The sequence below is a fragment of the Streptomyces sp. NPDC017225 genome, from assembly GCF_044331465.1.
Classification (GTDB): Bacteria; Actinomycetota; Actinomycetes; order Streptomycetales; family Streptomycetaceae; genus Streptomyces.
On record NZ_JBIRNE010000001.1, the window covers coordinates 735,182 to 820,854 of the forward strand.

Annotated in this window: 72 protein-coding genes and 10 pseudogenes (1 of these 82 cut by a window edge); 48 read left to right on the forward strand and 34 right to left on the reverse strand. The window is 70.3% G+C overall.

Annotation, left to right across the window (positions count from 1 at the left end; translation table 11 throughout):
- Positions 1-19: the 3' end of an RES family NAD+ phosphorylase gene (locus ACH4NX_RS03210; RefSeq protein ID WP_351394084.1), read on the forward strand. 656 nt of this gene lie to the left of the window's left edge; only the last 19 of its 675 coding nucleotides appear in the window; its start codon lies off the left edge, out of view; its stop codon occupies positions 17-19.
- 1 nt (position 20) lies between these two features.
- Positions 21-2,894, forward strand: a complete 2,874-nt coding sequence (locus ACH4NX_RS03215; protein ID WP_398127453.1) for a CHAT domain-containing protein — start codon at positions 21-23, stop codon at positions 2,892-2,894.
- A gap of 19 nt (positions 2,895-2,913) precedes the next feature.
- On the opposite strand, the gene ACH4NX_RS03220 is transcribed toward ACH4NX_RS03215, so the two are convergent.
- On the reverse strand, positions 2,914-4,776 hold the full coding sequence (locus ACH4NX_RS03220; protein WP_398127454.1) for a caspase family protein: 1,863 nt from the start codon (positions 4,774-4,776) through the stop codon (positions 2,914-2,916).
- Positions 4,777-4,922: 146 nt separating this feature from the next.
- Between ACH4NX_RS03220 and ACH4NX_RS03225 the strand changes: the two genes are divergently transcribed.
- Entirely contained in the window at positions 4,923-6,026 is a 1,104-nt protein-coding gene (locus ACH4NX_RS03225) for a hypothetical protein (RefSeq protein ID WP_398127455.1), read from the forward strand.
- Positions 6,027-6,216: 190 nt separating this feature from the next.
- A pseudogene (locus tag ACH4NX_RS03230) lies at positions 6,217-6,402 on the forward strand (hypothetical protein); the annotation flags it as partial.
- A 338-nt stretch (positions 6,403-6,740) separates the two neighbouring features.
- Here ACH4NX_RS03230 and ACH4NX_RS03235 read toward each other — a convergent pair.
- Positions 6,741-6,923, reverse strand: coding sequence for a hypothetical protein (locus tag ACH4NX_RS03235; RefSeq protein WP_398127456.1), 183 nt, complete (start codon positions 6,921-6,923; stop codon positions 6,741-6,743).
- 104 nt (positions 6,924-7,027) lie between these two features.
- Between ACH4NX_RS03235 and ACH4NX_RS03240 the strand changes: the two genes are divergently transcribed.
- The 9 genes and pseudogenes from ACH4NX_RS03240 to ACH4NX_RS03280 all read left to right on the forward strand — a co-directional run.
- Positions 7,028-7,939, forward strand: coding sequence for an SDR family NAD(P)-dependent oxidoreductase (locus tag ACH4NX_RS03240; RefSeq protein ID WP_398127457.1), 912 nt, complete (start codon positions 7,028-7,030; stop codon positions 7,937-7,939).
- An 85-nt stretch (positions 7,940-8,024) separates the two neighbouring features.
- Positions 8,025-8,315 carry a hypothetical protein gene (locus ACH4NX_RS03245; protein WP_351400668.1) on the forward strand — a complete coding sequence of 97 codons (291 nt, stop codon included), beginning with the start codon at positions 8,025-8,027 and terminating at the stop codon, positions 8,313-8,315.
- Between the two features lie 162 nt (positions 8,316-8,477).
- On the forward strand, positions 8,478-8,831 hold the full coding sequence (locus tag ACH4NX_RS03250; protein WP_398127458.1) for an alpha/beta fold hydrolase: 354 nt from the start codon (positions 8,478-8,480) through the stop codon (positions 8,829-8,831).
- Positions 8,832-8,952: 121 nt separating this feature from the next.
- Positions 8,953-9,534, forward strand: a complete 582-nt coding sequence (locus ACH4NX_RS03255; RefSeq protein WP_351400670.1) for a TetR/AcrR family transcriptional regulator — start codon at positions 8,953-8,955, stop codon at positions 9,532-9,534.
- Between the two features lie 403 nt (positions 9,535-9,937).
- Positions 9,938-10,291 (forward strand): DUF6232 family protein, encoded by a 354-nt coding sequence (locus ACH4NX_RS03260; RefSeq protein WP_398127459.1) that lies wholly within the window; start codon positions 9,938-9,940, stop codon positions 10,289-10,291.
- Between the two features lie 25 nt (positions 10,292-10,316).
- Positions 10,317-10,442, forward strand: a complete 126-nt coding sequence (locus ACH4NX_RS03265; RefSeq protein WP_398127460.1) for a hypothetical protein — start codon at positions 10,317-10,319, stop codon at positions 10,440-10,442.
- Positions 10,439-10,789, forward strand: a complete 351-nt coding sequence (locus tag ACH4NX_RS03270) for a hypothetical protein (RefSeq protein ID WP_398127461.1) — start codon at positions 10,439-10,441, stop codon at positions 10,787-10,789. The genes ACH4NX_RS03265 and ACH4NX_RS03270 overlap by 4 nt, the downstream gene beginning before the upstream one ends.
- Before the next feature lie 102 nt (positions 10,790-10,891).
- Positions 10,892-11,050 (forward strand): annotated as a pseudogene (locus ACH4NX_RS03275) (IS5/IS1182 family transposase); the annotation flags it as partial.
- Positions 11,051-11,158: 108 nt separating this feature from the next.
- Positions 11,159-11,266: pseudogene (locus tag ACH4NX_RS03280) on the forward strand (IS5/IS1182 family transposase); the annotation flags it as partial.
- Between the two features lie 85 nt (positions 11,267-11,351).
- Here the strand turns inward: ACH4NX_RS03280 and ACH4NX_RS03285 are convergent.
- Together ACH4NX_RS03285 and ACH4NX_RS03290 are read right to left on the reverse strand one after the other, a co-directional pair.
- Positions 11,352-12,194 (reverse strand): NAD(P)H-binding protein, encoded by an 843-nt coding sequence (locus tag ACH4NX_RS03285; RefSeq protein ID WP_351400673.1) that lies wholly within the window; start codon positions 12,192-12,194, stop codon positions 11,352-11,354.
- Positions 12,194-12,601 carry a nuclear transport factor 2 family protein gene (locus tag ACH4NX_RS03290; protein ID WP_351400674.1) on the reverse strand — a complete coding sequence of 136 codons (408 nt, stop codon included), beginning with the start codon at positions 12,599-12,601 and terminating at the stop codon, positions 12,194-12,196. The genes ACH4NX_RS03285 and ACH4NX_RS03290 overlap by 1 nt, the downstream gene beginning before the upstream one ends.
- Positions 12,602-12,763: 162 nt before the next feature.
- Here ACH4NX_RS03290 and ACH4NX_RS03295 point away from each other — a divergent pair, with 162 nt between their 5' ends.
- The 3 genes from ACH4NX_RS03295 to ACH4NX_RS03305 all read left to right on the forward strand — a co-directional run bounded on the left by ACH4NX_RS03295 (position 12,764) and on the right by ACH4NX_RS03305 (position 15,852).
- Entirely contained in the window at positions 12,764-13,591 is an 828-nt protein-coding gene (locus ACH4NX_RS03295) for a helix-turn-helix transcriptional regulator (protein ID WP_351400675.1), read from the forward strand.
- Positions 13,592-14,021: 430 nt separating this feature from the next.
- Positions 14,022-14,801, forward strand: a complete 780-nt coding sequence (locus tag ACH4NX_RS03300) for a S8/S53 family peptidase (RefSeq protein WP_351400676.1) — start codon at positions 14,022-14,024, stop codon at positions 14,799-14,801.
- A 301-nt stretch (positions 14,802-15,102) separates the two neighbouring features.
- Positions 15,103-15,852 carry a hypothetical protein gene (locus ACH4NX_RS03305; RefSeq protein ID WP_351400677.1) on the forward strand — a complete coding sequence of 250 codons (750 nt, stop codon included), beginning with the start codon at positions 15,103-15,105 and terminating at the stop codon, positions 15,850-15,852.
- A 1,077-nt stretch (positions 15,853-16,929) separates the two neighbouring features.
- Here ACH4NX_RS03305 and ACH4NX_RS03310 read toward each other — a convergent pair.
- A complete protein-coding gene (locus ACH4NX_RS03310) occupies positions 16,930-17,268 on the reverse strand; it encodes a hypothetical protein (protein ID WP_351400678.1) in 339 nt (112 codons plus the stop codon).
- A gap of 137 nt (positions 17,269-17,405) precedes the next feature.
- On the opposite strand from ACH4NX_RS03310, the gene ACH4NX_RS03315 reads away from it, so the two are divergent.
- On the forward strand, positions 17,406-17,654 hold the full coding sequence (locus ACH4NX_RS03315) for a hypothetical protein (RefSeq protein ID WP_398127462.1): 249 nt from the start codon (positions 17,406-17,408) through the stop codon (positions 17,652-17,654).
- Positions 17,655-17,702: 48 nt separating this feature from the next.
- On the opposite strand, the gene ACH4NX_RS03320 is transcribed toward ACH4NX_RS03315, so the two are convergent.
- Positions 17,703-18,671, reverse strand: a complete 969-nt coding sequence (locus tag ACH4NX_RS03320; RefSeq protein WP_398127463.1) for a helix-turn-helix domain-containing protein — start codon at positions 18,669-18,671, stop codon at positions 17,703-17,705.
- A gap of 380 nt (positions 18,672-19,051) precedes the next feature.
- On the opposite strand from ACH4NX_RS03320, the gene ACH4NX_RS03325 reads away from it, so the two are divergent.
- Entirely contained in the window at positions 19,052-19,525 is a 474-nt protein-coding gene (locus tag ACH4NX_RS03325; RefSeq protein WP_351400681.1) for a peptidoglycan-binding domain-containing protein, read from the forward strand.
- A gap of 168 nt (positions 19,526-19,693) precedes the next feature.
- Here ACH4NX_RS03325 and ACH4NX_RS03330 read toward each other — a convergent pair whose 3' ends face one another.
- Both ACH4NX_RS03330 and ACH4NX_RS03335 read right to left on the reverse strand, forming a co-directional pair.
- Complete coding sequence (locus ACH4NX_RS03330) at positions 19,694-20,068, reverse strand: MmcQ/YjbR family DNA-binding protein (protein ID WP_351400682.1); 375 nt, start codon at positions 20,066-20,068, stop codon at positions 19,694-19,696.
- Positions 20,065-20,463 (reverse strand): MmcQ/YjbR family DNA-binding protein, encoded by a 399-nt coding sequence (locus ACH4NX_RS03335; RefSeq protein ID WP_398127464.1) that lies wholly within the window; start codon positions 20,461-20,463, stop codon positions 20,065-20,067. The genes ACH4NX_RS03330 and ACH4NX_RS03335 overlap by 4 nt, the downstream gene beginning before the upstream one ends.
- 261 nt (positions 20,464-20,724) lie before the next feature.
- On the opposite strand from ACH4NX_RS03335, the gene ACH4NX_RS03340 reads away from it, so the two are divergent.
- Positions 20,725-21,555 (forward strand): helix-turn-helix domain-containing protein, encoded by an 831-nt coding sequence (locus tag ACH4NX_RS03340; RefSeq protein ID WP_398127465.1) that lies wholly within the window; start codon positions 20,725-20,727, stop codon positions 21,553-21,555.
- A gap of 68 nt (positions 21,556-21,623) precedes the next feature.
- Here ACH4NX_RS03340 and ACH4NX_RS03345 read toward each other — a convergent pair whose 3' ends face one another.
- On the reverse strand, positions 21,624-22,184 hold the full coding sequence (locus ACH4NX_RS03345) for a DUF6328 family protein (protein WP_398127466.1): 561 nt from the start codon (positions 22,182-22,184) through the stop codon (positions 21,624-21,626).
- 192 nt (positions 22,185-22,376) lie between these two features.
- Between ACH4NX_RS03345 and ACH4NX_RS03350 the strand changes: the two genes are divergently transcribed.
- A complete protein-coding gene (locus ACH4NX_RS03350) occupies positions 22,377-22,838 on the forward strand; it encodes an SRPBCC family protein (RefSeq protein WP_351400686.1) in 462 nt (153 codons plus the stop codon).
- A gap of 92 nt (positions 22,839-22,930) precedes the next feature.
- On the opposite strand, the gene ACH4NX_RS03355 is transcribed toward ACH4NX_RS03350, so the two are convergent.
- The 3 genes from ACH4NX_RS03355 to ACH4NX_RS03365 form a co-directional block, all read right to left on the reverse strand.
- Positions 22,931-23,845, reverse strand: coding sequence for a YceI family protein (locus ACH4NX_RS03355; protein ID WP_351400687.1), 915 nt, complete (start codon positions 23,843-23,845; stop codon positions 22,931-22,933).
- A gap of 640 nt (positions 23,846-24,485) precedes the next feature.
- Entirely contained in the window at positions 24,486-25,055 is a 570-nt protein-coding gene (locus ACH4NX_RS03360; RefSeq protein ID WP_398127467.1) for a DM13 domain-containing protein, read from the reverse strand.
- Between the two features lie 222 nt (positions 25,056-25,277).
- Positions 25,278-26,612, reverse strand: coding sequence for a hypothetical protein (locus ACH4NX_RS03365; RefSeq protein ID WP_398127468.1), 1,335 nt, complete (start codon positions 26,610-26,612; stop codon positions 25,278-25,280).
- 113 nt (positions 26,613-26,725) lie between these two features.
- Here ACH4NX_RS03365 and ACH4NX_RS03370 point away from each other — a divergent pair, with 113 nt between their 5' ends.
- Together ACH4NX_RS03370 and ACH4NX_RS03375 are read left to right on the forward strand one after the other, a co-directional pair.
- Complete coding sequence (locus ACH4NX_RS03370; RefSeq protein WP_398127469.1) at positions 26,726-27,976, forward strand: molybdopterin-dependent oxidoreductase; 1,251 nt, start codon at positions 26,726-26,728, stop codon at positions 27,974-27,976.
- Positions 27,973-28,446 (forward strand): hypothetical protein, encoded by a 474-nt coding sequence (locus ACH4NX_RS03375; RefSeq protein WP_398127470.1) that lies wholly within the window; start codon positions 27,973-27,975, stop codon positions 28,444-28,446. The genes ACH4NX_RS03370 and ACH4NX_RS03375 overlap by 4 nt, the downstream gene beginning before the upstream one ends.
- A 134-nt stretch (positions 28,447-28,580) precedes the next feature.
- On the opposite strand, the pseudogene ACH4NX_RS03380 reads toward ACH4NX_RS03375, so the two are convergent.
- From ACH4NX_RS03380 to ACH4NX_RS03390, 3 genes and pseudogenes are all read right to left on the reverse strand, one after another.
- Positions 28,581-29,126 (reverse strand): annotated as a pseudogene (locus tag ACH4NX_RS03380) (class I SAM-dependent methyltransferase); the annotation flags it as partial.
- Entirely contained in the window at positions 29,090-29,728 is a 639-nt protein-coding gene (locus ACH4NX_RS03385; RefSeq protein ID WP_351400691.1) for a TIGR04282 family arsenosugar biosynthesis glycosyltransferase, read from the reverse strand. The pseudogene ACH4NX_RS03380 and the gene ACH4NX_RS03385, both read right to left, overlap by 37 nt.
- Positions 29,725-30,432: a glycosyltransferase family 2 protein gene (locus ACH4NX_RS03390; RefSeq protein WP_398127471.1), complete on the reverse strand. Its 708-nt coding sequence runs from the start codon at positions 30,430-30,432 to the stop codon at positions 29,725-29,727. The genes ACH4NX_RS03385 and ACH4NX_RS03390 overlap by 4 nt, the downstream gene beginning before the upstream one ends.
- A gap of 114 nt (positions 30,433-30,546) precedes the next feature.
- On the opposite strand from ACH4NX_RS03390, the gene ACH4NX_RS03395 reads away from it, so the two are divergent.
- Positions 30,547-31,311, forward strand: a complete 765-nt coding sequence (locus ACH4NX_RS03395) for a response regulator transcription factor (RefSeq protein ID WP_351400693.1) — start codon at positions 30,547-30,549, stop codon at positions 31,309-31,311.
- A 1-nt stretch (position 31,312) separates the two neighbouring features.
- The gene (locus ACH4NX_RS03400; RefSeq protein WP_351400694.1) at positions 31,313-32,425 is read left to right on the forward strand and encodes a HAMP domain-containing sensor histidine kinase; all 1,113 of its coding nucleotides are present in this window, start codon (positions 31,313-31,315) and stop codon (positions 32,423-32,425) included.
- A 17-nt stretch (positions 32,426-32,442) separates the two neighbouring features.
- Here the strand turns inward: ACH4NX_RS03400 and ACH4NX_RS03405 are convergent, their stop codons facing one another.
- Together ACH4NX_RS03405 and ACH4NX_RS03410 are read right to left on the reverse strand one after the other, a co-directional pair.
- Positions 32,443-33,444, reverse strand: a complete 1,002-nt coding sequence (locus tag ACH4NX_RS03405; protein ID WP_351400695.1) for an NAD-dependent epimerase/dehydratase family protein — start codon at positions 33,442-33,444, stop codon at positions 32,443-32,445.
- A gap of 235 nt (positions 33,445-33,679) precedes the next feature.
- Positions 33,680-34,639, reverse strand: a pseudogene (locus ACH4NX_RS03410) (helix-turn-helix domain-containing protein); the annotation flags it as partial.
- A gap of 362 nt (positions 34,640-35,001) precedes the next feature.
- Here ACH4NX_RS03410 and ACH4NX_RS03415 point away from each other — a divergent pair.
- Both ACH4NX_RS03415 and ACH4NX_RS03420 read left to right on the forward strand, forming a co-directional pair.
- On the forward strand, positions 35,002-35,901 hold the full coding sequence (locus tag ACH4NX_RS03415; protein WP_398127472.1) for a hypothetical protein: 900 nt from the start codon (positions 35,002-35,004) through the stop codon (positions 35,899-35,901).
- Between the two features lie 95 nt (positions 35,902-35,996).
- Positions 35,997-36,467 (forward strand): hypothetical protein, encoded by a 471-nt coding sequence (locus ACH4NX_RS03420; protein ID WP_351400698.1) that lies wholly within the window; start codon positions 35,997-35,999, stop codon positions 36,465-36,467.
- Positions 36,468-36,560: 93 nt separating this feature from the next.
- Here ACH4NX_RS03420 and ACH4NX_RS03425 read toward each other — a convergent pair whose 3' ends face one another.
- Entirely contained in the window at positions 36,561-37,952 is a 1,392-nt protein-coding gene (locus tag ACH4NX_RS03425; protein WP_351400699.1) for an amidase, read from the reverse strand.
- Positions 37,939-38,148 (reverse strand): hypothetical protein, encoded by a 210-nt coding sequence (locus ACH4NX_RS03430; RefSeq protein WP_351400700.1) that lies wholly within the window; start codon positions 38,146-38,148, stop codon positions 37,939-37,941. Before ACH4NX_RS03430 ends, ACH4NX_RS03425 begins: the two co-directional genes overlap by 14 nt.
- 257 nt (positions 38,149-38,405) lie before the next feature.
- On the opposite strand from ACH4NX_RS03430, the gene ACH4NX_RS03435 reads away from it, so the two are divergent.
- Both ACH4NX_RS03435 and ACH4NX_RS03440 read left to right on the forward strand, forming a co-directional pair.
- Positions 38,406-39,575, forward strand: a complete 1,170-nt coding sequence (locus ACH4NX_RS03435) for an MFS transporter (RefSeq protein WP_351400701.1) — start codon at positions 38,406-38,408, stop codon at positions 39,573-39,575.
- Positions 39,576-39,626: 51 nt separating this feature from the next.
- A complete protein-coding gene (locus tag ACH4NX_RS03440) occupies positions 39,627-40,529 on the forward strand; it encodes an MBL fold metallo-hydrolase (RefSeq protein ID WP_351400702.1) in 903 nt (300 codons plus the stop codon).
- Positions 40,530-40,677: 148 nt separating this feature from the next.
- Here the strand turns inward: ACH4NX_RS03440 and ACH4NX_RS03445 are convergent, their stop codons facing one another.
- From ACH4NX_RS03445 to ACH4NX_RS03455, 3 genes are all read right to left on the reverse strand, one after another.
- Positions 40,678-41,970 carry an MFS transporter gene (locus ACH4NX_RS03445; protein ID WP_351400703.1) on the reverse strand — a complete coding sequence of 431 codons (1,293 nt, stop codon included), beginning with the start codon at positions 41,968-41,970 and terminating at the stop codon, positions 40,678-40,680.
- Positions 41,967-42,455 carry a MarR family winged helix-turn-helix transcriptional regulator gene (locus ACH4NX_RS03450; RefSeq protein ID WP_398127473.1) on the reverse strand — a complete coding sequence of 163 codons (489 nt, stop codon included), beginning with the start codon at positions 42,453-42,455 and terminating at the stop codon, positions 41,967-41,969. Before ACH4NX_RS03450 ends, ACH4NX_RS03445 begins: the two co-directional genes overlap by 4 nt.
- Before the next feature lie 214 nt (positions 42,456-42,669).
- A complete protein-coding gene (locus ACH4NX_RS03455) occupies positions 42,670-44,352 on the reverse strand; it encodes a carboxylesterase/lipase family protein (RefSeq protein ID WP_398127474.1) in 1,683 nt (560 codons plus the stop codon).
- 178 nt (positions 44,353-44,530) lie between these two features.
- Here ACH4NX_RS03455 and ACH4NX_RS03460 point away from each other — a divergent pair.
- Positions 44,531-45,289, forward strand: a pseudogene (locus ACH4NX_RS03460) (alpha-hydroxy-acid oxidizing protein).
- Between the two features lie 68 nt (positions 45,290-45,357).
- Here ACH4NX_RS03460 and ACH4NX_RS03465 read toward each other — a convergent pair.
- Together ACH4NX_RS03465 and ACH4NX_RS03470 are read right to left on the reverse strand one after the other, a co-directional pair.
- Complete coding sequence (locus tag ACH4NX_RS03465; RefSeq protein WP_351400706.1) at positions 45,358-46,362, reverse strand: alpha/beta hydrolase-fold protein; 1,005 nt, start codon at positions 46,360-46,362, stop codon at positions 45,358-45,360.
- A 315-nt stretch (positions 46,363-46,677) separates the two neighbouring features.
- The gene (locus ACH4NX_RS03470) at positions 46,678-47,895 is read right to left on the reverse strand and encodes an MFS transporter (protein WP_398127475.1); all 1,218 of its coding nucleotides are present in this window, start codon (positions 47,893-47,895) and stop codon (positions 46,678-46,680) included.
- Positions 47,896-48,015: 120 nt separating this feature from the next.
- Here ACH4NX_RS03470 and ACH4NX_RS03475 point away from each other — a divergent pair, with 120 nt between their 5' ends.
- Positions 48,016-48,573 carry a TetR family transcriptional regulator gene (locus tag ACH4NX_RS03475; protein WP_351400708.1) on the forward strand — a complete coding sequence of 186 codons (558 nt, stop codon included), beginning with the start codon at positions 48,016-48,018 and terminating at the stop codon, positions 48,571-48,573.
- A gap of 49 nt (positions 48,574-48,622) precedes the next feature.
- Here ACH4NX_RS03475 and ACH4NX_RS03480 read toward each other — a convergent pair whose 3' ends face one another.
- Together ACH4NX_RS03480 and ACH4NX_RS03485 are read right to left on the reverse strand one after the other, a co-directional pair.
- Positions 48,623-50,104, reverse strand: a complete 1,482-nt coding sequence (locus ACH4NX_RS03480; RefSeq protein WP_398127476.1) for an NUDIX domain-containing protein — start codon at positions 50,102-50,104, stop codon at positions 48,623-48,625.
- Positions 50,105-50,753: 649 nt separating this feature from the next.
- Positions 50,754-52,547: an AMP-binding protein gene (locus tag ACH4NX_RS03485; RefSeq protein ID WP_398127477.1), complete on the reverse strand. Its 1,794-nt coding sequence runs from the start codon at positions 52,545-52,547 to the stop codon at positions 50,754-50,756.
- A gap of 255 nt (positions 52,548-52,802) precedes the next feature.
- Between ACH4NX_RS03485 and ACH4NX_RS03490 the strand changes: the two genes are divergently transcribed.
- The 3 genes from ACH4NX_RS03490 (at position 52,803) to ACH4NX_RS03500 (ending at position 56,952) form a co-directional block, all read left to right on the forward strand.
- On the forward strand, positions 52,803-53,711 hold the full coding sequence (locus tag ACH4NX_RS03490; RefSeq protein ID WP_398127478.1) for an alpha/beta fold hydrolase: 909 nt from the start codon (positions 52,803-52,805) through the stop codon (positions 53,709-53,711).
- A 1-nt stretch (position 53,712) separates the two neighbouring features.
- Positions 53,713-54,972 carry a hypothetical protein gene (locus tag ACH4NX_RS03495; protein ID WP_351401164.1) on the forward strand — a complete coding sequence of 420 codons (1,260 nt, stop codon included), beginning with the start codon at positions 53,713-53,715 and terminating at the stop codon, positions 54,970-54,972.
- Between the two features lie 672 nt (positions 54,973-55,644).
- On the forward strand, positions 55,645-56,952 hold the full coding sequence (locus ACH4NX_RS03500; RefSeq protein ID WP_398127479.1) for a phytase: 1,308 nt from the start codon (positions 55,645-55,647) through the stop codon (positions 56,950-56,952).
- A 184-nt stretch (positions 56,953-57,136) separates the two neighbouring features.
- Here ACH4NX_RS03500 and ACH4NX_RS03505 read toward each other — a convergent pair whose 3' ends face one another.
- The 3 genes from ACH4NX_RS03505 to ACH4NX_RS03515 form a co-directional block, all read right to left on the reverse strand.
- Positions 57,137-57,994: a MerR family transcriptional regulator gene (locus ACH4NX_RS03505; protein ID WP_398127480.1), complete on the reverse strand. Its 858-nt coding sequence runs from the start codon at positions 57,992-57,994 to the stop codon at positions 57,137-57,139.
- Positions 57,995-58,218: 224 nt separating this feature from the next.
- Positions 58,219-58,365 (reverse strand): hypothetical protein, encoded by a 147-nt coding sequence (locus ACH4NX_RS03510; RefSeq protein ID WP_351401158.1) that lies wholly within the window; start codon positions 58,363-58,365, stop codon positions 58,219-58,221.
- 486 nt (positions 58,366-58,851) lie between these two features.
- Positions 58,852-60,876 (reverse strand): ABC transporter ATP-binding protein, encoded by a 2,025-nt coding sequence (locus ACH4NX_RS03515; RefSeq protein WP_398127481.1) that lies wholly within the window; start codon positions 60,874-60,876, stop codon positions 58,852-58,854.
- Between the two features lie 155 nt (positions 60,877-61,031).
- Here ACH4NX_RS03515 and ACH4NX_RS03520 point away from each other — a divergent pair, with 155 nt between their 5' ends.
- From ACH4NX_RS03520 to ACH4NX_RS03540, 5 genes are all read left to right on the forward strand, one after another.
- Entirely contained in the window at positions 61,032-61,580 is a 549-nt protein-coding gene (locus tag ACH4NX_RS03520) for an aldo/keto reductase (protein WP_398127482.1), read from the forward strand.
- 283 nt (positions 61,581-61,863) lie between these two features.
- Positions 61,864-62,862, forward strand: a complete 999-nt coding sequence (locus ACH4NX_RS03525) for an aldo/keto reductase family protein (protein WP_398127483.1) — start codon at positions 61,864-61,866, stop codon at positions 62,860-62,862.
- Positions 62,863-63,561: 699 nt separating this feature from the next.
- Positions 63,562-66,285 carry a hypothetical protein gene (locus tag ACH4NX_RS03530; protein ID WP_398127484.1) on the forward strand — a complete coding sequence of 908 codons (2,724 nt, stop codon included), beginning with the start codon at positions 63,562-63,564 and terminating at the stop codon, positions 66,283-66,285.
- A gap of 384 nt (positions 66,286-66,669) precedes the next feature.
- On the forward strand, positions 66,670-66,909 hold the full coding sequence (locus ACH4NX_RS03535) for a DUF6411 family protein (protein WP_351401147.1): 240 nt from the start codon (positions 66,670-66,672) through the stop codon (positions 66,907-66,909).
- 919 nt (positions 66,910-67,828) lie between these two features.
- Entirely contained in the window at positions 67,829-68,317 is a 489-nt protein-coding gene (locus ACH4NX_RS03540; protein WP_351401145.1) for a GNAT family N-acetyltransferase, read from the forward strand.
- A gap of 409 nt (positions 68,318-68,726) precedes the next feature.
- Here the strand turns inward: ACH4NX_RS03540 and ACH4NX_RS03545 are convergent, their stop codons facing one another.
- Positions 68,727-69,263, reverse strand: coding sequence for a hypothetical protein (locus tag ACH4NX_RS03545; protein WP_351401143.1), 537 nt, complete (start codon positions 69,261-69,263; stop codon positions 68,727-68,729).
- A gap of 433 nt (positions 69,264-69,696) precedes the next feature.
- On the opposite strand from ACH4NX_RS03545, the gene ACH4NX_RS03550 reads away from it, so the two are divergent.
- Both ACH4NX_RS03550 and ACH4NX_RS03555 read left to right on the forward strand, forming a co-directional pair.
- Positions 69,697-70,575, forward strand: a complete 879-nt coding sequence (locus ACH4NX_RS03550; protein ID WP_398127485.1) for an alpha/beta fold hydrolase — start codon at positions 69,697-69,699, stop codon at positions 70,573-70,575.
- Between the two features lie 111 nt (positions 70,576-70,686).
- A pseudogene (locus ACH4NX_RS03555) lies at positions 70,687-71,152 on the forward strand (nuclear transport factor 2 family protein).
- A gap of 192 nt (positions 71,153-71,344) precedes the next feature.
- On the opposite strand, the gene ACH4NX_RS03560 reads toward ACH4NX_RS03555, so the two are convergent.
- Positions 71,345-72,172 (reverse strand): enoyl-CoA hydratase/isomerase family protein, encoded by an 828-nt coding sequence (locus tag ACH4NX_RS03560; RefSeq protein WP_398127486.1) that lies wholly within the window; start codon positions 72,170-72,172, stop codon positions 71,345-71,347.
- A 120-nt stretch (positions 72,173-72,292) separates the two neighbouring features.
- Here ACH4NX_RS03560 and ACH4NX_RS03565 point away from each other — a divergent pair, with 120 nt between their 5' ends.
- From ACH4NX_RS03565 to ACH4NX_RS03585, 5 genes and pseudogenes are all read left to right on the forward strand, one after another.
- Complete coding sequence (locus tag ACH4NX_RS03565) at positions 72,293-72,688, forward strand: helix-turn-helix domain-containing protein (protein WP_351401166.1); 396 nt, start codon at positions 72,293-72,295, stop codon at positions 72,686-72,688.
- Between the two features lie 536 nt (positions 72,689-73,224).
- Positions 73,225-74,151, forward strand: coding sequence for an ion transporter (locus tag ACH4NX_RS03570; protein WP_351401137.1), 927 nt, complete (start codon positions 73,225-73,227; stop codon positions 74,149-74,151).
- Between the two features lie 141 nt (positions 74,152-74,292).
- A pseudogene (locus tag ACH4NX_RS03575) lies at positions 74,293-75,334 on the forward strand (sodium:calcium antiporter).
- Positions 75,335-75,420: 86 nt separating this feature from the next.
- A pseudogene (locus ACH4NX_RS03580) lies at positions 75,421-75,636 on the forward strand (hypothetical protein); the annotation flags it as partial.
- Between the two features lie 76 nt (positions 75,637-75,712).
- Complete coding sequence (locus ACH4NX_RS03585) at positions 75,713-76,036, forward strand: hypothetical protein (RefSeq protein WP_351401132.1); 324 nt, start codon at positions 75,713-75,715, stop codon at positions 76,034-76,036.
- A gap of 572 nt (positions 76,037-76,608) precedes the next feature.
- On the opposite strand, the pseudogene ACH4NX_RS03590 reads toward ACH4NX_RS03585, so the two are convergent.
- A pseudogene (locus tag ACH4NX_RS03590) lies at positions 76,609-76,704 on the reverse strand (IS5/IS1182 family transposase); the annotation flags it as partial.
- A 468-nt stretch (positions 76,705-77,172) separates the two neighbouring features.
- Between ACH4NX_RS03590 and ACH4NX_RS03595 the strand changes: the two are divergent.
- Positions 77,173-80,034 carry a PQQ-dependent sugar dehydrogenase gene (locus ACH4NX_RS03595; RefSeq protein WP_398127487.1) on the forward strand — a complete coding sequence of 954 codons (2,862 nt, stop codon included), beginning with the start codon at positions 77,173-77,175 and terminating at the stop codon, positions 80,032-80,034.
- Positions 80,035-80,051: 17 nt separating this feature from the next.
- A complete protein-coding gene (locus ACH4NX_RS03600) occupies positions 80,052-81,809 on the forward strand; it encodes a lectin (protein WP_398127488.1) in 1,758 nt (585 codons plus the stop codon).
- A 376-nt stretch (positions 81,810-82,185) separates the two neighbouring features.
- On the opposite strand, the gene ACH4NX_RS03605 is transcribed toward ACH4NX_RS03600, so the two are convergent.
- On the reverse strand, positions 82,186-82,341 hold the full coding sequence (locus ACH4NX_RS03605) for a hypothetical protein (protein WP_351401126.1): 156 nt from the start codon (positions 82,339-82,341) through the stop codon (positions 82,186-82,188).
- 360 nt (positions 82,342-82,701) lie between these two features.
- On the opposite strand from ACH4NX_RS03605, the gene ACH4NX_RS03610 reads away from it, so the two are divergent.
- Entirely contained in the window at positions 82,702-83,010 is a 309-nt protein-coding gene (locus tag ACH4NX_RS03610) for a hypothetical protein (protein WP_398127489.1), read from the forward strand.
- Positions 83,011-83,458: 448 nt separating this feature from the next.
- Here ACH4NX_RS03610 and ACH4NX_RS03615 read toward each other — a convergent pair whose 3' ends face one another.
- Complete coding sequence (locus ACH4NX_RS03615) at positions 83,459-84,283, reverse strand: MBL fold metallo-hydrolase (RefSeq protein ID WP_398127490.1); 825 nt, start codon at positions 84,281-84,283, stop codon at positions 83,459-83,461.
- Positions 84,284-85,673: the final 1,390 nt, after the last annotated feature.

An 85,673-nucleotide genomic window follows, 5' to 3' on the forward strand; every position in this document is an offset into this window, starting at 1 on the left:
GCCCGGAAGGGAGTTCTGACGTGGCGTACCCGCCCTACGACCTTCATGCGCTGATGTACGAGCTGAAGGAGGCGGCCGGCGGGGGCACGGTCGACTCCCGGGACCTGAGCCGGCTGACCGCGCTCGTTCTCGACCGCCTGGGCTGTGCGACGGGCCGTGAGGCCTTCGGCCGCCTGTACGCGGACTGGCGGGAGCTGCCGAGGGGCACCGTGATGTCGGGGCTGCGGGCGGGCCACATCCTCGCCATGCTGCCGATGCTGCGGTTCGACCAGACCATCTCCGACCCGCGGAGGGAGGAGGAACTGCGACGCGAAGCAGCGGAGTTCGGGCCTGCCGAGGACAACTGGCAGGGCATGATCGCCACCATGGGCGCCTCGTCCGGGCTGCAGCACATGGACGACCCGGCCCAGATGGAGGACGAGATCGCCCGGCTGGAGAAGGCGCGTGTCCTGCTCCCTCCCGGCAGCACGCAGCGCGCGGCCCTCGAGTACCACCACGCCGGGCTGCGTGTCCATCTCGCCCAGCTCACCGGAGGGGAGGACGACTTCGACTCGGCCGTCGAGGACCTGGCCCGGTTGTCCGACTCGCCCCTCTTCAGCGACGAGCAGCGCGTGGCCGCGGCGGGCCAGCTCGCCATGTTCCGTATCCACCAGGCCGCGCGCCGCGAGGACGAGGACGCGCTGACCGAGCAGATCCGCGTGCTGGAGTCGGTACTGGACCGGTTCCCGCCCGGCCACATGGACGCCCTGAGCCTCCAGGCCCATCTCGCCAACGCCAGAACAGGGCTGGAGCTTATCCGCGCCCGCCGCACGGGACGCATGCCGAGCGCGGACACGCACCCCGCGCCCGCCTCGCCGGAGGAGGTGCGGCGGCAGATCGCGGCCCTGCCTCGCGACGCCCGGATCGAGCGGCTCAGCGCTCTGGGCAACACCCGCGCCGGCCAGGCCATGATGGCCAGGGACTACCAGGGCGCCCTGGACGCCCAGCGCATGCTGGAGGACGCCCTCGACCTGCTCGACGACCCTGACGACATGCGCTGGACCCGCTCCGCCTTCACCCTCGGCACGAGCCACTGCAGCCTCGGCGTGATGTCCGTCGCCCCACACCCGCACCGGTTCCACCACCTGGACCAGGGCATCTCCTGGCTCCGGCACACCTGGCGGCTGGCCGCCGGACCGGAGAACCCGAGCTGGGGATGGACCGGGTCGATCCTCGCCGACGCCCACCGGTTCCGCGGCGACGCCGCGCACCTGTACGACCCGTCGGCGAAGCGGCCCCACCACGACGAGGCCCGGCGCATCGGCCTGGAGTCTCTCAAGGCGATGGCCTGGACGGTCCTGCTGCAGTCCGGTACGGTGCACGCCGCCGAGACCGCCCGGCGCGCCGGTCAGGAGGCCGTCTCCGTGGCCCGCTGGTGCCTGGCCGACGGAGCCCACACGGACGCCGTCCGCGCCCTGGACGCCGGACGCGGACTCACCCTGCACGCGGCGACCGTGGCCGCCACCGTGCCCGACATGCTGGCCGCGCTCGGGCAGGACGACCTCGCCCACGAGTGGCGCCGGGCGGGCGACGTGGCAGCCCCTGGGCCGGAGGACGCCCCGGTGGCCGCCGCCCTGCCACCGCCCGGCGGACCCAACAGCCGGCTGCGCCGCCGGGTACTGCGTGCGCTGGCCGCCTCCCCGCTGCGCCGGCGGCTGCTGGACGCCCCGTCGGCCGAGGAGATCGCCGGCGCTCTTCGCGCCCTGGGGGCCACGGCACTGGTCTACCTGGTGCCCGCCGCCGAGGAGCAGCCCGGCCTGAAGGACCAGGTCTTCTTCGGACGGCGGCCCGAACCCGGCAGAGCCCTCGTGATCGCATCCGACGGCGGCACACGAGTCGTCGACCTGCCACGGCTCTCCGTGTCCGCGGGCCCGTTGGCCGCCTACCGGGCCGCGGGCACCCCCGGCCGCGACGCCGGCGGACCGCCCCTGCCGGACACCCCCTCAGGCTCCGCGGCTCACCCGGACGACAGCCGCGCCGCGCTGGAGCGCCTGTGCGAGTGGGCGGGCGAGGCGGTGATGGAGAAGCTGCTCGGTGAGCTTCCCCGCGGGTACGGCCGCGCCCCGTCCGTCATCCTGGTCCCCATGGCCGAACTGGGGGCCGTGCCGTGGCACGCGGCACGCCTGCCCGGAGGACGCCGTGCCTGCCAACTCGCCGACATCTCCTATCTGCCGTCCGCCCGGCTGCTGTGCGAGGTGGCCGCACGGCCCGCCGCCGCGACCCGGCAGGTGCTCGTCATCGGCAACCCCACCCGCGACCTCCACCACGCGGGCGAGGAGGCCGAGGCGATTCACCGCGCCTTCCACCCCGACGGCGAACTGCTCGGCCCCGGTACCGCCACCCCTGCCGCCGTCACCGACTGGCTGGGCCGGCAGCGCGGCGGCCTGCTGCACCTCGCCTGCCACGGCGTGGTGCGCCAGGGCGAGCGGCACAGCGCCGGTCTCGTCCTGTCCGGCGGCAACCTGGCCGCCGAAGTGCTCACCGAGGGGGTGGCCCGCTACCGCCACCTGGACCTGGTCGTCCTCGCCGCCTGCCGGACCAATGTGTCCGGACACGGCTACGACGAGGCGTACAGCCTGGCCACGGCGTTCCTCGTCGCCGGAGCACGCTCGGTGATCGGGTCGTTGTGGCCGGTGCCCGACGAGGCGACATCGCTGCTGATGTACATGACCCACCACTTCATGCACCGTGACGGGCTGCCGCCCGGGCAGGCGCTGCGCAGTGCCCAGCTGTGGATGCTCGACGACCTGCGCACGCCCCCGCCCGACATGCCGGCCCAACTCTGGGCACGCGTCGGGCGGATCCACGGCGACGACCTGACTGCCTGGGCAGGGTTCACCCACCTGGGCTGGTGAGCCGGCCCGGTGGGCCGGCTCAGGGCACCTCGGTCCGTACGCGTACCTGGGCCGTGCCCCAGCGGCCCGGGCCCTGCGGGGGTCCGCCCGCGTTCCGGCCGCCCGGCGGCGCGGTCAGCCGCAGCAGCGTGTCCGCGGTGGCCCCCGGGGCGCCGCCGGTCCGTGCGGCCGAGGGCGCGCCGGGGGACCACGGATCCAGGACGAACGGCGCGGTGTTGAGCTCGGTCTCCGCCACGATCACCTTCAGCCAGTCCCGGGTGAACGCCCCCGGCACCACCGCGCGCCCCGGCGGCAGGTACAGCCACACAGGCCGGCCGCGCCGGGCCCGGCCGGTACGCCCCGCGCCGACGAAGTCGCCGTCGTACAGGCTCGAGGAGGAGGCGTGGCTGTCGGTCAGGTCGAGCAGGACACACCACAGGGGACGGTCGGAGTCGTTGTGGATGCCCACCATCACCTGCGGCGGCCGGTGATCGGCGGTGTAGGAGCAGACGATCTCCCCATCGGCGGAGTGCCGCACGGTTCCCACCCCCGTGGGCTCCACCGTGATCCGAACGAGTGACGACAGCCAGGGATCCGGATTGACCAGGTCGCGCAGATGCTGCCAGCGCGCGAGGTGCGTCAGGCAGTCGGCGACGCGGTCCGCGTCGGCGGGCGACCGCACCGGCAGTGGCGGCAGGTCCCGGCCGGCCCCACCCGACACCCACGCGCGGTCCGGGCCCGCGTCCACCCGCAGTGGCGCGCTGCCCGCGCCGGCCGACGGCACGGCCGTGCCGGCCGCGGCCGGCGACAGCATGGGCGCGCCGGTGACGGCCGCCTCGATCAGGCGTACGACGTCGGGGTCGCCCGCGAGCGTCACGGCCGCCGGGGGGAAGGCCAGCGCCGACGGCGTCACCCCGAACACCGCGTCCCGGTCAGCGGGCCCCGCACCCCAGCCCACCGGGTCCACCAGCGCCGACTCCGCCCGGACCTCACGGACGACGACCGCCCTCGGTGTGCCGCCGCCGTCGAGCAGCGTGAACTCCGCTCCTGCCGCGCGCAGCCCGTGTGCCTGGCCGCAGTTGACCTCCCAGCCCGCCGCCGTGTGCCGCAGCAGGAAGGGGGAGCCCGGCACCGGGTCGTCGGACAGGAAACGCCGGTCCTCGCCGCCGCGCAGTTCGGGGTGCTGCACCGAGCTGAGCCGGCGCACGCGTTCCTCGACGAGCGCGTGCAGGCCGCCGTACGTGGCCGAGGGTCCCAGCTTGCCGAGCGCCTCCAGCAGGGCATGACTGAAGTAGCCGCGCACCTGCCCGTCGAGGACCTGCTCGTGGGCGCGCTCCTGCGGCCGGCAGGCGGCGAGCAGGGTGTGCCGGCGCGGCAGCGGCCCCTGGCCCCCGCCGTCCCGTGCCCCGACCGTCGCCCGTGAGGACCACCAGGGACGCCAGGGCACGGCACGCACAGCGGCACCGTCCCGGGTGGCGCCGCCCGAATGGCAGCAGTCGAGCACGGCCACCACATGCGCCCCGCGCGCGGCGATACCGTCCAGCAGCACACCGAGTTCGGTGTCCCACAGTGGTGGGCGACCGTCGTCGAGACTGTCGTGGCACACCAGGGCCTGCGACAGGCCGGTGCCCTCCCACGGCGCGTCGGTGGGCTCCTCGCTGCCGTGGCCGCTGAACCACAGCAGTGCGGTGTCACCCGGCCCGCTGCGGCCGAGATGCCGCTCGATCCCGGTTCTCACGGCGGCCAGGGTGGCGTCGCCGTCGTGCAACCGTCGGATGTCGGACGCGACATGGTCCTGCCGCCGGAGCCATGCCTCCGCCTCCCGTACGTCGTTCACGCAGCCCCGCAGTGGTCTCCCGGGATAGTCGTCGATGCCCACGAACAGGGCGTACAAGGTCCGCATGCGGAGATCCTGCCAGGGGCCGCCGGGCACGCCCGGGGCGGATCCAGGGCGGATGCCGGGCTTCTTGACGCCTCCCCATGTCCCATCGGTCGCGGAGCAGTTGACTTTTCCGGAACATCACCAACAGCTCGGGAAAGGACAGCAGCGTGAGTTTCGGGGGACACAACCCGCACCAGCCGCCGGGAGCACCGCACGGCAACCCCTACCAGCCGCCGCCGGTACCGGGCGGCAACCCGTACCAGACGCCGCCGGCGGCGCCGGGCGGCAACCCGTACGCGACACCGCCGGGGACTCCTCCGCAGGTTCCGTACCTCCCGCCGCAGCCCGGCCCGTACCCATATGGCCCGCGTCCGCCGCACACCTCTCTGTGGCGGCGGCTGCGCGAGGACGAGTGGCCGCCCCTCGGTGAGGTGCTGCGGGGCGGGCGACAGCGCGTCCACGGCTGTGTGTGGGCACTGCTGCTGACGCCGTGCCTGTGGGGAATGACCCTGCCCCTGCTGGTGTGCTACCCGCTGGCCCGCTCGGCCCGCAGCCGGGCGCGGCGGCTCTTCCCCGCGCGCGGTCACCGCCGTCTCGAGGACCCGGAGGTGGCGCGGGTGCAGAAGGCGCGCGCCTGGACCGCCGCCGTCATGTCCTTGCTCATCCTGATCGCCTACGGCAAGCCGGAGGACATGGCCCAGGCCCAGTCGCAGTACTGGATGCGGCTGGTGATCACGCCGTGGCTGCTGCTGCTCAGCGCGCCGGTGGTGGTGGCGGTGCTGCTGCGGTGGGCCCCGCCGGACGCGCGGGGGGTCATGCGGCAGCGACTGCGCGCCGCCGGTCGGTCGGCGTTGTGGTATTTCAGCGCGTTCGGCCTGGTACCGGTGCTCGGCCTGGCGGGCGGCTGGACGAGCACTCGGCTCGCGGAGGGGGCGTCCGTCGGCGCGGCGAAGGTCTTCCTGGCGCCCCTGCTCCTCTTCGGCGCGTTCGTCCCGATGCTCTGGGCACTGCTGTTCGTGGTGTTCGCCTCCGGGCCCGCCGTCCGCAGCGCCTTCAACTCCGCAGAGGTGCACGCGGCCCTGCCCGCCCTGCTCACCGGCGTGCTCGTCTGGGAGTTCGCGGCCATCGGCCTGGTCGCGGGCGGGCCTCCGCCCGGGCCGCCGGCGATCCAGCTGTGTGCCCTGCTGGGCGGCCCTGCCTCGGTGACGGCGGTGGCCTGGTGGGAGATCCACCGGCTGCGCATCCGGTACGGCGTGGTCCTGCGCGGTTGACCGCCTCGGCGGCCCGTCCCGCCTGCGGACGGCGGCCGTGGTTCCGTAGGGTCCATGACCGCTATCAGCGTGCTCCTCGTCGACGACGATCCGCCGGCGGGGCGGAGCTCCCGCCGATGACGGACGCCGCCGAGGACATCCGGATCGTCGGGGAGGCCGGCGAACGGTCACCAGGTGGAGACTTCGTCGGGCCCAGGGCATCGCTCGCCACGCACGCGTCGTGCCGGCGTCCGAAGCCAGCGGGCCGGAAATCGACGGGGGCGTGGTCGTGAAGTCGGAGGAAGTCATCACGGCCCGCCCTGGTGGCGAGGAACTTGTACGTAGCCCGACCCGGGCCACCAAGCGCCTCTGCACCGTCACCGTCCAACCCGCCTGACGACTCGGCGCCCGCGTCGCCGCCGCGGGCGCACCCGGCGCGGTACGGACACCGGCCCGCGCGCACTGGCGGCTCGCCGCCTCACCGCTCGTGGCCGCACCAGGGCCGACGCGGGCTGGCGCACGCTCTGGCGTGGATCTCCCGAGCGTCCAGAAGTACTCTCCGCGGCGCGGATGCACGTCGACTCCGATGCCGGGCGCCCACGGTTTGCCGTTGTCACCGGCGCTGATGTCCCAGCCGGCCACTTCGTCCGGGCACGTGGTGCCGCGGGCCTGAAGATCGGTGACGACCACTCGCGCGAGTGCGGCGGCTGCCGTCGGGTCCGTCGTCTCGGGCAGTCAGGTGCGCCACCACCGGTGCTCGTCCACGTCCTGCCATCCCCTCGCGCGCATCTCCGCCGCGCGCCCGGGCGTTTGCTCGCGGCCCCGGTCCTGCGCAGCGACGTGGAACCAGCGGTCCGTCGTCGACGGATCGAAGGCCACGAAGGGCTCCCCCGACATGTCCAAGCGGAAGCGCTTCACGGACGACACTCAGGCCGGCCAATCCGCAAGCGGATAGGTAATCCGTTTATGTTACCGTCCACTCAATCGGATGACCTATCCGATTATTTTGGATGGAGGAGCTCATGACGAAGACAGCCGTGGTCACAGCCGGCACAGGCGGCATCGGCCTGGAGACGGCACTGGGGCTGGCCGCCGCGGGATTCGCCGTCACCGTGATCGGTCGCGACGCCGACCGGGGCGCCAGGGCGGTCGAGCGGATCAACGCGGAGCAACCCGCGCACCCCGGCCGGTTCCTTTCTGCCGACCTGGCTTCGCTCGACCAGGTCCGCGCGCTGGCCGACACGCTCGCCGCCGAGCACGCGGCGTCGGGGGAACCGCTGACGGTGCTGGTCAACAACGTGGGGGCGATGTTCGCCCGGCGGCAGCACATCGACGGCGTCGAAGCGTCGTTCGTGGTCAATCACCTGTCGCCGTACCTGCTGACCGAGCTGCTGCTGCCCACGCTCACGGCCGGGGCACCCAGCCGGGTCGTGAACGTGACCTCGGCCGCGGTCGGCGCGGCCAGGCGGGTGTTCGACGACATCGAGCCGCCCGGCGGCTACTACGGCTTCCACTGGTACGGGCGCGCCAAGCTGGCCAACCTCGCCTACACGCTCGACCTGGCGAAGCGGCTGCGGGGAACGGGCGTGTCGATCTTCGCCGCCGATCCCGGTGGCGCCGCGACCGACATGACCGACGGCACCCTGACCGACCCGAAGATCGTCTCCCCGCCGTTGCGGCTGTTGTGGCCGCTGGTGCGCCGCCTGTTCGAACGCTCCACCTCCGGCTCCGCAGCCGTGGCCGCCCGGCCCTCGATCACCGCCGCCACCGACCCCGCGCTGACCGGCCGGACCGGCCTCGTCATCGGCCCCTCGGCCGAACCCGTCGCGCCGTTCCGCGCCGCGACCGGCCCCCGCATCGCCGACGCCGTGCGTCGGCTCAGCCAGGCCCACGCACCTGTGGCCACCCCAGCGGACACAGAGCACCTCGGATGAGCGCGGGGCCCGACGCCGGCCGCACGACCAGCGCCTCCCCACCGCCACAGCCGCCCATTCACTCCTTCCGAACGAGGACACCCTCATGACCACCGCAGACCCGGACCCCTACGCCCGCACGGTGCACGGATCCCGCACCGTGTACGGCTCCGGCCCCGGCCTGTTCCTCGCCCACGGCTCCGGCGGCGGCTTCGCGGCCAGCCTCGGGCCGATCGTGTACGGTCTCGCCGCGCGGCTCACCGTCGTCGGCGTCGGCTACCCCGGCTCGGGCACCACTCCGACCCCTGCCGCGCCCCCGGAGCTCGACGACCTGGCGGACCCGCTCGTCGCCGCGGCGGACGCGGAAGGACTCGACACCGCCGCAGTCTGCGGGTGACCGCTGGGCGGCGCGGTCGTCCTGCGGGTCGCCGAGCGCCACCCGCAGTGGTCACCGCGCTCGTACGGAGCGCGGCCTTCGCCCGCATGGACACCCGCACCGGGCCGGCCGCCGCGATCCGGCGGCAGCTCTACGACGCCGGGCGCACCTCGTACTCGCCCAGTGCCCGACCAAGCTGACCGTCAGCGCCCGGCACCGAACTCCCTCACGCCCGCCCAGGTGCGCGCGGCCGCCGAGCAGAGCGCCCTCGCGCTTTCGACGGCGCCTCCGCCCGGATCGCTCCTGGTCCGCCGAACCGAGGGCCGCGACGATCCCGCGGCCGTCACCGCGCCGACCCTCGTCGTGACCACCGCCGGCTGCCTGACACCGGCGGCCCTCCAGGACGAACTGGCCTCCGCCGTCCCCGACGCGCGGACCGCCGAGCCGGCCACCGGGCACCTGCCGTTCCTGGAGCAGCCGAACCAGTGGCTGGAGACCATCACCGGCCGTCTCGCCGAGCGGAACGACGCTCGCTGACCCGGGTGGTGGGCGGGTCAGCCAGGCGGACCGGCACCCGAAGACACCGCCCGCCCGGAAGGGCCCGCATATGATCACCTGACCGGCCCGCGAACCAAGACGAGCAACCTGGACACTTCCCATGACGGCCACACCGCTGCGCAAGGACGCCGCCCGCAACTGGGAACGGATCGTCGCGATCGCCCGTGCCCTGGTCGACCAGGGCACCCCCCTGCAGCTCAACGATGTCGCACACCGGGCCGGCCTCGGGGTCGCCACCGTCTACCGGCACTTCCCCACCCCCGAGGCACTGCTGGAGACCGTCGCAGCCCCTTGCCTCGAAGACCTCGTCGGCCATGGCAAGCAGGCCCTGGCCGACGCCGACCCCTGGCGGGCGCTGGAGGGCTTCCTGTCCCGTGTCCTCGAAGCCCAGCTCACCGATGCAGCCCTGCCCCCGGTCGCCTCCGCCGCCGTGGACGCCCTGCCGCGGACCACGGAGCTCAAGGAGTCACTCGCGTCGGCCGGCACCGCGCTCCTCGACCGGGCCCGCGACGCCGGAGCCGTCCGACCAGACCTCGCCGCCCGCGACCTGGTCCCGCTCATGTGCGGCATCGCCCATGCCGTGAACGTCCACGGCGGCACACCCGCCGACAAGACCGAAACCGCCCACCGCTACCTTGACACCCTGCTCGAAGGCATGCGCCCCGCGCCGCCGAACGCCTGACGTCCGAAACCAAGCCTCCTCGAGAACGACGGCGGCTCAAGCGGTGAGTGCAGGCACCGCTGTCCAGGGGGTCGGCATAGATCTCGGCCGGGGTGCGGTGGCCGTGGATCCTGCGGGGCCGGGTGTTCGGTGGAGCTTCGGGAGGGACAGGGCCGTGACGACGAACTTCCAGCTCACCCGTGCAGGAGCGAGGCAGATTGGCCGTATCTCGTCTGCCGTCCCACGACCCCGCACAGGCTTAATAATGCTCCCGCGCCACGCACTGCGCGGGTGGTTGTGACGACAGCACGGGGGGACCATGAATCACACAGGCGGCGTCGGCGTACCGCCTCCCGGGCCTCCGCCACAGCTTCCGCCCCGGCCCCCGTCTCAGCCTCCGCAGCCGCCTCCTGAGATACCGCCGATGCCGCTGCCTTCCCGCAGGGGAAAGCCGCTGGAACTCCGGGTCCAGCGGCAGATCCTGTGGGTGGGGTCGGCGGCGGTTCCGTTGCGCAATGTCAGCTGGGTCGAAGTGTTCAGGCTGAAGCCCGCCTGGGGCAAGGCCGGCGTCTACTCCCTGCTGTTGGTGATCGTCGCCCTCCTGGTCTCCGCCCGGCTCGACTCCACGGGCGGGGGCGGCGGCCCTACCCCGAGCGTCCTGACCCTGTTCGCCCTGGTCGTTGTCTGCGCCGTCCTGTTCTGGTCGAGAAAGCCGGTGCTGGTCGTCGAGCTGAACAGCGGTTCCACGATCGTCCTGACCCGGCCCGGCCATCGATGAACTGCGGGCGATAGCCGGGCGGATCGTGTACGCGATCGACCACCCGGAATACGAGTTCTCCACCGTCCTCGAGCAGTACAACACCACGAACAACTTCGGTTCCGTCGTCAACATGAACGGCGGCAGGGGAAACACGGGGTTCAAACTATGAGCGACACATCGAACTACTACGGACACGTCGTCAACGTGAACGGCGGCGAAAGGGTCATCGGCATCAACCAGGGAACCGTCGTCCACAACGACGGCATCGCTCAGGACACCGAGCTCCGAGCCGCCCTGACGGACCTCACCCGCCTCCTCGACGACCTGCGCCCGGAGCTCACCCCGGACCAGGTCCGGACCGTGGAGGAAGCGCTGCCCGCGCTCACCCCCGATCGGGCCGCCCTGCGTGGGCGCGGCATGATCCTGGCGTCCGTCTCGCAGATCGCGGCGACCGTGGGCGAGGTGGGCAGGCCCGTCATGGAGGCGGTGGGGCGGCTGCTCGCGCTGCTCGGCTGACGAGGCTGCCCTGAGCAATACGGCCATGGCGATCACGCCGGCCGTCGCCGCTGACGTCGCCGTCTGCGATCACGTACGGTCCTCAGCAGGTCGGATTCGGGCGAGGCTCTCGGTCGGTCCCGAGGCGGCCCGACCACCAGAATGCACATTGCCGCGGAGGGACACTGCCGCCCGCTGTCTCTACTGATCACGCCGGGACAACGGGTGGACCGCGCACAGTTCGAGCCGGTCCTGGACAAGATCCGTGTCCCACGCGCGGCAAACTCAAGCAACTCAGAACCGTGGCCACCCGCTATGACAAGCGCGGATACGGCTACCTCGGCACCGTCACCGCTGAGGCCCTGGTTGGACTGGGAACGGGCGGTGATCGACTCCTCGCTCGTGCGGGCCGGGCCGACGGGGCCTGAGAGCGGGCCGTGCCCGGTCGACCGGGCACGGCCGGGCAGCAGGCACCACCTCATCGTCGACGGCCGGGGCAACCTTTGGCGCGTCAGGTCATGTGACGCCGCACCGCGCTCTCTGCGTGGTTCCTACTCGACCGCACGTCGCTGCTGTTCAGACACTACTGAGTCCACTCGTGAGCGTGATCAGAGACGAATTCGGCGAAGGTGCGCGGCGGACGGCCGGTCAGTTCGAGCACCGCAGTGCTGACCTGGTCTTCGCGTCCCTCCTTGATTCCGCGCTCGACGGCGGCAAGGGCGGCAGCGAACTCGGCCGGCATTCCGGAAGTGCGGTAGGCGGCAGCCTGTTCCTCCTCCGTAATCGGCTCCACCCGAACCTGTCGGCCGGTCTGCGCGGTGATGATGTGCGCGGCCTGTGGATAGCTCATCCCGTGCGGCCCGGTGATCAGGTAGTCGCTTCGAGCGTCCACCCCCAGGTCAGCCAACAGCGCGGCAGCGCTGGCCGCGATGTCCCGCACATCGACCCACCCCAACTCGCCGTCACCGGCTGAGGTGCGGATCTCACCGAGTCGGTGGATGTGCTCGGCCAGTGGGTGCGGGCGCAGGAAGTTCTGCATGAAGCCAGACGCGCGGAGTACGACACCTCCGGGCTGAGCCTGAACCTGAGCGGCCATCTCCGCAGCACTGGGCGCGTTCGGCAGCACAATGGCGGAGCCGAGCATCACGAGGCGCTGGATTCCGGCCCGCCGCGCTTGGCGCAGGAACGGCTCGACCAGCGGCAGCGGGTCCACACTCTCCACCGGCGGAAGCAGGAAGATCCGGTCCATCCCGTCGATCGCAGGTCCATATGTGGTGGGGTCGTTCCAGTCGAAGCGGATTGCATCGGGATCGGCTGCGACCGGGTTCCGGCCGGCGACCCGAGCCCGCACACCAGCGCTGCGGAGCACGTGCGCCAGCGTCTTGCCGGTCTTGCCGGTCCCTCCGGTCACGAGCACCCCGGACATCAGGCGTCCTCCCTTTCAAGAGAGTCGATCAGCCCGGTGAGACGGCCGGCAGCGGCGGCCGCCGACAGCGGGCTCCAGTAATCCCGGAACAGGGCGATCAGCCCGTCGCGGACCGTGAGGACCACGATGTAGTCCAGGCGGTAGGGCTGGGAGGTGGCCAGGGTGCGGCCGGTGGCCGTCCACTCGACCACGACGGTGTCCGTTCGGTCTGTGGGCCGCACGGTAAGAGCGGCCACCTCCTTCATGTCCATCAGATCCGGATAGTTGGTGAGGTAGGCACGTACCTCCTCAGGTCCGCGGAGAACACGAGGGGAGTTCCCGGCCGCAAAAGGGAATTCCGCGATTCCGTCGGGCGCCCACAGATCTGCCACGGCATTCATGTCTTTGGCCAGCATCAGATCGATCATGCGGCGAAAAGTCCCCTCAGGGGTCCTGGACATCGTTTCTCCTCGTAGTCAACGAACCGACCAGGCCACCATGCACAGCGGATGGGTGGGCACGGAACGGACAGCTGAGCCCCGGACCAGCAGTGCGAGGCTCAGCTGTCCCTCCTGTGACAGCATGGAAGGGTGAGCAGCCAGGAACTCGCAGACTTTCTCCGCCGCCGCCGCGAGGACCTGCGACCAGAAGATGTGCAGGCCGAAGCGACACTTCCACCAGGCCGGCGCGCCCGTCGCACACCCGGACTACGCCGCGAAGAGGTAGCCGCCCTGGCGCAGGTGTCGGTGAGCTACTACGAACGACTGGAACAGGCTCGGGCACCGCGGCCCTCCCCGCAGGTGCTGTCGGCGCTGGCGACGGCTCTCCAGCTCACTGAAGCAGAGCGTGACCATCTGGCCCGCCTGGCCGGACAAGTGCTGCCGGCAGAGAACGACGGCGTGCCGGAGCACGTACCCGAGGACGCCCGACAGCTACTCGGCAGACTCGACGGCATCCCTGCCTACATCGTCAACGACCGGCAGGACATCGTCGCCTGGAACGCAGCAGCCGCAGCTCTCATTACAGACTTCTCTCGTCTCACACCCGACGAGCGCAACCTCACGCGCATCTCAACGAGATTCCGTGACACCCTCTGCACGGGCGCCCCCGGTTCGGAATCCGGTTTCTCTCAGCAGGTAGCCGCTCAATTGCGCGCAGCCAGCGTTCAGTACCCCACAGACAACGTGCTCGCAGAGCTGATCAACGAGTTCGCGACTCACGATCCAGATTTTGCGAGCAGCTGGCGCAATCACGCTGTGCGCCCCATACCCAGCGTGCGAAAAGGCCTACGTCACCCCACACTGGGCGAGCTGGAAATCGACCGGCACACCCTCGGCCTGCCCGGCTCAGGTTTCTCCTTGGTGATGTACACGGCAGAGGCCGACAGCCTCAGCGCCGCTGCGCTGAAGAGCCTTTGACCGTTCCCACCACGGAAGCCACCGCGTCCGCCGGTCATCTGGACCCGGCCGACCTCCAGCATCGCCGCGTAGGTGGCGTACTCGATCATCCGGGACGTACTGCTGGGTGACGAGTTCCCAGCGGATCGGGCGGGTCAGCGCCGGGGTCAACCGCGGGCAGGCGTCCGGCTCGCCGGCCACCGGGTTGGTACGGCTGCGCAGCCGTCGAACAGGCCACCCCGACTTTCGCCGCAGCTTCGGGAGGACAGGGCCTTCCGGGCGCGCGGCCGCAGGCATCGGCGGCTATTCTGGAATTACCGCAGGGGGCATTCTGGTTGGTGGTGGCGCTGTGATTCCGGACGCCCATACCTCCGAGGTTTCCCTTTCGCTGGATTCTGTCGCTCCCCTCATGGCCCGAAGCGCAGGCGCGGCGGATCTACGGGTAGGACTCGTGGACGGGCCGGTGATGGTCGGCCATCCGGGGCTTTCCAGGGCACAGATCGAATGGGCCTGTCCAAAAGACGTGGCAGAACGGGACGCGGACGACGCTGCCGCTCTGCACGCTACTTCCGCCGCAGGTGTCCTGGTGGCTGAGCGCGGCTCGGGCGCCTTGGGTATGTGTCCGGCAACCACACTTGTCACCCGTTCCGTCTTCCGCTCTGCGGCAGCGCGTTCCGCCGGTGCCGCCACATGGACAGAACTGGCTGACGCGCTCGTGGAACTCGCGGACGCCGGTGCACGCATCATCAACATGAGTCTGTCTCTGACCACGAGGATGCCCAGGGAACACCGCGTCGTGCAGGACGCGCTCGACCATGTGACCGCTCGTGGTGCGATCGTGGTGGCCGCTGCCGGCAACGAGGGGGCGATCGACAGCACGGTCGTCACCCGTCACCGGTCGGTTCTCCCGGTCGTGGCATACGACCTTCAGGGACGGCCCGGGCGGCTGTCCAACATCGGGCGGTCGATCGGGCAACGGGGCGTCGGCGTGATGGCGGACGGATTGATGAGCCTGGGCGCGCACGGAAGGCTCCGGCCGTTCGGCGGGACCAGCGCGGCGGCTGCCGTCGTCACGGGTTCCGCGGCTCTCATCCTGTCCGAGCTTCCGAAGGCCACACCTGAGGAACTGATCTCCGCGATGAAAGGAGCGCCGTCGCACCGCACATCGGTCGTGCCTCCCCTGATGAACGCGTGGCGGGCATTCGAGTCCCTGCTCGCGACACGAGGCTGACAGCCTTGGGCACCGCATTGATCCAGGAAGAAGGCGAGAGCTCATGGACGAGCCCACGGAACGCCCTGCCGAGTCATTCCCCGTTGCGCCCGATCCATCGGTTGAGCGTACGACGAGCAGTGGGACGGTTCCCCCTGCTGAGGTGTCCGCCCCGGGCGTGAGCCTTGCGTCATCGGCCCCCGCCGAGTCCTCGCACCCACACGAGAAGTCACCGTGCGGATGCGGTGGCCGCGGTCGGGCCGGCCCTCCGGCTGACGGCCCGCACCAGACTGCCGAGGCGTATCCGCCGTTCGTATACGCGGTGGGCCGGCTCGAGGCTCGTATTCCCAGCCTCGGGATAGAGAAGGAGTTCGCCCAGGCGACCGGCCGCGCCGAGACAGCCAACCTGACGGACAGGCAGGCTCTGCACACCGTTCTGTCGGATCCCCAGAGCCGCTATCTCACCAAGCACTTGTGCTATGTACTGGCGATCCAGGGGATTGACACCTACATCCTGCGTCCACGTGATCCCGCGGACTACGGCCTGCTCGTGGACGCGATCGGTCCGTCACCGCAGGCAAGCGACCTCCAGGCGGTCGTCGGCCTGCGGGGCCCCATCGCACCGCCCGACTTCTGCAACGGTCTCATGCTCCCCGTTGTGGCGTTCGATCAGATCTACGCCTTCGACACGGACTCTCTCGTCGAGGGCCTGCCCAAACCGGACGGCCTCGACGAGGAGTCGTTCCGGTCGGCCTCCCGGGAGCTGTTCGACCGGGTGATGCAGATGGCCGACAACGCGGGATCATCGAACGAGCATCGTGCCCTCAACTATTGCGCGGTGCGATACGCGCAGATGTACGCGCGAACCGCTCGTGCCTTTGCATTGGGGCATTCCCTTACAGCCATTGAGACGCGGACGTCGCGGCTCAGCGGCAGCAGGAACATTCAGGACGTGGTGTTCTCTTACACCGACCGGGCAACCGACGTGACGGAGAAGTTCTTCGTCCGGGTCGATGTGACGGAAGAATTCCCCTTCCTCGTCACCAAGCTGTCTCCGTACTACGACCGGTGACGGAGGAGGGGGTAACGGAAGGAGGAGGTCGGTTGACATGCCAGCCCCAACGGCTACGGCGGAGGCTTCTCTGTATCGCACAAGCGGCGCGTATCGGTCAGTCCCTCGGGTGGGGTCCGGTTCCGATGTCGCTCTGGCCGACAGTTGCATGGACGACTGCATGTGGGAGTGCAGGCTGGAAGGCTGGGAGAGCTACGAATGCAAGCACATGTGCAGGCAGAAGTGCACCGGACCACCCCCTTGTTTCGGAGAACTCTGCCTCTTCGGCCCGCAGCGCCGCTGCTGCCCCTACGGAACCACCTGCTGCTATGGCTACCAGTATCCAACCGCGCGTCAGATCATCGGATGCTGTTCGCCTGGGTGGGAATGTTGTGGGGAAGGCAAGTGCTGTGAGCCCGGGCACACATGCTGTGCTCCGCGCGGGTTCGGCCCGAGCAAGTGCTGCCCACCTGGCCAGACATGCTGCGACGGCGTGTGCTATACGCCGGGTCAAGGGATCGTGTGCACAGAGGACGGGGCTTGCCCTCGCGGTCACGTCTGTGGCGAACGTTGCTGTTTCCAGGGGGAGAAATGCATAGGCGGCAAGTGCTGCAAGCCGGGGCCGCTGTGTGGAGGCGGGCAGTGCTGTGAGGGAGAGCAGTGCACGCCCACGGGTTGCTGCCCGCAGGAGCGGTATACGGCAACGAAGGGTTGCTGCCCACCGAGGCAGGTCGCGTGTCGAGTGAAGGTGTGGCCTCCGGCGGGACCCGACTTCGATCCCGAACCGTACATCGATGAGCAATGCTGCCCGCCCGGCTACTCCTGCTCCGACGAGGCGTGCTGCCCGCCTGGTGAGTGCTGTGAGCGGAACGCGGACTGTCCCCAGGGAAAGCACTGCGACAAGGGCAAGTGCTGCTCACAGGGACAGGAGACGAAGTTCGACCCCGTCACGGCAAAACTGACCTGCGCATGAGGCTCGATGGCGGTCCGACGTGTGGCTCTGAAGCACGTGGCTCTCACGTGACTCCGAAGAACGTCGATCGGCTCCGGAGCAATGTCCGGAGCCGATCGGGTCGATCAGGTGCATCTGCCGCAACACTAGTTCGTGACGTCGTAGTAGATGTCGTAATTCGAGCCGTCGCCGTTCATGGCCTGCGCGTGCTCTCCCGTACCTGCCAGGCTGTCGTGGACCCAGAAGGAGCCAATCGAGTCGTCGGGGGAGACATCGTCGTAATCCCTGACAGTGACCTTCGCCTTGTTCGTGAAGGAGATCGTCTCGTTGATCTCCTCAGAATCGTCGTTGCCCATCTCTTGATAAGACGGGTACGTCGTCGATGGCCAAACCATTTTCCCGTCCACCCTGATGTAGACGTCGTCGTCACCGGGGCCACTGGTCGTCGAGTGGCATTGGATCGTAGCGAGATTCAGTTTCGCCATGTCAGCACCTTTCCTTCATAGGTTGCTGAGCGTCCCCTTCAATAATCCCGCGGGAGTGTACCGGAGGCAACTCGTCATTTCCGGTTGGGCGGATTCTCTGGTGGCGACGGTGACTTCACGCAGTAATGTAGAAATAAGTGGCAGAAACAACAACCACGCAGGCGGAGGTGGGCGATGTGGTTGATGGCAGAAATGGCCAACGTGGAGAGTCGCACAGGCCCGTGCGGGTTCGGCTGCCCGCCTTCATCGACGACGAGATCGGTTTGGGTGAGGTAGTCAGGAAGGTCACCTACGGCGCGGGGCTGCGACCCTGCAGCGGCTGTGAACAGCGTGCTGCCACACTGAACCGCTGGGTCGTCTTCACCGGCCGGGCGAAGCCACGCTGAGGCCCACGTCCCGGGTCGGTCACGCGAAACGTGGCCGTGCGGGAACCATCACGCGGAGGGGCGGGCGTGGTCCTGGTCGCGCCAGGCCCGAGGTGAGATTCCGTATGCCTGTTTGAACATCTTGCTGAAGTGGGTGGCGTCCACGAAACCCCACCTCCGACCTGTCGCTGCGATGGTCCGCCGTCGGCCGTTCGGGCCGGCCAGCTCTCGCCTGCATTCGGCCAGGCGATGTGTACGGATCCAGTCGCCGAGGCTGATGCCCGAGCGGTTCAGCACCGCGTAGAGATGCCGTACGGAGATGTCGTGTGCGGCGGCGATCCGCGCCGCCGACAGACCGGGATCAGCCAGGTGTGCGCGGATGTATTGAGTGATCCGCAGGCTGAGTGTCGCCCGCGACGGTGCCCTGGCCAGGCTGGAGTCGCCGTGCTGGGACGTCAGGACCGCACGGAGGAGTTCGACGCTGGGTTCCACCACGGCGTCGGCGAGCACTCCCTGGTGCAGTTCGTCGCTGACGGCCAGTTGGGAGAAGTAGGTGAAGGCCAGACGTGCGACGAGGTTGTCGGATCCCAGCGGGACCGCGGTGATGTCGCGCAGCAACCGGTCGGGGAGCGCGAGTGCCGCGCGGGGGAAGCGGATGAAACGGTAGTCGACCGCCTCGTCGAAGAGATGTGTGTAGGGAGCGATCGATTCGTAGACGGCGAACTCCCCAGGCCTCAACAGGCACTCGCGACCGTTCTGTACCACCAGGCTGCTGCCCGTCATCTGAACACCGAGAGTGACGGCCGGCTCCTCGTCCTTCCGGGCCAGACGCTCCGTGCGACGGAGGGTGACCGCGGTCGCCCGTGCCGAACAGATCCTGATGGGCCCCGCGGCGCCGATCCCGATGCGAACGGAGATGTCCTCCGCCGCAGGACGGTGGTCGATATCGACCGCCACCATGGACTTCCACACCGCGTCGCGGACCACTTCCTCCCGGTCGCGCGGCGGTATGAACGCGGTGTCCAGGACCGGGCTCATGAGGCAGACCCACGTCTGCGTCGGCCGCAGAGCCGACCTGGCAGTACCTCGGCCCGTTTCCCCACAACTCCCCCTCGACACGGACGGTTCCCGGCATCAGTTTGGCCGGATTCGATCTCGTTGCGCAACAGCTTCGGCAGACACACACAGGACCCTCGCCCGATGCGGCGTCACCTTGGGGCAGTGCACTACTGACAAGGTCCCCTGCACGGATGACAAAGTCCGACGCCCCCTACGCCCCTAAGGTGCAGGAGCGAGGCCCGTCACGGCGCCGTTTCCGGGTCGGCTGTGGCCGGACATCGCGCCGGATCCGCAGTCTCGTCGCGGAGCCGACTTGTGCGGTCGGCTCCGTTCACCGCACGTCAACGGAGGGGAACAGCATGCGAGCTCCCACGAAGGCACTCGTCGGTGTCTTCGCCGCGGTCGGGATCGCCGCCGGTGGCCTGGCCACCGCGGGCACGGCCACGGCGGCTCCCACCGCCGCACAGCAGCAGGCGACGAGCGCCGAGGTCGCGCCGCTCGCGGTGGTGAACCTGGGGCTGAACACCACCCGGGCCAAGCACTGGCAGTGCTACCTGCGCAACGTGGACGCCAAGTACAGCCCCGGCACGATCGACGGACACCTGGGCCAGAGCAGCTGGAAGGCGGCGCAGAGACTGTTCAGGGACCTCGGCTACTACCACGATTCGATCGACGGAATCGTCGGACCCGACACGATCGCGGGACTGCAGCGTTTCCTGAACCACATCGGCGACTACACCGGCGGCGACTACAACCTTGCCGTCGACGGGGTGGCCGGACCGGCGACCAAGAGCGCGTTCCGGGACTTCAGCGGCCGGGACTTCTGCTTCTGAGCGAACGCCCCGGCCCGTCGCCTCCCCAGGGACGGGCCGGGGCGGGACGATGCCGTCCGCGACGAACTCACCCGCTGCGCCGCGCCGAGTACGGACGTGAGCCGTGCTCTGACTACCCGGCGACAGCGAAGCCGGGCACCCGGTGCGATCGTCGTCCGGCTGCGCCGGCTACTGACCCGCTTCCCCGGGACGCCGCTTGCGCGGCACGGTGTCCAGGACGAGGTCGTAGGAACAGCCGACGAGGTCCTTCACCGTCCCGGGGGTGATGTCCTGTCCCGCGCTCACGGAGATCCAGTGCCGTTTGTCGAGGTACCGCCCGGGAGCGACGCAATCGTGCTCCTGTCGCAGGGACCGCGCGCGGTCCGGCTCGGCCTTGACGGTGATGATCTGCTCGTCGGGGTCGTCCGTGACGATCAGGAAGACCTTCCCAGCCACCTTGTAGACGTCCAGCTTCTCGGTGAACGGGCGGCCGTTGCTGACGCCGGGCAGTGCGTTCGCGGTACTGCGCGCGACGTCCTGGAGCCGCTTCCCGGTGATGGTCATCCTCGCCCGGCCCGGGCGTGGGTGCCGTACGTCTCCGGATCGACCGGCCGGTTCGACCGGGGAAGGTTGCCGACCACGAGCCGGTAGGACTCGGTGACGAGCTCCTCGACCAGCTTCTTGTCGATCGAGGCACCGGACTTCAGAGTGATCCAGTGCTTCTTGTTCATGTGGTAGCCGCGGGTGACGTCCGCATGCGTCTCGCGCAGGGCCTCAGCCTCGTCCGGCTCCGACTTCAGGATCACCACCGGCTTGCCGGGCACGCTCGTCATCAGCATGAACACTTTGCCGCGTACCTTGAAAACCTCCCAGTCCGGGCCGAAGGGATGCTCCAGATGGGCTCCGGGAAGTTCCTCCGCGCGCTCGGCGGCGAACCTGTGCAGGGCCGATCCGTTCATGAGATTCTTCCTTCCTTCCGGGGGTGGCAGCGGGCAGGGACGCCGGCTGAGGACAGCGGACGGCGCGCCACCTGATCGCGGCGGCACGCTCCCATCCTCTCCCCGATGCGGGCAAAACGGGCTGTAGGCTGCGGACACGTGATGGTCGACAAGCGACACTCCAGGCGTTCTCCGGGAGCCGGACGAGGCCGGCGGGCCGTGCGGGCCGCCCTCCCGCTGTACGGTTTCCAGCCCCCGGTCGGTACTCCGTACGGTCTCGAGGTGAGCACCGTCGAGGACTTCTTCGCCGAGCACGACGACTGGCCGTGGAATCCGCCCCGCCCGGGCCGCGCCACCTTCCACTACCTGATCCTGGTCACCGAGGGTGAGCTGCTCCATGATGTCGACCACGTCACGCGAACCGTCGCCTGCGACCAGTGGCTGTGGGTGCGTCCCGGGCACACGCAGTGCTGGCATCCGCCGGGCGCCGCCCGCGGCCCGTTCATCCTGTTCGAGCCGGACGTGCTGAGGTCCGACACCGCCCGCCTGCTGGCCACGCTCACCGCGCACGAGGCCCCCGCCGTGCTCAGTCCGCACCCCGATGACGCTGCCTGGTTGCGGCAGACGACGCTCCAGCTCCTGGACGAGCACCGTGCACTGGGGCGCCGCCGACTCGATGTCCACCATGCCCTGCGGCGCAGCCTGCTCGAATCACTGCTGCTGCGCCTCGCCAACTCCCCGGACCTCACCCTCCCCGGCGCGGCGGCGGCCGATACGAGCCGCGCGGACACGTACGCACGGTTCGTGGACGCCCTGGAGTTGCACTTCCGGGAACTGCACCGGGCCGTGGACTATGCCGGGCTGCTCGGCTGTTCGGTTCGCACCCTGAGCCGCGCGTCCCGGGAGGCCGCCGGCAAGGGAGTGCGCGAGGTCATCGACGAGCGCCGGTCGCTCGAAGCCCGGCGCCTGCTGGGAGGTGCCGGTTGGGACGCCCGGGCCGTGGCCGTCCATCTCGGCTTCACCGATCCCGCGAACTTCGGCCGCTTCTTCCGTAACCACACCGGTCTCACCCCGGCCGCCTTCGCGGCCCGCGAAGCAGAGGCCGGCACCTGAGGAGGGCGACGCACGTTCTTCCTCGTCCGTTCGCCGACATGACCGAGGTCGCGGCATGCGCCGTCAGGTCAGTCCTCCCGGGCCGCGCCGCGGGCGGACCGGCGGCGGAGCCACAGCGGGAGGGCGTACCACGACAGGGCGAACCAGACCATCACGCCGCCGACGAGCAGCTTCGCCATGAAACCCGGCACAACGACGTGAAGGATCAGCAGGAGAGTGCAGCCGATGGTCACGGCCATCAGGAGCATGCCGCACATCATCAGACGGTGCGCCACCTCCACCATCTCGTCCTTCATCCGCTGCCCCGACAGGAAGCGGTGGATGGAGACCGGGGCGATCAGACAGGCGGTGGCCGTGGCACCCGAGACCACGGTGGTGACGTACACGGCGTGCTCGAACGTGCCCAGATCGTGGAAGAGAGGAGTGAAGGCGACACTGAGCAGGAAGCCGAAGAGGATCTGCACACCCGTCTGAGCGACGCGCGTCTCCTGCATGACCTCGTTCCAGCGGCGGTTGACACGCGCGCGTGGTGTTTCCGGCGTCTCGTCCGGGGACCCGGGGCCGTGCCCTCCGCACGCGCCACAGCCGCCGGGTTTCGCCTCCGACCACGTGATCGGCTCCGTCGTCATGTTCGTCTTTCCCCTCCCGTCGCGGAACGTTCATGTGCCCGTTGAAGTCGTTCACATGCCGAAGGCACCTGCGGCGTTGCCGACCGGTCGTCAGCCGAGTGATCTCGGGTACTCGCTCAGTGCGCCGGTGCCGGGCGCTGCTCGGTCCCGGCCGCGACGACCTCAGAAGAACCGACAGAGAGAGGTGTACGGATGAGCACGGTCAAGGAAGCGGTGGAAGTCGAGGTTCCTGTGCACACCGCCTACAACCAGTGGACCCAGTTCGAGGAGTTCCCGCAGTTCATGGAAGGGGTCGAGGAAGTCAGGCAGCTCGACGAGCGCCGCAATCACTGGACCACCAAGGTCAGTGGCGTGAAGCGCGAATTCGACACCGAGATCGTCGACCAGCTCCCCGACGAGCGCATCACGTGGCGTACGACCACGGGTGACAGCAAGCAGAAGGGCACGGTGCGCTTCCAGCGCCTGGATGACACGCACACCCGGGTCGAGCTCGTCATGGAGGTCGATCCCACCGGCGCCGCGGAGAAGGCCGGGGACATGCTGGGAGTGATCGACCGGCGGGTGAAGGGCGACATGCGGCGCTTCAAGGAGTACATCGAGGGCCGCGGCGGCGAGTCCGGAGCCTGGCGCGGGCGCATCAGGCCGGGGGAGTGACCCTCCTCCCGTTCCCGAAGAGGGCGCCGGCACCACCATGTGGTCACCGGCGCCGACAGCCCCTCGCCCCTGAAGTGGTCGCCCGTAAGCGTCTACTCCGGGGGCGTGGGCGTGTCGTGGGTGCGGTACATGGCCTGTACGTCCATCTCCAGTTGGATGGTCGGACCGACGACCGCGATACCGCGGGCCAGCATGGAACGCCAGTTGAGGGTGTAGTCCTCCCGGTGGAGTTCCGCCTTGGCGAGAGCCGCGCAGCGCAGCTCCTGGTCGTAGCCTCCGTTGACCATGCCGAGGTAGGTCGTGTCGAGGCCGACGGAGCGGCTGGTGCCGTGCATGGTGAGCGTGCCGTGCAGGGTCCACTTCGACCCGCCGCGGTAGGCGAACCGGGTACTGGTGAAGTCGATGTAGGGGTAGCGTTCGACGTCCAGGAAGTCGGCGGAACGCAGGTGGTTGTCGCGGGTGTTGTTGCCCGTAGTGATGCTGGCGGCGTCAATGCGCACCGAGACCTGTGAGTCGGTCATGTCCGGTGCGACGCGGATGCCGCCCTGGAAACGGGTGAACCGGCCGTGGACATGGGCCATGCCGACGTGTTTGGCGATGAACCGAATCGCGGTGTGCGGAGGGTCGAACAGCCAGGTTCCGGCGGTCGGAAGCTCCAGCCGGCGCGCGGGCGCAAGGCCGACGCGCGTCGGCGGCAGAGCGACCCCGGCCGTGATGTCGACGGTCTCGCGGGCGGGCGACAGGCCCTCGGCAACGGTCATGACGCTGTAGGAGCCCGGTGGCAGCGTCGCTATGAAGTAGCCGTTGGGGTCCGTGGTTCCACGTGTCACCACCCGGTGGCTCTCCACCGCGGTCACGGTGACCTCGGCTCCGCCCATGGGGTGCCCCATGGGGTCGACGATCTCGAAGCCGAAGGCCCCGGCGTCGGGCGGCAGGGGGACCGAGATGCTCGCTCCGGCACCGGAGGTGCCGGGCGAACGCCGACGTCGAAGCAGCCTGAGGGCCATGGAGTTCACCTTTCTTCGCAGGGGCACCGCGACGCGGCCCACTCGGTCGGCGATGTTCGCGGTCGCCAAGGGGCGGCGACAGGAGGGCGTATGCGGAGGCGGCGGTTCGCTGATGATCATAAAGCCGCCCGGTTCGGCCACCTCGCTCCTGTATGCGAGCTGTCCCATGGCTTGGACCGTGTATGACGGGTCGTAAATCAGTACATAGGCGGCCCATATCACCGCACCTCGGCTTGGCTGCTTTGCAGCAATGCTGTGGCGAAGGGCACGGAAGAGGGGCGCGATTTTCACCGGCAGACCAGGGTTCCATCACGGAGCCGACACAAGCGAGGGGTGCCATCTCACCACCAGGTGGTCGCAGGCCTGCCTCCGTGCGGGAAGGGCACCGCCCTCATCACCCTCAACGCGGAACTGCGCGCCTTCTGCCGGGCCCGTCGGCAGCAGATCCCCGCCGAGATCCGGGAGATCACGCAGGGTGCCGGCGCCGAACGGCCGCAGCCGGGCCCGAGCCCGGCTCGCGGGGTTGTTCGCCCCCCCCCGTCGCCCGACCGAACGTCGGCCCGCCACGTGTGCCTGTGGCGACGAGGGAGACAGAAGGGGCAGCAGGCCGTACGAGCCGCCCGCGACGGCCGGCCCGCCCTCAGGCGCGGGCGAGTTCAGCGGCGCCGAAGGAGACGTCGAAGCGGTCGCACCAGATGCTCACACTGCTGTAGCGGGTCGGGTCGACGTCGGCCGGTACCGTGTAGTTCTGGCTGCCCTTGTTTCCCTTGAGCCCCCCGAGACTGACGTAGTCCCCGTCGTCGAACACGTGCCAGCCGGCCGTCCCCCGCTTCACCGGCGCGTCGGTCAACCACACCCGCAGGTCCGGGCCGTTGCTCGTGTCGAGGTTCTCGACACGCACGATGTGGGAGCCGTCGGTGAGTCGCACCAGTTTCACCGTTCCCGAGGTCGCGTGCTCATGGCTGATCAGCCCGCCACTCGCCAGGGTCACCGGTCCGGCGAAGGCCGACGTGGAAGGGGCGCCGCCGGCCGGCTCCCCGGCGGACGGCCGCGATGGGGACACGGCCACGGGCAGTGCCTCGTTGACGGTCTCCTCCTGCCACAGCTTCCATGGCTGAAACCAGTAGGCGCCGAAACCGCCCACGGCGACAGCCACGGTCAGCGCACCGATCGCCCACGGTCTGACCAGCACACTTCGAATACGTCCCATTGCGCCCCTCCCGACAGTCGTCGAACGAGAACCATTCAATGCGAGAACCGGCCGACACGGGCCACCCGCCAGATGACGAAACTCTTACGCTCCGGTCCGGCCTGCCCCGGCCGTCCGAGAGCCGCCGTGCGGGCGACTGCGACGAGGTCGGTCCCGCAACCGTGCACGGTGATCCGAGCGGGCGCCGACCCGGCACGCGAGTTCGGCCCGCCGTGTCCGCGCTCACCAGCCGGTGGCCAGCAGGTGGTTGAGGAGGAGGGCCAGGGCCGCCTGCGCTGCCAGCCAGGCGCGTGGGTGTGTGAGGAACGCACAGGCCGGCAGGAGCCACAGGGCGAAGGGAAGCCAGATGCGTTCCGTCTCCGCCTTGCTCATGCCGGACAGGTCGGCGACGAGCACGGCGAGCAGCCCGGCGGCGAGGAGGAACGCGAGACGGATGTCCTCGGTGCGCCCCTCCTGGTCGTGCCGCCGGACCAACGAGGCCCGGCGCAGGCCCGCCGCCGTCGCCAAGCCCGTGATGAGCACCGCGCAGGCGAGATTGGCCCACACCCAGTAGCCGTAGGGGCGGACCCCGCCCGCCCCCTCGTAGTAGCGGGTCACCAACAGGTGGTACGCCTCCCACCAGTCGAAACCGGCCGTGCCGAACGCCACCGGCGCCACCGCCGCCCCCGCCAGCAGCGGCACGAACAGCAGCGGCCGCGCCCGCACGTCGCGTCTGCCCAGCAGCAGTACCGCCGCCCCGAGCACCGCGAAGAGCGTGAGCCCGTACGAGAGGTAGCAGGTCAGGCCGAACAGCAGCCCCGAGCCCGCCGCCCACCACAGCGAGCGCCGTGTGACGGCGAGGGCCAGCAGGGCCACGGCCCACGCGGCGACCGCCGCGAAGTAGCCGTCGGCGGACGTGCCCATCCACACCGCGGCCGGTGCCAGCACCAGGAAGGGCGCCGCCCGCCGGGCGAGCCGTTCGCCGGCGAGGGCGCGTACCGTCACCAGCGCCGCCACGCACGCCGTCGCGCCGATGGTGATGCACCAGGCCCCGGCCCAGCCCCCGCCGCCCAGCCCGAGCCGGTCGAGCAGGACGAAGGTGAGCGTGGCCGCCGGGGGGTGCCCGGCGACGTGGGCGGGCCAGTTGTCGGGGGAGTGGAGCAGGATGTGCTGGGTGAAGTCGCGCAGCGTCGCCGGGATGTCGTTCCAGCGGCCGATGACCGACAGATACTCCTGATGGGTGGTGAGCCGGCCCGCGATGCCCCGGTGCCAGCCGTCGATCAGGGCCAGTGACCAGGTCCAGGCCATCGCCGCGCACCAGGCCGCGGGGAGCAGGACGCGCCACGACAGGCGGGCGGTGACGGCCGGGCCGTACGCCACGGTCGCCACCGCGACCAGAACGGCCGCCGGTGTGCCGGGGCCCACATGCGGGTCCCAGCGGCCCAGCAGGGGTGGCCAGCCGACGACCAGCTCGTCGTAGGTGAACGCGTACCGGCCGACGAGGACGGCTGCCACCACGAGCAGCGCGGCGGCCGCGGCGGCGCACAGGTCGCGGGGAACGGAGCGGAGGCGGGTCACACCGGCACCGTAGGCCGGGAGATCGCGCACCGGTCGGCGCGCACGGCGGACGTCAGCGTTTCGTCATGGGTCGTGGGCCGTCCCGGATGCCGGTCGCGGCCTACCGTCGGACCATGCGCGACCTCGCCACACGGCTTCCGTCCTCGCCGCGCTTCTGGCGCAGCCCCCTGCGCGGCCCCTGGTTCACCTCGGTACTCGGCCTCGTCCTGCTCGCCGGCATCGGTGTGCTGTTCGTGACCGGCCTGCTCTCGTACGCCGCCTACAACCCGGACCTGTCCCCGGTCAACGACAAGACCCCGGGCAAGGGGCTTCTCGGCTTCTATCTCTTCGCCTGGCCGACCGAACCCTCCTGGCTGTACCGCCTCACCCAGGGCGTCCACGTCACCCTCGGACTGACCTTGATCCCTGTTCTGCTGGCCAAGCTGTGGTCGGTGGTGCCGAGGCTGTTCGCGCTGCCGCCGGTCCGTTCGCCCGCCCACGCGCTGGAGCGGGCCTCACTGCTGCTCCTGGTGGGAGGCGCGCTGTTCGAGTTCGTGACCGGGGTCCTCAACGTCCAGTTGGAGTACGTCTTCCCCGGCTCCTTCTATCCGCTGCACTTCTACGGCGCCTGGGTCTTCTTCGCCGCGTTCCTCGCGCACGTCGGGCTGAAGGCGCCGACCGCGGTGCGCAACGTACGGCGTATGCGTGCCGGGGGAGGGGAGGAGCGGGACAGCCTGGTGGCGCCGCGGCCCGACGCGCCGACCGTGTCGCGGCGTGGGGCCCTGTGGACGGTCGGCGGGGGATCGCTGCTGCTGTTCGCCACCAGCGCCGGCCGCAGTTTCGACGGGGCGGTGCGGGCGACGGCCGTGCTCGCGCCGCACGGCGGGGCCGAACCGGGCCGCGGCCCGAACGGCTTCCAGATCAACAAGACCGCCGCGTACGCGGGCATCGACGCGGCCGAGACACGCGAGGACGCGTGGCGGCTCGTCGTCGTCGGCCCCACCGGAACGGTCCGCCTCGGCCGCGCCGGCCTGCTGCGACTGCCGCTGCACAGCGCCGCGTTGCCCATCGCCTGTGTCGAAGGCTGGTCCACCTCGGACCAGTGGTGGCGCGGGGTGCGGCTGCGCGATCTCGCCGCCCTGGTGGGCTTCGACGGCGACGCGCCGGACGTGCTCGTCGAGTCCCTTCAGCGGCGGGGCGCCTTCCGCAGCGGGGCCCTGCGCGGCAACCAGGTGGCCGACCCGCGCTCCCTGCTCGCGCTGTACGTCAACGGAGAGACGCTGAGCCCGGACCACGGCTACCCGGCGCGGATCATCGTGCCCGCCGCGCCCGGCGTGCTGAACACGAAGTGGGTGGCGCGCATGACGTTCGGAGACCTGGGATGAATCCCGTACGCGGGGTGCGGCTGCCGCGGCCCGTGATCGGCGGCCCCTTCCAGACCCTGATGCTCGCCACCTCGTTCGCGCTCGCGGGCTACGCGGGGGTGCGGCTGCTCGCCGGTGACTGGCTCGGCGTGGCGCTGTGGTTCGTGGGGGCGGCGCTCTTGCACGACCTGGTGTTGCTGCCGCTGTACGCGGTGGCCGACCGGGCCGTGGTGCGCGCACTGGGGAGGGCGGGCCGTCGTGAGTGGGCGCTGTACGTGCGGGTCCCGGCCGCCTTGTCGGCGCTGCTTCTGCTGGTGTGGTTTCCGCTGATCAGCGGCCGGGTTGACGCGCGCTACCGGTCGGTCTCCGCGTTGTCGGCGGACGGCTTCTTCACCCGCTGGCTGCTGATCACGGCGGTGCTGTTCGGCGGCTCCGCACTGCTGTCGCTGCTGCGCAGGGCGACGAAGCGGCGTTCCCCCGACGTCCACTGAGCGGACGTCACCCAGCCGCCGACGGCCGCACGGCGGAGCAGGGCATGGGCGCCGATCCGCGCCCACGGAAAGGGGCTGCCGGGCGTGGGGCCGTCCGTGTCGTCGACGACCTGCACGTGAGCGCGCTCGTCGACGTCCGCCCGGGCCGTCTCCGCTATCAGCAGGCCGCCGGGTGCGAGCAGGGCGGCGACGCGGGCGAGCAGGGCGCCGGGGTCGCCGCCGATGCCGATGTTGCCGTCCATGAGGAGGACGGTGCCCCAGCGTCCCTCGCCGGGCAGCGGCTCGAACACGGAGCGCCGCAGCGACTGGCCGCCGGTGCGTAGGGTGCGGGCCACGGCTGCCTCGCTGACGTCGATACCGAGGACGGTACGGCCCCGGGCGGCGAGTTCCGCGACCAGCCGGCCCGGGCCGCAGCCCACATCCAGCACGGCGCCCTCGCACTGGTCCAGCGCCTCCAGGTCGACCGCGTCGGCCCGCGCGCACCACCGCTCCACGTCCAGCGGCAGCAGCCGGCCGTCGGCGCGCCGCAGGAACAGCGGCCCGCGACCGGCCCGCAGTGCGGCCGTATAGGGGTCGCAGGCCTCCCAGGCCCGGGCGGCGGGCGGCGCGGACAGCCGTTCGGGGCCCACGCGCGGGGCCGCCGTCACCGGCTCGCCCGCCGGTCCGCGTCCGGCGTGCACGCCGCCAGCCGGGCGGCGAAGCGTCCGTGCGGAGCCAGTGCGGCCACGGCCCGCGCGTCGTCGGCGGTGTCGACGTCCCGGAGCGGAGGCAGGTCGCGTACCCGCAGCCCGGCCGCGAGGAGCCGCCCACGCTGCACGGCGCCCGTCACCGGCGTCGACATGGGCACGCCCCGCGGCAGGGCGGGGTCGGGGCGGGACAGGCCCAAGGCCCAGAAGCCGCCGTCCTCGGCCGGTCCGAAGCAGGCGTCGCAGTCGGTGAAGTCCACGTCGAGCAGTTCCGGCGTCACCTGCGGGGTGTCCATCCCGATCAGCAGGGCGGGCCCCGCGCACCCGGCGAACGCGACGGCGAGCCGTTCGTCGAGGTCGCCCGCGCACTGCGGTACGACGTCGAAGCCGGGCGGCAGCCACGGGCCCGGTTCCCCGTCGAGCACCAGGACCCGACGGAGCGCGGGGGCCGCGGCCACGGCGTGCAGGGTGTCGGCGAGCGCGGCCTCGGCCAGCGCGGCCGCCTCGGCGGGGGTGAAGGGCGGGGTGAGACGGGTCTTGACCCGGCCGGGGCGCGGCTCCTTGGCGATGACGAGGAGGGTGGTCGCGGCGCTCACTCGGAGGTCTCCTCTCGGACATCCGGTGCCTCGGCCAGGACACGGCGCATGTCCCGTACCGCGTGCCAGGTGCCGCGCCAGGTGCCCGTCACCTTCGAGGCGCCGGTGCGCGGCAGGTACGGAACGTCGTGTTCGGTGATCCGCCAGCCGGCGTCGGCGGCGCGGACCACCATCTGGAGCGGGTAGCCGCTGCGCCGGTCGGCGAGGTCGAGGGCGAGCAGTGCCTCGCGGCGGGCGGCGCGCAGCGGTCCCAGGTCGTGCAGGCGCAGACCGGTGCGGCGGCGCAGCATGCGGGCGAGGGCGAGGTTCCCGGCGCGGGCGTGCGCGGGCCACGCACCCCGCCCCCGCGGGCGTCTGCGGCCGAGGACGAGGTCGGTGCCACCGGCGAGGACCTCGTCCACGAAGGGGACCAGCAGGGCGGGGTCCAGGGAGGCGTCGCAGTCGCAGAAGCAGACGACGCCGGCGGTGGCGGCGGTCAGCCCGGCGTGGCAGGCGGCGCCGAAGCCGCGGCGCGGCTCGGTCACGACCGTGGCGCCGTGCGCGCGGGCGATGTCCGCCGAGCCGTCGGTGGAGCCGTTGTCGACGACGAGCGCGCGCCAGCCGGCCGGGACACGGGCCAGGACCCAGGGCAGGGCCCGGGCCTCGTCCAGGCACGGGAGCACGACGTCGACGTCCGGAGGGGGCGAGGTGGTCACGGCTTTCACCCTACGAGCGCAAATCGCGCGAATCGGACCTCCGTTCCTTACGAAACGCGGACGTCACGGTCGCGGCAGCCGTCGGCGGCGCCGTCCGCGAGGACGTGGTGCGAGGCTGGGCGCATGCAGCAGCCGCACGAGTCCGCCTCCACCGACGTGTCCCCCGGCCGGCCTCCGGACGTCCCACCCCTGGCCGGTCCCGCCCGGATCCTGGTCGTCGACGACGATCCCACGGTCGCGGAGGTCGTCGCCGGATACCTGGAACGCGCGGGTCACCTCGTCGACCGGGCCGACGACGGTCCGGCCGCGCTCGACCGAGCCGCCGCGCACTGGCCGGACCTGGTCGTGCTGGACCTGATGCTGCCCGGCATGGACGGCCTGGAGGTGTGCCGGCGGATACGCGGCACCGGCCCCGTGCCGGTCATCATGCTGACCGCCCGCGGTGACGAGGACGACCGGATCCTGGGCCTGGAGGTCGGCGCCGACGACTACGTGACCAAACCGTTCAGCCCGCGGGAGCTGGTGCTGAGGGTGCAGTCGGTACTGCGCCGCACCCGGCCCGCCGCCGCGCCTCGCCCGCCCTCCGCGGCCGGCCTGACCGTCGACCCCACCGCGCGCAGGGCCACCAAGGACGGCGTCGAACTGGCCCTGACCCTGCGCGAGTTCGACCTCCTCGCCTTCTTCCTCCGGCATCCGGGGCAGGCCTTCGCCCGGGAGGCGCTGATGCGCGAGGTCTGGGGCTGGGACTTCGGCGACCTGTCCACCGTGACCGTCCATGTACGGAGGCTGCGCGGAAAGGTCGAGGCGGATCCGGCCCGGCCCCGGCTGGTCCAGACGGTGTGGGGCGTGGGCTACCGCTTCGACCCCGCCGGGCGGGAGGCGGACTGACGTGCCCGACATCCTCCTCATCGCCGTCTACGCCTTCGCCGGCGCCGCCACCACCGGCCTGGCCGGCGCGGGCGTGCTGCGACTGATCCGGCGGCGCTCGCTGACCGTGTCGCTCGCCGTCGTGGCGGCCGTCGCCGTCCTCGCGATGCTCGCCGGGACCCTGGCGGTCGCCTGGGCGATGTTCCTGTCCCCGCACGACCTGTCCGTCGTCACGACCGTCGTGGCGATGGCCGCCGTCGTCTCCCTGGCCACCGCGCTGCTGCTCGGCCGCTGGGTGGTCGCCCGGAGCCGTGAACTGGCGGCGGCGGCCCGCTCGTTCGGTGACGACGGCGACTACGCCGCTCCCACCACACCGGCCACCGCCGAACTCGACGCGCTCAGCCGGGAACTGGCGGCCACCAGCGCCCGGCTCGCCGAGTCCCGTGAACGGGAACGCGCTCTGGAGACCTCCCGGCGCGAACTGGTCGCCTGGATCTCGCACGACCTGCGCACCCCACTCGCCGGCCTGCGCGCCATGTCCGAGGCCCTGGAGGACGGCGTCGCCGCGGACCCCGACCGCTACCTCCGCCAGATCCGCACCGAGGTGGAACGCCTCAACGACATGGTCGGCGACCTCTTCGAACTCTCCCGCATCCAGGCAGGCGCCCTCCCCCTCGCCCCGGCCCGGATCTCCCTCTACGACCTGGTCGGCGACGCCCTCGCGGGTGCGGACCCGCTCGCCCGCGAGCACGGCGTGCGGCTGGTCGGCGACGCCGTGGCCGCCGTACCGGTCGAGGTGGACGGCAAGGAGATGAGCCGGGTTCTCGGAAACCTCCTCGTCAACGCGATCCGCCGCACACCCGCCGACGGCACGGTCGCGGTCGCCGCCGAGCGTTCGTCCGAGGGTGTGGTGGTCTCGGTGACCGACGGGTGCGGCGGCATCCCCGAGGAGGACCTGCCGCGCGTCTTCGACACCGGCTGGCGCGGCACCCACGCCCGTACGCCCCCGGCCGGCGCGGGTCTCGGCCTGGCCATCGTGCGCGGCATCGTCGAGGCCCACCGGGGCCGTGCCACCGTCCGCAACATACCGGGCGGCTGCCGCTTCGAGGTGCTCCTGCCCCCGGCGGACACCTGAGCCCTCCGGGCTCGGGGTCACTGTCGGCCCGACTCCGCCCGTGCGAACTCCCGCATACCCTCGGCGAAGCCGACCCGCGGCCGCCACCCCGTCTCGTTCCGCAGCCGCGCGGAGTCCGCGGTGATGTGGCGTACGTCGCCCAGGCGGTACTCGCCGGTGACGACGGGCTCCGGCCCGCCGTACGCCGCTGCCAGGGCGGAGGCCATCTCCCCGACCGTGTGCGGCTCACCGCTGCCGGTGTTGAAGGCGACGAGGCCACCACCCGGCCTCTGGACCGTCAGTGCGGCGACGTTCGCCGCGGCCACGTCCCGTACGTGCACGAAGTCCCGGCGCTGACGCCCGTCCTCGAAGACCCGAGGGGCCTCGCCGCGCGCGAGGGCCGAGCGGAAGAAGGAGGCGACACCGGCATACGGGGTGTCGCGGGGCATCCGGGGCCCGTACACGTTGTGGTAGCGCAGTGACACCGCCGTCGCGCCGGTCGTCCGGGCCCAGGCGGCGGCCAGGTGCTCCTGGGCCAGTTTGGTGGTCGCGTACACGTTGCGCGGATCGGCCGGGGCCTCCTCGCCGACCAGCCCCGGCACCAGGTCCACGCCGCACACCGGGCACGGGGGTTCGAATCGGCCCGCCTCCAGATCGTCCACGGCGCGCGGCCCCGGCCGCACCTCCGCGTGACGCGGGCACGCGTAGCGTCCTTCCCCGTACACGACCATCGACCCGGCGAGCACGAGCCGTCGGACGCCCGCCTCGGCCATCGCGGCGAGCAGGACGGCGGTGCCGAGGGCGTTGCGTGAGACGTACTCCGCGGCGTCGGCGAAACCGTTGCCGAGCCCGACCATCGCCGCTTGGTGGCACACGGCGTCCACCTCCGGCAGGGCCCGCGACACGGCCGCAGGGCAGCGCACGTCGTCGCCGGGGTCCTCGCGGACGTCGAAGCAGACGGCCTCGTGCCCGTGCTCCCGCAGGGCCTCGGCAACGTGGGACCCGATGAACCCGGCACCGCCGGTGACCAGTACGCGCATACGCCTACGCTAGGGCCACCGAAGTCCCGGGCCGGGCGCCGTGAGCGGCACGTCAGGAGTCCGTAAGAAACGGGCGACGCCTTCCCTGGCGAAGCATCGCTCCGGCCGTTCTGCCCGCTTCCCGGACGTGTAGGTCCAGACCGTCCACAGAAGGCGCCGACAGTGTGGCCGTGGCCGAGGGACTCCCCGGCTGAACCGGGCATCCTGCTGCGGAGACCGTCGCGCGGGGGAGCGGGGGGTGGTTCTGGTCGCGCCAGGCCCGGGGTGAGATGTCGTACGCCTGTTTGAACACCTTGCTGAAGTGGGTCGCGTTCACGAAGCCCCAGCTCCGTCCTACCGCTTCGACGGTCCGCGGTCGCCCGGTCGGACCGGCCGGCTCTCGCCTGCATTCGGTCAGGGGGCGTGTACGGATCCGGTCTCCAAGGCTGATGCCCGACCGGGACAGCACCGCGTGGAGGTGACGTACGGAGATGCTGTGGGCGGCGGCGATCCGTGCCGCCGACAGGTCCGGGTCCGCCTGATGGGTCCGGATGTACTGAGTGATCCGCAGACCGAGTGTCGCCTCCATCGGCCCCTTGGCCAGGCCGGAGTCGCCGTGCTGGGTGGTCAGGAGGGCGCGGAGCAGTTCGACGCCGGGCCGCACGGCGGCGTCGGCGTGTGAGCCCTGGAGCGGTTCGTCGGCGGCGGCCAGTTGGGAGAAGCAGCCGAAGGCGAGCCGTGCCATGGGGTCGTCGGATCCCGGAGCGTCCGTGCTGGTGTCCCGTAGCAACCGGTCGGGGAGCGCGAGCGCCGCGCGCGGGAAGCGCAGGAAGTGGTGGTCGACTCCCTCGTCGAAGAGCAGTGTGTAGGGAGAAGTCGATGCGTAGACGGCCAGTTCTCCCGGCTTGAGCACGCACTCGCGGCCGTTCTGCGCCACCAGGCTGGTGCCCGTCATCTGGAGACCGAGGGAGACGGCCGGCTCCTCGTCCGCCCGGGCCAGCCGCTCGGTGCGACGGACGGTGACCGCGGACGCCCGCGCCGTACGGAGCGTGAGCGGGCCGACGTCGCCGAGCCCCATGCGGACGGAGGTGTCCTCGGCCGGAGGGCGAGGGTCGATGTCGACCGCCACCAGAGATTCCCACACCGCGTGCCGGACCAGCTCCTCCCGGTCCCGCGGCGGAACGAACGCGGTGTCCAGACCGGGCTCATGAGACACACCGCCGTCCGTGCCGGTCACGGAGCAGGCCTGGCGACTCCTCAGCCCGTTCCCGCACGGCTCACCCTTCGACACGGACGTATCCCGACCTCATTCTGGTGGGAACCCCCGCCGCGGTACAACGAGCTGAAGGGCACACGGGGGCCCGGGCCGACGCGCCGAGACCCGCACACCGCGCACGTTCGACAAAGCCTTCTGCACGGCTGACAAAGTTCCGTCCCCGCGCCCGGCCTATGGTCTGGAGGCGATCTCGGAATCCGGCCCCGGCGGACGGCTGCGGGCCGGTGCCGGCGTCGCGCGGGGCGGGCACGGGGGAACGCCGGACATACGTGCCCGTCGGCACCTCGGCCGGGAAAGGTGACATGTTCGTGAAGGAGAAGATCCTCGTCGTCGCTGCCGTGACCGCGGTGGTGTGCTGCGTGGCCGGCTGCGGCGCCCGGGCGGAGCAGCACACCGTCTCGGACGCCGAGGTGCGGGACCTCACGGTCCGGGAGGAGATCGAGATCGAGCGCGCCGAGGAGCGGCTCGTGAAGGAGTGCATGGAGAGAAAGGGCCACCCCTACTGGGAGTTGCCCATTCCCGGCGTGGACGAGCGCAAGGCCGGCCGTTATGTCACCGACGACGTGGGGTGGGCGCGGAAGTACGGCTACGGCCGTGGCTTCGAAGAGCGTGGCGAGAAGATCCGTAGGACCGACCCGACCACCGTCTACCAGAACAAGCTCCGTCCGAAGGACCGGGCTGCCTTCAACAGGGCGCTGGACGGCGACTACCGGGACCGGATGAGTGTCGAACTGCCGGGTGGGACGGGCACGGTGAACGCTCCCCGCGGCGGGTGTGCCAACGAGGCACGTTCGAAGCTCTACGGAGACTCCGAGACGTGGTTCACCATCCGCAAAACCATCGAGGGCATCCTGCCGCTGTACGGCCGGGACCTCATGGAGGACGCTCGTTTCACGCAGCCCCTCGCGAAGTGGGCCCGGTGCATGAAGGAAGCCGGCCGCCCCTTCGACGACCCCGAGCAGCTCCGCCAGAACCGCGTGAGGGTCACGGAGGGAATGCCTTCCGCCGAGGCCCACGAGTTCGACAGGACACTGGCGGTCCTCGACGCGACCTGTGCCAGGAAGACCTCCCTGGCCGAGATCATGCGCGCCCTCGAGACCTCGTACCGGGAGAAGGTGCTGAAGCGGTACGAGAAGGAGAGGGACGACTACCGCGGGATGCGTCTGCGCGCCCTGCGCCAGGCCGAGGACGTCCTCTCCTGACACTTGACCGAGCCTGCCCGTATTCGGCTCGCGGCGGACCCGGCCGATGCCGTGCCCGCCGATCACCACAGTCACACCGACCCAAGGAGTTCACCATGCGCAAACTGTCTGCCGCGGCTGTCGGAGCCGTGCTCGTCGGCATCAGCCTGGTCGGCCCGGTGCCCAGCGCCTCCGCCGCCGCGGCGGCCACGTGCGCGGACAACTACGACAACGCTCTCGCCGGCTACATGTACGCCTACAACGGCGCCTACTGTGAGGGACAACTCGGCCGCGCCCTCGGCAACGACCAGAACTGGGGCGACTCCGCGAGCAGCTTCCAGGGGTCCGACAACAACAGGGCCTCCTCCGTGCTGAACATGGGAAGGTACTCAGAGGTCAAGTTCTTCGCGAACCCGAACACCAGCTCCAACTTCAACCCCCACATCTGCCTGACCCGCACCGAGGGCTACGCCTCGAACCTGAGTGACGACTACTTCATGAACGAGCGGGAGTGGGGCAGCGCCAACAACAACATCAGCGCCCACATCTGGGTCGACCGGACCGCGTGCACCGCCCTCGCGACGTGAGCGTTCTCTGACCGGCCGCTCCACCCGGTGGCACCTCGGCCAGGCGCAACGGGCTTCGGGCCGGGGCGGAACCGTCCGGCCCGCACGTCGCTCTCAGGGGGTCGGCGCGAGCGACCGGGCGGGCTGCGTCCGCTCGTAGGCGTGGCCCACCCGCAGCAGCCGCCGCTCGCCGAAGGGCCGTCCGAGCAGCTGCATGCCGATCGGCATGCCCGCCGTGTCGTGGCCCACCGGGACGGACAGGGCGGGCACTCCGGTGATGTTGGCCGGGGAGGACAGCCGCACGTAGGCGTCGGAGACGGCCTCGGTCGAGCCGTCGGACCAGGTGACGCTCTCCTGACCGGCCTTCACCGCGGTCATCGGGACCGCCGGGGCGGCGATCACGTCGACCTTCTCCAGAACGCGGGCCCACTCCTCCTGCATGAGCGTCCGGGAGCGCTGGGCACGCAGATAGTCGCCCGCGCCCATCAGCTCACCGGCCTCCAGGAGGATGCGGACGTCCGCCTGGTACAGCTCGGGGACCGTACGCAGCGTGCCCTCGTGGTAGGCGGTGGCCTCCGGCACCATCAGCCCCCACTGGGTGGCCTGGATGTACCGGGTCATCGGGATGTCGACCTCGACGAGATGGGCGCCGAGCGTCTCCAGCCGCGCGATGCCCCGGCGGACGGCAATCTCCACCTCCGCGTCGACATGGTCGAAGTAGTAGTTGCGCGGCACCCCGACGCGCACGCCCGTCAGGTCCGGCTCCCGTTCCGGCCGGTGGTCGACGGCGGGGGTGTCCAGCGAGGCGGGGTCACGCGGATCGTGCCCGGCGAGGACGGCCAGGACCAGGGCCGCGTCCTCGACGGTGCGGGTGACCGGGCCGACGTGGTCCAGCGACCAGGACAGCGACGTGACGCCGTGGCGCGGCACCAGCCCGTAGGTCGGCTTGAAGCCGACGACTCCGTTCAGCGCGGCGGGAACCCGGATCGACCCGCCGGTGTCGGTGCCGAGGGCGAAGGTCGCCGCCCCGGCCGCCACCGCGACGGCGGACCCGCCGCTGGAGCCTCCCGCGACCCGGCCGCGGTCCCAGGCGTTGCCGGTCTGCGGGGTGGTCAGGCCGTAGGCGAACTCGTGGGTGTGGGTCTTGCCGACCAGGACGGAGCCTGCGGCCCGCAGCCGGGCGGCGACCGTGCTGTCGGCGGCGGCGCGGTGGCCGGCCCGGACCCGGGAACTGGCGCTGGTGGGCGAACCGGCGACGTCGATCAGGTCCTTGAGCCCGGCCGGGACGCCGTGCAGCGGCCCCCGGAACGCGCCGCGGGCCGCTTCCCGCTCGGCCTCCCGCGCCGCGCCGCGGGCCTGCTCGGCGGTGACCGCCACGTACGCCTCGACGTGCGGGTCCACCTGGTCGATGCGGTCGAGGACCGAGTCCACCAGCTCGACGGGGGACAGCCGACGGGACCTGATCTGCTGCGCGGCGTCGGCGAGGGTCAGCTCATACGGCTGCATCGTGCTTCTCCTTCCCGGCGCGGTAGGCGCCGGCGGGCGGGGTGTCGCCGAAGTCCAGCTCACGCAGGACCGCGACGACGGAGTGGATGTGCTGAGCGGTGGCGGCGACCGCGGCGTGGCGGTCATCGGGCAGTGGAAGTCCGGCACGGGCGGCCCAGCGGGCGGCCTCGGGCGGCGTGAGTTCGGCGGAGGGCACAGGTTTCTCCTGATCAGGGGGCGTGGCAACGAAGCACTCCACGCCAAACGCAAACGGTTTGCTTTAAACCGACCGTAGGCCCTACGGTCGGTCTAAAGCAAATGTGTTGCGTTTATGGAAGGAGTTACATGCCCGGCGTCATCTCCGACGTACCAGCGGTGGCCGACGCACCAGCGGTCTCTGCCGCGCCCGCGCACGTCGCTCACCAGGCCACCCGCACCCGTACGAGGAGGCGGACGGCCTCTTTCGCTCTCGACGTGTCGATACTCGCGGCCCTCCTGGCCGCGTCCAGCGCTCCGACCCCGCTCTACCCTCTCTACCAGGACCAGTGGGGCCTCTCCGCGCTCGCCGTCACCGTGGTCTTCAGCGCGTACGCCCTGGCCCTGTTGCTGGCCCTGCTCACCACCGGAGCGCTCTCCGACCACCTGGGGCGACGCCCCGTCCTGGCAGGCGCCCTGCTCATGGCGGCCGTCTCCATGGTCCTTCTGGCCTCAGCGGACGGCGCGGGCTCCCTGACCATCGCCCGGGTCCTGCAAGGAGCGGCCACCGGCGCGGCCACCAGTGCCGCGGGCGCGGCGCTCCTCGACCTGGGAAACCCCCGGCGCCCGGGCCGGTCCGCCCTGGCCAACAGCGTCACCCCGGTCGCGGGCATGGCCGCCGGCGTGCTCGTCTCCACCCTGCTCGTCCGTTTCGCCCCCGCCCCCACCGTCACCGTCTACGTACTGCTGGCGGCGTTGTTCCTCGCCCAGGCGATCGCGGCCACCTTCACCACGGAGACGGCCCACCGCCACGGGGGAGCGCTGCGGTCGCTGCGCCCGCGGGTCAGCGTCCCGCCCCCGGCCCGCCGCACCCTGCTGGCCGCGGGTGCCGCCGTCACCACCGTCTGGGCGCTGGGCGGCTTCTACTCCTCCCTCGGCCCGGCCCTCGTACGCCTGGTGGCCCCCGACGCCCCGCAAGCAGCCCGCGGCATGGTCTTCTTCACCCTCAGCGCCACCGCCGCGCTCACCGTATGGGCGCTGCGGCGCAGGCCGCCCCGCGCCACGGTGATCGGCGGCTGCCTGTCCGTCCTGCCCGCCGCGGCCCTGACCCTGATCGGTCCGCACGGCGCCGGGCTGCCCGCCGTCCACGGTGGCGCGGTGCTGGCCGGCGTCGCCTTCGGCGCCGTTTCCCAGGGGGCGCTGCGTATGCTCCTCGCCTCGCTCGACGAGCAGGACCGCGCCGCGACACTGGCCGCCTACTACCTCCTCAGCTACCTCTCCATGAGCCTGCCCGCCGTCGCCGCCGGCGCGGCCACCCAGCACTACGGGCTGGGTACCACCTCACACGCCTACGCCATCACCGCCGCTCTCCTCGCCCTGGCGGCCCTGGCCGCACTCACCGCGTCACGACGCGGCGCGGTCCGTCCCCAAGCCGACCGCTCCCGCTGAAGAGAACAACCGACCACTGCCGCTGAAGAGAACAAAGGGAAACGACACACAATGCACACCTCCCCCGGCGCCACCCCCATCCCCTCCTGGACCGTGGGCGGCGTCACCGTCCACCGCATCGACGAAGTCGCCCTGCCGCCCGCGACCGGACCCTGGCTGCTGCCCGACGCCACCCCTGAGGTGGTGACCGCCCAGGACTGGCTGCGCCCTCACTTCGCCGGCCAGGACGGAATTCTGCACATCGACAGTCACAGCTTCGCGTTCGTCGTGAACGGGCTCCGCGTCCTCGTGGACACCGGCATCGGCAACGGCAAGGAGCGGGCCAACCCTGCCTGGCACGACCTGCGGACCGACTTCCTGGAGCGCCTCACCACCGCCGGTTTCCCCCCGGACTCCGTCGACCTGGTGATTCTCACTCACCTGCACGCCGATCACGTCGGCTGGAACACGCGGCAGGTGAACGGCGAATGGGTCCCCACCTTCCCCAACGCCCGCTACCTCGCATCCCGTGCCGAGCGGGAGTTCTGGGCCACGTACGACATGGAGGAGGCACGCGAACAGATGTTCCGCGACTCCGTGATCCCGGTCGAGCGGGCGGGTCTGCTGAGCACGGTCGACGTCCCGGACAAGGGTGCCGAGATCGCCCCCGGCCTGCGGTTGATCCCGACACCCGGCCACACACCCGGCCACGTCGCCGTGGAACTGACCAGCCAGGGTGAGACGGCGCTGATCTCCGGCGACTGCGTCCACCACCCCGTCCAGCTCGCCCACCCCGTCATCGGCGCCTGCGTCGACATCGACCCGCGGCAGTCCGAGGCCACCCGGCGCGAGCTGCTCGGCTCCCTCGCGGGCACGGACACCCTCCTCCTCGGCACCCACTTCGCACCGCCCACCGCCGGCCGCGTGGTCGCCCACGGGGACGCCTACCGGCTGGAGTCCGTCCCTGCCACCTGATGCCGTCGCCCGGTCACCGCGGGGGCGGCCCAGCCCCTCGGACGTCCCCGAGCCGCCCGGGGCCTGCTTCCGCTGCGCGATCCCGACGCCGTCGACGAGGAATGACGACCCCTCGCCGGGTGCCGGGGCCGGAGGCGAACCAGCGCATTCAACCAGCGGCCGCCGCCGTGTCGGCGACTGCGGAGACGGCCGGTTTCGCGGCGGCGGGCGGCGTGCGGTAGGCGCGAAGGGGGGCGTTGGTCGCGGCCACGGCGGCCACCGCCAGCGTGGCGGTCAGTCCGCCGAAGACCAGGGAGAAGGGGGCGGAGGTGACCGACGCCAGCAGGCCACCACGGAAGTTGCCGAGTTCGGGGCCGGCGACACCGATGACGTGTTCCACCGAGGAGACCCGCCCCCGGTACGCGTCCGGGGTCTCCAACTGGACCAGGGTGCTGCGGGTGACGACGGACACGGTGTCGGCAGCGCCCGCCACGGCCAGGCAGCAGAGCGCCAGCCACAGCGGCCCCGCCAGACCGAAACAGGCCAGCGCCATGCCCCAGACCCCGGCGGCGGACAGCTGTACCAGGCCGCCGCGGCGCCAGCGCGTCACTGTGCCGGAGAGCAGACCGGCCGTGATCCCCCCGACCGCGACGGCCGAGAGGAACAGGCCGAGGGTCTGCGGGTTTCCCCCGAAGCGGATCTCGTTGACCAGCGGGAAGAGCGCGATGGGCATGGCGAGCAAAGTTGCGGACAGGTCGGTGGCCATCGAGCCCCACAGCGTCGGGCGGCGCAGGATGATCCGCCAACCGCCACGCTCCGGCCGGCGCCTGCCGCCTGCCGCGCCGGCGCCTTCCGGCCGTATGGCAGGCAGGCGTGTCACCGCCAGCATCGAGACTGCCATGGCCACGGCCTGGGCGGCGTATGCGGCGGGGAAGTCCCAGCGGGCGATGATCAGCCCGGCCATCGCGGGTCCGGCCATCATCGATGCCTGGAAGGAGACGTTGGTCAGCGCGAGCCCGGCCGCGACCTGGTCGCCCGGCAACAGCCGGACCGGGAAGGTGCGCCGGGAAGGTGCGCCGAGAGCGCCGCAGCTCGTCCCCACGGCGACCAGGGCGAGCAGCAGCAACACGTTTCGGTTGTCCGCCAGGGCCTGGGCGCACAGCCCCGCGGCGGCCAGCAGTTGGCCCGCGGTGGTGGCGCGCACCACCGCACGGCGGTCGACGGTATCGGCCAACGTGCCGCCGAGCAGCCCGAACAGCACCATCGGCAGGCCGGTGGCGAGCCCGATGGCGCCGGTGCCGACTGGGCTGCCGGTCAGGTCCCAGACCTGGGCCAGCACCGCCACGTTGGCTATCTGTCCGCCGAGTTGAGAGACCGAGGTGCCGAGCCACAGGTCGCGAAACGACCGACTGCCACGCAGCGGGCGGGTGTCGAGGAACCGGACACGGACCCGCCCCCTCATCGCGGTGGCTCGACAAGGTGCTGGAGGATCCGCTGCCGCATCGACCGGCGTTCCAGTGCCCGCCGCACCTCCTCGACGACGGTGGTCATCGCGTACGGGACCTCGCTGTCCAGCTCGGCGACCGTCTCATGGGTAGCGCGCCACTCCGCCTCCAGGAACGGCACCAGTGACCGGCCGCGCGCGGTCAGGTCGATCCGCCGGGTGCGGGCGTCGGGCCCCGGCTCGGAGGTGACCAGATCCTCCTTGCGCATGGCGGCGATGGTCTGGCTGATCGCGGAGTGCGAGCGGTCCAGGGACTCGGCGAGCTCACGGATGGTCAGTGGTCCGGAGTGGGCGAGCCGGATCAGCGGATAGGCGAACCGAGGCCGCACCCCCTCGATGCCACGCTCGACGTAGACCTGCTCGATCTCGGCGTCCATGGCCGCCAGAAGCTCGTGCAAGGAGTGCCAGGGGTCGGGCAGCGCTGTGGGATCTGAAGATGTCACAGCGCTAATATAACAGCGCTGCTATAAGAGTGCTGCGATAAACCGGGGCTCATGGCCGAACACTCAGCGACACCGGCTGACGTGCTGGTGCCGCATTCCGGCGATGAGCCCCGACCGGGGTCGGCGTTGGCGTCTGCCCGGCTCGAGCACGTGGGTCAGACGCCCTCGAACGTCGCACAGCAGCCGATCCGTTGCCACGGGGCCGGGGCGGCGGTCAGGAACTCGGCTCCTTGCCCTCGCCGGCCTCTGACTGCGGGAAGGCGGTGTCCTGTTCCGCGAGTCGGCGCCAGAAGTCGAGCCGGTGCTCCATGGCGTAGTCGACCGGCCCGACACCGTCCGGCGCCAGGAACTGCGTGTGAGGTACGGCTCGGGCGGGATCGAACCGGGGCCACCGCGGCAACCCCGGCCGGTTCGGTGTGCCGGTGCGGGCGAAGCGTGCCCAGTGCTCTGTCATGGTGTCGGCCAGACGGATCTGGGCCGGGGTGAAGTGCTTCTGGGAGCCGGCGTCCTCGAAAACGTACGGGGTGTCGCCCGCGTGATAGGCGCCGAAGTCGAAATCACCGGGGAAGGGGAGGTACATGGGGGCGTCCCGGTCGGCGAACTCATAGGCGTACGTGGGCGTGTGGCGCCCGAATGCGACGGCCTGGGCGTAGGTGCCCCGGGCCCACACCCGGTCGGTCACCACGGTGGCCCAGGCCAGGGCGGGCGAGGGAAAGTCCCCGACCCGGTACTGTGCGCTCACCGTGTCCGCCCGGCGGCCGAAAGCCGTGGTGAGCGCCCGCTCGTACTGGTCGGCCGTGAAGGGGGAACCGACCGCGTCGTGGGCCATCCCGACGAACAGCCGGTGTTCGTCCTTGGTGGCCCCCGACATCAACGGGATGCGCGGGAAGCGGCCTTCGTCCAGCGCCTTCTCCGGCAGCTCCGGAAGCACCTCGGTGCCGTAGGCGAACGTCTGGAAGGCGTTCATGATGTGCGGGACTGCCAGCAGTGTCTTCACCGGCAGTGCGCGCAGGCACCGCAGCGCGTGCTCGGGGCCGCGCCCGGCGCAGCCCAGGGAGGAGGTCATCTCGATGCCGGCGTCGCGTACTTCCCGCTCCGTGCGCCAGGTGTAGTACGGATAGGCCGGTACCCCCTCGCCCATCGCACCGGCGGGCATGTCCATCATGCCCTCGCCGCTGGCCAGAATGGCTCGGTGGAACAGCCCGCGGGCCCCCGGTGAGGTGAGGTGTCCGCTGATGGCGGCCGCGCCGAAAGAGGATCCGGCCACGGTGACGTTGCCGGGGTCGCCACCGAACGCGCCGGCGTTGCGCCGGACCCAGTCCAGTGCTGCCTGCTGGTCCTGGAGGGCGAACGTCCCCGAACCGTCGAGCCCTGGATACCCGAAGCCACCGAACACACCGAGGCGGTAGTTGACCGTGACAACGACCAGACCGCGTTCGGCCAGGCGACGCGCGTCGAAAAGGCTTCCCCCACCCACACTGCCGTCACCGTGGATCCACACCAGGACGGGGGCGGGCCCTCCCGCGGCAGCCGGGGCCCGCACGGTGACGTCGAGGACCAGACAGTCCTCCTCCAGGCTCGCGGCGTCCGCGTAGGGCGAGGCGACCTGGGCGCAGAGCGGACCGGGCTTCGTGCCGTCCCGTACGCCCTTCCAGGGCTGTACGGGACGTGGTGCGGCCCAGCGGTACGCGCCCTCGGCCGGTCCCGCGTAGGGGATGCCCCGGAAAAGCGTGTGGGAGGCCGTCCGCAGGCCCCGCACGAGGCCGGCGTCGGTGCGCACCGTGGCGGCGGCGCTCGCGGACATCGGCGCCCGCAGGGGGTCCGGGGCACTGGTGCCCACCATCAGGAAGGCCGCGCTCGCGAGGACCGCGATCACCACCGTGCGCTTCACTGCCATGGCCGCCTGCCGTGTGTCGAGTCGCCGAGAACCCGGAGGGAATACGAGACATGTCTACAACGAAGCCACGGGGAGTGCGCACGCACGACCAACGGATAAGAGCGGATGCGGCGGCGCAACAAGGTGAAATCCGGTACGGCCCCGACACTCGGGTCAGGGGGCGCGGAAGGCGTTCCGTATGAGCGGTGGAGCGGGTCGCGGAACGGACTGGACGGCGTACCAGCACGAGATCTTCCGGGACGGCCTGAGCGGGGCACTCCCACGGCTGCCCACGGATCTGAACCGTCTGGAGGCGATGACCGAGGGACGGCTCGGTTCTGGACCGGTGGGGACGGTGGTGGGGGCCGCGGGCGACGGGTCCACGGCGCGCGCCAACCGTGAGGCGTTCGACCAGTGGCGCATCGTGCCCAGAATGCTGCGTGACGTACGTGCACGGGACCTGTCGGTCCGACGTGCTCGGGCGTCGGCTGCCCGTTCCGGTGGCTCTGGCGCCCGTCGGCGCTCTCGCGGTGGTGCACCCCGAGGCGGAGAAGGCCGCCGCCCGCGCGGCGGGCCGTGGACACCGGCATGGACGGTGTCGTGGTGTCCAACCACGGAGGACGTCAGGTCAACGGCGCCGTCGGCTCCCTCGACGTACGGCCGGCGGTTGTGGAGGCCGTCGGGGGAACAGCTCGAAGTGCTGTTCGACAGCGGTGTGCGGACAGGGGGCGACGTCTTCAAGGCCATGGCGCTCGGCGCCCGCGCGGTGCTCCTCGGCCGGCCGTACGTGTACGGGCTGGCCCTGGACGGTCAGTCCGGTGTGGAGCATGTCGTCCGTACACTCCTCGCGGAGTTCGAACTGACCCTGGCGCTGTCCGGCTTCACCACCGCCGAGGAACTCGGTCCCCAGTGCCTCGTACGTGCGCCGGGCGCCGGGCCGGCACCGTGGACGCGGTGAGGGCCCGGCGTCGGCAACGGATGGGCGGGCTGTGCTGAGCCGGTACACGGCATTCGGCCAAGCGGGCGTCACCGGCGGAGCGCCGCCGTCAGCATCGGCAGGGCGTGGCGCAGTTCCCTGTGGCCGTAAGTGCCGCTGTGCCCACCTGGATAGATGTGGGTGGTCACGGGTGCGCCCAGAGACGTGAGACGGTCGCTGAGCATCCGTGTCTCCTCACCGCACACGGCCTCGGTGACGGACACGACTCCGTCGTCGGCGAGCGCGACCCACTTCTCGGTGCCGGGGATGTGGGGATCGGGCTCGTCGCCATCGAGCGGACCGGGCTTTCCGTCACCGGAGGCGAGGTAGACGGGTGTGTGCCGTAGTCCCCGGGCGTGATGGTACGGATCCCAGTCGAGCCAGGTCTTCCACTGCTTCCACGGGTCGCCGAAGATCGCGTACCCGTCCACGCCGACGAACTTCGCACCGGAGAGCCACATCTCCGGGTGGCGGACCGGGTGCACGGGTGCCCCGAAGGCGGCGACGGCACCGAACAGCCCCGTGACACGGGAGGCGAGTCCCAGAGCGCCGAATCCGCCCTGGGACTCGCCTGCCGCCGCCCTGTCGGGCCCGGCGCCGTAGCTCTGTTCCATCAGGGGCACGACTTCACGGAGGAAGTACGTACGCACCTGGGGGGAGCCTCCTTCGCCGTGGTTCCACCAGTCGGTCCAGAAGCCGAAGAGCGGCATGCCCGGCATCACCACCAGGACGTCACGCAGCTCGGTCAAGTCCTGCACTCCGAAGAGGCTTGTCCAGGTGGTGTGGTCGCCGTCTCCGCCCGCGAACAGATAGAGAGTGGGCCAGCGATCACCGGGGCGGCGCCGGTCCCAGCCGCGGGGTGTCAGCAGAGCCACCGTGCTCCGGCCGCCGAGAGCGGGGGAGTCCACGGTCAGTTCGACCAGCCGGTCGCTCAGGCGGTGTTCGGTAAGGACTCCGCTGGTGGCGCCGGCCGGGGCGGCGGCGCCAAGGAGAGCTCCGACTCCCAGCAGGGCCCCGGTCGTGAGAGCGGTACGGCGTGTGCGTGCGTGCGACATGTACCGGTTATCGGCCCACGGCGCCGCCACCTTGACTCTCCCTTGTGGGCGGCCGCCCGCGACGCAGGGGGAGCAGCCACGCCGGGGCGGCCGAGCGGCGGAGGACCGAGTGGGAGGCCCGCCACCCCGTGTGCGCCGGCCGCAGTGCCCGGTTCACCGACGCACGGTGGCGCGCCATCGAGCCCACCGGGTGGGACGCCCCACGCGAGACCGCGGGTCCGCACCCGCGCGACGACTGCCGGCAGCGCGCCGCCAGCGCCGAACGCCGGGCAAGATCCTTCCTCGGTGCCGCGACCCTGCGATCGCACGACGGGTTCAGGTGGCGGTGCCGGCACTGCTCCTTTGGAGATCGTCCGGGACGCGAGCGCGGGGACCGGCGGCCGGGGCCAGGAAGACGGCCGTGGCGACGAACGCCAGCACCACCACCATGGCCGGACGCAGGCCGTAGTGGTCACCCAGGAAGCCGAGAGCGGGCGGCCCCACCAGGAAGGCGACGTAGCCGATCGTTGCCACGAGACTGACACGGGCGGTCTGGTCGGGCCCCGAGTCGCCCGCGGCGGACAGGGCCACCGGGAAGCCCAGGGACGCGCCCAGGCCCCAGAACAGGACGGCGGCCGCCGCCACGGCGGCGTTGTCGGAGAAGATGACCAGGGCCAGGCCGACGGCGCCGGAGATCGCGCTGGCCCGCACGACGGTCGCACGGCCGTAACGGTCCAGGAAGAACGTGCCGCTGAAGCGCCCCAGGGTCATCGCCGCGGCGAACCCCACGTAGACGAGCGAGCCGGCCGCGGCGTTCAGTCCGTGGCCGTCGACCATGAGCAGCGGCAGCCAGTCGTTGGCGGCCCCCTCGGCGAGAGCCATGGCAAGGACGATGGCCCCGATCAGCAGGAGCCGACGGTCCCTCCACACCTGCGGCCTCTGGAGTCGCGCCTGCTCGGAGGCGGGTGGTGCGGCGCGGATTCCGGTCCGGGCGGGGACGGCACCGATGGCGTACGTGAAGAGCGCGGTCGCCACCACGGCGACTGCCGCCAGGTGCCAGTGGGCGGGGAAGGACGCGGCGGTGGCCGCCATCCCGGCCAGGCCTCCGATGACGGTTCCCAGGCTGAAGCATCCGTGCAGCGTGGGCAGAACCGGCGTGCCGGTGATCCGTTCCACGTCGGCGCCGTCGACGTTGATCGCCACCTCGCCCGATCCGATCCCCGCGCCGAACACACACAGTCCCGCGGTGACCAGCGGCGCGGAGGTGAGGGCGCTGCCCACGGCGACGACGACCACGCTGGCGATGACCAGCAGGGTCGCGAGTGCCGTGACGGGCCTGGTGCCGTACCTCGACACGAAGCGGCCGGAACACAGGATGCCGGCCATGGAGCCGACCGACAGCCCGAAGAGCACCAGTCCCATCTGGCCGGTGGAGACTCCCAGGTGATCACGGATGTCCGGCGTGCGCGTGACCCAGGAGGACATCGCGATGCCGTTGAGGAAGAAGAACAGGAACAGCGCACGACGGCGTCGGCGCACGGCGCGGTCTATCAAGAAGGGGCTCCGCTTGCATTCGACAGAATGGACAGGCAGGCAACGAGTCCGCGCATCCACCGGGAATGTACAAATGTACACACTGGGTGGGTGTCCGAGAAGACAAGGCAGACAACGGCGATGACAGGCAGCACCCGCGGCCCCAACGACCCCCGACGCCGCGAACGCATCCTCGACGCCGCGCTCGACGTCATCGCCGAGCACGGCGCCATCAAAGTGACCTTCCGTAAGATCGCGGACGCGGCCGGGGTACCGCTCGGCTCGCTCACCTACTACTTCGACGACATGCAGCACCTGCTCACCGACGCCTTCACCCGGCACGCCGAGTCCGTCTCCACGCGCTACGGGGCCCTCCTGGAGGCGGCCCGGTCACCGCGGGAAGCACAGGAGGCGGTCGTCGAGATCATCTGCGGCAAAGTCTGGGGAACCGACCACAACCTCCTGCTCAGCTACGAGCTCTACGCCTTCGCCACCCGCCACCCCGAGGTGCGTACCGTCATGCGGTCCTGGATGCAGGCCAGCCGGGACTCGCTGGCCAGACACTTCGACCCGCTCACCGCACGGGCCCTCGACGCACTGATCGAAGGACTCTCCATCCACAACTCCGTCGACCTCCGGCCCACCGACCGGCAGGAGGTGGCCGCCGTCGTCGACGCCGTCGTCGACCGGCACCGCTGAACGTGGCCGGAGTGGACGGTGTACGCGGCGCCCACGATGGCGAAGCCGGTCAGCGATCCCACCCCAGTTCGGTGTGGTTCCGTCCCGCCTGGATGCCTTCGATCGCGGTGCGGGTGTAGGGGACGATCGGCTCAGGCAGGTCCGTGGCGCTCCACCACTGCCAGGCCACGCACTTGTCCGGCTCCCGCAGTTCGGGCGTGCCCTCCCAGCGGCGGGCCCGGAAGAAGAGCTGTACTCGCGGCCGCCCGGGACGGTCCACCATGTGCACGGTGTGGAGGAGCTCGAGGTCGGCCGGGTCGATCACCAGCCCGGCCTCCTCGTACGCCTCCCTCACCAGACACGCGGTCGCGGCCTCCGCCTCGCAGTGGCCCGCCAGCACGTGCCAGGAGCCGCCCGCGTACGCCGAGTCCGGGTGCCGCAGACCCAGCAGAACCCGTCCGTCTCGCTCCAGGAAGAGGTGGACGCCGACCACGTGCAGAACCGTCCCGGACGGCACCTTCGCCGACACGCTCCCGGCGGCCCCCGCGGTGGTCGCCGAGGTCGCGTCGGCGGACGCGGGATGCTCGGCGGCGTGCCGCTCCAGCAAGGTCCTGGTGGAGGGCAGCATCGTCATGTACGGGAACTTCTCGGGCCGCACCCAGGCGAGCATCACGCCTTCAGTGAGCGGCAGTCGGTGCGGGTCGCCGCGCCAGCGGCCGGTGAACACCTGGATCGGTACGCGGGTTCCGTCGGTGCCGGTGGCGTACTCGACCGCGTACGGCTCCAGGCCTGCGACGGTCAGACCGGCCTCCTCCCGCAGCTCCCGACGGACCGTGTCGAGCAGGGTGGGGTCCCGAGGCTCCCGGCCGCCGCCGAGGAGCGACCAGCACCCGGGCTCCCAGATCCACGGCTTGTTGGCGTCCCGCAGGTGCAACAAGTAGCGGCCCTGGCCGTCGTGGAGCAGCGCGGACGCGTTCACCGGTTCCGCCAGTCCGTCCAGCCGCGCGTGGCGGACTTTCGCGCGCAGGGCCGGCGACGTGACCTCCGACAGGGAGATCCACCGCGCGCCGGACACCTCCTCGTCCTGCGAGATGGTCGCCGGTGGCTCGACGTCGGCGAGGTAGAACACGTAGCGGAAGTCGTGGTGGTGGGCCGGTTCGCCTCCGGCCGGGTCGGCGGCGATGGCGTGGACGTCGATGTGGATGGGAGAATCGAGCATCTGCCGGGTCAGGCACAGGGCCCCCGGCGGAATTCCGGTCTCCTCCGAGATCTGGCGCAGCGCCGCGGCGAGCGGCGTGCGGTCACCGGGCTCGATGTGGCCGCCGGAGGTGAGCACGAGGCCGGTGGCCCGGTGCCGGATGTGCAGGACCCGGCGCCGGCGGTCGATGACGACGGCGCTGCAGGTGACGTGACCAGGCAGCGCTGTCCGGGCGGTCACGTCGGCGGGCCGGTCCAGCGCGGCGAGCAGCTCGGCAAGGGCGTCGCGCTCGTCAGGATGGCGGCCGAGGTACGCCTGGACGGTTCTCCGGATCGAGGAGGAGCTGGGAGGCATGCGTCGTCTCGCCTTCGCCGTAGGGGTGGTGCGGTGGGCCGGCTTGCGGGGGCGCTGGTGGTCCAGCGCGTTGCCTCGTGGTCGGACGGCTCGGTGCCGTGGGGGCCGGGACGCAGGCCGACCGCTGGTGCGAGCCCCCACTGGGCTGCCTGGGTGGCCTGGGTGGCCTGGGCGGTGATCACGCCCTGGCACAGGCCGCCCGCGTGGGCCATGAGTTCGTCATGGGCGCCGTCCTCGACGACGCGGCCTTGGGCCGAGGACGTGGAGGTGGTCGGCGTGCGTTGCTCCTCTGCTCGACGGGTGAATGCCGGTGGTGGCGCCGCCGTTGCCGAAGCCCATGCACGTCGAGAAGCCGTCGGACGCCTCGACGGCATCCGGGACCGTGCAGCCGCCCGCGCCCGCGCCCGCGCCCGCGCCCGCGCCCGCGCCCCGACCACAGCCCACTGCGCCGGCCGCCCCGCCGGCGCGCACCCAGTAGCCGTGCGCTCAGCCCCCGCCGGGCCGGACCAGGGGACCAGACGCGTGAGCACACCGGAACAACTCGGTGACGAAGTCGTGGGTTGCCCGGTCCCGCAGGACGAGAGAGATCCACGGCCGGCCCCGGTCGGCCGCCCGCCGTCCTCGGCAACGGCACCCGGACCCGGCCACGTCAGCCTTCGGTCTCCAGGCGGGTCGCGATGTCGCGGCGCAGCCGTACCTTGTCCGTCTTGCCCACGGCGGTCAAGGGGAGTGCCGGCACCTCGACGAGCCGTTCGGGCAGCTTGAACCGGGCCAGTCCGCCGTCCTCCAGATACCCGCGGAGCTCTGGCAGGGACGGTGCTCCCTCGTCACCGCCCACGACGTACAGGCAGACGACCTCACCCAGTACACGGTGGGGCATCGCGACGGCCGCGGCGGCCCGCACACCGGGGTGCGCCAGTACCAACGCCTCCAGTTCGTCCGCCGGGACCTTCTCTCCCCCGCGGTTGATCACGTCTTTGACACGTCCGGTGACCACGAGATTGCCCGACTCGTGGCGACGGACGAGGTCGCCGGTGCGGTAGAAACCGTCGGGTGTGAACGAGGCCGCCGCCGCACCACCGTGGTACTCCGTGATGATGCCCGGCCCCCTGACCAGGAGTTCGCCCATCTCACCGTCGGCGACGGGCCGGCCCTCGCCGTCGACGACGAGGGTCTCGTCACCGGGCGAGGAGGGGCGTCCCTGCGTGGCGAACGCCACCGCGGGCGGTTCGTCGAGCCGGGTGAAGTTCAGCAGTCCCTCGCTCATGCCGTACACCTGCTGGATTCGGCAGTCGAAAACACGGCTCAGTTGGGCCGCCGTGGACTCGTCCAGGCGGGCCCCGCCGACCTGCAGGACTTGCAGGCTCGACAGGTCAGGACCGCTGGAAGCGGCGCGTGCGAGGAGCCACTGCCGGGCGAGCGCCGGGGTGAGTGCGCAGTGTGTGACGCGTTCTCGTTCGATCAGCGACATGGCGGCGGCCGTATCGTTCGGGTCGGACAGTACGACCTTTCCGCCGCGGGCGAGCGTGCCGAGCACCCCTGGAGAGGAGAAGGCGAAACCGTGGGTCACCGGCAGGACGGCGAGGTACACGGATTCGGGTGTCAGTCCCGAGACCGCTGCCGCACAACGGACCACGTGACCCATCGCCTCATGGGTTCGGGCGATGGCTTTGGGGGCACCCGTGGTGCCGCTCGACAGCAGGAAGAGCGCGGTGTCCGACGGGCGCCGGTCCGAGTGGGCGGGAGCCGGGTCACCGGCCTCGATGAGACGGTCGATGTCCACATGGCCGACGGTCCGGTCGCCGGCACCCGAGACGAGCAAGGTGCGCACCGACGGGTGCCGGTCACGGAGCTTCTCGGCGAGCCGCAGGTGGTCGAAGCGCTGATGGCGGGCAGGCACCGCCAGCGCGGTGGGAGTCAACGCCGTGATCACGGTCTCTAGTTCGTGCGCGCGCAGGGCGGGAAGGGTGAGAACCGGGCGCGCACCGAGCCTGATCAGCGCGAGTGTGAGGATCACGAGTCGGGCCTGGTTGGGCAGTTGTACGAGTACGGTGTCGCCGGGGCGGATGCCCGTGCGCGCCAGCCGGGCGGCGCAGCCGGACACCGCCGCGTCGAGCTCTGCCCTGGTGAAGGTGTGCTCGGCGTCGACCACTGCCACCCGATGCCCCACGTGCACGCGGGTGCTCAGCACGATGTCGTCCAGGAAGTCCGGACGCCACCAGCCACGGTCCCGGTAATCCCCGCAGGCACTCGCACCAGGCCGGCGGTCGCCGACGGCGTCTGCGAGCTGCCGCACGGTGAGATCGTGCTCTGCCCAGAGGTCGACGCGGGTGTCGAAGCGCTCGGCCAGTTCCACCTGGATTTGCGTGAGGTCGACGGAATCGAGCCCGAGGTCCGCACGCAACCGCGCGTCCTGGCGCAGCGGCTTTTCCTCGATTCCCAAGTCACGGAGAATTCTTCGCACTTCTTCGATGCCCGTCAAACCGGGCCTCCTTGCCTGAGGACACATGGCGGGAACGGGCCAATGCGACCGGTATGCCCAGTCCGTCTCGCCGCAAGACCGGCGCATGGCAGCAGTGGGAAGCGCATGCGGCCATGGGGCGCCCGTGAAGTCGGCAACCCACTCCCGCACGCCCTGCACTGGCCGAATTCTCCGTGCGACGCTGTGACATCACACCGGCCGAGCCCCTGGAGTGTGATGAATCCGTTGGACAGCGGGACGCTCGCGGTACCGGGCGCGGAGATCTATTTCGAGGTACGAGGCGGTGAAGGCCCGCTCCTGTTGCTCATCGGGGGAGGGAACTCCGATGCGGCGGTGTTCAAACGCCTGGCCGCCGTCCTGGCGGGGAGCCACCGCGTCGTCACTTATGACCCGCGCGGGAACTCACGGAGCGTGCTCGACGGCCCCCCGGTGGACCAGAGGGTCGAGGAGCACGCCGACGACGCGTACCGCCTGATCGAGCACCTCGCCTGCCCGGACGAGTCCGTGTACGTCTTCGGGAGCTGCTCGGGCGGGCTCATCGCGCTGGAACTCACCGTCCGCCATCCGAACAGAGTCCAGGTGGTCGTCGCCCACGAGCCGCCTGCTCTGAGCATCCTTCCGGACGCCGAACGGCACTTGGCACTTCTCGACGACGTCTGCGAGACGTACCTCCGTGAAGGAATGGCGCCGGCCCTCACCAAGCTGCAGGCTCTCCACGGCGGCCGACCCGCGCCGGCCCTTCCCGAAGTGCACAACAACACCGACTTCTTCCTCACCCACTTCGTCCGGCCGTTCACCCGCTTCGTACCCGACGTCGCCGCGCTGGAGGAAGTGGCGGACAAAGTGGTGTGGGCCGGTGGCATCGCCTCCCGAGGGGACCTTGTGCACCGCCCGACGCTCGTTCTCGCCGGCCGGCTCGGCCGCGACGTGGAACTCTTCCCCGGCGGGCACGTCGGCTACGCGAGGTATCCCGCGGACTTCGCCGAACGGCTCACCGAGGTGATCACCCCCACGACCCCCACGACCCCCACGACCCCCACGACCCCCACGACCCCCGCGACTTCCGCGACCGGAGCGACCGACGCGGCGGGCGCTCGGCGCGGGACCACCGGCGGAGGGCAGTGACGTGCGGATCGTGATGGGGGCGCAGAACTGCGGCTTCGGCCCGGTCTCCGAACTCGTCGCGGTCTCCCGGCCACTCCATGAGCACGAACGGGTGTTCGTCGGGGACGGTGTCGCCGCACTCTTCGCCCGGCGCAACCCCGATGCCTTCGACGCCCTGTATGACACGGGCGGGCTGTCGGAGAACGCCAGGTCCGCGTTGCTCGACGACCTGCTGCGGGGCAGTGATCACGTCGTCTCGGTCATGGACGCCGAGTTGGTGCTCCGGACCGTCGTGGCGCGGCGGCCCGTGACCATGGTGGACAGCCTGTTCAGTTTCTGGCAGCTCACGCGACCGCTGAGCGAGATCCACGACTTGTGCACGGCCCTACCACGTTCCCGCTTCGCGGCCGCCGACCAGCACCTGTCAAACCTGTCACCGCACGAGCGAGTCGTCGCGGCTCACCTGCTCGCCACACACAGTGTCGTTCAGAACTTCCCCGGCGTCACCGAGCGCGCGTCCGAGGTCGCCGCCCTGGGCGAGGGGCCCCACATGCACGTGACCGGCTCGATCGTCGACGTCGAAGGCCTGCGAGACGTCGTGCGCGCCGCCGAACCGGAACACGACCTGTTGATCAACATCGGTGGGTTCAAGAACTTTCTTCTGGACTTCGACGTCAACGACGACTACGTACGCCTGCTCCACCAGTGGATCCCGGACCTGCTGCGTGACTGGCCCCGGTTCCGCCACGTACTCCTGTGCGGCGGGCCGTTCGGCGAGGGCCGGGAACAGACCATCCGGGCCGCGGGCGGCCGGGCCGACTGCCGTCTGCTGAGCCAGCGTGAACTGCTCCAGGCGGCGGCGACCACTGCGGACTACCTGTTGGCTCCCGGGCTCACGGCACTCCACGAATCGATCAGCCTGGGGAGGCTTCCCCTGGCGATCCACGAACAGCACTACGCCCATGTCTTCACCATGCGCGCACTGGAAGGCACGGTGTTCGGACGCTCCGGAGGCCGGTTCACGGATGTGGTTCCGTGTCATCCGCTGCCGGAGGACGACTTCGACGGGACCGCCGCCCTGGTCGAGCTGGCCGGCCGTATCCGGGAGGACCGGGAGCTCTACGCGAAGTACCGGAAGACATTCAACGAACGCATCGAGCAGTACCTCACGCTCACTCCACCGCAACGACAACACGGCGTCGAGGAACTCGGCAAGCTGCTGAACGGCTCCCCGATCCACTCGGTGATGACCGGGATCCTGGGCACGCCGCACCCCGTGTGATGCGGAGAAGATCCAGCGCCGGGGCCGCCCGGCGCCTTCAATCGGCTCCCGCCTGTACCGATCCGGGGGGCTTCGCCGACCACTGACCCCGGCCTACGCGGCGGCCCCGTGCCCGGTCTCCCTCGGATCCCCCATAGGCTGCGTCAGCCCCTCATCCGGCGCCGTACGCCGGCCTGGCTCCATGGCGTCCAGTTCCCAGTGGTGCCGGCACTCCTCGCACCGGACCTCGCCCGGCCCCGGCCCGGCCGGCACTACCTCGCCTTTCGGGCAGTCGCTCCCGTCCCCGCGCCCCGCACACGCCTGCTCCGCCGTGTCCACCATGCTTTCGACCGTGCGCCGGTCCGGGGGCGTGCGGGGAGAGGGCTTACGGGGGCGCACAGACGCTCACCCCCGGCATCCCGCCCCAGGCAGCGCCAACCACCCCACGAGCGCTCCCAGCCGACCGCCCCAGGGCCGCGCCAGTCGGAAGGGTCTTCATGCACTCGGCAGACCGCAGGCACCCACCTCAGTGAGCTGCGTCTCACGGTGCCGACGCACTCGTGCGGCCCGGCGTGAACGGCGTGTGCTGTTCATCTTCAGGACAGCCTTTCGTCCTGCTACTCCTCGGCAACCCTTCACGGGACGACTTCAGGGTGAGCTCACCCTGTTCGCGGCATGAAGGGACCACAGTTCATGGCTCAGTCCGTCCGAGACCGTACCGCCGTCGGCCGCTTCGCACTGCTCGCGGCCCTCGCCGCGCTCGCCATGGTGGCACCTCACGTGGCCGTGGCGACCGGCGACCTGCCCGGTGTGAAGCCGATCGCGGAGACCCCTCCCGAGTACGACGACGAGACCGGCGGCAACGCGGACGCCGACGACCCGGCGATCTGGCGCAACCCGGCGGACCCGGACCGCAGCCTGGTGGTCGCCACTGCCAAGGAGGGCGGTCTGCGCGTCTACGACCTGGACGCCCGCGAAGTGCAATCAGTGGCCGCGCCCGAAGCACCGGGACCGGGCGATGCCCCCGGCCGGTTCAACAACGTCGACCTCGTGCACGGCATGAGGCTCGGCTCGGTCAAGGCCGACCTTGCCGTCACCAGCGACCGTGGCAGTGACCGGTTGCGGATCTACCGCATCGACGGTGGCGACGCCGCCACTCCGCTCACCGACGTCACCTCCCCCTCGGCGCCGACGATCCACTCGTCCTCGCAGGAGGAGACCAACGAACAGCGGACCGCCTACGGACTCGCCACGTGGACCGAGCCGTCCAGCGGCCGCTCGTACGCGGTGGTCAGCCAGCGGGAGCGCACCGCGCTCAGCCTGCTCGAATTGACGGGGGCCGCCGACGGCACGGTCTCCTACCGCAAGGTTCGCACCCTCCAACTGCCCTCCACGTTCAAGCTGCCGAACGGCAGGACCTGGACGCCGTGCGGTGAGCCGGGCGAGATGCCCCAGGTCGAAGGCATGGTCGTCGACCCCCGGAACGGCACGCTGTACGCGGGCCAGGAGGACGTCGGCATCTGGCGCGTGGACGCCGACCTTCGCGGCACTCCTGAACTGATCGACAAGGTCCGTGAGTTCGGAGTGCCCGGCACCTACGACGAGGAGACCGAGGAGTGTGTCCCGGGCGAGGATCCGGGCTACGGCGGCAGGCGCCTGTCGGCCGATGTCGAGGGCCTCACCCTGCTCAACCAGGAAGACGGTGACGGCTACCTGCTCGCCTCCAGCCAGGGCGACGACACCTTCGCGGCATACGATCGCGAACTGGACGACGACAACGAGTACGAAGGTGGCTTCCGGGTGGTCGCCGCCTCCGAGAGCCTCGACGGCACTGAGGAGAGTGACGGCGCCGCCGTCCTCAACGAGCCACTCGGGAGGAAGTACCCGCACGGTCTGCTCGTTGTCCAGGACGGCGACGACAAGCCGGGCGAGACGGACCGGGAGGCCACGAACTTCAAGTTCGTCGACTTGAAGCCGGTGCTCGACGCCCTCGACGACTGACACGGTCTCCCCGTGTGCCGCTGGGCGGCGGTCGGCACGCCGCCCAGTCAGGCACCCGGGCTCTGTTCCCCGAACAGCGGCCCGTCGCCGTCAAGACGCGATCCAGGCGCGGCGCCTGGGCGACGGACGGTGGACTCGGACACGGGGCTGCTCTTGTCGGGCTCGCCCCGAGCGCCGACGCCAGTCAGCAGGTCCGTGGGGTGTCGCCGTCCTGATCGGCCGAGTGAAACAGTTCGAGAACACGTTCCTCGTACCGGACGCGGGCCGGGGAGAAGTCGTACGGCATCTTGCCGATGGCCTCCATCACGCTCATCCTCGCCCCGTCTTCTTCCTCGCCGGCGTGCTCGTTCTCCTGGTCCAGGAGGACGTCGAGGGCCTCGTTCAGGCCGGATCCTTCGATGGCGGCTGCCAGGGCGGTCTCGTGATCGCATCGCTGGGCGGCCAGGTCTTCGATGCGGGGGTCGTCGGGGGACATGGTGTCGTCCAGGGCCGCCTCGGCCTCGGCCAGGCGGTCTTCCTCGGCCCGCAGCTCGGGGTGGGTGGCCAGGACGATGAACCGGTCGGCCTGGACAGCGGCGCCCAGAGGGCCGCAGGCGCACTCAGTGACCAGGAGGGTATCGAGGTCGGCGGAGCGCAGGGCTCCGGGCGGTAGATCGCGCAGGCGGCCGGTGACCAGCGGGGAGAGCAGGCCCAGAGGGCTGCCCACCTCGCGGAGGCGGTGTACGGCGGACCGCTGGGCTTCGACGGCGGCCGCCTTGGAAGCGAGGGACTCCTCCAGGCGGGCCATGGACTGCTCGATGCCGGTGGTGTCCTTGAAGGCGGCCCGGATGTCGTCCAGGGAGATACCCGCATCGGCCATCTTGCGGATCCACAGCAGGCGGATCATGTCGTCGTATCCGTAACGGCGGCGGTCGTCGCTGCCGCGTTCCGGTTCGGCGAGGAGCCCGATGGCGTGGTAGTGGCGGATGGCGCGGGGCGTGGTCCCGGCGAACGCGGCGGCATCGCCGATCTTGACCCGGCGGGGAATCGCAGGAAGGGGCATGCGAGGGAACCTCTCAATGTCGTGCTTGCCGCCTACTGGACCACATGCCGCTACGGCACATGCAAACCCCTCTGCCGTGGAGGCGCGCGCCTGTACTCCCGCACCGTCGGAGTCGTACGGACCGCCGCACGGGTAGAGCGGACCTACCAGATGAGCAGACCTGGGGAACAGCTTGTGGGTGGGGAATTCAGTCAACGAGCGCCATCAGGGCGGAGCGTCCCTGGTCACAGGCGAGCGGCGAACCGGCCGTCGGGCCGTTTCCGAAGCCGGCCGCGGTCGACCGGCCTGACGACCAGCTTCCCGCGCAGCGGCTCCAGTCCGGCCCGCACGCTGATGTCCACCCCCAGCATCTCGCCGACCTGCCGGGCCACGGCCGGTCCGGCGCCCTGCCGTACGGCGGCGAGAACGCGCCGGTAGTCCGACGGCAGGGCCCCCTCTCCACCCGGACGTGCGGTGCGGGATCAGCGTCACCGTCCGGCCGCCCACCTGCCCGGGCGTCGGCGCGGCCGAAGCACGCCCCCCCGACGAGCTGCTCACTCACCCGCTCGAGAACCCGTTCAACGACCGCGAGTTCGTCGCGCTCGGCTCGTACCTGCCTCCGCCAACTGCTCGGCCAGATGCTTTTCGCTTTCCTCCAGCTCCGCTGCGACGAACGGGCGCGGCTTCGAGTCGGAGTGGGTGGGCCAGGTGGAGTGTGCGGGCGGTCGGGATGCCGGTGAGGCCTGCGGGGGTGTCATGGGTGACGGTGACGTGCTGGGCCGGGCGGCCGACTGTTGAGAGCGATTCCGCATCGTGGTGGGCGAAGACCGCGAGGACACTCGGGGGAGAGGTTGCCCTGTCAGGCGTAGCCATGGTCATCAATGGGCTCTCCTGTCCGTGACATCAAAGCTCCGACGGGGCCGCGGCAAGTCACCGCCCGGAGGCGTGGTGAGCCCGTACTGGGCGGCCTGGGCCTGGAACATGGCCTGATAGAGGCCGCCCGGACGGGACATCAGGTACTCGTGGCTGCCGTGCTCGGCGACACGTCCGTGATCGAGGACGTAGATGTGATCGGCGGTGGCGGTCGCGGCGAGCCGGTGGGTGATGAGGACCACCGCGGTGCCGCTGTCGGCGAGGGTGCGCAGGCGCTCGAAGGCCTCGATCTCCGCATGGGGATCGAGGGCGGAGGTGGGTTCGTCCACGAGAAGAACGGGGGCGTCGCGGTAACGGCTTCGGGCGTTGGCCAGCTTCTGCCACTGGCCGCCGGAGAGTTGGACGCCACGGTCGTAGCCCTTGAAGACGATCGAATCCCAGCCATGAGGAAGGTCCTCGATCAGTTTTCGGATGTCGGCGGCCTGGGCGGCCTCCTCGATGCGGGTCATGTCGCGTGGGCGGTCGCCGGCACCGATGGCGATGTTGGTGGCGGCGGTCATCTGCCACTGCGGGTAGTCCTGGGCGAGGAGTCCGACGGAGCGGAAGATGCCCGCCCGGTCGGCCGCGCGTGCCTCGACACGTTCACTGCCGGGGCCCTCCCACCACACGGTGCCGTCGGTGGGCAGGAGGAGGCCGGCGAGGATCTTGGCGAGGGTGGTCTTGCCGGAGCCGTTCGCGCCGACGAGCGCGGTCACATGGCCACGTTGGACCCGCAGGCTCACGTCATGCAGGGAGGGGGAGCCGGCGCCGGGGTAGGTGAAGGAGACCTTGTCGACGGCGACCGCTCGAACGGGCTCGGGCACAGGCACGCCGGTGGCGGGGATGGCGTGTCGGGCGGCGAGTCGGGTGGCTTCCTCGGTGTCGCCCAGGTGGAGCATCTCCTCGTACATGCGGTTGACCTGCTGGACGAGGGAGCGCAGACGGGCGGTCGAGGTCTGGATGGCGACCACGGCGGTGCCACCCACCGCAAGCGGCAGGCCGCCGCCGGTGAGCAGCCACCACAGCACTCCGTAACAGCCCAGCGAGGCCAGGCCGGAGAAGGCTCCGGCGACGAGGTCGGTGTGAGCCTGGGCGCGGGCCAGACGCCGCTGTTCGGTCTCCATCAAGGAAGACATCTCCGCGTAACCACGCAGCAGAAGCGAGCCGGCCGAGTGCGCGCGGATCTCGCCGGCCGCATGGGGGAGTGTCAGGTACTGCAGGAGCGTGGCGACCGCTCGCCGATGGTCGACCCAGTGGCGGCGCGAGACGTACTCGCGCCGGGCGGAGCGCACCGCGCCCCATCCCTTGGGCAACGCGATAGCCAGCAGCATCGGCAGCAACGCCCAGTGCAGTGAGGCCAGTACGACGGCCGAGGCCACCATGCTGATCAGCACGCCCGCCACGCTCACCGACAACCCCAGCATGCGCCGCGCCGAGTCCGTACCGAACTTGCCCGCCTCCAGGATCCGCTGGACCTCCGGCTGCTCGGTGGCCGCCACCTCCACACCGGTGACGGCCCGGTAGTAGTCCGTGGCGACGGCGCGCTCGACCTGCGGCTCCAACCGCCCGGACATCGCCGTCGTCCACGCGGCCAGCACCGCCGTCCCCACCGACACCAACGCCAGCACGACCAGGGCGGGAAGCGACTGGCGCAGCTTGTCCGCGGTCGGGCCCTCCGCGAACAGCTCGGTGAGCACCCGGTTGACCGCCACCAACCCCCACGCCGCCGTCACACCCTGCCCGACCTGCGAGACCACCAGCCCCGACAGGGCACGGCGGTCCACACCCCACCCGGCCCGCAGCACCACCGCGACCATACGAGGCAACGCCGAGGCCATCTGCCCGAACGTCATGCGCGTCAGCGCGCCCTCGTGGTGGACGAAGGCCTGGTTGTAGCGCAGGCGCCCGCCGAACAGTTCCTGCTCGGCCGCCGACACGCCACCGGCGTGGGGCGGCGGCTTGCCGGGAGTGCCGTCGTGCGGTGGGGACATCGTGCTCCTCCGGTCGAAGTGGGCCAACTGCCGCACAGCAGCCTCGCGGCAGAGCGGCAGAGTGGGGAGGGGGAAGAAGGGGGCGCGCGGACGCGAGCACCGAGGGCAGCCGTGCCGCGCGGTGCGCCGGGAGCTCATGCTGGGGACAGCACACCGTGTCGCTGACGCGGGCCGGTCCGAGGAAGGCGTCGGCCGGGCGATCAAGCACGCCGGGACCACGTGGTGCCGGCCACCGAGTTCCACAACCCGATGGACGCGACCCCGATCAGCGGGGCGACTCGCGGCGCTGGGCCCCCCGGGCCGCCGAGGACTCGCTGCGCCGACCGGGCACCGATCGCATCGACCTGGTACAGGTCGATCGGCCCTCGCCCGACACGGACATCGAGGAGCCTCCGGGCGCACTGACGGGCCCGGTCCGACAGGACAGAGTCCGGTACCTCGGCTCCTCCCCTTTCCCCGGCGGCCAGATCGCCGAGGCCCGGTGCGCCCCGGCCGGCGCCTGGAGCGATTCGAGTGCGAGCAGACGCCGTACTCCACGCTGGTGCGCCGTATCGAGGCCGACGTCCTGCCACCGCGGCCCGATACGGCTGGACGTGATCACCTACGGCCCGCCCGGCGACGGCCGGCTCTCCGGCCCCCGGCACCAGGACGCCGGCCTGCCCACGCCGGCCTGCCCACCCCTTCCCCGGTCCGACAGCGACTGACCGACCGGGTCCACATGTCCCCGCGGGTCAACCAGCGCAAGCGTCAGGTGTCCGAGGCCTCGCCCCTCTGGCTGAGGACACGACAACGGGGACGACGTCGATCGACACGGTGATCGCCTTCGTCGCCAACCGTTCCGCGGTCACCTCGGCGCTCATCGGCCCGCGCACGCGGGAGCACCTCCGGTCGCAGTCGTCCGCCGACGACGTGATCCTGACTGCGCAGCCCTCCGCCACTGACCCGCTGCTCATCCCCACAGAAAAGCAACCGACGCAAGGAGCGACCATGCGCTACCGCACACTCGGCAACTCGGACCTGCGGGTCTCGGAGATCTCCCTGGGCTCCTGGCTCACCTACTCCGGCGGCGTCGAGGCCGACAGGACCCGGACCTGCACCGAGGCGGCGTTCGACGCGGGCATCAACTTCTTCGACACCGCCAACGTCTACGGACAAGGCGCCGCGGAGACCGCCTGGGGCGAGATCCTCTCCACCCACCCCCGTGACTCCTACGTCCTGGCCACCAAGGTGTGGGGGCCGATGTCGGACGACCCGGCCGACCGGGGCCTGTCCCCGGAGCAGATCGCCAAGCAGATCGACGCCTCCCTCACCCGTCTCAGGACGGACCACGTCGACCTGTACCAGGCGCACCGCTTCGACCCCGCCGTACCGATCGAGGACACCATCGAGGCGTTCCAGAAGGTTGTCGAACAGGGCAAGGCCCGCTACCTCGGCTTCAGCGAATGGACCCCCGAACAGATCCAGGCCGGCATCGACATCGCCGGACCCGACCTGTTCGTCTCCTCCCAGCCGCAGTACTCCATGCTGTGGCAGGCTCCCGAGGCCGAGGTCTTCGGCCTTTGCGCCGCCAACGGCATCTCCCAGATCGTCTGGTCCCCGCTCGCCCAGGGCGTCCTCACCGGCAAGTACAAGCCCGGGCAGCCCGTTCCCGAGGACAGCCGCTTCGCCTCCGCCGACATGGCGGTCTCCCAGGACCTCGTCTACAGCGACGCCACCCTCGAAGCGGTCCAGCGTCTCGCCCCGATCGCCGAACAGGCCGCGCTGAGCATGCCCGTCCTGGCCCTCGCCTGGGTCCTGCGCCGCAGCGAAGTCGCCTCCGCCATCACCGGCGCCTCCCGACCCGAACAGGTGCACAGCAACGCCGCCGCCTCCGGTGTGGAACTGCCCGACGACCTGCTGAGTGCCGTCGACCGGGCGCTCGGCGACGCTCCCGTCACCGAACCGACCCTCGCCCCCGCCGCCCAGGCCGGTGTCAAGCATCGCTGACCACCACCACTCCAGCCACCCATCCACCCGACCAGCATCAAACGGCACCGTCCATGAGTGCGCGGGCCCCATGGGTCATCCCCCCTCCCCGGCCCGGCCCGGCCGACAAAGTGGCTGACCATGAATGTCGCCGTCCTCCACGGCTGACGGGTACGGCGTGGGAGCGGCCGTCCGGTGGGCCGTGCGCGTGCTCACAGGCCCGTACGGATCCACGTGGTCTGTTGTCGGCATCGGCGGTCTCATCAGCCCTCTGCTGGGTCACCCTGGCCGACTCCGCCTCCCTGCGGACAGCTCTCACCGGTGAGGCCGAGGGCGACGCTCCCTGTACGCCCGGCAGCGCATGCAGGGCGGCACCACCGCGGGAACCGAGTGGCGTGGTGGCGGCCGAGCCATCCACCCTGGCCGCCACCACCCGGCAGCGGATGGACGCCTCCGGTGGTGAAGGCCCTTCGCGGAGGCCCGGAACGAGGCGCTTGAGCAAGGGGCCCGTTGCGGCTTCGGAAGCTTCGACCGCCTCTGTGACGACGCAGCCGGAGCCGGCCGTCGCCACACGTGCCCCTTGCACTTTCTGCTGAAAATCGCGTATCGGGTGTGAAGGACGCGGGTAGCCTGCCAGGCATGCCAGAAGCGGGGTCGTCTTTCGCCGGTGTGGCCGAACTGTTGTGCATGATCAAGGAATTGACTCATCGACGTCGGTTCTTGGCCAAGACATCGGACGACGAGGTCCGGGGCGAACGCCCACTGCCGTTGGTCTGTCTCGTCCGGGACCGAGGCCCGAACGATTTCCTCGCCACGCTCCACGAACGGCTGGAGGCATCCGACCACCAGGCTTCCGTACCCCACGCCTATATCGACACCCAGTCGGTGAACGAGACGGTGACGGACCGCTGGGAGGACGTCCAGGACCGTTCGCTCCCACTGATCCCGCTCCTGGACGAGCTGAGAACGAAGCTCGCCGGCGATCGCTTCGGCCCCGGGCGTCCCTTCCGCTTCGACTACTACCGGCTGACCGACTGGCTGACGGGCCAGCGTCTGTCACCGGCACCGGAACGTCGCGAACGGCAACTGGCCGATCTGTTGCGCCGGTGGAGTGGCCGGGAGCACCGGTCGGACCCCGCTGCTCTCACTACAGCCACTGCCGCCACCCCCTCCCCTCTCAGTCTCATCGGATCCACGCTCTACGTGCTCGTGGAGGCCGGCCGTCGTCTGGGTCTGCGCTGGCTGGGGCGGCGCAATCCCGGCCTGGGCAGGGAGGCACGCTGGTTCATGCGCCGGCAGCCCTTCATGGTGCCCCGTCACTCCACCAGCTTCCGCGGATTCGCGGAGAGGCTCACGGAACGCGGCCGTGAATCGGAGAACCCGGAGCAGATCAAGAAGTTGCTGGTGCACGCGTTCCTCGAAGACCTGCGCCGGACGTACCGCCGTCGGCGCTGGACCGTCCTTCCCAAACGCTCCGGGTGGCGCCGTACGGCGTACACGATCGTTCTTCTCGACAACGTCAGCGAGAGCAACGGTGGTTGGCAGCTGCTCCGGCTCATCAGCGAGGTCCGCAACGAGACCGGAGAACTCGATCCCCTCCTCGTCGTCGCCGCGACCGACGAACGCCCGGAGGCGCTGGAGGCAGGGCACGCCGGCACGCTCCGTGACCCCCAGGATGCCCCGGAGGCGCTGAGGACGTGGCTGGACGACCTGCCCAGGCAACGACAGCGACTGGCGGAGAACGCCCGCTACCTGTGGATCGCCCTGCCGCCTGCGCGCGACGACCGGACCGGCCGTCACGAGGCCTGGGAGAGAGCAGGCGACCTCCGCCCTCCCTCGCCTCCCTTACTGTCCCGCCGAGGTGTCGGCGAGACCCTGCTGGTGTTCGTGATGGTCCTGGTACTGCTCCCCGTGACCCGCAACGTGATCGACTCGTGGGGCGCCGACTGTGTCTACTTCCGCGACGGCTTCCACGCCGGTGTCTCGGTCAGGACCGTGGAGCTCGGTCCGCATGACCGCCAGTGCGTCGGTTACAGCGACGACGCCGTACAGGTCTTCGGCACCAACGCACGACTGCGCAGGGCGCAGCAGGCGATCTACGCGCAGAACGAGACGGCGAAGAAGCTGCACGGCGGGCAGCCCGGACGCCCCTACCTCAGCGTCGTGCACTTCGTGGGCCTGACCCACCGCGAGGCCGCCCCCGACACCGATCACGCCGCCGCCGAGGAACTCGAAGGGCTCCTCCTGCGCCAGCGGTCACAGAACGTGAAATCGAAGACCCTGCCGTTGCTGCGCGTCATCGTGGCGAACGGAGGAGACGGAATGCGCAGGGCACCCGAGGTGGTGCGCGACATGCTCCGGCCCTTGTTCGACAAGGACCCCTCGGTGGTGGCCGTGGTCGGTTTGGACCGCACGGTCAAGGAGACCGAGCAGGCGATCAAGGAGATCGGCCTGGCCGGTGTTCCGACCGTCGGCACCACTCTGACCGGTTCGGGGCTGGGGGAGCGGTCGCCCCTGTACTTCCAGATGGTTCCGGACAACACCCAGCAGGCTCAGCTGGTCGCCGAATACGCGGAGTATCTCGACGCTCGGCAGGTGACCCTGTACCACCCCGGCGCCATGGACAGTTACCTCGCGACTCTGGTCGATGCGGCCGACACCGAACTGGAGAAGGTGGCAGTTCCCGTGGCGGAGACGACTTGGCAGGAGTCAGCCGGTGAAGTGGCCTCCCTGTGCACGGACGGCGTCGACCGAAGCGATGAGATCGTCTACTACATAGGGCGGGAGGACGACTTCGGAGACTTCCTCCGATCCGCGACCAGCGGTTGCACCAGTCAGCGAAAGCTTCCCCTCATCGTGGCCGCCGACGCGGTCTCCCGGTTCGTCGCACAGACAGAGAACCGGCAGCACAGCTCGCTGGCGAACCGCTCCATGTCGTACGTCGGCATGGGCAGCCTCGTCACCCTGGCAGGGGCGTCCTGCGCCAAGGACGGGCGCCCCGCGGCTCTGCTGGGAGCGGGAACGCCCTTGGACGAGTTCTGCTCAGGCTACGAGAAGCTGCGAACGGAACTCGCGAAGACGCTCCCCGACGAGGAGTCACCGCAGACGCCGTGGCCTGCGGAGCGCACCGGCACGGCGTATGACGTGGCGGGGCTGCTCGTCAGCGTCACTTCCACACTGCACCAGCAACTGGGCACCCCGTTGGCCAAGGGAGTGGCGCCCCACCGGGCGGCGATCGCGCAAAAGCTCAGGGAGACCACCTTCCAGGGCGCGACCGGAGAGATCGATTTCCGAGCCTCCCGCATCGGCAACGAGCGCAACCTCGCGATCCTGCGGCTCGCCGACATCCACGACATGAACGCGGCACCGACCTGCTCGTACATGAAGGGCGACTTGTTCGACGCCCAGCAACGGCGCGATCCGGAGACCGGTTGCCCCGGGTAGGCGCGCCCCGGCCCACGTGACGCGTGCGCCCTGTCCTGTGCGAAGGCTGCCGGACCAGGGCCTTCGGCGACCTGGACAAGGCCGGGGCCGGTACGGAACCGGCCGTGCGGAGGGTGGGGGAGCCGGCCAATTCACCCGCGAGGGTCTCGCGCCGCCCGCGGACAGCGCGCGAGGCGTCAGTGCGCGTGGGCGATCGTGCTCGTCGCGTCGCGGCGCGTGAAGGGCTGCGGGCGTTCGACATGTGACGTCCCGACCATGTGCTCGGGCATCGAGGCACGTCGAGTATGGCGGGAAGAGTCCTGCCCACGCGCACATGAGGTGCTGGGTGCCGGGCATACGGCAGGCCAGGCAGAGCGACGGGACGAGGAGAAGGAGGTTCGCACCATGATGGTGGTCGGGACAGTGGCCGTGTGCGTCGCCCTGGCGGTACTGGCTTTCCTGGTGCCGCGTCTGCGAGGCCCCGAGCGCGGAACACAGCGATCGTTGGGCGTCGGTTCGAGGACGGCGGGCAAGGCACCAGGGCCGGTGGGGCGCCTGTTGAGCAAGCCCTTCCGCAGCAGCTCGCGCGCGGTGAGCAAGAGCGGCTCGGCGGGTCGCAGGTCCCGAGCCCGGATGCCTTTCTGACTCGCGTCGTCCCGGACCCGCGAGGTTGCCCGAGGCCGGTCGCGGATCCTCATGGATCGCGGCGTGATCTGCTGGAGCGCTTCCCCGGATACAGCCGTCGGCACACGGTCGGCGGCTTCCTCACGGACATCGACACGCCTTCGCCCGCCCCGGCTGAAACACCGTGCGTCCTGCGTTCCGGCATTCCACAGACCGCACCAGCCCGCCGGTCGCCGAGAGCGAGCCGAGCTGGTCACCGCGGTCCGACCCGACCGCGAACGGGCCGACTGGGCCAGGACCACGGCGTGACCACCAAGTCGACCGGCGGCGCGAACCTCCGCTCGCGCTACCTCGTCGTCTGCGACGACAGCCGCAGCAGGGGACGTCAGCTCCTCGGCGTGCCCACCCGGGCGAAGAAGCCGCCGGGCGGGGAAGGCGAGCCGTGCCGCCGCAGACGCCGGCTACTGCGGTGGCTGAAGCCTCACCAACCAGAAGCCGACGCGGCCGGCCGGACTCCGATCCGGAGCCTGGGCTCGGTAGCCGTCCTTCGCCAGACTTCGATGCGCGTCTCGCCGTCGAAGCGCAGGGAAACCACGAAAAGGGTCCGCGCACTGTGTACAGGGTTGGGTGTCTCGACCGCGGCCGTCGTACTGACCGGCGCCGGAATCGGTCCGCCACCGCGACGCAGGCTGCCGCCTGTGCGGGCCACCGCAACGAGCAGGTGGACGACGAGATCTCCGACTCGGACTTCCACGCGAAGATCCCGCCCACAAGGGCAATGTCGACTGCTGCATGAACCAGGGCGCCCAGAGCAAGGCCGTCCCGGTGCTTCGGACCACGCTGAACGTGTGCCACGGCCACATTCACCCGGCTGCGCCTCGATCCCCCGAGCAGCCGACCCGCCGCACGACGGCACGCCCCTGTGCGAAATACTCATCCGATGGGTTCACGCACCTCCCCGGTCAGCCGGCCGGTCACGATACGGAGGGCCGTCGCGCGGGATGCCAAACGGCTCACGCGTCTCGTGCGTGGCTCGGGCGCCTACGCGGGTAAGTACGCAGCCGCAGTCGCGGGCTACCGGGTCGGGCCCGATTACATCGAGGCCCACCGCGTCTTTGTGGCCGTCGGCGCCGACGAGCATGGAGGCCGGGTCCTCGGGTTCTACTCGCTCGTCCTCGCTCCACCGGAGCTCGACCTGCTGTTCGTCGCCGACGAAGAGCAGGGACGGGGTATTGGACGGCTGCTGGTCGCGCACATGCAGTCCGAGGCCCGTGCCGCCGGGCTCGACCGTGTCAGGGTCGTGTCGCATCTTCCCGCCGAGGACTTCTACCACCGCGTAGGTGCAGTGCGGATCGGGACCGTGCTCGCGAACCCGCCCGCCGTACCGTGGGACCGTCCCGAATTCGAGTTCCGCGTTGCTTCGGAATGACACGGTGTGGTCGACATACAGAACCGTGGACGCGCGCGTTCCGTTTCGCCGTGGCCTCTGCCCTGAGGCGGGGAACGCCTGCGCCAGCGGTTGGGGGAGGCGGGGTGTGGCCTGTCCGGGGGACGAGCGAAGCGGCAAGCCCGGGGACGCTGTCAGTGTCTTGCGCGCTCCTGTCAGGCCGACGACGGGACTTCTCGGACAAATCGCCGCCGTCGACCTGGAGGGCTCGTGAACCGAGCGGCCAGTAACGCGTCATCCACATTCGGCGCCAGAGCCACGCTGCGTCCACCGGCGCAAGCACTGGCGCGGCCTCGCCATGCGAACGGACAAGCTCGCCACCGACCGCCAGGTCGCACTCCACCTCGCAGCCTTCCTCATCCGGGCCTGCAGGTGACCCACGTGAGACGCTCTAGGGCTGATCGTCGATGCCGAGGGCGCGTTCTTTGAGGAATGCGCCCGCGTGGGCCGCTGCTTCCTCCGCGGTCGCGTACGGCGCCCCGTCGGCCGTGCCGGATGCTCCATCAGCGCCTCGTCCAGTCCAGCCCCAACCACCGGAAGGCGACCGCACCAGCTCAGCGGTCCCTCCGAACAGCGCCAGCGTGCTCTTGCCCGCTGTCGTGGGTGCGGGGCGGCTGACGGCATCGGGCCACTTCTTACGGGCGCCCTGCCGGGTGATGCCCCAGACGGCTCCCAACTGCTCATAGCTCGCGCCGTAGGAGCCGGCGGTCACCGCCGCCCGTTCCGTGAGCCGCTTGACCTCGCCGTCCATCACCTTCCACGCGGCCAGGACGGACAGCGCCACTTCGACCGGACTCGCGTCCCACATACGGTCGGCGGACAGCCCGGTCTCCCGGGAGCGGATGGCCGAGGCCAGGGGGTTCAAGGTGTCGTACAGGGCCTTGTCGAGCTCTGCCTGCTCTTCTGGGGTGATCTCAGAGACCGTCATGCGGTAACTGTAGTTCACGAGAATGCCTACGTAAACCAAAGTTTCCGGACGGCGTCGGTCGACGCCGCATCAAAGGGCAGGCCGTAGGCCGTGTCTGACAAATGATCTCTGCGATGCTTCGGCGACAGCTCACCTTCGGCATCAGGTTCGGTGACGTCCACCGTCCCCGCGGCCACCGCGCGCGGTCACGCGGACACCTGGCGGGCCTCATCGGTGAGCAGACGCGGGTCGGCGAAGGACCAGGGGGGTGGCCCCACCACGCTTGCTGGCATCAACAGCACCACCAACAGACGTGCCAGCCGGATCCTGTGGGCAGCCAGGTTCCCGAATGATCGGACAGGTACCGCAGCGCCCTCAAGCCGTCGAAGGATCACTCGTGTCCCGTGCCCCTCGTACGAGCCGTTCCACGTCTCGTGTTCTGTCCTCCCTCGCCTTGCTGGCTTTGGGTGCTGGTGGCATCACTGCCTGCAGCGACAACGATTCCGCCTCCAGCCCCGCCGCCTCGTCGTCCGCCGCCTCGTCCGCCTTCCCGGGATCCGCCGAGGCGGCCGAAGCGAAGCTGCACATGGTCGACAACGGGGGTCACCGTGTGGCCTTCTATGCGACGCAGGGCAACGGCTCCACCATCGTCCTGGACTCGGGCGGCGGCGAGGACTCCTCGCAGTGGAAGGACATCGTCCCCAAACTTCACGCGGCCACCGGTGCCACCGTCATCACATATGACCGGGCCGGTCTCGGCAAGAGCGACATGGTGCCTGGCGCGTGGAAGGTTGAGAGCGCTGTCAGCGACCTCAAGGCGGGACTCAAGCAACTGGGCATCGCCAACGACGTGACCTTGGTATCTCACTCCCAGGCCGGGGAGATCGCGAACTATCTCGCCAAGGACAACCCGGAGATGCTCTCCGGCGCGGTCCTGGTCGACGCCAATCTCCCGCGGTTTTTCACGGACGAGGAGATTTCCCGTCTCGTCGCCGGGACACAGCCGGAGGTCGATGCGGCGAAGAAGGACCCCGAGAAGCCGGAGAACCGCCAGTTGATCTCCACCGCAGAGGGCTTCGCCGCAGCGCACAAGGCATTCCACAAGGTGACGTGGCCGGCTTCGGTGCCGGTAACGGTCATGGTTTCGGAGAAGACTCCGTTCGCCGGGTCTCCTGAAGACGCCCAGCGCTGGCGTGACGCCGCCGCATCGTTTGCCCGGGAGGCGTCGAACCGGACTCTCGTCACTGCCAAGGGCACTTCCCACGAGGTGCCGACGGACCGTCCTGACCTCGTGCTCAAGGAGATCGAAGCCATGTTCGCCGCACAACACTGACCTCCGGGACGCGATGTCCCCACAGGTCCGCAGTGGTCTCCTCTGCGAGCAGGAGCAGGACTGTCACACCAGCCCTTTGACCGGCGGCTTGAAGTCGCCCGAAGCTCGGTCATGTCCATAGCCACATCCACGAACACGCTTTTCGCGGGTGAGGAGTTGCTATGCGGGATTGGCGAGGGCAACCCCGAGCACATCGCCGAGCTGTATGCCGAGCATGGTGACTGGAGGCTCGACTGGCCGGAGGCCGAGCACGGCCGTACTGCCACACCGTGGATTTCCGTCACCGGTCCACCCGGGCTGACGCGGCCGCCCACTACCGCGAGCATACCGAGCACCACGTGCCGGAGCATGTGGCGACTGAGGTCGAGCGCGTCCTTGTCGCCGGAAGCGACGCGGTCGTCCTGGGCGGGATTCGTCAGACAGCCCGGCCCACCGGACGTGCCTGCAGGCGCGGTTCGCCCTGCATCTCACCGTCGCAGATGGTCTTGTCACCCGGCACCATGTCTACGAGGACAGCCTGGCCGTCGCCCAGGCATTCGAGACGAAGGAACAGGGACAGCCCACGGGCCATCCATGAAGACGCCGCTCACAGCCACTCGTTGATGGTCGCGACGAGGACGGTCACCTCGTGGCGGACCGCCGGCTTGTCGAAGCGCGTGGCGACAGCGCGGTGCTTTTTGAGGCGGTTGATCCCGCACTCGACCGCGTGGCGCTTGCGGTAGTCGGCCGGGTCGGAATATGGCGGCCGGTCGCCACGGGAGCCGATCCTCTACCCGGCGAGATCGCGGAACAGGCCCTCGAGGTCCTGTTCGCCGTCCCGGGTCTGGGCGCCGTTGGCCAGCCCGGCGTCCATGAGCTGTGCTGTGGCGGGGCGGAACACGAGGCCGGCCCAGGCGTCGTTCTCCCGCGCCAGCCCATCAGAATGATCGCGGAGGACGATGGCGCGCTTGGCCGCCGCGACGACGTCGCCGGGCAACGCGGCGATATTACCGGCGAGGCGGTCGACGAACTCGTCGAGCAGGTCGGCGGGGACGGCTCGATTGACCCAGCCGTACCGTTCGGCAGTCTCGGCGTCCATCAGGTCGGCGCCGAGCACGATCTCCAAAGCACGGTTACGGCCGACGCGCTCGGCGAGGTACTGCGTGGCGCCGCCGCCGGGGACGATGCCCATGAGGGCTTCGATCTGGCCGAGCGCGGCCTCGCCGATCGCCGCGAACGCCATGTCCGCGGCCACGACGAACTCGGCTCCGCCGCCGCGCGCCTTGCCTGCGAGCTTGACGATGGTCACCTGAGGCTGGCGGCGTAGCTGCTCCCCGACTGCCTGAAAGACGTTGACGCCGTCCGGCAGGTCGGCCATGAGTCCGGCGAGGGCGTCCGGGGTGACGGTCATGTCGACGTGGGCGAGGAAGAAATCGGGGTCCGCGCTGTCGAACACGATCACGCGTACGGTGTCGTCGCCGGCCAGCGTGGTGAGCAGGCGCCGCACCTCGGTCATGACCGAGACGCTGAGGACGTTGACCGGTGGGTTGTCGATCGTGACCTGCGCGACTCCGTCCTTCTGGCTGACCCGCAAGGTGTGGTAGGCGTCGTGGCCCATAACTTTTCTCCTGGGTATCCGACAGGACTCTGGTTCCTGTTGTATACCTAGCGTGAAACCGTCTTTGACCTGCGTCAATAACGCACTTCAGGCATCCTAGGGATCGTGGAGGATACCGCCATGGCCACTTCTGAGGCCGTCTACCGGGCCATCGCCGAGCACGACGTGGCGTTTCGGTCCGACTGTCCGAGCCGGCCGATCCTCGATCAGATCGCCGACAAGTGGTCGATGATGGTGATGGCGGTCCTGGACGAACCACGCCGGTTCAACGAGATCAAGCGGCGCCTCGAGGGCGTTACGCAACGCGTCCTCACGCAGACCTTGCGCCGGCTCGAACGCAACGGGATGGTCGAGCGCCGCGTGCTGCCGACCTCGCCGGTCGGCGTCGAATACTCGCTGACCTCCCTCGGCGAATCCCTGCGCGAGCCGTTCGCTCACCTCTACGACTGGACCGTCGCGAACGCCTCCGAGATCCAAGCACGCCAGCGCGACTACGACCAGCGAGCCCCGCGCTGATGCCCCGATCATGAAACCGAGGCGAAGCGAGCGGCATCTGCCCGGCACGGTGACCTGTACCGTCCGCCGACCACGACCGGCGACTCAAGTTCATGCGGAGAGCCGTGACGGTCGCGGCGCCGGGGCGCGGCACTGCTTGTGGCTGGGTCCTGTCGCGCAGGGGTTGCAGCGGGAGCGGGCGGGTTCGACGCAGATGGTGACCGAGCCGGCTCGGGTTGCTTTGGCTCGCAGGGCGGTGATGGCGCCGGCGGCGAGGCCGCCGACGTTCCGGTGGCCGGTGGCCGGTGGCCGGGTCGTGGTCGCCGGTCGTGGCGTCGGCGGACCGGAAGGTTCAGGCCACCGTCGGCCGCCCGCCGATTCGCGCTCGCGCATGTCTGTCCGGACACCGTTGCCACGCCATACCCCCTCCCGCTCGCACGTCGGAAACTACAGTCCTGTAGAAAATGCCTTCTAGAGCATGAACGCCGGCGTTCGGGCCGCTCAACCCGTTCCGGCCGGGCCGAGTGTCGCGCACGCGAGGGAGACAAGGCAGCAGGATGCCGCAGCACCAAGTCCATGCGTTCCGCAGGGCCCTGGCCCGACGATGCAGCGCCGTCATCGAGGCCCGCTGGTTCGCCGTCACCGTCTTCGCCCTGATTCTCGCCAACGCCGCACTGCTGGGCGTGGAGACCTATTCGGGACTGGTCGCCGACTGGCATCACTGGTTACGCCTGGCCGAGCACGCCTGCCTGGCCGCGTTCACCGTCGAGATCGTGCTGCGTCTGGCCGCGCACGCCGACCGGCCGCAGGGCTTCTTCAAGGACCCGTGGAACCTGTTCGACCTGGCCGTGGTCCTGTGCGCGTTCCTGCCCGTCATACGCGAGAACACCACCGTCCTCCGCCTCCTGCGCCTGGCCCGCGTGCTGCGAACCGCCCGCTTCCTCCCGCAGCTGCGCATCGTGCTCGTCGCGGTGGCGCGCAGCCTGCCGGGTACCCTCAGCTTCCTGCTCGTCGGGGCGCTGCTGCTGTACATGTACGCCATGGTGGGCTGGGTCTTCTTCGGCCACCACGACCCTGAGCACTACGGATCCCTCGGCCGTGCCGTGCTCACCCTGTTCCTTCTGATGACCCTGGACGGCATCGGCGATGCTGTCCACGCCGGCCTGGACATCTCCCGCTGGAGCCTCCTCTACTACGCCTCCTATGTGCTCCTCGCCTCCTTCGTCCTGGTCAACGTCCTCATCGGTGTCGTCATCACCTCCCTCGACGAGGCCCGAGAAATGGACCAAGAGGAGCCACGGGCAGATACACAGCGGCCAGAACGGAATCCGGCGGAGCCCGTTCAGCCCGTTCAGCTGCTCCGGCGTATCGAGACGGCCCGGCGAGCTCTGGACGAACTCGAACACGACCTCGCCCGAACCGCACCGGACCGGGCCGAGCCAACCGATCCGACGACGGTCTTGACCCCGCAGCGGCGTTCCTAGGACGCGGGAGCGGTCCGGGAATCGCGTGACCACGTTGGCCGACACAGCATGCCGTTGAGTGCGCGTCGTGTGGAGCGAGTACTCGGTGGTACGAGACAGTCGGTTACTCCCCGCTGCCATTCGCGCCGACGAAAGGCATCCATGCTCACATCGCTGACCGACGTATGGCCCCTGAGCTGGAGCGCTGGAGTCTTCCTCCTCGCCACGGCCGTCACCGTGGTGTGCAGTGTCCGGCTCGCGGGGGGTGGGCGACACCCTCGCCGACCGCACCGGCTGGGGAGAAGCCCTGTTCGGCGCGGTGCTGTTCGGCCTTGTGACGTCTCTCTCGGGCATCGTGATGACCGCGGTCAGTGCCGCCGCGGACCAGCCTGATCTTGCGTACAGCAACGCTGTGGGCGGTATCGCGGCGCAGACCCTCGCACTCGTCGTCGCCGACGCCTTCCTACGGAGAGTCAACCTGGAACACGCCGCCGCGTCCCTGCCCAACATGCTGTTCGGCTGCCTGCTGATCGGCTTGTTGGGTATCGCTCTGATGGCGTCGTTCAGCCCATCCGTCACGTTTCTGGGATTTCATCCGGCGTCCGTGGTGATGGCGGCCTTCTACATCGGTGGTCTACGGCTCATCCGCTCCCATGGCGAACCCATGTGGCGCGCCGTGCCTACCAGGGACACGCTTCCCGATGTCGCGAGCGAAGACACCGAGGGACTCGCCGGCCACAGGACATCACGGCTGTGGACCGAGTTCGCGGCCGTGGCGGGCCTCGTCATGATCGGGGGCTGGGCGGTGGCCCGCGCCGCGGAAGGCATCGTGGAGCATACGGGCCTGAACGCCGGTCTCGTGGGGGCCGTGTTCATGGGTGGTGTCAATGCCCTCCCTGAGACGGTCACGTCCATTGCGGCCGTCCGGCGCGGAGCCGTGACGCTGGCCATCGCCGCCATCGTCGGCGGGAACTGTCTGGACGCGCTCAACCTCGTCGTCGGCGACATCGCCTATCAGGGAGGCTCCCTGTTCCACGCTGCGAACCCGGATGAGCTGTTCCTCACGAGCGGTGCGCTGGTCATGACGGCAGTTCTGCTCGGTGGCCTCCTCATCCGCCAGAAGCGCGGCTGGCTCGGGATCGGCTTCGACGGCATCCTGCTCATCACCATCTACGCCAGCACCATCGTCGTGCTCGCCTTCTGAAAGCCCGACCTCCATGAGTGCGACACGTCCCCCCGCGAAGCCACCGGCCAGGCGCTCTCCTGCCGACGCGCGACTGAACCGGTCAGCGGATGACCCAGGTACCGGCTGTCCTCCCACTCGTCGGGAAACACGCCTGGTGGCTGCCCCGTTGGCTCGACCGGCTCCTGTCCGATCTCGACATCGAGGGCACCCGGCTCAGCCCCTGGAACGACGAGTGGACCGAGAGTGGAACGCTGACGGCGCGCGCCCCTCCTGCTGCGGCCCGAGCGGTACAGCGATTCCCATTATTATTCACTACTTAGAGTGAAGGGTTCTATGCTTTCTGTGACTTCGTTCGTACGATGGAGTGGCCATCACAACCACCCAAAAGGGGGAAACATGGCTACTCTGCGTGTCGGATCCGGCAAAACCACTCCCGGTGAGGGCTGGCAGGCCTACGGGCAGGAGGGGGTGTACATCGATGTGGACACCTCCGCCGCCCACTTCGCCGGCAACCCCGTCTACCACGCCTCGATCTACTCCACCGGCGGCAGCCAGCTCTGGACCCACGGCGCTCACGGCATCTACGACGTGACCGCCACCGGATTCCGTCTCTACCTGCGCTGGGTCGACGACGCCAAGCGCGACGGCAACCAGCTCACCCCCGAGACCTGCCGCCGATTCGGCTTCCATGTCGCCTGGAGCGGCATCGACGAGCCGTAAACAGCCCGGCAGCACGGGCACGGCAGCGCCGAGCCATCACGCGGCCCGGTCCCGCCCGGGGACCGGGCTTGCTCCATGCCCGGACCGCGCGGAGTCCTCCCCGCACAGCGCACACGGGAACGGCACCTTCCCGGTGAGCCGGGCGGGACGCCCTCCCGATGCGACGGCGAGGCCGGCATCGTGGCAAGAGCTTGCGGCGATCCACCTCGTCCGGACGGCCACCGGCTGCACCGCCGCTCCACCGCCCGCTACCTCACCAACCCCTGGGCTCGCTGCACTCGTCCACCTTTACCCTCCGCGCCCGGCGCTCTTTCGAGATCAACCGCAACGACTGCGGCTGACCCCCGCGCCAGACCACGGGCCCCTTGCGGATCTCTAACCGAGCCGGGCGTGTCGGCAGGTTCCCGTGAATACGCGGTCGAGCGATCAGGATTGCGCAATCAGTGGCCACGAACGTCCACACGCGCGCGGTGAAGAGTGAACCGCTCTGCGCGATGAATCCAGTCTGGATCTGCTCACCGGGCTCCAGGTGCGGTGCGGCCCGCGTAGCGATCAGTTCGAGAGCCGCCGCGCTGCCCGGCCGTGATCACGAACCACATGGGCCTCTGGCACTGCTCGACGGCCAGGTGCAGCTTGGTGGTGAACCCGCCGCGTGAACGTCCGAGCCCGTGACCTCCGGGCTCGGTGAGACACGCCGCCCGGCGGCTCGCCGGAACGCCCCGTCGATCCCGAGTCGACGGAACTCGTCAACGGAGGTGACGGCGAGGACGAGGGCACGGGACGCCTTGAGGACGAGGCCGATGGCGGTGGGACCCCTCGTGGACGAGACCAACGACGCGGTCGGTCTCGTGGCTGCTGCCCTGAACAGGGAACTCTCCGTCGGGCAAGGACTGGTGGGCCCGACACCCGCCGGGCCGTCGTGGCGGGCTGTGGCCACTTTGTCCAGCGCGCGGAAGAAGTCTCAAGATCTTGTGCGAAATGGGTTCCCGGGGTCGATAAAGCCAGCTAACTTCCCTGCCATGCACCGGTCATAGACCTTCAGGCTGGTATCGACGGCGCGACGGCGCGCGCCCGTGAAGCCCTCACGGCAGTCCGGCCAGGCCTGCCGTCACCCCCCATTCTCTCGGGAGAGCTCTGTGCGCACGAGACCGTTCCACCACAGACGTGTCCGTCTCTTACTGACCGCCGCGGCATGCGCCGTCGGCTGCCTGCTTCCGGTGTCCCCGGCAACAGCCGCGCCCGAGGAACCGGAAAGAGAGACCAACGCGGCCGCCGCGCCGGAGTTCCAGCAGGTCACGCTCGCCAAGGGTGTGGCCGAGACGGGCGAGCCCATGACGCTGGCGGTGCTGCCGGACCGCTCGGTCCTGCACACCTCACGCGACGGCACCGTCCGTCTGACGGATGCCGCGGGGGCCACCACCGTCGCGGGCGAGCTGAACGTCTACAGCCATGACGAGGAGGGCCTGCAGGGCGTCGCCGTGGACCCGGGATTCTCGTCCAACCGGCACGTCTACCTGTATTACGCCCCCCAGCTCGACACCCCGGGATCGGACGCGCCGGCGGAGGGGTCGGCGGCGGACTTCGCACCGTTCGACGGGGTCAACCGGCTGTCCCGTTTCGTCCTGAAGACGGACGGCACCCTGGACCTCGCCAGCGAGAAGAGGATTCTCGACGTCCCCGCCTCCCGCGGTATCTGCTGTCACACCGGCGGCGACATCGACTTCGACGCGGCGGGCAACCTGTACCTGTCCACCGGCGACGACACCAACCCCTTCGCCTCCGACAACTTCACCCCGATCGACGAGCGCGCGTCCCGCAATCCGGCCTACGACGCCCAGCGTTCGTCCGGCAACACCAACGACCTGCGCGGCAAGGTTCTGCGTATCAAGGTGAACGCCGACGGCTCCTACGCGATCCCGGGGGGCAATCTCTTCGCGCCCGGCACCGCGAAGACCCGCCCCGAGATCTACGCGATGGGATTCCGCAACCCGTTCCGGATGAGCGTGGACAAGGCGACCGGCATCGTCTACCTCGGTGACTACGGCCCCGACTCGAACGTCGCGCAGCCGGACCGAGGACCTGAAGGACAGGTGGAATTCAACCGCATCACCAAGGCAGGCAATTTCGGCTGGCCGTACTGCACCGGCAAGAACGACGCCTACGTCGACTTCGACTTCGCCACCGGCACGTCGGGCGCTCCCTTCGACTGCTCGGCGCCCAGGAACACCTCACCGCGCAACACGGGGCTGACCGACCTGCCGCCCGCGCAGCCGGCCTGGATCCCGTACAACGGCGACAGCGTCCCCGAGTTCGGAGGCGGTTCCGAGTCTCCCATGGGCGGCCCGGTCTACCGCTACGACGCCGACTCCAGCTCCGACGTGAAGTTCCCCGAGGAATACGACGGTGACTACTTCGCCGGGGAACTCGGCCGCCGCTGGATCAAGCGCATCGAGGCCGGCGGCGACGGCGCCGTGCAGTCCATCAACGCGTTCCCCTGGAGCGGCACCCAGGTGATGGACATGACCTTCGGACCGGACGGCGCGCTGTACGTCCTGGACTACGGCACCGGCTACTTCAGCGGCGACGAGAACTCGGCGCTGTACCGCATCGAGCACATCACGGACGGGCACGCGCCCGTGGCCCAGGCCAAAGCGAACGTCACCTCCGGCAAGGCACCGCTGGAGGTGTCCTTCTCCTCCGCCGGCAGCGCCGACGCCGACGGCGACGCCCTCGCCTACGCCTGGGACTTCGGCGACGGCGCCACCTCCACGGCGGTCGGCCCCTCCCACACGTACACCGCCAACGGCCAGTACACGGCCACGCTGAAGGTGACGGACGCGACCGGGAAGTCGGCGACGGCCTCGGTGCAGATCACTGTCGGGAACACCGCTCCGACGGTGAAGCTCGACACGCCCCTCGACGGGGGCATCCACGACTTCGGTGACGAGATCCCGTTCAGGGTGACGGTGACCGACCCGGAGGACGGCGCGATCGACTGCTCCAAGGTGAAGGTCAACTTCATCATCGGGCACGACAGCCACGGCCACCCGCAGACCTCGGCCACCGGTTGCACCGGCACCCTGAAGACCCTCGCGGACGGCGAGCACGACCCCAACGCCAACATCTTCGGCGTCGTCGACGCCGAGTACACGGACAACGGCGCGAACGGCCAGCCCGCGCTGACCACACACGATCAGCACATCACGCAGCCCAGCCACCGGCAGGCCGAGCACCACGGCGACTCCTCCGGCGTGCAGGTCGTCAGCCACGGCCCCGCGCACGGCGGCAAGACGGTCGGCCACATCGACAACGGCGACTGGATCTCGTTCACGCCGTACGCCTTGGGCAACGCCACCGAGTTCACCGCGCGGGTCTCCTCCGCGGGCGCGGGTGGCACCATCGAGGTACGCGCCGGCTCCGCGACCGGCACACTCCTCGGTACGGCGACCGTTCCGGTGACCGGCGGCTGGGAGACCTTCCAGAACGTCACCACCACGCTGAGCAACCAGCCGTCCGGCTCCACCACGCTGTACCTCGTCCTCAAGGGCGGCAGCGGATCCCTGTTCGACGTGGACGACTATTCCTTCACCACGTCCGGCGGCCAGCAGCCGGGGCCCCGCTCGGGTGAGGTGAGGGGGGTCGACGGCAAGTGCCTGGACGTCGACGACTCCCAGACCGCCGACGGTACCAAGATCCAGATCTGGACGTGCAACGGGACCGGTGCTCAGAGGTGGGCGGTCCAGGGCGATGGTTCGCTGCGGTCCTTGGGCAAGTGTCTGGACGTCTCCGGTGGTGGCAGTGCGGACGGTACGAAGGTCCAGTTGTGGACGTGCAACGGCTCGGGTGCGCAGAAGTGGGTGCCTCAGGCCGACGGCACGGTGCGCAATCCGCAGTCGGGCAAGTGTCTGGACGCGTCGGGCGGCACCTGGAACGACGGCACCGCCGTTCACCTGTGGACCTGCCATGCCGAAGCCAACCAGCAGTGGATTCTGCCCTAGCGAGGAGGCGACACAAGATGTGCAAGTCCTTGAAAGCGGCACTCGGCCTGTTCGTCGGTGCCACGCTGTGCGTGGCTCCGCAGGCCACGGCCCTGCCCGAAGCGGCCGGCCAAGCCCTCACCGTGGACGCCGGAACGCGTGCGGCGGCCGACCCGGCCTACCAGGTTCTCGTGTTCTCCAAGACGGCGGGCTTCCGCCACTCCTCGATCGACGACGGCATCGCGGCACTGCGGGACCTCGGCACGGCGAACAGCTTCACCGTGGACGCCACCGAGGACGCCCAGGCCTTCACCAGCGGCAACCTTGCCCAGTACGAGGCGGTCGTCTTCCTGTCGACGACCGGTGACGTCCTGGGTGACGCCCAGCAGACGGCGTTCGAGCAGTACGTCAAGGACGGCGGCGGATACGTCGGCATCCATGCCGCGGCCGACACGGAGTACGACTGGCCCTTCTACGAGGGCCTGGCAGGCGCCCTCTTCCACTCGCACCCCGCCATCCAGTCCGCGACCGTCGAGGTCGAGGACCGGGCGCACGATGCCACCGCCCATCTGGGCAGTACCTGGCAGCGGACCGACGAGTGGTACAACTACCGCACCAACCCGCGCACCACCGCCCGTGTGCTGGCCTCTCTCGACGAGTCGAGCTACTCCGGCGGCAACATGAGCGGCGACCACCCGATCGCGTGGTGCAAGGACTACCAGGGCGGCCGGGCCTTCTACACCGGCGGCGGCCACACCGACGAGTCCTACACCGACCCCGCCTTCCGCCGGCATCTCCTCGGCGGAATCCGCTGGGCCTCCGGGACGACCAACGCCGACTGCCGTCCCGAAACCGGCTACACGGCTCTGTTCGACGGCTCGTCCACCACCGGCTGGAAACAGGCCGGACCCGGCGGGTTCGCCCTCGCCGACGGCACCCTCACCGCCCATGGCGGACTGGGCATGCACTGGTACTCCGCCAAGGAACTCACCGGCGACTACTCGCTCAAGCTGGACTGGAAGATGGCCGGCGACGACAACTCCGGCGTGCTCATCGGCTTCCCCGCGTCCGACGACCCGTGGTCGGCGGTGAACAACGGCTATGAGATCCAGATCGACGCCACCGACGCCGCCGATCGCACCACGGGCGCGGTGTACGGGTTCCAATCGGCCGACATCGCCGCCCGGGACGCCGCCCTGAACCCGCCGGGGGAGTGGAACACGTACGAGCTACGGGTGACCGGCGAGCGCTTGGAGATCTTCCTCAACGGGCGCAAAATCAACGACTTCACCAACACCGACCCGGTGCGAAGCCTCAAGGACGGATACGTCGGCATCCAGAACCACGGCGACGGCGACGACGTGTCCTTCCGCAACATCCGCGTCAAGCAGGGTGACGGCCAGCAGCCGGGGCCCCGCTCGGGTGAGGTGAGGGGGGTCGACGGCAAGTGCCTGGACGTCGACGACTCCCAGACCGCCGACGGTACCAAGATCCAGATCTGGACGTGCAACGGGACCGGTGCTCAGAGGTGGGCGGTCCAGGGCGATGGTTCGCTGCGGTCCTTGGGCAAGTGTCTGGACGTCTCCGGTGGTGGCAGTGCGGACGGTACGAAGGTCCAGTTGTGGACGTGCAACGGCTCGGGTGCGCAGAAGTGGGTGCCTCAGGCCGACGGCACGGTGCGCAATCCGCAGTCGGGCAAGTGTCTGGACGCGTCGGGCGGCACCTGGAACGACGGCACCGCCGTTCACCTGTGGACCTGCCACACCGGGCCCAACCAGAAGTGGACCCTGCCCTGACGGTCACCGGCCGGTGAACCAGCCGTCTGCCCCATGAGTTCGCCCCGCTCACTGGTGAGCGGGGCGAACCGCCGCCACCTGGCGTCCGAGCCGGTTGTCATGCGCGTGGTAGAGCCCGGCCACGACGGCTGCCCGGGCCACAGCGGCGCGAACCAACCGAACGCCTGGCTGAGGAAGTACGGACCTCGCGGCCCGAACGCAGGAGGAGGTATTGCTCAGCCGCAAGGTGTCACTTGCGCGGGTCTCGAACCGGCGCCCGCCACCGGGCCGCCGAACGCGTCATGGACGAGTACCAGCGCCGCCAGGCCACCGGATGCTGGACGGTGTGGAGCAACCTCCCCCGGCCCACGTCTGGCAGCTCCCGGCCTCCAGCCGGTCACCGCAGCCGCCCTCGTGGGCACACACTGGGGTGGTGACGGACGCGGTGAGCACCCACCTGCTCGCGCAGGTTCCCCGTCGCCGCCGCGTAGGCGCTGCCGGCCGCCGCGTTGCCGGCCGAGTCGATCCTGCTGGTCGGTGCCTTCGTTCCCACCCCTCGCGCTCCTACTGAGCGCCGGGGCCTTCGTCCCCACGAGACCGGTACACCTTCCCCCTCAATCCTCGCCGTCGCGACCGGCCATCGTTGCCGGGGACGCCCTGGCCCACCGCACCGGGCACTGCTCGGCAGGCGGCTGCGCCATGGCCGGCTCGGACGGCGCGTGCCCGTCGCTGCCTGGCACCGCGCGTGATGGAACGGCACGGTGGGAAGACGCTCCTCATCTGCCGGGCCGGCCGGCACCGGCGTCCTGAACCTGTTCCTTCACACGGTCCCGGGTGTTGACGTGCTCGGGAGAGGGGCTCGTCGGTCTTCAGCCGTAGGGCGGGCAGGGCGCCGGCAGCCGATCCGTCGCGGATGAAGAACCTCGACTTCCCGTCGAGCCTGGCCCTGGCCCAGTTCTCCGTCACAGACGATTACCTCCCCTACTCCACTTACGACCTCTGGTGCTCCCTCGGCTCCTGGACCGGACCCGGCAAGGTGAAGGTCGCCAAGACCGCAGACGTCGTGGCCGGTGAGGCCGCCTTCGGCAGGATCTCCTGCTCGTCGGGTGCCCAACTGGCGCCGTCCCTTGAGGACGGCCGACGCGTCACCTGCCTGGACACCTCCGCCGCGGCCACCGACGTGGGGACCCGGCCGCCCTTCGCGGGGACCTGCGAGGAGTAGGGCTACAACGGACCCTGCCCCGCATGACGCGAGCACGTGAGCAGTCCCATGCAACCCGCCCTTGGGACCACAAACGCCTCAATACCACCGGTGGATCCTGGGACAGCTCCCCAGACGTTCCACCAGGGCTCTGGACGCCGGATCAGGCAGCGGTGACCTCGCCGGACTCCTGGCCTCACGGGCCGGGGCAGAACACCGTATCGAGGTCGATCCCACGATCGTCGAATCGCGCGCGGGATCTCACAGACCCCGCCGCCCCCGGTGACCTCCACTGTTGGAGACGCGTTGAAGGAGGTGCCACCTGGCCACTACGACGTCATCACATGTGCCGCCACCATCACCACCATCGGCCCTCACTGCGGGCGAGGCCTTGAGGTAGTCGTCCTTCGGTCCCGGGACTGTTCGAGCGTCGGCGAACGGGCAGGCGTCTTGCGGCGGAAGCGGATCCTCAGTCAGGCCGCTGTTCGCGCTCGCTGTCTCGGACGAGCCTGCGGGCCTGCCCTTCGTGAATGGCGCTCGCCCACTCCCAGCCGAGCTTGGGCGATACGACCCGTGGGTCGCTGGAGACCCGGGCCTCACGCAGGTCCTCCACGTACGCTCGATCCAGTCTGATCCTCGCGAATACCTCATCGCCCCTGGCGACGGAACCGTGTCCGGGGACGACGACATCGACCTCGTCCGCCACGCCCTCGAGCAGCCCCAGCCCGACGAGGTAGTCTGCAATCGGGTCATCGGTGTCGTCGAACATCGGAACGAAGACATCGGAGAGCATGTCGCCGGCGACGAGGACTCGGCGTTCCTCGATCAACAGCGCCGCATGGCCCGGGGCGTGCGCCGGATGCTCAACAATCCGCACCTTGGGTCCGTCCCAGGGAAGCCGCACGGTTCCAGCAGGCAGACCCGTGATGAGGCCGTACAGGTCCAGCGGCGTGTCCTCGGCGATTTCCGGTGGCAGCCCCTCGACGACGCTGGCCTTCCAATCTGCGTTCGACAGCACATCCCGCATGAAGGCCGCGCAGCGGGCTGTACCGTAACGAGGCGCTTCGCCGAGTTCGGTATGCCAGAGCACGTGATCCCAGTCAGGATGCGTCGAGAAGGCCGCTATGACGGGCTGGCCCAAGTCACGAAGGTCGTTCGCCAGGCAGACCATTTCATCGCCTGTCGTCCCGGCGTCTACGAGGAGCACGCCGTCCCCGCCCTGGACGACGACGGTGTTGTTCTCGAGTAGCTCGCTCTGGTGTATCAGCACACCCTCCGCGACCTGATTCAGCATGGGGCTGGGCTCCTCCCGCTCGTGGTCGACTGCATCGCGACCGGCACCCGGTCGTTACCTCTGCTCAATGCCGGAGGGCCTCACCGATTCGTGTCGCAGCCCACATCCCGTGGCCCCGTCCACCACTTCGACGATAGCGAGTTTCGTCGGTGTGCGGTGCCAGGTTGTGGCGGTGCCCCCAGAGGCGTCTCAGACACAACGGACCAAATAGGCCAGTCCCGGCGGGTCTCTGATCGAAGGCAGCGGCACCCTGCCTCCGCTCCACCCCCAGCTGCCGCAGCGCGACCGGCTGGTCCTGGGCAAGCCGGTCATGTCGGGTGCCCTATAACCTTTCAGGTTTTCACCGGTGTGCTGTCAGCAGACGATGAGGGGGCTTACTCGCCGGCAGGAGTGACGCAGACAACGAGGCTGCAGTCGAGCCCACGGTGTTTCATCGGTCCATCGGCCCTGGACAGGGGTGGCAGGGCTGTTCTGCCGCCGCCAACGCAGCAGTGCCGAAACCCACTACGACGTCGGAAGGACCGTACGGATGATCGTGATCACGGATTCTGAGGCGGGCGCTGAGACCCCCGCCCTGGGCATACTCACTATCTCACCCGCCACTGCGAAGGGCGGCGGAAGCGGTATCGGCAGCCGACAGTCGGTCCGTCACTCCGCCGTGGCGAAGGGTGGCCACGGCATCGGTGGCCGCAGGTCTGACCGCTACTCCGCCACCGCGAAGAACGGTCCGAGCGTAGGTGGCCGCGAGTCCGTCCGGTGCCTAGCCACGGCGAAGGGCGGCATTGGCGTCGGTACGCGCAGGCCCGTGCACCGCTCTGCCACCTTGAAGGGCGGCGGCCCGAGCATCGGTTCCCGCCGGTCTGTCCGCCCTCTGGTCACATCGAAGGGAAACTCTGGGATCGGCGGCCGCACCCGCCGTTCTGTCTGTTACCCCGCCACGGCGAAGGGCGGTCCGGGCATCGGTGGCCGCAGGCCCGTGCACGTCCCCGCCACCGCGAAGGGCGGTCCGAGCATTGGTACTTGTAGGTCCGTCTACTGCCCGGCCGAGTCGAAGGGCACCGGCCCGGGCATCGGTTCCCGCCGGTCTGTCCGCCGCACCGCCACCTTGGTGAGCGGCGTCCGTATCAGGGGTGGCGTGTGCGTTGGCGATCGGTCTCGCAGGTCTCTCCCGGTTGGCCCGAACAGCTTCTAGGCGAGGCCGGCTTTGGCTGGTGGCAGCAGATGGGAGGGAATGGATGGGGAGCGAGCCGATCAGAGTGGAGCGGTGGGAGGGGTTGGAGTGCGCCGTGCACCTCGACCTCGTGCTGCCGATGTACAAGGAGATCTGGGCCGATCCGCCGTACTGTGAGGGCCCGAGGGAGATCGCCGAGTTCCTGGACCGCTTCGCGCA

Coding starts and splice junctions, on each gene's coding strand:
- ACH4NX_RS03220 (WP_398127454.1), bottom strand. CDS start 4,776: ATGCGGACCTTGTACGCCCTGTTCGTGGGCATCGACGACTATCCCGGG.
- ACH4NX_RS03240 (WP_398127457.1), top strand. CDS start 7,028: ATGACGAAGACAGCCGTGGTCACAGCCGGCACAGGCGGCATCGGCCTG.
- ACH4NX_RS03245 (WP_351400668.1), top strand. CDS start 8,025: ATGACCACCGCAGACCCGGACCCCTACGCCCGCACGGTGCACGGATCC.
- ACH4NX_RS03255 (WP_351400670.1), top strand. CDS start 8,953: ATGACGGCCACACCGCTGCGCAAGGACGCCGCCCGCAACTGGGAACGG.
- ACH4NX_RS03260 (WP_398127459.1), top strand. CDS start 9,938: ATGCCGCTGCCTTCCCGCAGGGGAAAGCCGCTGGAACTCCGGGTCCAG.
- ACH4NX_RS03270 (WP_398127461.1), top strand. CDS start 10,439: ATGAGCGACACATCGAACTACTACGGACACGTCGTCAACGTGAACGGC.
- ACH4NX_RS03285 (WP_351400673.1), bottom strand. CDS start 12,194: ATGTCCGGGGTGCTCGTGACCGGAGGGACCGGCAAGACCGGCAAGACG.
- ACH4NX_RS03290 (WP_351400674.1), bottom strand. CDS start 12,601: ATGATCGATCTGATGCTGGCCAAAGACATGAATGCCGTGGCAGATCTG.
- ACH4NX_RS03310 (WP_351400678.1), bottom strand. CDS start 17,268: ATGGCGAAACTGAATCTCGCTACGATCCAATGCCACTCGACGACCAGT.
- ACH4NX_RS03320 (WP_398127463.1), bottom strand. CDS start 18,671: ATGAGCCCGGTCCTGGACACCGCGTTCATACCGCCGCGCGACCGGGAG.
- ACH4NX_RS03325 (WP_351400681.1), top strand. CDS start 19,052: ATGCGAGCTCCCACGAAGGCACTCGTCGGTGTCTTCGCCGCGGTCGGG.
- ACH4NX_RS03330 (WP_351400682.1), bottom strand. CDS start 20,068: ATGACCATCACCGGGAAGCGGCTCCAGGACGTCGCGCGCAGTACCGCG.
- ACH4NX_RS03335 (WP_398127464.1), bottom strand. CDS start 20,463: ATGAACGGATCGGCCCTGCACAGGTTCGCCGCCGAGCGCGCGGAGGAA.
- ACH4NX_RS03345 (WP_398127466.1), bottom strand. CDS start 22,184: ATGACGACGGAGCCGATCACGTGGTCGGAGGCGAAACCCGGCGGCTGT.
- ACH4NX_RS03350 (WP_351400686.1), top strand. CDS start 22,377: ATGAGCACGGTCAAGGAAGCGGTGGAAGTCGAGGTTCCTGTGCACACC.
- ACH4NX_RS03355 (WP_351400687.1), bottom strand. CDS start 23,845: ATGGCCCTCAGGCTGCTTCGACGTCGGCGTTCGCCCGGCACCTCCGGT.
- ACH4NX_RS03360 (WP_398127467.1), bottom strand. CDS start 25,055: ATGGGACGTATTCGAAGTGTGCTGGTCAGACCGTGGGCGATCGGTGCG.
- ACH4NX_RS03370 (WP_398127469.1), top strand. CDS start 26,726: ATGCGCGACCTCGCCACACGGCTTCCGTCCTCGCCGCGCTTCTGGCGC.
- ACH4NX_RS03375 (WP_398127470.1), top strand. CDS start 27,973: ATGAATCCCGTACGCGGGGTGCGGCTGCCGCGGCCCGTGATCGGCGGC.
- ACH4NX_RS03395 (WP_351400693.1), top strand. CDS start 30,547: ATGCAGCAGCCGCACGAGTCCGCCTCCACCGACGTGTCCCCCGGCCGG.
- ACH4NX_RS03405 (WP_351400695.1), bottom strand. CDS start 33,444: ATGCGCGTACTGGTCACCGGCGGTGCCGGGTTCATCGGGTCCCACGTT.
- ACH4NX_RS03415 (WP_398127472.1), top strand. CDS start 35,002: ATGTTCGTGAAGGAGAAGATCCTCGTCGTCGCTGCCGTGACCGCGGTG.
- ACH4NX_RS03420 (WP_351400698.1), top strand. CDS start 35,997: ATGCGCAAACTGTCTGCCGCGGCTGTCGGAGCCGTGCTCGTCGGCATC.
- ACH4NX_RS03425 (WP_351400699.1), bottom strand. CDS start 37,952: ATGCAGCCGTATGAGCTGACCCTCGCCGACGCCGCGCAGCAGATCAGG.
- ACH4NX_RS03440 (WP_351400702.1), top strand. CDS start 39,627: ATGCACACCTCCCCCGGCGCCACCCCCATCCCCTCCTGGACCGTGGGC.
- ACH4NX_RS03445 (WP_351400703.1), bottom strand. CDS start 41,970: ATGAGGGGGCGGGTCCGTGTCCGGTTCCTCGACACCCGCCCGCTGCGT.
- ACH4NX_RS03455 (WP_398127474.1), bottom strand. CDS start 44,352: ATGGCAGTGAAGCGCACGGTGGTGATCGCGGTCCTCGCGAGCGCGGCC.
- ACH4NX_RS03465 (WP_351400706.1), bottom strand. CDS start 46,362: ATGTCGCACGCACGCACACGCCGTACCGCTCTCACGACCGGGGCCCTG.
- ACH4NX_RS03475 (WP_351400708.1), top strand. CDS start 48,016: ATGACAGGCAGCACCCGCGGCCCCAACGACCCCCGACGCCGCGAACGC.
- ACH4NX_RS03480 (WP_398127476.1), bottom strand. CDS start 50,104: ATGCCTCCCAGCTCCTCCTCGATCCGGAGAACCGTCCAGGCGTACCTC.
- ACH4NX_RS03490 (WP_398127478.1), top strand. CDS start 52,803: ATGAATCCGTTGGACAGCGGGACGCTCGCGGTACCGGGCGCGGAGATC.
- ACH4NX_RS03500 (WP_398127479.1), top strand. CDS start 55,645: ATGGCTCAGTCCGTCCGAGACCGTACCGCCGTCGGCCGCTTCGCACTG.
- ACH4NX_RS03505 (WP_398127480.1), bottom strand. CDS start 57,994: ATGCCCCTTCCTGCGATTCCCCGCCGGGTCAAGATCGGCGATGCCGCC.
- ACH4NX_RS03515 (WP_398127481.1), bottom strand. CDS start 60,876: ATGTCCCCACCGCACGACGGCACTCCCGGCAAGCCGCCGCCCCACGCC.
- ACH4NX_RS03525 (WP_398127483.1), top strand. CDS start 61,864: ATGCGCTACCGCACACTCGGCAACTCGGACCTGCGGGTCTCGGAGATC.
- ACH4NX_RS03535 (WP_351401147.1), top strand. CDS start 66,670: ATGATGGTGGTCGGGACAGTGGCCGTGTGCGTCGCCCTGGCGGTACTG.
- ACH4NX_RS03540 (WP_351401145.1), top strand. CDS start 67,829: ATGGGTTCACGCACCTCCCCGGTCAGCCGGCCGGTCACGATACGGAGG.
- ACH4NX_RS03545 (WP_351401143.1), bottom strand. CDS start 69,263: ATGACGGTCTCTGAGATCACCCCAGAAGAGCAGGCAGAGCTCGACAAG.
- ACH4NX_RS03560 (WP_398127486.1), bottom strand. CDS start 72,172: ATGGGCCACGACGCCTACCACACCTTGCGGGTCAGCCAGAAGGACGGA.
- ACH4NX_RS03565 (WP_351401166.1), top strand. CDS start 72,293: ATGGCCACTTCTGAGGCCGTCTACCGGGCCATCGCCGAGCACGACGTG.
- ACH4NX_RS03570 (WP_351401137.1), top strand. CDS start 73,225: ATGCCGCAGCACCAAGTCCATGCGTTCCGCAGGGCCCTGGCCCGACGA.
- ACH4NX_RS03585 (WP_351401132.1), top strand. CDS start 75,713: ATGGCTACTCTGCGTGTCGGATCCGGCAAAACCACTCCCGGTGAGGGC.
- ACH4NX_RS03600 (WP_398127488.1), top strand. CDS start 80,052: ATGTGCAAGTCCTTGAAAGCGGCACTCGGCCTGTTCGTCGGTGCCACG.
- ACH4NX_RS03610 (WP_398127489.1), top strand. CDS start 82,702: ATGAAGAACCTCGACTTCCCGTCGAGCCTGGCCCTGGCCCAGTTCTCC.
- ACH4NX_RS03615 (WP_398127490.1), bottom strand. CDS start 84,283: ATGCTGAATCAGGTCGCGGAGGGTGTGCTGATACACCAGAGCGAGCTA.